Source organism: Hyphomonas johnsonii MHS-2 (genome assembly GCF_000685275.1).
Lineage (GTDB): Bacteria > Pseudomonadota > Alphaproteobacteria > Caulobacterales > Hyphomonadaceae > Hyphomonas > Hyphomonas johnsonii.
The window spans coordinates 168,078-278,919 of sequence record NZ_ARYK01000001.1; the positions used below are offsets into that span (position 1 = coordinate 168,078).

Here is a 110,842-nt window from a genome sequence, read left to right on the forward strand (position 1 = left end):
GCACTTCCACTATGTGCTGTCGCTGGGCGCCGTGTTCGGCCTGTTCGCAGGCTGGTACTACTGGTTCGAGAAGATGTTCGGCATCAAGTATAACGGCGTTATCGGTGGCCTGCACTTCTGGCTGATGTTCATCGGTTCGAACGTCCTGTTCTTCCCGCAGCACTTCCTGGGCCTGCAAGGCATGCCGCGCCGCTATATCGACTATGCCGACGGGTTCCACTTCTGGCACTACTGGTCGTCGATCGGTTACGCGATCACGCTTGTCGGTACGCTGGTCTTCTTTGTCGGCATGATCGAAGCGCTGATCCGTCGTCGCAAGGGCGAAGCCAACCCTTGGGGCGAAGGCGCCACGACGCTGGAATGGACGCTGCCGTCCCCGCCGCCGTTCCACCAGTACAACGAGCTGCCGCACGTCACGACCAAAGGCGGCCACTAGACGCTTCCGTGTGCGGGCCCCTTATCCGGACCGGAACACGGATACGAAAACCGGGCGGCCCTGCGCTGAAAAGGCGTATGGGCCGTTTCGCTTGAATGCCCCATAAGGTTCTGACAATGACCGACGCCCCTGCGACCCCGATCAAGCGCTACGCCACGGCGAGCGACTATGTGAGCCTGATGAAACCACGCATCATGATGCTCGTGGTGTTCACGGCCGCCGCCGGGCTTGTCGCTGCCGCCGGCGTTACCGGCACCCCGATCCACCCGCTGATGGCAGCGATCGCGCTGCTTGCTGTCGCGCTCGGATCCGGTGCAGCTGGTGCGATCAACATGTGGTTCGATTCCGATATCGACGCGATCATGACCCGTACGTCCACGCGGCCGATCCCGTCCGGCGCCGTGCCGCGGGAAGAGGCCCTGACCATGGGCCTGATCATGTCCGGCGTCGCCGTGATGCTGATGTGGCTGGCATCGAACTGGCTTGCGGCGGCACTGCTCGCCTTCTCGATCTTCTATTACGGCGTCATCTACACGATGTGGCTGAAGCGCTCGACGCCCCAGAACATCGTCATTGGCGGTGGGGCAGGGGCCTTCCCGCCAGTCATCGGCTGGGCCGCTGTCACCGGCAATACGCCGCTCGACGCATGGATCCTGTTTGCCGTCATCTTCTTCTGGACACCGCCGCATTTCTGGGCGCTCAGCCTGCTGGCGCATGGCGAATACGAGAAAGCCGGCGTGCCCATGCTGCCGGTCACTCACGGTGCCAAGGCGACGCGCCTGCAGATGCTGCTGTATACGATTGTCCTCGTTCCGCTGGCGCTTACGCCCTTGCTGACCGGCCTGGGGGGATGGATATATGGCGTCACGGCTGGCCTGCTTGGCGCCGTGTTCTTTGGTTACGCTGTGCGCGTGTTCATGTCCCGTGCCGGGGATGCGGACTGTACGGCGGCCGAGAAGAAGCTCGCCCGGTCGATGTTCCTGTTTTCGATTCTTTACCTGTTCCTCGTGTTTGCCGCGTTGATCGTCGAGCATGCGGCAGGCCTCTATTTCCCCGTGAAGGGTTTCTGATGACTGAAAAGCCTGATCCCTATCCTGGCGAATTCACCACCGCTCCCCAGATGGACCCGGAGGCGATCCGCGCACGCAAGAAGCGCAATGTCTGGCTCGGCCTCGCTTTGTTCGGTTTTGTGGTGCTCGTGGGCATCACGACCGTGATCCGCCTGGCCGGCGCAGATCTCAGCAATGGTGCCGGCTTCTATTACAACGCATCCGATTCGCAGGGTAAGAAAGCGGAACAGCCCGCGCTTCCCCCTGGCATGACCGAAGATCAGGCGACGCCGCCGGCCCCTAGCCCCGAGGAGTCACCGGAATGAAACTCTCGAATCGCGCCATCGCCGCGGGTGCTGCGACAGCTTTCCTTGGAATGCTGGGCCTCGCGTTCATGTCGGAGCCGCTCTACAAGAGCTTTTGCGCCGTGACGGGGTTTGGCGGCACCACGCGGATTGCCACGCGCGCACCCTCGGAAATCCTCGACCAGGAAATCACGGTCCGGTTCGATGCGAACGTCGCGGACACGGCCCTTGTCTTCCGGCCGCTCCAGCAGACCCAGGCAGTCAAGGTTGGCCAGCATGGCCTGGCATTCTTCGAGGTCGAGAACCCGACCAAGAAGCCGATTCGTGTCATCGCGAGCTACAATGTGACGCCGCACTTTGCCGGTCGGTATTTCTACAAGCTGGAATGCTTCTGTTTCGAGGAGCGCGTCATCGCACCCGGCGAATCGAAGAAACTGCCCGTCGTCTACTTCATTTCTCCGGAAATTATTGATGATCGTGTCGCTTCCCAGCTCGAGACAATCACCCTCAGCTACACGTTCTTCGACAGTACCGAGTACAAAGGGCCACTCAGCGCGTCTGCCACGGGTGCGGCGAATTCGGCCTCCCCGGGTTGAACCTGTTGCGTTCCGGGCGGGGAGCGGTCTAAACAGCACAAAAGCTATACGTGAAAATATCAAGGGGTTTCCCAGCCATGTCCGACGGCGAAGTCAAACACGATTACCACCTCGTCAATGCGTCTCCGTGGCCGCTTCTCGGCTCGATTTCGGTGGTCACCCTGGCCATCGGCGCGGTGACCTTCATGAAGGGCCTGTTCGGCATGGAAAAAGGAACCTGGTGGCTGATGGCCATCGGTTTCGCCATGGTCATATGGGTCATGATCGGTTGGTGGCGCGAAGTCGCCAAAGAGGGTGCAGAAGGCGACCATACGCCGGTTGTTGCCATCGGCCTGCGCTACGGGATGATCCTGTTCATCGTTTCCGAAGTCATGTTCTTCGTTGCATGGTTCTGGGGGTTCTTCGAGTTCGCGATTTTCGCAGACGCTCGCGTTGGCGAGACATGGGACGCAACCAACCCGCTCTATGCCGACGCGCTGGCCCGCTTCAAGAGCTGGCCGCCTGCCGGTGTTGAAACATTCGATCCCTTCCACCTGCCGCTGATCAACACGCTGGTCCTGCTGCTTTCGGGCACCACGGTCACCTGGGCGCACCATGCGCTGCAGCACAATGACCGCTCCGGCGCGAAACTGGGCCTGTTGCTGACCGTCGTGCTTGGCATGGCGTTCACGGCGCTCCAGGTGATCGAATACAGCCATGCCGGCTTCACCTATGACGGTACGCTTTATGGCTCGGCCTTCTTCATGGCGACCGGGTTCCACGGCGCGCACGTTGTGATCGGCACGATCTTCCTTGCCGTCTGCCTGATGCGCCTGATGATGGGTGGCATGACGCCGACCAAGCATATCGGCTTCGAGTTTGCCGCCTGGTACTGGCACTTCGTTGACGTCGTGTGGCTGTTCCTGTTCGCGTTCGTCTATGTCACGCCGCATCTGATCTTCGGTAACGGCGCCTAGGCGGCGTGGGTAGTACGCCCCTGTCCTGATCCCGAGGCCCGCCGGAGCGACACAAGCCCGGCGGGCCTTTTTCATAGAAGGCCTTCCCGGCGCCATGAAATTCCATCCGCTTCCCGTGCTCAGCCTGTTCACCCTGATCAGCCTGGTCGTGCTGGTTTGCCTCGGCAACTGGCAATATGGCCGTTTCCTCGAGAAGCTGGCCATGGACGAGGCCGAACCCGCCTGGGCGGTCATGGATGGCACGGTCGTTCCGGGCAGCGAATCCATGGTCTATTCCTATGTTGATGGCAGCGCTGCGTGGCGGCGGGTCGTCGCCGTCGACACGGGAACGGAAGTGCTGTTCACGCCGATCGAGGTGATTTACCAGGTCGAGCCGCCGACACCCTGCATGGGCCCCCAATGCGACTCAGGCGAACGATTGGCCGCACGCGGCCTGTACCAGACGCCGAAGGGCCGCAACGCCTTCAGCGGCACGGATTCGCCCGAGACCGGCATATTCTACACGCTGGATCCTGCCGTCCTGGCCAAGCAGCTGCCGGAGGATGTCGCGGCGCGCGTCGAAGGCCATGTGTTCGAGCCTGATACGATCCGTCTGTCGGAAAACGGCCGGTCGGCCGTCGCCACCAATCCCTTCGCGCGTGTCCGCATGGATGACAGCCTGCCACCCCAGCGCCATATCGGGTATGCGATCACGTGGTGGGGACTGGCCATCGCCCTGCTCGCCGTGTATTTCGCCTTCCATCACCAGAAGGGCCGGTTGCGGTTCCGCAAGGGGAGCGATGCGTGAAATATGTCTCGACACGCGGACAGGCGGCGCCGGTTGATTTTGTCGGTGCCTGCCTCGCCGGGCTGGCCCCTGATGGCGGCCTCTACGTCCCCGAATCCTACCCTCGCATAGATCCGGCGCGCGCCGACGAGCCTTACGCCCACGTCGCGGCGCGCATCCTTTCGGCCTTCGCTGGCGACGCCATCCCGGAAGCCGACATGCTGGCCATGTGCGAACGCGCCTATGCGAGCTTTTCCCACCACTCGGTGGCACCGTTGACGCAGGCCGGTCCCGGACTCTGGCTGATGGAACTCCACCACGGCCCGACGCTGGCATTCAAGGACGTGGCGATGCAGATCATCGCCCAATTGTATGACTACATGCTCGGCAAGACGGGCCGGCGCCTGTCGATTGTCTGCGCCACGTCCGGTGACACTGGTGGTGCGGCGGCGGCGGCGTTTGCCGGGGCGAAGCATGCCGATCTCTTCATCCTGCACCCGCACGCACGCATCTCGCCCGTCCAGCGCCTGTTCATGACCACGACGGGGGCCTCCAATGTCACCAACCTCGCCCTCGACGGCGACTTTGATGACTGCCAGGCGATCGTGAAGTCGCTGTTCGCTGACAAGGCCTTTGCCGACAAGGTGGGCCTTTCGGGCGTGAACTCGATCAACTGGGCCCGCATCGCGGCGCAGACCGTCTACTACGCCACGGCCCAGGCTGCGCTTGGCGGCAAGCTGCGCTTCGTCGTGCCGAGCGGGAACATGGGTGATGCGCTCGCAGGCTATGTCGCTGCCCGTTGCGGGCTGCTGGCCGGCGGCCTGGAGATTGCCTGCGCGGTCAACGAAAATGACGCGCTCGCCCGGCTGTTCAACACCGGCATCATGTCCCGCGCGGCCGCCGTCGCGACGCCGAGCCCGGCAATGGACATCTCCGTGCCAAGCAATTTCGAACGGCTGCTGTTCGAAGCCACCGGCCGTGATGGCGACGCCGTGCGCGGTGTGTACGACCAGTACCGGCAGGCCGGAGAGGCCGGGTTGCCGGATACCGCCAGGGGCCGCCTCGACTGTGTCGGCATATCGGCCAGCACCGTCAGCAATGGCGAGACGCTCGCCGAGATGGCCCGGTTCGAATCCGAGACAGGCTGGCTGATCTGCCCGCACACAGCCGTTGGAACCTATCAGGCGCGTCAGACACCGCGGAGCGATGTGAACACCGTGGTGCTGGCCACCGCGGCAGCTGCCAAGTTTCCTGAGACGGTGAAGCAGGCAACCGGCCTCGACGCGCCCCTGCCACACCGCTGCGGCGCCCTCCTGGCCCGTGGCGAAGTGTTCGAGCGGTTGCCCGCCGAACCTTCAGCGGTGCGTGCCGCAATCGAATCGAAGCGCCGCGCGGTCTCCTGATGGTGATCGCGATGCGGGATACGCTGATCACCAGTGAACGCCTGGTACTGATGGCGCCCCGGCGGGCGGACTTCGAGGACTGGTCCAGCATCCGCACAGCAAGCCGCAGCCACCTCGAACCCTGGGAACCGCGGTGGCCGACCGACGCAAACTCGAAAGCGGACTGGACCCGCCGTCTCAGGGCCTGGACCGTCGCGTGGAAAGAGGGCCGCGCCTACGTGTTCCTGATCCGGCGCGTGTCGGACAATGCGCTCGTCGGCGGGGCCTCACTGACCCATGTCCGGGCCTGGCCGGCGTCGAGTGCCAGTCTCGGTTACTGGCTGGGCGCCGATTTCGAAGGCCAGGGCTACATGCGCGAAGCCGTTTCAACGCTGTGCGGCTGGGCCTTTGGCCGTCTTGGCCTGTGGCGCATCGAGGCGGGCACCCTGGCGGAGAACGACCGGTCACGCCAGGTGCTCGAATCGGTTGGGTTCACGGAAGAAGGCTACGCCCGGGCCTATCTGGAGATTGCAGGCGAAAGGCGAGATCATGTTCTTTTCGGCCTCGTCAGACCGCAAAATCACGGGTAGATTCAATCCGATGGCCAAATCAATTCCTACCCAGCCTCAGGGCAGTTGGCATTGGCACGTGCCCTCGCAGCGCCTGCTGATTGACGCCCCCAAAAGCACGGCCCTGTCAGACCTGTCCGGCGACTGGTCGATCGAGTCGCTGGAGCAGATACTGGAAGGCCTGAGCCGCGGCCGGCTTGGCAAGGCGTTCGGCGACACTGACGGGCCGGTGCGCTGTGCCCTGCGCCTGTCGAGCGGACGCGACGTCCACCTGGTGGGGGCGTTTGTCGATGAAACCGACGCGCGCGGCATGTTGCTGGTGGGCGACGACTTTCCGGAGATCGATCCCTCTGACCTGAAGCCGGGGCCTGACCTGTCGCCAGTCTACCAGCCGATCATCTCACTGCGTGACGGCCGGATCGCCGGCTTCGAGGCGCTTGCCCGCTGGGATGGAGCCGAAGGCACATCTCCGCCGAGCCGGTATGAAGACGAATCGCTGGCGTCCAACATGCTAATCCGTTCTGCCGAAACTCTCGCCATGCTGCGGGAGGAATCGGGCCGCGAGGACGTGTTCATGCACGTCAATCTCACAGCCCGGGATCTTGCTCGCGGAACAATTCCGGCGCTGGTCGAGGCGCTGATGAACGGTTACAAGCTGCCGCCGCGCTCGCTCAAGGTCGAACTCACAGAACAGGCGGCCCTGCGCAATGCGGGGCTGGCGCTGGCAGCTGCGATGGCCCTCAAGGCAGTCGGCGCCGGTCTGGTGCTCGATGATTTCGGCACGGGCCATTCGTCGTTCCAGTGGCTGGCAGACCTGCCTGCCGACAGCCTGAAGATCGATCACGGGCTGACGCGCCGCCTCGGCCAGGCCCGCACTGACACCATTCTCGGCACGATCACTCTGCTGGCGAACCGGCTCGGCATGACGTCCACGGCCGAAGGCGTCGAGAACAAGGACGATGCGGCCCGGCTGCGGGCGCTCGGGTTCGACCATGCTCAGGGCTTTGCCTTTGCCAGACCGATGAATGCGAAAGCGGCGGCGCGTTTCCTGATCGGCTGATCAGGCGCTGCCCCCATCGATCTGCAGGCGCCCGGAATCGACGCCCAGCAGGCCGAGCGCATGCCGCCACTTCTGGCTGTGGGAATCCCCGAAGACAAGGTCATCGTCCGGATCGCTGACCAGCCAGGCATTCGCGGCAAGTTCAAGTTCCAGCTGTCCGGCGCCCCACCCGGAATAGCCGAGGGCGAGGACCGACCGCCGCGGCGCGGCGACAGAGCCGATCATCTGCAACATGTCGCGCGTGGCGGTCATGCAGAATTCGCCATCGATCTCGAGTGTCGTCCCGTCGGCGATAACGTCGTCTGTATGTAGCACGAAGCCGCGATCCGAACTGACCGGACCGCCATCAAGGACGTAGGTGTCGGGCACCTCGATTTCCATTGGCACATCAAGCTGTTCGAGCAACTGGGGCAGGCGAAGCCCCTCCATGGGCTTGTTCAGGACAATACCCATCGCGAATTCAGGGGAATGGGCGCAGAGCAGGATCACGGATCGGGAGAAGCGGGCGTCGCCAATCCCCGGAAGGGCGATCAGCAACTTGCCGGTCAGGTCCGTATCCATTGCCTTGCTTGCTCCAATCATGACGAAAGCTGCGGCAAGGTTGGCGATTTGGCAAGGGCTTGTTGCTTGCCCGGCGCCGGTGTGACGCCTATGTCCTGTGTCAAACCTGCAAGGAGACTAACAGATGAGCATCAAAGTCGGCGACAAGCTTCCTGAAGCCACATTCATGGAAATGACAAATGACGGGCCGCAGCCACGCACCACAGCGGACGTCTTCAACGGCAAGACGATCGCGCTGTTCGCCGTGCCTGGCGCCTATACGCCGACCTGTTCAGCCCGCCACCTGCCGGGCTTCATCGACAAGGCGGGTGACATGAAGGCCAAGGGCGTCGACGAGATTGTCTGCACCTCGGTCAATGACGTGTTCGTCATGGGCGCCTGGGGCAGTTCCGCTGGCGCGAACGAAACCGTGCGCATGCTGGCTGACGGCAACGGTGCGTTTGCTTCCGCGCTGGGCCTTGAGATGGATGCATCCGGTTTCGGCATGGGCAAGCGCTCGCAGCGCTATTCGATGCTGGTCAAGGACGGTGTCGTTGCAGAGCTGAATGTCGAGCAGGGCCCGGAATTCAAGGTTTCCAGCGCCGATTACCTGCTTGGGCAACTTTAAGGCTGCCTGCGTAGTATCTGTTAAACAAATCAAGCCATTGTCGGCGCGTTCGGGGGGACCGGGCGCGCCGATTTCGGTCGATTATTATTGATTATCGGTAAATCCTTCCCCACATCAATGTGAATTGAAGAGGAGAGGGATAAATGGATTTTCTTTTGACGGTGCCGGTACTGATTGCAGTCGTCGGCCTCATTCTGATCGTGTCGACGGTCAAGCAAGTGCCGCAGGGCTATAATTGGACGGTCGAAAATTTCGGGCGCTATACGAAAACCCTGACACCCGGTCTGCATATCATCATGCCAATCGTCCAGAAGGTCGGGCGCAAGATGAACATGATGGAGACCGTGCTGGACGTGCCGCAGCAGGAAGTCATCACCAAGGACAACGCTATGGTGTCGTGCGATGCCATCGTGTTCATCCAGGTCATAGACGCGGTCTCGGCGGCTTATGAAGTCAACAATCTTCACAACGCGATCCAGAATCTCTCGCTGACCAACATCCGTACCGTGGTGGGGTCGATGGACCTCGACGAAGTCTTGTCGAACCGGGACGATATCAATGCGCGGCTGTTGCACGTGATCGACGCCGCCACCAATCCCTGGGGCGTGAAAGTCACGCGGATAGAGATCGCGGATCTCAGCCCGCCGGCTGACATTACCGAAGCCATGAACCGCCAGATGAAGGCCGAACGCCTGAAGCGGGCGGAAATCCTGACAGCCGAGGGCGACAAGCAGTCGGCCATCCTCAAGGCAGAAGGTCAGAAGCAGGCGAAAATCCTGGAAGCCGAAGGCCGCCGCGAAGCTGCTTTCCGCGACGCTGAAGCGCGCGAGCGAGAAGCCGAAGCCGAAGCCAAAGCGACGGCCATGGTCAGCGAAGCCATCGCCAAAGGCGACGTCAACGCGATCAATTACTTCCTCGGGCAGGCCTATGTCGCCGCGTTCGAGAAGCTGGCGACCAGTCCGCAGCAGCGGACGGTCATCATCCCGGCTGAATTTTCGAGTATCCTGGGCGCCATTGAGGGCATCAAGGGCCTGACCGGTGCCGCCAAGGAAGCGCAGCTTAGCGCACGCGCGCAGGGTGGCGCAGTGCCGCCGACGCGGACCGAATACTGATCGTACGCCGATGCCCGGCGTCGCGCCGGGCATCGGCCTCCATCTCAACCCCAACCGGGAGACCTGGATCATGGAACAGATTTTTTCCGAGCTTACCGTCTGGCACTGGCTGGCCCTGGGCCTTGTCCTGTTCGGCATCGAATTGATGACGGGAACATTCGACCTGATGATGCTGGCGATTGCCGCCTGGGTGGCTGGCGCGTTCGCCTATTTCGGACCGGATGCCTATGCAACCTGGCAGGGCCAGCTCGTGGTCTTTGGCTTGGCAGCCTTCGCGCTGGTTCTTGCCGGCCGGACACTGTTCTCCGGCCTGCGCGGCAAGGTTGATGAACACCCGACGCTGAACAGGCGCATGGCCGGCCTGGTCGGCCAGCACGGGCAGGCAACCGCCGATTTTTCCGGCGGTAGCGGCCAGATCAAGGTCGGCGACTCGGTCTGGGGCGCCGAAGCCGCAGCCGGCGAGATCATCCACGAGGGTGACCAGATCGTGGTCGAAGGCGCCCGGATGACCAAGGCGATCGTGCGCAAGGCCTGATCGCTACTGGCCAGCCCTGATGAATGCGCGGACATCGTTGGAGAGTTTGCGCCCGTCCTGTTCGGCCAGGTACATCATGTGGCCGGCGTCGTAATAGTCGAACTGGACCCGGTCGAGAACGACGCCGTTCTTGTGCAGCGCCATTTCGGCCCCGAAAAAGGGTGTTGCCAGGTCGTACCAACCGGACGCGAGCATGACGCGCAGGTCCTTGTTCTCGCGCATGCCCTTGCCGAGCCATGGCGTGACATTGACGTATTCAGGCCAGCCACTGTCATTCATGCTCCAGTTCCACTGGGAGCCCGGCTCGCCCGTCAGCACCTTGTAGGCCCGCGTGAAGTCCACTTTCAGGTCACGCGTGAGATAGTCGTTGAGCGCGGCAACATAGGCGACGTCCATGCCATAGCCTGACGGGTCGTTCTCCGGCGAGTCGGCTGTTCCTTCGCTGTCGACGCCCTTGTAGCGCCCGTCGAACCGGCCAACCGTGTAACCTTCACGGCGCAGCAGTTCCTTGCGGAAACGGGTTGGGTCGACACGCAGTTTGGCTTGCTTGATCCATTCCGCCGAGACACCGAGATAGGCGCTCATTTCGCTTGCGATTTCAGCCTCTCTTACCGCGCCAAGTGTCGAGCCGCGGATCAGGGCCGGTGCCAGTGTGTCGATCGCGTAGGTGCGGGCATCCTGGACGAAGGCATTGAAATCACCGTTCCATTTCGTCTTGTCGACCTTGCCCTGGTACCAGGCGATGGCGGCTTCCGACGGGAAGTAGGCGATGTGGGCCGTGTCGTTGCCGGGGCCGAATTCGCCGGTCTGGAAATCGAGGATCGCGGAAATCAGGATCACGCCATTCAGGCCAATGCCGTTCCAGCCGCCCTGCAGTTTCTCGGTCAGGGCCGCGGCGCGCGTCGTGCCATAGCTTTCTCCGGCGAGGTATTTCGGGCTGTTCCAGCGGCCATTCTCCGTGATCCACAGGCGAATGAACTCGGCAATGCTTTCGGCATCTTCATTCACACCATAGAACGCCTTGCCGTCGTTCTCGCCGAGGGGACGGGAATAGCCTGTTCCGACCGGATCGATGAACACCAGGTCCGTCACGTCGAGCAGCGAGTTCTGGTTGTCGCGCACATTGTAGGGCGGCGAACCGACATCGGTGGCATCCGACGGCGTCACCACCTGCTTCGGGCCAAACGCACCCATGTGCAGCCACAGCGACGCCGAGCCCGGGCCGCCATTGAACACGAAGGTCACCGGCCGGTTGCGTGGATCGGAGACCCCGTCGCGGACATAGGACACAGAGAAGATGGACGCGGTGGGCTCGTCCTTTGCGTCTCGCAGGTAGGTTTCGCCTGCGACGGCGGTGTAGCGGATGGTCTCGCCGCCAAGTTTCAGCGTGTGGTCAGTGGAGAAGGATTGCGCTTCGGGGATTTCGGGTTTGTCCTGGGCGTCAGCTTTCGCCTCGTCGGCGAATGCCGGCACCACAAAAACAGCCAGGCACAGAGCCAGAAGCAGTCCACGCATCGTTTCAACCTCGTATTCATTGCAGAAGGCAGCGACCCTAACAGCGTGTCGTTCAACGACAAGGCCCAAAAAAAGGCCCCGCACCAGGGGATGCGAGGCCAGGGTGTCAGAATTCGTGGGCGCCGGTTTGGCGTCACTCGGCGCCGCGCCCCTCGTCCAGGAAGGCGATGATGGCGCGTGGGAATTCGGGGTCGAGGACGGCGGTGAGGTGGGTGCCGGTGAGGGGGTGGTAGCGGGCGTCGGGGATGAGCGCGGCGAGGCCGGGGCCGGAGCCGTTGTCGAGGTCCTCGTCCCCGGTCAGGATGAGGGTCGGCACGTCGAACGTGGCGAGGAGGTCGGCGGGGGTGTAGGTGCGGGCCGAGAGGGCGCCGAGATAGCCTTCCAGCGTTCCGCCGGTGGCCTTGGCGCGGGCACGCATGCCTTTGGCGCCAGGCGTGTCGTCTCCGGCCATCGCTTCGAGAATGGCAGTGCGGAACGCGGTGTTGCGGTCGGTATTGAATTCGTCGGCCGCAGAGTCGCCGATGCCCCCGAGGGCCATGCGGCCGGTCTCGCGCGAGAGCAGGTGCCAGCGCAGCGCCGAGATCGCCCCCATGGAATAGCCGACCGTTGCGTAGGGGCGGTCGCCGAGATGGGCGATCAGCGCGATCTGGTCGCGGGCGACGGCGTCACCCGGCCAGTTTTCGGGCGGGGCCATGTAGGGCGAGGCACCGTGGCCGCGCAGGTCTGGTGCAACGACATGATAGCCAGCTGCAGCGATCTTCTGCGCGATACCGGGCTGGAAGAAATTCTGGTCCGCATTGGACGTGAAGCCATGCAGCAGGACGACCAACGGGCCGGTGCCTAACTCCTGATAGGAGATCGTGGTGCCGTCAAAGGAGTCGTAGGTTTGCATGGCAGGGGCTTCCTCGGCGCGGGCGACTGTGAGGGGGAGGGCGGTCAAAGCGAAGGCCAGCGCGGCAAGGCGGATCATCGTGGTCTCTCCCGGTATGCGTGTCGTTCAGGCTACCTGACGCGGGCAGGGCTGGAGCGTCAAGCGTGCGCAGGCTGAGACAGCCTCGCGGGAGCGATTCAGTTGACTGGCTGGCCTTCAGCCGGGGATGAAAACAGGGAACAGGCCAGCCAGCGGCTCACCGTTTTTGTGAGCGCCTTGTCGCCGACAATGGTCAATTCTTCTGCCTTGATCGCGTCGCGGTAAGTCCGGTGGCCGAGCCAGACATCGGTCATCGTGCGCACGGTGGAATTGAAATAGACATCGACGTCCAGGCCGGGGTTTTTCTCGCAGACTTCCACATTGGTTTCACTGGCGACGAGCCACCAGTTGCGGAACTGTTTGAGATCGCTGAACTCGAACTGGAGGATGGTCTGGGGGCCGGGCAGCATTTCGCGGACGATGCTGCGCTCGAGATAGAGCATCAGGAGTTCGACATCATAGTCTTCCTCGACAAGATTATCCTTGGCCCAGCGCATGCCCCAGTCGCCCAGCGACACGATTATGGGCAGCAATTCCTTGCAGCCGGGCGTCGGGAAGTATTCATAGCCGCGCTTGCCGGTCAGGCTGCGGCGAACGAGTAGTCCGTTGTCGGCCATGGACCTGAGGCGTTCAGTGAGGACGGCCGTGGAGATGGACCCGAGCCCGCGCTGGAATTCGCTGAACCGGGTCGCGCCCATCAGCGCTTCACGCACGATCAACAGGGTCCATCGGTCGCCGAGGACTTCGGTGGCTTTCGCGATGGGACAGAACTGGCTGTATTTCATCTTCTTCCTCCTTGAGCCGGACCATAGCTTCGATTTGGGAAGCGGGATACTTTGGAATCCGAAGTGCGTGGCTCTGGATCGTGAAGTGTTTCGCGGCGCAGCCCCGGCCTAAGCCTGTTCCATCGAAACCAGGAAACAGGAGGCCGGGCCATGACCGGATTCAAAATCGAGACACTTGCGACAGCGCCCGCCGGGTCGCGGGACATTCTTGACGCCATTGACGCGGGGCTGGGTTTTGTCCCGAACGTATACGGCGTATTTGCGAGGGCACCGAATGCCCTGAGCGCGCTGGCGGCAATCAATGCCGGCTTTGATGCCTCATCGTTCACGCCGGGCGAGCGCGAGATCATTGCGCTGACGACCAGCGTCTACAACCAGTGCCCCTATTGTGTCGCCGGGCACTCGACCTTTGCGCTGGCCCATGGCGTCGATCCGGAGACGGTCGAAGCCGTACGCGCTGGCGGGCTGAGCAAGGATACGCGCCTGCAGGTGATCGGCCAGCTGACACTCAGCATTCTCGAGAAGAAGGGCGCGCTTGGCCCGTCCGAGATCCGGTCATTCCTGAACGCCGGATTCCAGCCAGTGCATATCCTCGAACTCCTGGTCGGGATTGCCGGGAAAACGATGACCAATTTTGCCAGCAAGATTGCCCGCATTCCTCTCGATGACGCCTTCGCCGCCCAGGCGTGGGCGTCCGCCACAACCAAGACCCCAACAGCCGCCTGAAGGAAAGATAGAGAAATGAACCCCGATATGAATCAAGTCGAAGCCTTCGCAGGTCAGGTCGTGACAGACGTCGCCGCAGCGATGTCTGGCGTCATGACCAGCCTTGGAGACAAGCTTGGCCTGTACAAGGCCATGGCAGACGCTGGCCCGTTGACCTCCGGTGCGCTCGCCTCAAAGACCGGCCTGCACGAACGCTATGTCCGTGAGTGGCTGAACAACCAGGTGGCAGGCGGATATATCATCTACCAGCCACAGGACGGCACCTATGAACTGCCTGATGCCCACGCGCTGGTTCTGGCCGTGGACGGCAGCCCGGTATTCCTCGTGCCTGCGCTGGAAGTGTGCGCATCACTCTGGTTCGATCGCGACAAGATCGAGGATGCGTTCCGGTCCGGTGACGGTATCGCCTGGAAAGACCATCATGAAGGCCTGTTCTGCGGTTGCGAGGCCCTGTTCAAGCCGGGCTACGAGGCGAGCCTGGTTGCGGACTGGATCGGTGCGCTCGACGGCGTACCCGCCAGGTTGGCAGCCGGTGGCAAGATCGCGGATGTCGGGTGCGGGCACGGCGCCTCGGCGATCATCCTTGCCGATGCCTTTCCCAATTCGACCGTATACGGTTTTGATAGCCACAGGGAGTCGATCAATATCGCCCGGCAGCGTGCCAGCGACGCCGGCCTGTCCGGGAACCTCCATTTCGAAACTGCCTTGGCGAAGGGGTATGAAGAGCGCGATTTCGACCTGATCTGCTTCATGGACTGCCTGCATGACATGGGCGATCCGATCGGTGCGGCCCGGCACGCATGCAACGCCCTGAAACCGGACGGAACGCTCCTGCTGGTGGAGCCGGCAGCGGATGATGGCGTGGAGAACAATATCAACCCGGTCAGCCGGCTTTACTATGCGGCCTCAACCGGGGTGTGCACGCCCTGTTCACTTTCCCAGGAGGTGCGCGAAGGCCTTGGTGCGCAGGCGGGTCCGGGGCGCCTGGCAGACGTGCTCGGCGAGGCCGGTTTCAGCACGGTGCGTGTCGCTGCGCGGACGCCGTTCAACATTATCCTCGAAGCCCGCAAGGGGTGAGACGAACCTGACTGAAAGCCTCTGTGCCCCCTCTTCCTTCCGGGAGAGGGGGCTTTCAGGGCTAGAGGACTTCGAGCATTTCCTGAACCAGAGGGTGGCGGACGACGTCGATGCCCTGCAGGCGGATCACGGCGGCGCCGGCCAGTTTCTCGAGCCGCTCGGCGGCGTTGGCGAGGCCGGAGAATTCCGGCAACAGGTCGGTCTGGGCCGGGTCGCCGGTAATCACCATGGTCGAGTGCCAGCCGAGCCGGGTGAGCAGCATCTTGATCTGCGTATAGGTGCAGTTCTGCGCCTCATCGACGACGATGAAGGCATTGTTGAGCGTGCGCCCGCGCATGAAGCCGATGGGCGCGATCTCGATCACCCCTTCAGACAGCATGTGTTTCAGCTGGGCCGGCGAGAGCCGGTCGGACAGGGCGTCGTAGAGGGGCCGCAGGTAAGGCGCGAGCTTGTCCTCCATGGCGCCGGGCAGGAAGCCGAGTTGCTCGCCGGCTTCGACTGCGGGACGCGACAGGATGATGCGGGCGACCTTGCCCTTCTGCAGGGCCTCGACCGCCTTGCAGATGGCAAGATAGGTCTTGCCGGTGCCCGCCGGGCCGAGGGCTGCGACAAGGGCATGGGTCTCCATCGCCTTCATCAGCTGGGCCTGGTTCTCGGACCGGGGCTTGACGGTTTTCTGGTAGCGCTGGGTGCGGTCGGGCTCGTTGGAGGTGGATTTTCGCTTTCGTGAATCAGCATCGTCAGGGTGCCAGCCGCGGCCTCCCTCGATGGCGTGGAGAAGGGGCGGCTGACCGCGATCGGCTTCCTGAATCCAGGCAGTGGCTTTCACCTCTGCTGCTGTTTTCATTCGCTTCGCGGCGTTGCGTTTACCCATGGGAGGACTCCTTGGTTCCAGGCAGAAAAAAAGCCGTCAGCAGGATTGCGGACGGCTTGGCGAAAAACGGGGAAGGAAGGCTGGCCCGCCCTGTGGGCGGTGAGGCCGGTCCGGAAACACACGATTCCGGCGGCGAAGTGTGACTGGGTCGTTCTATGACCGTCTCCACGTCCTGAACTCTGTTGTTGATTAAACCCTAACAGGGTTATCAAACCCTTTATCTGATATTCCGCAGGCGAAACGAGAGGACGAATCATCATGGCAATCTACCAGATAGGAGAGGCCCGCCCCACGCTGCCGGCAAGTGGAAACTTCTGGGTCGCCGAAAATGCCCAAGTAATGGGCAATGTGGTGCTCAAGGAAAATGCATCGGTCTGGTACGGCTCGGTCCTGCGCGGTGACAATGACCCGATCACGGTCGGCGAGAACTCCAACATCCAGGATGGCAGCGTGCTGCACACGGATGTGGGGGCGCCGCTGACCATCGGCCGGGACGTGACGGTGGGGCATATGGTGATGCTGCACGGCTGTACGATCGGCGACGAGACGCTGATCGGGATCGGCTCAACCATCCTGAACGGGGCGAAGATCGGGAAGAACTGCATCATCGGTGCGCATTCGCTGATCCCCGAAGGCAAGGAGATTCCGGACAATTCGCTGGTAATGGGCGCTCCCGGGAAAGTCGTGAAGGCGCTGTCAGACCACCAGGTCCAGGTTATCAGGATGTCGGCAGTGCATTATGTCGAGAACTGGAAGAAGCACCGCGACCATGTCAGGCGCATCGACTGAGTCCCGTCAGCGGATATAGCGGATCGCGAAACTGGTCAGGGCGACGCGGATGACTTCGCCGCGGACGTTGCCGGCGATCACGATGTCGCCGATCATCGGGGCAATGCCTTCGGCTTCGAAGCTTGCGCCGCTGAGGGAGATATCGAGAACGCGGCACTTCAGTTCCCGGCCGTCTTTGAGAATCAGGATGGCCGGGCCAGTTGCGGATGAACGGGGCGCGGCGCGCTCTTCATCGAGACCGAGCTGGTCCTTGTTGAGCAACCAGGTGAGGCGGTCGGCCAGCTTGTCACGCTTGTGTTCGGCGGTTCGGAACTGGACCGCGAAGCCGGTCGGCATCGGGCGAATGACGTTTGCGGCGACGCGGCCGAGATCGTCGAAATAGCAGACCACCGGTGCACCGGCCGGCGGGCGCATGTCCGATGCGATGAGCGCCCCGGAGCAGGAAATATTGATCGTTACAAAGTCGTGGTCGTCGCTGGTAGCGTCGAGGAAGCGCCCGGCCAGCTGAAGGGGCACGCGCTTGAACAGGCGGCGATCCTTGTTGAGTCTCAATAGCGGGCCATTATTGGCTGCGGTCCTTAGGGCAATTGTCATCCGCTGCTCCCGGCAACCTTGCAAACAAGGCCCGTCGATCCCCTGATCGCTTTACTTAACCAATTTTCGTTCACAAAGTGTTTCGAAACCCAGTCCAGCTTGCCAGGCATGCGCACGCTGTGATGTCCGATTTTGCTTGGAGAACCTGTTTTATGGAAACCTATGACTATGTGATCGTTGGGGCAGGCAGTGCCGGCTGCACACTGGCAAACCGTCTGTCTGCCGACCCCGCGATCAAGGTCTGCCTGATCGAAGCGGGCAAGAAGGACAATTCGCTGATGGTGCGGATGCCGGCTGGTGTTGGCAATCTGATCAAGCAGGCCAATGACTACAATTGGGGGTTCCATACCGCAGCCCAGAAGCACATGAATGGGCGCAAGCTCTACTGGCCGCGCGGGAAAGGCTGGGGAGGATCGTCTTCGATCAATGGCATGATCTACATTCGCGGCCATGCCGGCGACTATGACCAGTGGGGCCAGATGGGCCTGCGGGGCTGGAGCTATGCCGATGTATTGCCCTACTTCAAGCGCTCCGAGGCGTATGAAGGCGGCGAAACGGATTTTCATGGCGGCGGCGGACCGCTCAACGTATCGGAAAGCCCGCTGTCAGCGCCGATCTATCGCGCCTTCCTGCAGGCCGGCGAGCAGGCCGGCTACAAGCTGACCGACGATTTCAACGGCGCGTCGCAGGAGGGCTTTGGCCGGTACCAGCGGACGATCCACAAGGGCGAGCGCTGGAGTGCATCCTATGCCTACCTGCGGCCCATTGTCGGCGTGCGGCCCAATCTGACGGTGATTTCAACCGGCCTCGTCACGCGGGTGTTGATCGAGAATGGCCGCGCGACGGGTGTCGAAGTAGTCGAGGGCATCGGCAGCCTGACGCAGGTGATCAAGGCTGACGTCGAAGTGGTGGTGTGCGCCGGCGCCGTCCAGTCGCCGCAGATCCTGATGCTGTCGGGTATCGGCAATCCGGAACACCTTGACCGGTTCAGCATCCCGGCAAAGGTCAAGTCGATGGGGGTCGGGCAGAACCTGCAGGATCACCTGGACGTCACCGTGATCCATGAAATGACCCAGCCGGTGTCGGCCTATTCGGCCCAGAAGGGCCTCAAGAAGGTCGGCGTGGGCCTGCGTTATCTCTACAATCAGACCGGCGCGGGGGCGGACAACCACCTCCAGGTCGGCGCTTTCCTGAATTCGCGCGAAGGCCTCGCGATGCCGGACATCCAGGTCCACCTCGTCAATGCCATCATGATGGATCACGGCAATCACGATGCCCAGAAGGATGGCTTTACCGTGCATGCCTGTCAGTTACGCCCGGAAAGCCGGGGCACGATCTGCCTGGCGTCCAGCGACCCGTTCGACGCGCCGTCCATAGACCCGAACTACCTGGCGACGGAGGAAGACCGGCGGGCGATGCGCGAGGCGGTCAAGATGATGCGTGACGTGTGTTCGCAATCGGCCCTGGACGCCCTGCGCGGGACCGAGATATTGCCCGGCGTCAGCGTCGAGACCGATGAAGACATTGATGCCTTCGTGCGGCGCACGGGTGAAACGATCTATCACCCTGTCGGGACGGTCGCGATGGGGGCCGACGACGACAGCCCGGTCGACGACCAGCTGAAAGTGCGCGGTGTCGACGGGCTGCGTGTGGTCGATGCGTCAGTGATCCCGACCCTGATCGGCGGCAATACCAACGCGCCGACGATCATGATCGCCGAGAAGGCGGCCGACATGATGCTGGGAAAACCGGCGCTTGCCCGCCAGGAGGCGGTACCGGCCTAGGGGTCAGGCGTTGCTGGCAACCAGGCGCAGATTCGGTCCCTCGACACGCGTGTCGGGCGGAACGAGCATGGAAACGCGGTGGCGCCAGATCGGGCGTCCGGCCAGCAGCGCTTCGCCACCCAGCGTCTGGTAGAGGCCGAGCAGGCGCGGCGCCGTGGCCGGCATGCCGGCATGGACGAGCGGCATCAGCGTGATTTCGATCTCGACCCGCTGGCCCGTCAGTGTCTCGCCGCGACCGCGGATGACACCGGGAGCCCCGTCGAATCGGACAGCTTCCATGAAATGGGCCATCATGGCGCGGTCCGGCCCGCTCCAGAAATTCAGGAAGTTGTGATGCGTCAGGTCGCGGCCGAGCAGGCCTGAAAGGCCCTCGCCGGCGGTGCGGAAGGTCCACGCACTGTCGGGCATGCGCTGGACCACGAACAATTGCTTGATCAGGTCCGGATGGTCTGCGACGCGGGGGTCGTCGACCGTATTGCCGGACGGGCTTGCACTCATGCGGCGCCAGGCGTCGATCAGGACCTTAGTGTTTGGGTGTATGGACCGGTCGATCATGACTGGCTGTCTCCGTGGTGATGCGTTTGCCCCTGATGGGCATTCCGGAGGTATCTTTCGCAATATCCATTCCAGTCCGCGCGGATCATGCGTGAGGGGAAATCTCCGTGGCAAGCACCGCCAAATTCCCCTGTCAGGGAGCGCAGACCCTCCAAAAGCGCCGCTCCGGGACACGCACTCCAGTCTTGCGTGTCAGGGCGACACAGTGACGACGGAAGCTCCGCATTGCATTCCGCCGCCCTCTATCTAACCCGTGTCCGGCGAGTCACGCCCATTAATCTTTTTTTGGGTTTGTGAAGTGCAGGTCTTGCGAAGTGGGGCAACGCAGGTAGTCCTGCCCATACCGTTAGCCGTCGCTTCCGAGCGATTTCCTCCACCTAGACTACACATACATTTAGGGAGAATACCGAGTGTCCAAGACACATTCGCGTGCATCCGCACGCACGAATCTTAAAGCTGCCCTGACGTTCGGGGTCGGCCTTGCCGCTTTTGCGTCTTCCATGCCGGCCACGGCGCAGGACACGGGTGACGAACAGACCCGCACCCTCCAGACCGTCACCATCACAGCGACCAAGCGCGAGCAGACCCTGCAGGACGTGCCGGTCGCCGTGTCGGTGGTAGATGCCAGCGTGATCGCAAAGGCACAGATCGTTGACCTCAACGACCTGCAGACCCTTGTGCCGTCGCTCGGCGTCGACCAGCTGCAGTCATCGGCAAACACCAATTTCACCATTCGCGGCTTCGGTAACGGCGCCAACAATGCCGGGATCGAGCCTTCGGTCGGCATCTTCATTGACGGCGTCTACCGTTCGCGTTCCGCGTCGCAGATTTCGGACTTGCCGAACATCGAGCGTGTCGAAGTGCTGCGCGGGCCGCAGTCGACCCTTTTCGGCAAGAACGCCTCGGCCGGCGTCATCTCGGTGGTCACCAAGAAGCCGTCGTTCGAACTTGGCGGAAATGTCGAAGGCACGATCGCCAATTTCGATACGTATCGCGCAAAAGGCTACCTGACCGGACCGATCACCGACACGCTCGCGTTCAGCCTGGGCGGCAGCTACAATACGCGTGAAGGCTATGTCGAGGATATCGGCGCCGGCCCGGATGCCAATGAACGCAACCGCTACGGTCTGCGCGGCGAATTGCTGTTCGAACCGAGCGAGAACATGTCGTTCCGCCTGATTGGCGACTATGACACGATCGACGAGATCTGCTGCGCGGCAGCGAACATCGTGAACGGCCCGACCGGCGCGGTGGTCAACCTGCTCGGCGGCCAGCTCGTTCCGGAAGACCCGTTCTCCTACAAGGTCGCCTACAATTTCGGATCGACCAACGAAATCGACAATGGTGGCGTATCACTCCAGGGCGACTTCGACCTCGGTGCGATGACGCTGACTTCGATCACGGCCTATCGCGAATCGAACCTCGACCAGAATGCCGATTCCGACTTCACTAGCGCGGACCTGCTCGGCAAGAACGCCAATACAACGGATATCGAGACGTTCACGCAGGAAATTCGCCTGACGTCGAACGGCACCGGCATGATCGACTGGATGGTTGGCGGCTTCTATTTCGACGAAACCGTCGCGATCGAGAACGACTTCCAGTACGGCACGGATTTCCGCGGCTATGCAGACTTCCTGTCCGGCGGGGCCCTCGACCTTGTCGAAGGCGCGCTCGGCCTTCCGGTCGGCCTGACCTTCGGCCAAGCAGGGCAGGGCATGCAGGAAGAATTCGGCCAGGACAACACGGCCTGGTCGCTTTTCGGCACGGTTGACTGGCACCTGACAGACCGGTTCACGGCCACGCTGGGCCTGAACTACACCGAGGACGAAAAGGACGCTCACGGCAACATCCTCGTCACGGACGTGTTCTCGGGTGTTGATCTCGTCGCGGTCGGATTCGCCCAGGCCCTTGGCGGCTTTGGCGTTGACGCCACCGACCCGGCGCAGGTCGGAGCCTTTGCGGCCAACAATCCTGCTGCATTCGCTGCCATCCAGGCAGGGGCACAGGATCCGGCACAGAACGCGCTGCTCGGCCTCCAGCCACTGCAGTTCCTGCCGCCGTTCCTCAACTTCCCGAACGCGGTCGAGGATGGTCACTCCAACGATGACGACCTGACATACACGTTCAGGCTGGCCTATGACGCATCGGACTTCGTGAACCTCTACGCGTCTTACGGAACGGGCTTCAAGGCGACGTCCTGGAACCTGTCGCGCGACAGCCGGCCGTTCGCGTCGGACTTCATCCCGGGGTCACCGGTGACGAGCCCGGGATCCTCCCCGATCCGGGATGCCGGAATCGCGGTGCCGAATCTGACGACCGGTACACGTTATGCCGGTCCTGAAGAGGCCAAGGTCTTCGAAGTCGGCGCCAAGGTTGCGACCGATTCGTTTGCCTTCAACGTCGCTTTCTTCGACCAGATCATCGAAGGCTTCCAGTCGAACGTGTTCACTGGCACCGGCTTCGCGCTGGCCAATGCCGGCAAGCAGTCGACCCGCGGCCTTGAGGTGGATGCATCGTGGAATGTGTCGGACAACCTGCTGCTGACCTTCGCAGGGACGTTCCAGGATCCGGTCTATGACAGCTTCCCGGACTCGGCGAGCGGAGACCTGTCCGGCAAGACACCGGCTGATATCCCGGAAACGGCGACCGTCACGTCGGCGACCTATACGTTCGACTACAAGACCCTTGAAGCGTTCGTGCGGACCGACTGGCAGTACCAGAGCCCGACGGTCTACTTCGATGATCCGCTGAACCAGGCCCTCATCGGCAACGAGAAGGAAATCAGCACGTGGAACGCTTCGGCGGGCTTCACGACCGAGAACGGTCTCGGGGTTTCCATCTGGGGACGGAACATTTTTGACGACCAGTACATCACGGTCGCGTTCCCCGCGGTTGCCCAGGCCGGGTCGCTTACCGGCTATCCGAACCAGCCAGCCACCTACGGCGTGACAGTGCGCAAGTCGTTCTAGGCATTTCGCCATCCATTGAAGAAAGCCCCGTCGCTTGCGGCGGGGCTTTTTCTTTGCCTATCGGACCCGCCAGGGACGGTGGCGTGTCCACGGTTCACCGATGGTGCGGCGCGGGCCTGCCAATACCGGACAGTGTGTCTATATAGAAGGCAGAGTGAATTGCGTTACGGAGGCCCCATGGCCCGACACCCCGGCCGCCCGCCGATCATCAATGCGCCCCCCTGGGTAACCGGGCTGGCGCTGGCGTTGCTGGTTGCGCATGGCGCGCGGGTGCTGATGAGTACCGACATACAGGACATCATCCTGTGGAACACCGCACTGTTTCCTGAGCGGTTCTGGGGCTGGTGGGGTGCGTCGCTGCCGCCCGGCGCACCCTATCCCTATCCGAATGCCCTCCTGGCGCTCGCAACGCTGTTCACGACGGCATTCGTCCACAGTGGCTGGGCACATGTCGGCGTGAATGCGGCGATGCTGGTGGGCGTTGGAAAGCCCGTGCATGACATGCTCGACCAGCCGGCACCGGGCGAGCGACGGCGTGGTGGGGCATTGTTCCTGCTGGTCTTCATGTTCAGCGTGGCGGGCGGCTCGGTCGCCCATCTCATCGCGCACTTCCCGGACGGGATGCCGGCCATCGGTGCGTCCGGCGGCGTGTCGGGCCTGATCGCAGCAGTCCTGCTCGGACAGGGCGGCCCGCAGGCCCGGCTGCTGTCGCGCCCCTTCCTGACAGCCAGCGCGGTGTTTGCGGTCGCAAACATCGTTCTCGCCCTGATTGGTCCGGCCATGCTGGGGGGCGGAATCGCCTGGCAGGCCCACATGGGCGGGTATTTTGCCGGCGCATTGATCTTCCGATTGCTGATGTGGCGGCGCGTGCGCGCGCAAGCCTGAGCCCGAACTTCATCGATTCGGCGGCGCTGATGTGCTAGGATCGAAGGATATATGAGCCGGGACTGCCGGCCGAGGCTTGGAGGATGCTAATGACCATTGACCAGATCCTGAACGACAAGGGACAGGAAGTGATATCCGTCGGCGCGGAGAATACGCTGAACGAAGCCGCAAAGGTGCTGGATGTCCGGCGGATCGGCGCGGTGGTTGCCCTCGACGACGGCGGCGCGATCATCGGCGTGCTCTCGGAGCGCGACATCGTGCGCCAGGTGGCGCGCCTCGGTCACAACGCGCTGGAAATGAAAGTGGGCGATGCCATGACCCGCGATGTGGTCACCGTCACGTCAACCATGCGGATCGACCACGCCATGCAGCTGATGACCGACAGGCGGATTCGCCACTTGCCGGTCCTGCGCAATGACCGGATGATCGGATTCGTCTCGATCGGTGACCTCGTGAAGTGGAAGATTGCCGAGACCGAGGCCGAAGCCGAGGCCATGAAATCGTATCTTTCGGCCCAATACTGAGACTATTTCAGTGAATCTTGCGAATATCTGCTGAAACCCTGCTTTGGGGGGTTGCGGCCTGCGCGAAGGGGGGGTATCCCCCGGCCTCCGCACCAAAGACCTCACGGTTTCTGGAGCGGGCCCCGCAGACGGGCTGCTAATTAGGCGAAATAGTTCTTGATATTTCCCCCGAACAGCGGCTATATATGCGGTTCTTCGAAATGCCTGAATTTGCAGGCCGTCACAACGGTCGACAAATTTCTTTGCGCCAAAAACCTGCGGTTCCGATGGTTAAACATCTAGACTGCAGAAAGCGGAAAAAAGGGTGTTGACGGGGTAAGAAGCGGCCCATATAAGCCGCCTCTTCCGGACGAGGGCAGCGCCCTTCGATGGTCTACCGGAACTACGGTTCCAGCTGTTTGACATTGTAAGAGATTAGGAAGAGAAACGCAGGCGGCGTGAAGGCTTGCGGACACGGGCTTCGGCCACGGTCCAAACGATCACGACGGATGCGTTTCTTGAGAAAATTCTTTTTCCATCGATCAGGTTTCGGCCTGGTCTTTGTGACTAAGGGTTTCTCGTCAAAGAACGCAATTACTTGATGCTTATATAGCAACAGTTGCCGTCCTTATTCCAAAGGACGGATCGTCAGATCAACACTCAACTTGAGAGTTTGATTCTGGCTCAGAACGAACGCTGGCGGCAGGCTTAACACATGCAAGTCGAACGATATAGTGGCAGACGGGTGAGTAACGCGTGGAAACGTACCTTTCACTACGGAATAGCACTTGGAAACGAGTGGTAATACCGTATACGCCCTCCGGGGGAAAGATTTATCGGTGAAAGATCGGTCCGCGTTAGATTAGCTAGTTGGTAGGGTAATGGCCTACCAAGGCGACGATCTATAGCTGGTCTGAGAGGATGATCAGCCACACTGGGACTGAGACACGGCCCAGACTCCTACGGGAGGCAGCAGTGGGGAATCTTGCACAATGGGCGAAAGCCTGATGCAGCCATGCCGCGTGAATGATGAAGGCCTTAGGGTTGTAAAATTCTTTCGCTAGGGATGATAATGACAGTACCTAGTAAAGAAGCCCCGGCTAACTTCGTGCCAGCAGCCGCGGTAATACGAAGGGGGCTAGCGTTGTTCGGAATTACTGGGCGTAAAGCGCACGTAGGCGGACTATTAAGTCAGATGTGAAATCCCAGGGCTCAACCCTGGAACTGCATTTGAAACTGGTAGTCTAGAGACCAGGAGAGGTTAGCGGAATACCGAGTGTAGAGGTGAAATTCGTAGATATTCGGTGGAACACCAGTGGCGAAGGCGGCTAACTGGACTGGTACTGACGCTGAGGTGCGAAAGTGTGGGGAGCAAACAGGATTAGATACCCTGGTAGTCCACACCGTAAACGATGAGAGCTAGTTGTTGGCAGGCATGCCTGTCAGTGACGCAGCTAACGCATTAAGCTCTCCGCCTGGGGAGTACGGCCGCAAGGTTAAAACTCAAAGAAATTGACGGGGGCCCGCACAAGCGGTGGAGCATGTGGTTTAATTCGAAGCAACGCGCAGAACCTTACCTACCCTTGACATACCGATCGCGGTTTCCAGAGATGGATTCCTTCAGTTAGGCTGGATCGGATACAGGTGCTGCATGGCTGTCGTCAGCTCGTGTCGTGAGATGTTGGGTTAAGTCCCGCAACGAGCGCAACCCTCATCCTTAGTTGCCATCACGTTTGGGTGGGCACTCTAAGGAAACTGCCGGTGGCAAGCCGGAGGAAGGTGGGGATGACGTCAAGTCCTCATGGCCCTTACGGGTAGGGCTACACACGTGCTACAATGGCAGTGACAATGGGATAATCCCCAAAAACTGTCTCAGTTCGGATTGTCGTCTGCAACTCGACGGCATGAAGGTGGAATCGCTAGTAATCGTGGATCAGCATGCCACGGTGAATACGTTCCCGGGCCTTGTACACACCGCCCGTCACATCATGGGAATTGGTTCTACCCGAAGATCGTGTGCTAACTTCGGAGGCAGCGAGCCACGGTAGGATCAGTGACTGGGATGAAGTCGTAACAAGGTAGCCGTAGGGGAACCTGCGGCTGGATCACCTCCTTTCTAAGGATGCTTTGGATTGTCTGGTTCGCCAGGCTCTGGAGCTCTAAAGAACATATCGCCCCCTTGAGGGGCAAAACTATAGCGGTCATCGCGCCGTCTTCGTTTCTCTTCCTTCGTTCGTACTTCGGGCCAGCCTCGCGCCGGCCTGAACATTAAGCGAGCCCTGCGGGCGCTTGTTATCGCCTGTCTTCGACTTTGACTGTGTGGCTCTACCGAGTTGCTGGTCACGGGCCGGTAGCTCAGGTGGTTAGAGCGCACGCCTGATAAGCGTGAGGTCGGAAGTTCAACTCTTCCTCGGCCCACCATCGAAGCCTGTTCCGGCAGGGTAGGGAGCGCGCTTGCGGATGCCCGGTTTGGGGCCTTAGCTCAGCTGGGAGAGCGCCTGATTTGCATTCAGGAGGTCAGCGGTTCGATCCCGCTAGGCTCCACCATCCGCTATTCGACACGAACGAAAGAAGTTTACCGTTTTCCGGACCCGTTGGGTTCCGGGATATTTGTCATTGTAAGGGAAAGATTGATCCGGCCGGCCGCCACCCCTCGTGGGCGCGCGTCACCAGCCTCAGCCGAATAACCGGCCGCGCAGCAATGTGCGGTATTGGTAAAGGGTCAGTCTGCAAGAAACCAACATGTCTGATCGAGACCTATGTTGCATGTGGCAGCGCGTATGCGTTTTTCACTGCACATGGGTTTCAAAAACGATCAAGCGTCAAAAGGGCATCCGGGGGATGTCTTGGCGGTAAGAGGCGATGAAAGACGTGGCACTCTGCGATAAGCACCGGGGAGGCGAGAGCACCCTTTGATCCGGTGATTTCTGAATGGGGAAACCCATCTCCGAGATGTTGGATAATTCGAGCGCTTCGGCGCTCGACCTGTCTGACATTTCACTAGTGAGATATTTTAACCTGAATACATAGGGTTAAAAAGCAAACCCAGGGAATTGAAACATCTAAGTACCTGGAGGAAAGGACATCAATTGAGACTCCGTTAGTAGTGGCGAGCGAACGCGGACCAGGCCTGGTCTGATACAAGGCGAAGCATCTGGGAAGGTGCGCCATAGTGGGTGATAGCCCCGTAGCCGTAAAATGAAGACCTTTTAGAGTAGGGCGGGACACGTGAAATCCTGTCTGAACATGGGGGGACCACCCTCCAAGCCTAAGTACTCCTTACCGACCGATAGTGAACAAGTACCGTGAGGGAATGATGAAAAGCACCCCGATGAGGGGAGTGAAACAGATCCTGAAACCGGATGCCTACAAGCTGATGGAGCCCTTAGGGGTGACATCGTACCTTTTGTATAATGGGTCAGCGACTTAGTGTTGCGTGCAAGCTTAAGCCGTTAGGTGTAGGCACAGCGAAAGCGAGTCTTAATAGGGCGAATGAGTACGTAGCATTAGACCCGAAGGCAAGTGATCTAGGTATGGGCAGGCTGAAGGTGCAGTAACATGCACTGGAGGGCCGAACCGTTGAGCGTTGAAAAGCTCTCGGATGACCTGTGCCTAGGGGTGAAAGGCCAATCAAACTTGCTGATAGCTGGTTCTCCGCGAAAACTATTTAGGTAGTGCGTCACGATGAGACTCTGGGGGGTAGAGCACTGAATGGGCTAGGGGTCCTCACCGGATTACCAAACCTTCTCAAACTCCGAATACCCAGAAGTTATGCGTGGCAGACACACGGCGGGTGCTAACGTCCGTCGTGAAGAGGGAAACAACCCAGACCGCCGATTAAGGCCCCCAAGTTATAGCTAAGTGCGAAACGATGTGGAGGTGCTGAGACAATCAGGAGGTTGGCTTAGAAGCAGCCATCCTTTAAAGAAAGCGTAACAGCTCACTGATCAAGCGCCTCTGCGCGGAAAATGTATCGGGACTAAAGTTATACGCCGAAATCGCGGGCTCAGTAATGAGCGGTAGCGGAGCGTTCCGTAAGCCTGTGAAGGTGAACCGTGAGGTTTGCTGGAGGTATCGGAAGTGAGAATGCTGACATGAGTAGCGACAAAGAGGGTGAGAGACCCTCTCGCCGAAAGACCAAGGGTTCCTGCGTAAAGTTAATCTGCGCAGGGTTAGCCGGCCCCTAAGGCAAGGCCGAAAGGCGTAGTCGATGGGAACCACGTTAATATTCGTGGGCCAAGGGATGAGTGACGGATTTCGAAAGTTGTATTCTCTTATTGGATTGAGAATGCGGCCTGGAAGTCCCAGGAAATAGCCTCCCTATTAGACCGTACCCGAAACCGACACAGGTGGTCAGGTAGAGCATACCAAGGCGCTTGAGAGAACTATGTTGAAGGAACTCGGCAAATTACCTCCGTAACTTCGGGAGAAGGAGGCCTCACATTGGGCAACCAGTGCTGAGGGGCACAAAACTGGGGGTTGCGACTGTTTATCAAAAACACAGGGCTCTGCGAAGCCGCAAGGCGACGTATAGGGTCTGACGCCTGCCCGGTGCCGGAAGGTTAAAAGGAGAAGTGCAAGCTTTGAATTGAAGCCCCGGTGAACGGCGGCCGTAACTATAACGGTCCTAAGGTAGCGAAATTCCTTGTCGGGTAAGTTCCGACCTGCACGAATGGCGTAACGACTTCCCCACTGTCTCCAACATAGACTCAGCGAAATTGAATTCCCCGTGAAGATGCGGGGTACCCGCGGTCAGACGGAAAGACCCCGTGAACCTTTACTACAGCTTCACAGTGGCATTAAAGAATATATGTGTAGGATAGGTGGGAGGCTTTGAAGCATGGTCGCCAGATCGTGTGGAGCCAACCTTGAAATACCACCCTTGTCTTCTTTGATGTCTAACCGCGCCCCTGGATGGGGCCGGGACCCTGTGTGGCGGGTAGTTTGACTGGGGCGGTCGCCTCCCAAAGTGTAACGGAGGCGCGCAATGGTAGGCTCAGAGCGGTCGGACATCGCTCGTTGAGTGCAATGGCATAAGCCTGCCTGACTGTGAGATCGACGGATCGAGCAGAGTCGAAAGACGGTCATAGTGATCCGGTGGTCCCGAGTGGAAGGGCCATCGCTCAACGGATAAAAGGTACTCCGGGGATAACAGGCTGATGATGCCCAAGAGTCCATATCGACGGCATCGTTTGGCACCTCGATGTCGGCTCATCACATCCTGGGGCTGGAGCAGGTCCCAAGGGTTTGGCTGTTCGCCAATTAAAGTGGTACGTGAGCTGGGTTCAGAACGTCGCGAGACAGTTTGGTCCCTATCTGCCGTGGGTGTTGGAGACTTGAGAGGATTTGTCCCTAGTACGAGAGGACCGGGATGAACACACCTCTGGTGGACCTGTTGTGGCGCCAGCCGCATTGCAGGGTAGCTATGTGTGGACTAGATAACCGCTGAAAGCATCTAAGCGGGAAACTAACCTCAAAACCAGGTCTCCCTGAGAGCCGTGCAAGACCAGCACGTCGATAGGCTGGGTGTGGAAGCGCAGCAATGCGTGGAGCTAACCAGTACTAATTGCTCGATAGGCTTGATCGTGAAACTCGTGTGTAGTGTAAAGCGCATCGCTATTGCTCATACATCGTCTCGAAACGACATATTGGTTTCTTCTTGCATCCTTGCTGGTTTCCGCCGACCCGGTGGTTATGGCAGGGGGTCCCCACCCGATCCCATCCCGAACTCGGTCGTTAAGCCCCCTTGCGCCAATGGTACTACGTCTTAAGGCGTGGGAGAGTAGGTCGCTGCCGGGTCCGCAGAACCCAGCGAAGATGCATCTTGCAGACAAAAATCTTTCCATTACTTCGAACAGCCGTCTCGCGACGGCTTGCCGTGACGGACCTTGGTCCACACGGCTCATGTCCGGCCTCAGCCTGGAACGGCGGGCCGGATTTGCATTTCAGGGCCTGGTCCCTTAAATGCTTATACAGTTGACGCGGGATGGAGCAGTCCGGTAGCTCGTCAGGCTCATAACCTGAAGGTCACAGGTTCAAATCCTGTTCCCGCACCCAAACAGGCCCCTGATTTCTTTGCGGAAATCAGGGGTTTTTTTTGATTCCGGTTCCGGTGGCCTCGCTTCGGCGGTGCCTGCGAGCCGTCAGTCAGACTTGGCCGGCCGCCGCATTGGGTCTCAGACGACACCCAATGCGCGCATGGCTTCGGCCACCTGGACGAAGCCGGCAACATTGGCGCCAAGTATATAATTGCCGGGCTCGTCATACTCTTCCGATGTCGCGTAGCAGCGATCGTGGATATTGTTCATGATCTCGCTGAGGCGCTGCTCGGTCTTCTCGAAGCTCCAGCGATCACGGCTGGCGTTCTGTTGCATTTCCAGCGCCGATGTCGCCACCCCGCCGGCATTGGCCGCCTTTCCTGGCGCAAACAGTACACCGGCATCGTTGAATGTCCGGATCGCTTCCGGCGTGCAGGGCATGTTGGCGCCTTCAGCGACTGCGATGAGGCCGTTGTTCACGAGCCTGGTTGCATCCTCGCTGGAGAGCTCGTTTTGCGTGGCGCAGGGCAGGGCGACGTCGCACGGCACGTTCCAGATGGATCCCTTGCCTGCCGGGATGAACTGTGATCCTGCTCCCTTGATGCGGGCGTATTCGGACACCCGTTCGCGCCGCACTTCCTTGATTTCCCTAATGAGGTCGAGGTCGATGCCGCGTGCGTCTGTCACGTAACCATCGCTGTCCGAACACGCCGCGATCGTCGCGCCAAACTTCAGCGCCTTTTGCATGGCGTAAATCGCGACATTGCCTGAACCCGATACCGAGATGCGCTTGCCCTCCAGGGTCTGGCCGCGTGTTTCCAGCATGCGTTGCACGAAGTAGACGGTGCCAAAGCCCGTCGCTTCGCTGCGGGCGAGCGATCCGCCATAGCTGAGGCCCTTGCCGGTCAGCACGCCGGCCTCATACCTGTTGGTCAGTCTCTTGAACTGCCCGAACATGTAGCCGATCTCGCGCCTGCCAACGCCGATATCGCCGGCTGGTACGTCGGTATATTCCCCGATATGCCGCCAGAGTTCCGTCATGAATGACTGGCAAAAGCGCATCACCTCGCGGTCAGACCGCCCTTTGGGATCGAAATCCGAGCCACCTTTTCCGCCGCCGATCGGCATGCCACTCAGCGCATTCTTGAAGATCTGTTCAAAGCCCAGGAACTTCACGATCCCTACATTGACCGAGGGATGAAATCTCAGGCCGCCCTTGTAGGGGCCGAGCGCGGAATTGAACTGAACCCTGAAGCCGCGATTGATCCTCACCTGGCCAGCATCATCGATCCACGGGACGCGGAATATGATCTGGCGTTCCGGTTCGCAGATCCGCTCGATGAGCGCATCATCCAGGTAATCCGGGTGCTTCGAGACGACTTTCCCCAGGCTTTCCAGCACTTCCTTGACGGCCTGATGGAACTCGGCTTCCCCGGGATTCCGGGATCGTACCTGATTTAGGATTGTGGCGAGGTTTTCGTTGAGTAAGGCCAGGGGTGTCTCCTTCTTCAGTGCAGTGCCGATTACGCATCGTTTGAGCGGTCATGCTGTTCGTGTGGCAAAGTAATCTGCGTGAACAAAGAGCTATCGCTCGTATTGTCGCGCGTCCTGTCGCCGCAGTTTGACTGGAACGGCGTGGCAGCGGCCTCGTCCTTACGCGCGCGGTCGCACATAAACAGGCCCCTGATTTCCTTTCGGGAATCAAGGGCCTGTTTTTGATTCTGCAAATGTTGTTTTGACTTTACGCTTTTGTGTTGTGACAAATCAGGCCTATACTGGCACTTAACGTGTCTTTAGTTCCGGGTGGAGGGACGCACCGTGGGCGGCCAGAGTGGCGAGAACAAACCTGGAATGGGCGCGCCGCGCCGGCCGTCTCGCTGGCTTGAGCAAAAGCGCATGTCGGACGCATTGCGCACGGCCTACGGGGATGTGGTGAACGAACCTGTTCCCGACAACCTGAAACACCTCATCCAGACGATCCGGCAAAAGTCTGCCGGCAAATAGGCCGGACACAGAAACGCACGCCGGCATTCCTGCCCGCGTGCGTGCCCGTTGTATTCGATTTCCCCAGTGCAGGAATTACTTGGCGTTGTTTGCGGCGTCTTCGATTGAATCGCCGGTTGCTTCCACATCCTGGCCAACGCCCTCGATCGTGTTGCAGGCCGAAAGGGCAAGCACGAGCGCCACAACACCGAAAATCTTCATCATGTTCAACATAGGTAGGGTCTCCTTCCGTTTACCTCACCTACGAACGCGCTTGGCGGGCCCGTGTTCCCGGCTTTCGTTCCACGAACGAATTCAATGACCTGACTCGGGTACCTTCATGCGAACGATGCCGTGCAGGAAGCACTGGACGGCCAGGTCGATCGAGTCATCGATCTGTTGCTGGTCAGGCTTGATGCTGCTGTCCATCAGCGCCCGGTTGACCAGGCCAGCGCGGGCAATTTCGAGGAACATCATCGCCGTGCGTTCGGCGTCATCGATCTCGATTTCTCCCGCTTCGGCGCGGTCGGTCAGGTAGGCCGCAAGTTCGGCGCGCATGCGTTCCGGCCCGCGCCGGAAGAACTCTCGCGGGATATCCGGAAACTTGCGGGCCATGCCGATCAGCAGCCGGTATATTTCCAGCGACTCAGGCTCCAGCAGCTTGCTCGCAAATTGGCGCCCGATGCGCCGCAGGCCGACTTCGACCGGCGAATGGGATGAAAGTTCGACCGACATGGTGGCCGTCATGTCCTTCACGCGATCATCAATCATGGCCAGGAACAGGCCCTGCTTGTCGCCGAACTGGGCGTACAGCGTCGACAGGGATCCGCCTGCGCGCTGCACGATGTCCGACATGCTGGCAGCTTCGTACCCTTGTTCGACAAACACCTCCCGCGACGCCTTGAGGAAGGCCTTGCGTCGCAAATCACCCCGCGAGGCGCCCCGATCGGCGGGTTCGGCAGTCCTGGGGTCTGTGGTCATTGCGGGTCTGTAGTCCTCTTTCGTGGCAATTTCGTCGAAATGCACCTTGAATCCGTAATTGACATTACACATTTTTGGCGTGTAATCAATATTACGCTTTTTGGATGCACTGTCCTCCCACCTGCGATCGAGGTTGCCATCATGGCGCTGAAGCCATTTCCCGCCGCGCCGACCGCGGTCGAGCCGCTCGCCAAGACGGGGCCGACGGTCGAAGCCAGCAATGATGTCGAGACCGCGCAGGACGCGCCGGCCAGGCCGGATTTCCGCCGCTATGCCGTCATCGCCCTGGTCGCCGTGCTTGCCGTGACAGGCCTCTGGAAGGGGGTCGAATGGTGGACCACAGGGCGGTTCGAAGTAACCACCGACAATGCCTATATCCGCGCTGATATCACCACCGTGTCTTCGAAGATCCAGGGCTATGTCGACCGTGTCGCGGTGACGGACAACCAGGCCGTGAAGGCTGGCGACCTCCTCGTCGTGCTCGAGGACGCAGATTATGCCGCCCGCCTGTCGGAGGCCGAAGCCGCGCTGGCCCAGGCAGAGGCAATGGCGATCCAGGCACGCGCCGATGTCGCCGCACGCAAGTCCGCCGAGGCGTCTGCCCGGGCGGCCATATCCGCGCAAAGCGACCGGCTCGCGGAAACCCGCGCCGCCGCCGAGTCGGCGAAGGCAAACGCGAAACTGGCCGAGGATGAACTCGCCCGCTACACCGAGTTGACCGCGCGCGGCCACTATCCGGCTGCCGGCCTCGATACGGCACAGGCCAAGGCCGACGCTGCGACAGCCGAGGCAACCCGCGCCAATGCCGCGATCACGACCCAGGCCAGCCAGCTCAGCGTGTCGAATGCCGGCCTCTCCCAGGCCAGCCAGAATGTTCAGGCCGCCGAGGCCGCAGTCGCCGGCGCAGATGCGCAGGTGCTTGCCGCCAGGGCGCGCGTCCAGGGCGCGCGCGTCGATGCCGGGCGGGCTGAAATCCGGGCCCCCATCTCTGGCGTCATCGCCAACAAGGTCGTGTCGGAAGGGCAGCTGCTCAATGCCGGCCAGCAGGCCATGTCGATTGTTCCCGTCGAACAGGCCTATGTCATCGCGAACTTCAAGGAGACGCAGGTCGAACACATGCGGCCCGGCCAGAAGGTAGAGCTGCACGTCGATGCCTATTCCGACATGAAGGTCGAGGGCACGGTCCAGTCGCTCGCGCCGGCGTCGGGTGCCCAGTTCAGCCTGATCCCGCAGGATACGGCGACCGGGAATTTCACCAAGATCGTGCAGCGCGTGCCCGTCCGCATCGCCATTTCAAGGGAAGCGCTCGACACCGGGCTGATGCGCCCCGGCCTGTCGGTGGAGGCGGTCGTCAACGTCAAACCGCCAAAGGCGTGAGATGAGCACGACCGCGCCGACCGGCTTGGCGGGAGAGCCTCCAGCCGCCAGCGGCAAGGTTCCCATCACGCTTCACATCGGATTTTTCGCGATGGTGATCGGCATGTTCATGTCGATCCTCGACGTGCAGATCGTCGCCAGTTCGATCCGCCAGATCCAGGCGGGCGTGTCGGCCAGCAGCAGCGAGATCGCGTGGGTCCAGACGGCCTACCTGATTGCCGAAGTGGTGGGCATTCCATTGTCGGGATACCTCAACCGCGCCCTCGGCCTGCGGCGACTGTTCATCATCTCAGCAGCCAGCTTTACGGGCGCCAGCATATTGTGTGCGCTGTCATGGAACCTCGATTCCCTGATCTTCTTCCGTGTTATCCAGGGATTTGTCGGGGCGGCGATGGTGCCATCCACGATGGCTGCCGCCTTCACGCTGTTCCCGGGGGGGCGGTCGATGACCCAGCAGGTCATGATCGGCATGGTGGCCACCCTGGCGCCGTCGATCGGGCCGACGCTGGGCGGATGGATCACGGGCCACATGAGCTGGCACTGGCTGTTCCTGCTGAACGTCATTCCCGGCATAGCCGCCGTGACCCTGGTCTGGCTGTTCGTGCCGCGGCAAAAGGGCGAGGCACACCTGCTGCGCAAGATCGACCTTCTCGGCCTTGCCAGCATGGCGATGATGCTGGGCGTTTTCGAATGGGTGGTCGAGGAAGGGCCGGCTGAAGGGTGGACGCAGAGCAGCGTGATCGTCCGCTGGAGCTTCTACGGCCTGATCGCCGCAATGATCTTCTTCTACCGTGCCTTCAAGGCCAGGAACCCGATCGTTGACCTGACCGTGTTTCAGGACAGGAACTTTGCCTCGGGCGCAATTGTCGGCTCGGTGGTCGGCTTTGTCCTCTATGGATCGGTCTATGCCCTGCCGCTTTTCCTCGGCCAGGTGCAGGGCTATTCCGCGCTCCAGATCGGCGCCATCATGAGCGTGTCGGGCATGGCCATGTTCATCGGTGGACCCATCGCCGGCGCGTTGACGCGCCGCTTCGATCCGCGCCTCATCCTGGGCGCGGGCCTGATCCTGATCACAATCGGTGTCGCCGGCAATGCGCAGATGACCCATGAAACGGGGTTCAACCAATTGTTCTGGCCGCAGGCCATTCGCGGCGTCGGCCTCATCCTGACCATGGTGCCGACAACCAATCTGGCACTCGGCACACTGCCGCCGGAGCGTGTCGCAAACGCATCAGGCCTGTTCACCGTTTGCCGCAATCTCGGCGGCGCCGTCGGGATCGCGTTCCTGAACACGCTGCTGCTGCGCTACACGATGCTGCATGAACAGGATCTCGGGGCCGGGATGAGTCCCGCGCGGCCTGAAGTGCAGGCCTGGCTGGCGCAGGCCGCAGCCCGGCTGCAGGCACTCGGTGTCGCCGATCCCGAAGCGTCAGCCTACATGCAACTCGGCATGCAGGTGAAGATGCAGGCGCTGGTCATGACCTACAACAATCTCTTCATGGCGATGGCAATGTCGTCGGCAGCGGCGTTTTTCATCGTCTTCTTCCTGCGCAAGCCGACACCCGCAGCGGCCCCCGTCGCCGCCCACTGACTTGCGCGCAGGAAAAAGGGCGCCCGAAGTGGCGCCCTTTTTTTTGAGTATGAATGTCCGTCCAGCCCTGGCTAGACGACGTTCTTGCCTTTCACGGCGCGTGCAACAAACGTCAGGACGAGCAGCGCGAGGAACACGAAGAACAGGATCTGTGCGATGCCTGCCGATGCGCCTGCGAGGCCGCCGAAACCAAGTGCCGCTGCGACGATGGCGAAGATGAAAAATGCGAGAGCCCAACCGAGCATGATGTGTCTCCTTTCAGGTTAGCGGCAATGATTGCCGTCGCAGGAACAACCCGGATGCCCTGCCTCCGGTTCCTGAAATTTTGTCCGGAACCAGGGCGGCATGGTTGCGTTGATTATCAAACCTGGATGGCGATCCACTCCCTGCAATCCATGCAGGCGGCTGCTTTGCCCCGGCATGCGAAACATTTGAAACCAGGTGGGGCTCCCATTGAAGATCAGCGCACTGATAAATGCCGATTCTGGCTCCACGCCGGGCGATTCGGAAAGCCTGCTGCGCGCTGCGCTTGAAGAAATGGGCCTGGCCGCAGACGTGCAGCCGGTCGAACCGCACCAGCTTCGGCGTGCGGTCGACTCCGCGCTCCAGACGCGTCCGGATGCGCTCATCATGTGGGGCGGCGACGGCTCAATCGCCTGCGCGCTGTCGGCAAGCGGGCCATCAGGCCCGCCTGTGTTGGCACTTCCGGGCGGGACGATGAACCTTGTCCACAAGCGCCTTCATGGTGACGTCTCTGACTGGAAGGCGATCCTGCAGGCAACGCTCGCCAACCCTGTATCACGGCCATTTGCGGCCGGCTGTGTCGGCGAACGGCAATTCTACGTCGCGGCGATGGTGGGCAAGGTCACCAACCTTGCCGCACCGCGGGAAGCCGCCCGGCGCGGTGAACTACTGAAGGCGGCAGAAATGGCGGTCCAGGCAGATGCGATGAGTGTCGAGCGCCGCCTGACGCTGCTGGCCTCGCACGGGGAATGGCGACAGGCCTTCAACGCGGTGGCGGCAGCGATTGTCGTCGGCGCCGGACAGGAACCGAAACTGGAAGTCGCTGCCATCGACCCGAATTCCACCCTGGACTGGCTGGCGATCGCATTCGACGCGCTGATCCATGGCTGGCGAGAGGCAGAATCAATCGACCTGGACGAAACCCGGACCGTGCAGATCACGGATGTCGAGGGCCTGGTCGTTCCCGCAACCATCGACGGCGAGGTGCTGGAGCTGCCGAGCGGTGCGACGGTGACACTGAAGCGGCATGCGGCAAACGTATTGCGCGCAAGGCCGGCCTGATGCGCATTGTCCAACTTGCCGACCTGCATTTCGGGGCGGAGAATATTGCCGCCATTCACGCGGCCTCCACCCGGATCGACGAGATGAACCCTGACCTGGTTGTCGTCAGCGGAGACATGACGCAGCGCGGCAAGCACAGCGAATTCCGCGCCGCGCGCAAATGGGTCGACGCCCTGTGCAGGCCGACTCTGATCGTGCCCGGCAATCATGACACGCCGCTGCTCAACATGGTGTCCCGCGCCAGCGGGCCGTTCCAGCGGCATGACAGCTATTTCGACGCGCACGCGGCGCCCCTGCGGTTCGGGAATGTCCGCGTTGATGGCCTGAACACAGCGCGTGGCTGGCAGGCGCGCAGCAACTGGGCCGAAGGGTCGGTGCGCCTGTCGCAGCTTGAATCGATTGCATCACATCAGGTGGCTGAGGGCACGGTGAGGCTGCTGGCCTGTCACCATCCCTTCCGCTCGCCCTCTGGCGCGGCAATGCGCACGCGCACGCGCCGCGGCGAGCGGGCCAGCGAACGCCTGGCCGAAAGCAATATCTCGGTCCTCCTGACGGGACATGTCCACACCCCTCATGCCGAACTGATCCGTGAAAATACCGGCACCTACCTGGCAGTGACTGCCGGCACATTGTCGACCCGCACCCGCGCGGCACCGGCCGCATTCAACTGCATCCATGTGTCAGCCGGCGCAGTTGCAGTCGATGCCCTGGACTTCGACGGCCTTGCCTATGCGTCACGCCCGCTGGGCAGGTGGAAATTGTCCGAATTCCGGAACGCTGTGTCGCGGGCCTAGGCCTGGTCCGGCATTATCAGGATCAGCTTGCAGCCGTTCCCCGGGCTCGTCTCGATCGTCAGGTCGGCGGCCAGCTGGCGTGAAAAGGCGCTCATCAGCTTTGATCCGAGGCCGGAGCCGTTATTGCCGCCAGACAGGATTTCGGGATCATACCCGCGTCCATCGTCTGCGATTTCCAGCCGCATGCCGCCCTCGAAGACGTCCAGGGATGTCCTGATCCGTCCGCCTGTGCCGTCAAAGGCGTACTTCATTGCGTTGGTGATGGCTTCGACGACGAACAGCGCCATCGGAATGGCGTCATCGGCCGGGCGCATCACGTCGGCATAGGCCTGCTCGACGGCGATTCCCGAATCCTCCATGCCAAGCGCCTCGGAAAGGTGTGACACCAGCCCCGTGAGGAACGGCCTGAGATGGACCTGTTCGAGGCGTTCGTTCTGGTAGAGCGTCTGGTGGACGATCGCGAGCGCGTCGATCCTGTGGCGCGCAGCCGATATCGCTGCCTTGGCCTGCGGGTCGCGCAACTGGCGGCCCTGCAGGTTGAGAAAGCTGGTGACGATCTGCAGGTTGTTCTTCACGCGGTGGTGAATCTCGCGGACGGCGGCATCGCGGCTGGCAATGGCCAGCTTCAGGTCCTTGTCGCGCTCGCCGATATCCTTGGCCATCACGTCCATTGCCCGGGCGAGCTTTGCGATTTCGTCCGGGGCCTCGTCAAAGGCGCGCCCGGCATTGAACTGATAGCGCCCGGCGCCATAAACCCGCACCGTCCGTGTAAGGCGGGAGATCCAGGCAAGGACAAGGGAATCAATCGCCAGCCACACAGCCAGCAGTGCCACCGAGAAAGTGATCAGCGGCAATCCGATCGAGGATACCGGCCTCAGCGTGAAGTCGCTCCAGATTCCCGGCGACGCGCGCGAGATCGCCGCGAACAGGTTGCCTTCCCCGACCGGCTTGATCACCACGTCCAGCGAGCCGGCTTGCGGTTCGTGCAAAACGAACAGCTCGGCGGTCCGCGACTGCTGGACCTTTTCGACCCATTCCGGATCAATGGAGCTGAAGCGCGACGAGCCGAAAGTCTCACCGCGATCATCGAGAAGGGCGACATCGACTCCGGCCGGGAGGAGGTAGGCGTGGGGAAGTGCGGCCAGTTCGTCTGTCTGCAATTCCACGCCGATGGATCCGGCATAGGCGCCGTCAGCCCCGTCCTGGCGCAGCAGGACAGCGAAGATCCACTGCTTGGTCTTGTCATCGAAGAACGTGTCGCTCCGGATCACGCGTTCGCCGCGCTTGAGGCGCTCGTTCCAGTTCTGGTTGGACAGGGCTTCGCTGGCGTTGCCGACCGCAGAACAGGTCGGACGGCCCTCGGTGTCGAAGGCGATGATGTTCGAGATGGCTGGCAAGTGCGGTGACAGGCGCTTGAAGATGCCGGAACACTGGCCGTTGAAAACCTGGGTCTGGTAGAGGCTCAGCAGAAGGGACGCTTCCTGGATCGACTGCTCCACGCCGTCGATGGCAGCATCAGCGACCAGCAGCAGGTTGGCGCGCCGTTCGTCCATCCCCTTGTTCGCGTCGAGATAGGCCGAAATCACCGACAGGACCAGGATCGGGGTCAGCGCAGCCGCGAGCGTCATCACCAGGCGCTTGCGCAGCGACCCGGCTTTTTTGCGATTTGCAGGGACTTCTGGTGATTCAGACTGTTGGGGCACCGGCTATCTCGTCTGCTTGTTTCATGATGTCGTCGAACGCTTTGTCCGCTGACATGCCTGAATCAGAACTATAGCCTGCTTGGTTGGTTTCCAGTATTTCCACGACCGCTTTTCGTGCCCGCGAAACGCGGCTCTTGATGGTGCCGACAGCGCAGCTGCAGATTTCGGCGGCCTCTTCATAGGACAGCCCGCCTGCGCCGACCAGGATCAGTGCTTCCTTCTGATCGACCGGAAGCTTTGCGAGCGCATTGCGCAGTGCCAGCAGCTCGAGCGTGTCGGTCGGATTGTCGTTAGACACCAGTGTGGCTTCGGCCACTTCCGGGTCCAGTGGCTGGCGTCTCCAGCTGCGGCGTTTTTCCGAATAGAACGCGTTACGCAGGATGGTGAACGCCCATGCCTTCATGTTCGTACCGGCGACAAAGCTCTCACGCGCATTCCATGCCTTCAGCATCGCGTCCTGCGCCAGGTCGTCCGCGGCGGTTGCATCCCGGCACAGGCTGCGGGCGAACGCGCGCAGGTGCGGGATCAGCAGCGTCAGTTCCTGTTTGAACTCGCTATCGTCAAGTTGGGGGTGTGGTTGTGTCATTGGCCCTCGTTCACTCGTCACTCGACGAGGGTTTCCGCGGCAGCTTTTTCTCGGCTTCTTCCAGGAGTTTCAGGAAATCGTCTGGAACGTCTTCCCGCGCCACCTCTTCATAGAGCTGACGCAACTGGTCACCGATTTTTGCACCACGACGCTTCAGGTCGGCGTCATTTTTCTGCCGACCCGCGTGCTTTTTTTCGTTCATTGGCTGGACTCTGGATTCGATCAATTAATTGTACCTACTGTGCAACTCACATAGCTGAACAGGCGGGGCGCGTAATGGTTCCACCAAAACATTTTTTTTTGCACTTGCTTGCAACCTTTTCCCGCCCCACGCTTTGGTAACCCGCAATTGATCAAGAGGGTTTCAATGAATTTGGTTCAGAGCTTTGCGCCACACCTGCCGTTTCTGCGTCGCTATGCGCGCGCCCTGACAGGAAGTCAGGCCAGCGGCGATGCCTATATTCGTGCCTCGTTGCAGGCGCTTGCCGAAGACCCCGAACAGATTGATCGTGACGCGGATGCGCGCACGGCGCTGTACCGGTTCTTTCATGTCATCTGGGGTGGCACGGGTGCCCGCCTCGATCGCGCCGGCGACGGGTCTTCCACCGTGGCCGACGAGCGCCTCCAGGCGCTGGCACCGATCCAGCGCCAGGCATTCCTGCTGACCGCGCTTGAGGGCTTCAGCGCGGCGGAGGCGGCCTATATCCTGGGCGTCACCGAAGCCGAACACGCCGATCTCGTGCGCGCCGCGCACCGCGAGATCGAGGCAGACCTGTCCACGAAAGTGCTGATCATCGAAGACGAACCGATCATCGCTGCCGACTTGGAAAACCTTGTCCAGGATCTCGGCCATGAAGTCACCGGCAATGCCACCACGCGGTCCGAGGCCGTCAGCATGGCCAAGGCCAATCCGCCAGGGCTGATCCTCTGCGACATCCAGCTCGCCGATGGGTCGTCCGGGATTGATGCGGCGCATGACATTCTTGATGTCATGGACGTGCCGATCATTTTCATCACCGCGTTCCCGGAACGCCTGCTTACAGGCGAGCGGCCGGAGCCGACCTTCCTGATCCCGAAGCCGTTCCAGGAGAACACGGTCAAGGCCGCCATCGGCCAGGCCTTGTTCTTCAACCCGGCACGGACACCCGGCGTCGCTGTCTAGGCGCGGCGCCGCTTCAGATGAAGATCGCCAGCAGGATGACCATCCCGAGCAGCGCAATGACGATGCCGAAGCCGAGTGTGCTGGGCATTCCGGCAATGCGGGTGCCCTGACGGGCGTCTTCCTTGGTGATGTTCTGGTTCTCGTCGGTCATGGCGTGTCTCCTTTGCTAGGGGATTCACGCGCCATTCGCCGGCTTGTTCCAACACGTCGCAGCAAAAACCTGCGCGTCGGTTCAGACGACCTTGCTCGGAACGTCCGGCGTGTCTTCGCTGAACCGGGAATAGTCCAGCTTGCGCAAGTGCAGGTAATCCGGATCGAAGTGGGACAGCCGGGCGAGCCGCTGCCGGTCGCGGATCAGCACCAGGCCCCGATGCTCTTCAATCAGTCCGGCCGACCGCATTGCAGACATGGTGCGCGACACATGGACCGGCGTCAGGCCAAGCGCGTCGGCCAGGTCGACGCGCGTCAGCGGCAGTGACAATTGCTCTGCATTGCTGCCGAGCGCGCCATTCATGCGGCGTTGCAGTTCCAGCAGCAGATGACCGATCCGTTCGCGCGCTGACCGGCGCCCGAGGCGCACGGCCTGCTCGCGCAATATCGATTCCTCCTGCACGGCGGCCCACCAGAACGCTGAAGACACCTCGCCGGATTCCCGCATTTTCCGGATGAACTTCTGGGGGCTGATGGACAAGATGCTGACATCCGTGAGGGCGGAGACGCTGTGATCGGCTTCCATGCGCGCCAGCGCCTGGAGGTCGAAGATGTCGCCCGGCAGCATGAAGTTCACGATCTGCCGGCGGCCGTCCTCGAGGGTGCGGAAGCGCGTTGCCCAGCCGGTCGATATGATGAACAGGGAATCCGTGATCTCGCCGACCCGGATGATGTCGGCACCTGCCTTGAAGTGCCCGGGCTTGGTGCCGATGTCCTGTATCACATTCCAGACCTTGTCTGGAATGTCCGAATACTGAGCCAGGCGATTGCGGAAAGCGTGCATTCTGCACAAACGCCGGCCGTGTCGGCCGGTTCCGCGCGCGCACCGCTTTCTTTCGGCGTCTGGCGATGGAACCGGAGGGCCCCCGGATCGTTGGTGTACCGTCATTTCAAAAGGAGCATATGATGAGCACCACCACCGCCACGGGGGCGAAAAATGCCTCCACGGATACCGAAGTTGAAGCCCTGAAGGCGGACATTGCCGCTTTGCGAGGCGACCTGAAACAGGTCGTTTCCGACATTCGCGGTATCGCGAAGACCAAGGCGGAAGCCGGCGTCGACCGCGGCGCCGAACTGGCGTCCAAGGCGACCGAGCAATTGGGTGAAACCCGGACGGTTGTCGAAACGCGGATCCGCGAAAATCCGTTGACCGCGATCGGGATTGCATTCGGGGCGGGCCTCGTCCTCGCGATGCTGCGCCGGAACTAGACAAGCGATGGATTCCACGAAACTCAGACTCATGGCGGCGGCCGCCGGGCTGGTCTTCGGCCTGGGCGGCACGTTCGCGCTGTGCGTCGCGCTGACACTGGCGCTCGCCACCTATCTGGGCATGGTGGGCGCCTGTTTCACCGTGGCCGCCCTGATGCTGGCGGCGGCGTGCGCATGCCTTTACATCTTCCTGGACCCCGGCCGGTCATCGGCGGACGAAATCGAGGATATCGAGGAAGCCACCGCCGATGCACTGGCCGATCTTCCCTTCGACGCCCTCAAGTCCCTCGTTGAAAAGCGGCCGCTGACCGTGGCCGCGATTGCGATGGTTGCGGGCTATTCCCTGGTCCGCGATCCTGCAAGCGTCTCGCGTCACATCCAGAGATTCATGGTAGGCTTGATCTGACCCGGCGCCTTGCCGGGCAGGTTGATCTGTTGCCTATCGGAGTCCCATGCGTTCTGCCCTGCTCATATTTTCGGCCCTGACGGCGGGTATCGCCCTCGGGCGCAAGTTTCTCGCCGGCAAGGTCACGGACCGCAAGAACAAGGCGATCGAGGCTGCGGCCGTCGAGGCGCGCGAACGCATCCGGAAGGAGGCGCACACGCTGCTGACGGCCAGCTTCGCGCATTTCGCTGTCGCGACCGGCATCAAGGCGCTGATCCTTGGCGCGGTCTGGCTGGTCTGGCGTGTGCACGGCCTCACCGATGCGCAGGTGTCGCTGACCGTGGCAACCTGCCTCGTCCTCTTCCTGATCCGCGACATGTGGGTGATCTACCCGACCGCCCGCTTCGTGCTCAGCACCCTCGTCCGCAATGGCTGGCATCCGAAACGCGCCCTCGGCGAAACCGTCGCGGCGCTGGTATTCGAGCAGGTCCTCGTGGAAGCAAAATCCATTCCCCCGACACGGTCGCATACTTTGCTGCTGGCACTGGCCGGCCACAATCGCGACGTCCTGCACCAGGACATCGCGGGCGCCGTGGCCGATGTCGCGCGCCAGTCCTCCTGGCCGGACCTCAAGCCGTTCATCCTGTCCGCCATCCTGAAGACCGTCTCCCTGATGCTGATCTACAGTGTCCTGGTCACCGTCATCGTCGCGCAGGTTCGCTGAGGCGGCCGCGTCAGTTGCCGCGCGTCGGATCGGTCATCGACGCGGCCGGCTCGTGGAATGTCCGCGCATGCAGGGTCACGTCGCCGGTAGGGTGGCGCTCCAGCATCCGGTGGATCCTCGGGGGATGGCCGGGCAGCAGCAGGTCACGCAGGCGCGCCGTCACCAGGCCATCTTCCTTGGTCCGCCGCTGCGAGCTGCGGACATAGTCCAGCCAGGTCGGGAACTGGTAGCGCTCGGTCCAGACACGCGGGTCCGACAGGTCGCGCAGCAGCGTCCATCCCCGCGCGCCGTCGCGGCGGCACATCCGGCGCCGCTCGATCATCTCTGCCATGAAGGCGGGAATCCTGTCCTCGGCGATCATGTAGTCGATCGCGATCACGACCGGCCCGCTGCGCGATTCGACCGGCACGGCGGTTTCGGGCTCCTGCCAGCGGTCGAGCGGGTCGAGATCCAGGTTCTCAGCCCCCGGCAGCGGCAGGGCGAAGGCGGCCAGAAGGCCCACGCCCTGCACGGCGCTGGCGGTCAGCAGGGCAGGGCCGGCCCCGGCCCAGTCGGCAAGCCAGCCGAGCAGCGAACTGCCGGCCACCATGCCGCCGAACGCCACCATCTGGTAGACGGCGACGCTGCGCGCCACGACCCAGCGCGGGGCGGCGATCTGCACGGCGACATTGAAACTCGCGAGGGCCAGCACCCAGCCGGCCCCGGTCAGGAACAGGGCGGGCAGGGTGAACCACAGGCTGCGGCTGAGGCCCGTGGCGGCCGTGCCCAGGGCCAGCGCCAGAGTCGCAATCAGGATGATGCGATTGGTCGTTTGCGATTTCCTCAGCCGGCCCATCGCAAAGGCGCCGGTAATCGCACCGAAGCCGAACGCGCCGAGCAGGGTGCCGTAGATGATCGCGCCGCCGCCGATCAGGTCGACGGCAATGATCGGCATCAGCGCCGACACGCCGGTCGCTGCAGGAACGAGGATGATCGAACGCAGCAGCACGGCGCGGATATGCGGTGACATCGCGGCATAGCGCAACCCGGCCGAAATCGCGCTCAGCGTGCCTTCGCGTGGCAGGGTCCGGGTCTCGACCGGCCGCTTCCAGCGTATCAGCACGACGATCAGGCCGAGATAGCTGATCGCGTTCAGCAGGAAGGCCGCCGCCGCGCCCGCCGCGGCCACGATGGCCCCGCCGATCGCAGGCCCGACACTGCGGGCAACATTGAATCCCATGCTGTTATACGCGATGGCCCCCGGCAACAGCTTGCGGGGCACCATGTCGCCGACCGATGCCTGCCACGCCGGGCTGTAAAAGGCCGAGCCGCAGCCGATCAGGAAGGTGAAGGCCAGCAGCAGCAGGGGTGTCAGCAGCCCGGCCCAGGCGAAATAGGCCAGCCCCAGCGAGGCCACCATCATGAACACCTGCGCCCACAGCATCACCAGCCGGCGGTCCCGGCTGTCAGCCAGCGCGCCGGCCCACAGCGAGAACAGCATGATCGGCAGCGCCGTCGAGGCCTGCACCAGTGCCACGTCCTGTTTCGAGGTCGACAGGGTGGTCATCAGCCAGCCGGCGCCCACGGCCTGCACCAGCCGCCCGAAATTCGAGGCCAGGCTGGCGATCCACATCTGGCGAAATATCGAGACGGAGAAGGCAGATCGGGGAATGTCGGGGGCGGCGTCGGACTGGCTCATCTGCAACCATGATAGGCACACCGCGCCGTTCAGCAACAACCCATTGCGAATCCGGAAAAATCTGGAGCGGGTGAAGGGAATCGAACCCTCGTATTCAGCTTGGGAAGCTGCTGCTCTACCATTGAGCTACACCCGCATCACCGGCGTATTAGAGCCGGATCGCGCGGCCGTGCAAGTGCCATTGCCATTCGCGCTGGCAGTTTCGGGCCGTCCGGCGTAGAAGGCCCGCCATGAACGGATTTCTTGCAGTTGCAGCGGGCGGCGCCATCGGCGCAGCGCTACGCCATGGAGTCAGCCAGGTCAGCTTGCGCCACCTGCCGCAGGGCTGGCCGCATGGCACATTCACGGTCAACATCATCGGCAGCCTTGCAATGGGCGTCCTCATCGGCTGGCTGGCCCTCAAGGCCGAAGGCATCAGCCAGACAACCCGCCTGTTCCTGGCCACCGGCGTGCTCGGCGGCTTCACGACCTTCTCGGCCTTTTCGCTGGAAGTGGCCGAATTCATCCGCTCCGACAATGTCGGCAAGGCGTTCGCCTATGCCGGCCTGTCGCTCGCCCTCGGCGTGTCGGCGCTGTTCGTCGGTCTCTGGATTGCCCGGAGGATGTTCGCATGAGCGGCCAGATCATCACCGAGACCGTTACTGACAAGGAAGAAGGCACGCGCCTCGACCGCTGGATCAAGCGCCGCGTGCCGGCCACCCAGGGCCAGGTCGAGAAATGGCTGCGCACCGGCCAGATCCGCGTCGATGGCGGCCGCGCCAAGGCCAATATGCGCCTGTCGGCCGGTATGGCCGTGCGCCTGCCGATCCTGGATGGCGAAGCCCCGGTCCGGCGCGACCCGGCGGCGAATGCCACGCAAAAGGACCGCGAATTCCTCGAAGAGCTGATCCTGTACCAGGACGACGAGATGATCGCCCTCAACAAGCCGGCCGGCCTCGCCGTGCAGGGCGGATCGGGGCAGGGGCGCCACATCGACGGCATGCTGCCCGCCCTGTCGGAAGGCGAGCATCGCCCGGTCCTCGTCCACCGCCTCGACAAGGACACGTCCGGCGTCCTCCTGGTCGCCAAGCACCCCGCCGCAGCCGCGCGCCTCGGCGACCTCTTCCGCAGCCGCGACATGAACAAGGTCTACTGGGCCGTCACCGTCGGCGTGCCCAACCCGCCCTTCGGCCAGATCCGCTGCTGGATGGTCAAGGGCGTGCCCGACGACCGCGAGGAAAGCGGCTGGCGCCCGGTCAGCCCCCACGCCAAGCGCCGTGATGCCGACCGCGAGCGGATGATCCGCAGCGCGCAGGGCGTCGAGGGGGCCAAGCATTCGATCACCGATTACGCCGTCATCTCCACCGCCGGCCAGAAAGCCGCCTGGGTCGCGATGAAGCCCGAGACCGGCCGCATGCACCAGCTGCGCTTCCACATGCTGGAAATGGACACCTCGATCCTCGGCGACTTCAAGTACAAGAGCCGCCGCGAAGTGCCCAACGGCCTTGCCGCCGGCCTGCACCTGCACGCCCGCGCCCTGATCATCCCGCGCCAGACCGGCAAGCCGATCACCATCATCGCGCCCCTGTCGCCGCACATGAAGCAGACTTTCGAAACGCTGGGCTTCCTCGAGCAGGAAGCGGGCAAGAACCCGATGGCGCCCTTCGTCTGATGCTTCGCCTCGCGATCTGGGACATGGACGGCACGATCGTCGACAGCCGGGACGTTATCCAGACGGCGATGACCCGTGCCTTCGAGGTGCAGGGCCTGACGCCCCCTCCCTATGACGCCACCCGCAGGATTGTCGGCCTCGGCCTGAGGGAATCCTGCCAGATTCTTGCGCCGGATGATCTCGGCCCGGAGCGCGTCGACGCGCTCGTCGAGGCCTATCGGGACGCTTTCATCGCCCGCCGCACCGACCCCGATTTTCGCGAACCGCTCTATGACGGCGCCATCGAAACCCTGCAGATGCTGCGTGACACGGGCTGGCTGATCGCCATGGCGACGGGCAAGTCCCGGCGCGGCATCCGGGCGATCTTCGAGATGCATCCGCTGGAGTCCTATTTTGATACAATCTGGTGCGCCGATGACGGCCCCGGCAAGCCGCACCCGTTCATGGTCGAACAGGCGATGGGCGCGCTCGGCGCGGAGCCTCACCAGAGCCTGATGATCGGCGACGCGATCCACGACATCCACATGGGCCGGGCTGCCGGCGTGCGCACGCTGGGTGTCAGCTGGGGATTCGGCGCCGCCAGCGAACTCAGCGCTGCCGGTGCAGACGAAGTCCACCACACCTATGCGACGCTTGCGGGCAGCCTCGGGCAATTCGGTCAGGCCTGACGGAACATTCCCGCGCGCCGTGAGTTCTGATCGGCATGGGCGATGAGACACATCCGGGCAGGCACTATGAAATCCGCAGCTGGCACGTCGAAACCGGCGTCGTTGCAGCGGCCTGTCTAGCGCTCGGCACATTCCTCACCGTCGAGCCGATTCTCAACCGGGCCAGGGTCGCCCAGCCCGCCGACCGCTTCACGCAGGCCGATTTCGACGCTTTCGACCGCGAGTTCGAGCTTGACGGCGTCACCTGCGAAGTCGGCCTCGCCCGCGATAAGCTCTGCCTCGGCAAGTCTCCCCTGGAAGCCGAAATAAAGCGTGGCCATGTCCTGCCGCACCACATCCCCGTGATCGGCGCCGAGTTCCGGGTCATCGTCAACACACCCCTCAAGCGGCCCGGCCTGCAGACCGCCCGGTTCGGGCAAACCTTGGTCCTGATCGACCCGGAAAGCCGCAGGGTCGAAGACGTGCTGGACCTGATGGCACCCGACTATGTTGCCGCCCCGTCTGACAGGTCACCGCCCAAAGCCTGAATTGCCACTTGGAAGCCGGCGCCAGCGGGCCTAAAGCGTCCCGCATGACCAATTCCCCTCCGACACCCACACCGAAACGCTTCTACAAGCAGGCCGCCGCCGAACGCCTCGATGACGGCTGGACCGTCGCGCTCGACGGCCGCACGATCAAGACGCCGGCGCGCGCGGCGCTGCTGATTCCGTCGGAACGCCTCGCCCGCGCGATCGCTGCGGAATGGCAGGCCCAGGGCGACAAGATCGACCTTGCCGCGATGCACCTCACCCGGCTGGCCAATGTTGCCATCGACCGGACCGACGAGGTGCGTGACGAGATGGCTGACGAACTGGCGCGCTATTGCGAGACCGACCTCCTCTGCCACATTGCCGAGACGCCGCCGGAGCTGGCCGAAAGCGAGGAAGAACACTGGGCGCCGGTGCGCGACTGGGCGGGCGACACGCTCGGCGTCAATCTCGTTCCGGTGATCGGCATTGTTGCCTCGCCCCAGCCGGATGCCTCGCTTGATGCCGCCCGCGACCATGCGCTGGGCCTCGACGCCTTCCGTCTGACCGGGCTGGTCTACGCGGCTGGCCTGTTCGGCTCGGCGCTGCTGGCCCTTGCAGTCGAGCAGGGCGCCATCAGCGCCGAGGACGCCTACGAAGTCTCCCGCATCGACGAGGCCTGGCAGGCCGAGCACTGGGGCGAGGACGACGAGGCCAAGGCGGCGACCGAAGCGCGCCGCGCAGAGGCGAAGGCCCTCGGCGTCTGGTTCCGCGCGCTGCAGGACTGATCCGCCACCGGCGCCTTGGACGGCGGGCGATTCAGCCAGGTTCGCCAGCCCGGCAATAAAACGGCCGATGAACGGCGCCTTCAGGCCCGGTTCCCCAGGGCCGTGATTACCTGCACGCATGATAAAGCGCATCATGACCTACCGAGTGGCTGCCGCAGCGTTTGCTGCGTCGGCGCTCATTGTCGCCCCTGCAGTCGCCGCCCCGGTCCGGGCAGCGTCCGTCCAGGTCCACAAGGCCATCGGCCCGAACACCTCGCTGGTCGTCCAGGTCGGGTCCAGGGCGGACTATCGCCACAACGACCGGCGCGACCATCGCCGCGTGCACACCAACCAGTGGGGCCAGACCGACCGTGAAGTCGCCCGGCTCAGCCGCAATGCCCTGCAGGCCTGCCGGTCGGCGATTACACGGGAAGCCTACCGGATCGGCTATCGCGACGTCGATTTCGACGACGATCGCCGCGTCCGCCAGATTGGCCCGAACGGCTTCGAGGTGCGGTACGATGATGTCGAGTTCGAACATCGCCGCCGCGACGTCGAGCGCAACGTGACCTGTACCGTCCGGCGCGGCAATGTCGCCGAAGTGCGCGGCATCCCGGCGCTCGCCCGGGGCAACGGGCATGGCTACACCGTTGCCCACACGCAGCGCGGCCGGCGCGGCCACTAGGCCTCCCATCCAGGACAGGCCCCGGCTGCAAGGCCGGGGCTTTTTCACCTGCAGCGCGCCGACTCCGATGGCAGCGACGGCAAGAACACGTTAACCTTGTGGCGGTCAGGTCGGCCTGATTGCGTTCTGTGCCGGAACCCGTTTGGACCGGCCGGGCACAGTCAGGGGGGCTAGCCGGAACATCATGACAGACTCCACGCCTCACACGTCCCGCCTGGCCCTCGAACAGAGGCTGCGCGAATCGGAAGCCATCTTTGAGTCGACGTTCCAGAACGCCGCCATCGGGATCGCCCATGTCGGCCTCGACGGCAGCTGGCTGCGCGTCAACGAGACGCTCTGCCGCGTGGTCGGCCACCCTCGCGAAGACCTGCTGGCGATGACCTTCCAGGACATTACCCACCCGGATGACCTGGAGGCCGATCTTGGCCTCGTCGACAAGGTCCTGGCGGGCGAGATCGCCCATTACGCGATGGACAAGCGGTTCCAGCGCGCCGACGGCACCTATCGCTGGACGCGCCTGACCGTCGCCTCGAAACGGGATCTGTCCGGCAAGCCCGAATTCTTCATCTCGATGGTCGAGGATATCGACGACCGCAAGCGCGCCGAGGCCCGCAACGCCGTCCTGCAGCAGGAACTGGTGCACCGCTCGCGCAATCTCCTCACCATTATCGCCTCGCTCACCAGCCTGCTGGCGCCATCCTGTTCCACGGTCAGCGAGTTCGAAGGACGCCTACTCGGCCGCATCCAGGCCATGTCACGGGCGAATGACCTGCTGATCGCCGGCAACTGGAAGGGCGCGCCCCTGCGCGAAGTCGTCACCAGCCATCTCAACGGCCTGCTGGGCGACCGCGCCAGCGACGTCACGGTCGAGGGTGCCGATTTCGTCGTCAATGCCGGCGGCGTGCAATGTTTCAGCCTGGCGCTGTACGAACTGACATCCAATGCCTTGAAATATGGCGCGTTTCATGCGCCCGGCGGCAGCGTTTCCATCCGCTGGGACGCTGGCGGGCCGGACACCCCGTTCCGGTTCGAATGGTCCGAACACTGCGCCGGTCCGGTGACCCCGCCCGAGACGACAGGCTTTGGCACAACCGTGCTGTCGACAATGGCACCAATGGCGGTCCGGGGGGCGGCGGAGACCTTCTACCGGCCGCATGGCGTGGACTGGGTGCTCACCGCGCCCTCCGCCAACGTCCTCCCGGCCCCCGCGGCCTGACCCAACGCGACACTTGCCAATGCGGCTGCGGCCTTTATCAGTCTCTCCAACAGTTTTACGGCATGGAGAGGCTCCCTTATGCAGGATGTGATCGAGGCGCTTGAGGCGCGGCGCGAAACGGCGCGCATGGGGGGCGGCACAGCCCGCATCAGCAAGCAGCACGAAAAAGGCAAACTGTCGGCCCGCGAGCGCATCACGGTCCTCCTCGACGAGGACAGCTTCGAGGAATACGACATGTTCGTCGAGCACCAGTGTGCCGATTTCGGCATGTCCGAGCAGAAGATTCCCGGCGACGGCGTCGTCACCGGCCAGGGCACCATCAATGGCCGCCTTGTCTATGTCTTCTCCAAGGATTTCACCGTTTTCGGCGGGTCGCTGTCGAAGGCGCACGCGGCCAAGATCGTCAAGGTCCAGCAGGCCGCCGTGCGCAATGGCGCGCCCGTGATCGGCATCTTCGATGCTGGCGGCGCGCGCATCCAGGAGGGCGTCGACAGCCTTGCCGGCTATGCCGACATCTTCATGGAGAACGTGCTCTCCTCCGGCGTCATCCCGCAGATTTCCGTCATCATGGGCCCCTGCGCCGGCGGCGACGTCTATTCGCCCGCCCTGACGGACTTCATCTTCATGGTGAAGGACACGTCCTACATGTACGTCACCGGGCCTGACGTGGTGAAGACCGTCACCAACGAGGAAGTCACCCACGAGACCCTCGGCGGCGCATCGGTGCATGCTGCCAAGTCCGGCGTCGTCGACGGTGCCTTCGAGAACGACATCGAGGCGCTGACGCAGATGCGCCGCCTGATCGATTTCCTGCCCGGCTCCAACCGCGAAGACGCGCCCGTGCGCCCGGTCTATGACGAGATGGAGCGCGGCGAGGCCAGCCTCGACACGCTGATCCCGCCCAACCCGAACACGCCCTATGACATGAAGGAACTGATCACCAAGGTCGCCGACGAGGGTGACTTCTTCGAGATCAGCCCGAATTTCGGCGGCAACATCCTGTGCGGTTTCGGCCGCATCGAGGGCGCCACTGTCGGCTTCGTCGCCAACCAGCCGATGACACTGGCTGGCGTGCTCGACATCGACGCCTCGCGCAAGGGGGCCCGCTTTGTGCGCTTCTGCGACTGCTTCAATATCCCCGTCATCACCTTCGTTGACGTGCCGGGCTTCATGCCGGGCACCAAGCAGGAATATGGCGGCCTCATCAAGCATGGCGCCAAGCTCCTCTTCGCCTATGCCGAGGCCACCGTGCCCAAGGTCACCGTCATTACACGGAAGGCCTATGGCGGCGCCTATGACGTGATGAGTTCAAAGCACCTGCGCGGCGACGTCAACTATGCCTGGCCGACGGCCGAGATCGCCGTGATGGGCGCCAAGGGCGCGGTCGAGATCATCTACCGCAAGGAGATGGGCAACCCGGAAAAGATTGCCGAGCTGACGAAGGAATACGAAGACAACTTCGCCAATCCCTATGTGGCCGCGCGCAAGGGCTATATCGACGACATCATCATGCCGCACTCCACTCGCCGCCGCATCGCCAAATCCCTCCGCACCCTGCGCAACAAGCAGCTCGAAAACCCTTGGAAAAAGCACGATAATATTCCGCTCTAAGCAACAAGGACCTAACCAATGATCATGAGGATACTTCTGGCCATAATGTTCTTGTCCAGCGCCTCGACAGCGCAGGCGCAGAAGGTCTATTGGCGGCTGGGTTTCGGTTATGATGAGGGGACCAACGCGAAGACAGTGGGGGGCAGATTTCCTATGTCTCAGGATGAAGCCGAATGGCGACCAGAGGTCGCTTTTCCCGCTGCCTGTCGCTCCGCTCCCGGCATAACGTCCGTAACCGGTATCGACGACCTCGAAAGCTTCGCACAGATCCGGAAAATTGCGGAAAACGTTGCGCTAATGAACTATGCTGTGAAAATCTCATGTAGCGGGCAGGAGGTGAAGGTACCGCTTGTGTTCGAACTTAGCGAGGACGGCGACGCATGGTCGGTAATCGAATCTCCGTCCGATCTTCTGTACAATCGAATTCTGGAACGCTTCGCGCCCGAAGTGTTGAAAAGCTTCGAATTTGAAAACCTTGAAGCCGGCGGCGTGAGAGCGATGCGTTCATCGGATGAACGCGTCCTTGTCATGGCAGTTCGTGGTTCAAAATATTTCGTGGCGTTTGATTTCGACGAGGAAAAAAAGCGAAGCCACTTCGCCACGAAAATCGACAGTGGAAAGTACAAGACACACCTGATTGACGGCGACGAGCGTTCCGACTGGCGGATGGCCATAGAAATGCATGAGCTTGATCCATCTGACGTTGTCGGCAGCCTGAGACGAGGCATGTCAGACGCCGTTGATCTATATAAAGCGAAGCTCGATAGCGACATTGATCTCGCCGAAAAAGCCCTTGCGGCGAAGTACGGCGACAACTGGCTCGAGAAGATGGCGACTGACGTCCTCTACGACGAGAGCGAAGATTTCACAGCGTTCCTGCCTGGGACCTGGATTGCGGTGCTGGACGAGGATCAGCAAGAAACCGAAATCGTCTGGCAGATTGGCGGCGATGGTCGGACAACCGCCAATTTGCGCCGAGACGGTCGTCGCTGGGTCACGTCGTCATCCTGGTCGTTCAACAATGGGATGTTGGTTGAAACGGGTCCGGACTGGAAGGCAAAGTCGAAACTCACCAAGATTGACCAGGACCGCTTTTTACTTGAAATTGTCGAACACACGGATACGTCAAGCATCGGCCTGATCCGTAATTACCTCCGTCGAAAGTGAGCGTGAAGCGCAGCTCGTCGCCGCGAAAAAGGGCTATATCGACGACATCATCAAGCCCCACTTCACCCGTCGCCGCATCATCAAGCCCCACTTCACCCGTCGCCGCATCGCCAAATCCCTCCGCACCCTGCGCAACAAGCAGCTCGAAAACCCGTGGAAGAAACACGACAACATTCCGCTTTAGGAGGGGGTGGGTTAGTTGATTGGAGAGATGTATTTGGCGTGAAACCTATCTCGATAGGTGCTGCTGTTCTTTGTCTTCTAGGCAACAAGGGCGCGCGGGGAAAACTGTGTTAGCAGCACATTTGCCTGCCTTGAGTTTTCTACCAATGGGTGAGATAGTGGGGTTGTAAACTTGGGGGACGCTATGCAGTTTGTGAATCCGGTAAGGTTTTTTTTTATATTCCTTGGGTTTCTGGTCCAGGCGGCTTCAGTCGTCTTTTTGCTGGCAGTCTTGAATTTAGGCGTAGCGGTAGTTTGGGCGACCTCAACAGCGTCAGTTGGATATTCACACGCGATTGGATGTACGCTGAGGTCGATGGGGGGCGTGCTGCACAGCGACGTCATGCTGCCTGCATACGTCGAACTCGTTTCGGAGGCATCGAATTTATTAGTATTCGGAATTATCGTCGCTGCGGCCATTGAGGCATTGAAAGACTAAAGTTCAGCCTAAATGCAATGAAAGAGTGTTGAAATGGATCCGGAAGAACTTCGCCTGATAATTCGAGAAGAAATTTCCAATGCGCTTCGCGCCTTGAGAGACGATGCCGAGCAGGATCAAATCAGGGAAATACAGCGAACAGCAGGGTATTTTTCGCTTCCTGCCATACAAGTAGAAAATTATTTTCAGTTGGTCGAACTGCGTAGCATGTTTAAATCATGGTCTTCAACCGGCTGTAGATACGATCCTGATGCTGTAAATCAGTTCCGGACGGATCTGGCTGGCGCGATAGATCCAAATCGGCCTTGAGTAAGCGTAGGGTGGGTTGAGCGCAGCGATACCCGCCACTGAGCGCACCTTCGATTGCCCGTAGCGCCCGTTTCGCGCACCTTGCCGCATGACCCAAGCCAAGTACCTGCACATCCGCCCCGCCCGCGCCGACGACAGTGCCGCCCTCATCGCCATCCTCTACAGCACATTCCAATCGACATGGCGCCCTGCCATCACGCCCGCTGCGGCGGGGGCCTATGCGCGCGAAAATCGTCCCGCCGATTATGTCGGGCGCTGCGGGCTTGAATTCCGCGTCGCCGAGCGGGCGGGCGAGGTCATCGGACTTGTTCACTGGCGGAATGATTTCATTCACGCGCTCCACGTCCATTCCGCCCATGCGCGCACTGGCGCTGGCGCGGCGCTGATGGACTTGGCCGAAGCTGAAATCGCCCACGCCGGCTTCCCGTCCGCCCGGCTCGAAACCGATACGTTCAACACGGCCAGCCAAGCCTTCTATGCTGGGCGCGGCTATGTCGAGGCAGGCCGCTACCCGGACGCGGAATGGGATAGCGGGCTGACGACTCTTTTATTGGAAAAGCGGCTTGGCTGAGGATAGATCGCAGACCCCCACCTAACCTCCCCCTTACAGGGGGAGGAACAGTCTGCTCTGTTTCGAAAGATCGATGCACGCACAAGGGAACTCCTCCCCCTGGAAGGGGGAGGCTGGGTGGGGGCCCAACAGGCATCTCCAATGCCACAGGATTTCCGCCACCTCACCCCCAACACCCCCCTTGCTCACCCCTAGGGAACCCTGCCTACAGTCCCTGCATCACTCGTGAACACCGCCGCTCGCCGGCGCAAAGCAAGGAAACCCAGGAATGGCTGAAGCCTATATCTGCGCCGCCGTGCGCACTGCCGGGGGCCGCCGCAATGGCCGCCTCTCGGGCATCCACGCAAACGACCTTGGTGCCAAGGCGCTCGACGCGGTCGTCGCCCGCGCCGGCATCGACCCCTCGGTGATCGAGGACGTGATCTTCGGCTGCGTCACGCAGGCCGGCGAACAGGCCGGCCAGTTCGGCCGCATGGCCGTGCTCGCCTCCGGCCTTCCCGACAGCGTGCCTGCCGTCACCATCGACCGCCAGTGCGGTTCGTCGCAACAGGCGATCCAGTTTGCCGCGCAGGCCATCATGTCCGGCACGCAGGATGTCGTCATCGCGGCGGGCGCTGAATCCATGTCGCGCGCGCCGATGGGCTCCAACTACCTGCCGGGCTCCGGCATCTCGCCCATCTCCGACGCGATCAAGCAGAAATACGGCGTCAAGGGGTTCAGCCAGTTCATCGGCGCCGAAATGGTCGCCAAGAAGCATGGCTTCACCCGCGACGATACCGATGCCTTCGGCGTCGAGAGCCAGCGCCGCGCGGCAGCCGCCACCGAGGCCGGCGCCTTCAAGGACGAGATCGTGCCGGTCGAGATCGTCACGCCCGAGGGCGAGACCGAAATGCACGTCACCGATGAAGGCATCCGTCCCGGCACCACGCGCGAAGCCCTCGCGGGCCTCAAGACAATGGCCGAAGGCGGCATCCTGACGGCCGGCACGTCCAGCCAGATCTGCGACGGCGCGTCTGCCGTGCTCGTCGCCTCGGCCGAGGCCGTCAAGCGCTACGGCCTCACGCCGCTCGCCCGCATCCACAACCTCACTGTCACCGCCGGTGACCCGGTCATCATGCTGGAAGAGCCGCTGTTTGCCACGGACCGCGCCCTGCAACGCGCCGGCATGAAGATGGCCGACATTGATCTCTACGAGGTCAACGAAGCCTTCGCCTCCATCCCACTGGCCTGGCTGAAGCATACCGGCGCCGACCCGGACAAGCTGAACGTCAATGGCGGCGCCATCGCGCTCGGCCACCCGCTCGGCGCCACCGGCACCAAGCTGATGACGACGCTGATCCACGGCCTGAAGGCCCGGAACAAGCGCTGGGGCCTGCAAACCATGTGCGAAGGCGGCGGCGTCGCCAACGTCACGATCATCGAAATGGCCTGAGCCTGGAAACCTGTGGAGGGGGTGCTTATCCACCCCCTCCTGCACCCGGTGTATACTGGCACCGATGCCACCCTTCTCCCTCCTCGTGCCCATGCCGGGCCTGCCCTGGTACCTGCTGCCGATCTGGCCGCTGATCTTCTGGCGCATCCAGCGTCTCAGGAAGTGGTTCCGCGCAGCCGGTCACCCCGGCGCGCAGATGCTGTGGGGCGTGATGTGGAACGGGCGTGTCGTGCTCATTCGCCTGTCTGACGACATGTCCGTGCAGCGTTCGGGCTGTTTCCGTGCACCCGTATCGGATCGACTGCGGCTTGCCCTCACAGGCACCCAATGCCCGCGCCCCCGGCGCGCGTCGGGGCTGCGAAGGGATCAGCAATCGCGTTGCGATTGCCCCGCAGCAGGCCCAGGCGCAAGCGCAGGGCTGGTCCGGATCGGCCCCATTCCCGACACCTGACCGCGAACCGCCCCGCGAAAATCCAGCCTTTCCTCCCAAGCGCCCTCACAGGCGTCGCGCGCATTGGCTCTGATCTGGATTCCCGCAGGCATCTGTGCGACCACTCTCTTCGGCTGACGCGCAAGGGGCGCGTACCGATGGGAGATTTTCACGATGATGAAACCGATTGCATTGGCGGCGCTAGGCGGCGCGCTCTGGCTTGGCGCCTGTACCCATGATGCACCGGTAGAGCCGGAAACACTGGTCGAAACGCCAGTCGCCGCGGCGCCTTCACCCGTCGTCGAGACCTTCTCCGTCCTCCTCAACAACACCAGGATCGGCGAGCTGGAAGCCACCCGCATCGCTGATGATATCTCGGTCGCATTCGAATACCGCAACAATGGCCGCGGCCCCACACTCGCCGAATCCATCACCCTCGGCGACGATGGCCTGCCGGTCGGCTGGACCGTCGACGGCAACACCACGTTCGGCAACAAGATCACCGAAAGCTTCTCGCGCGCAGACGGCACGGCCAACTGGGTCGACACGACCGGCCCGGGCAGCGCCCCGGTCACCGAACCGGCCATCTATATCGCCCAGAACGCCTCGCCCTATGCGCTGGCAGTCTATTCCGCCGCCCTGCTGGCCGATGACGACCAGACACTGCCCGCCTATCCGGCCGGTGCCCTGCGCCTCGAAGCCCTCGAAACCACCACCGTCGACGGCACCTCCGGCGCCGTCTCGGCCACCGCCTATGCCCTGACCGGGGAAAGCCTCGACCCGACCTATTTCCTGCTCGACGAGTCCGAAGCCCTGTTCGCTATGATCTCGCCGAACTTCGTGATCGTCCGCGCCGGCTATGAAGAGGCCGAGCAACAGCTGAAGGATCTCGCAGTCTCCCTGTCGACCACCCGGTTTGAGACCATCCAGGCCAGGACCGCCCACACATTCGACAGCCCCGTGCGCATCGCCGATGTCCGCCTCTTCGATCCCGTGGCCAAGGCCCTGACCGGCCCGGTCTCCGTCCTCGTCGAGGGTGACACGATCAAGTCCATCGATGCGGCCAATGCCAGCCAGCCGAATGAAACCGTCATCGACGGCAATGGCGGAACCCTCGTTCCCGGCCTCACCGACATGCACGCCCACCTCGGCCAGGACGACGCCCTGCTGAACATCGCCGCCGGCATCACGCTGGTCCGCGACATGGGCAACAACAATGACACGCTCAACACGCTGATCGAAAAGATGGACAGCGGTGTCCTGGCTGGTCCGCGCGTCGTCAAGAACGGCTTCATCGAAGGCAAGAGCCCGTTCAGCTCGAACAACGGAACACTGGTGACCAGCGAGGCGGAAGCGGTCGCTGCCGTGGATCGCTATGCCGATGAAGGCAATTTCTTCCAGATCAAGATCTACAACTCGATGAACCCGGCCTGGGTGCCGGCGATGGTCGCCGAAGCCCGCAAGCGCGGTCTCGGTGTCACCGGGCACGTCCCGGCCTTCACCAATGCCAATGCCATGATCGAGGCCGGCTATGACGAGATGACCCATATCAACCAGGTCATGCTCGGCTGGGTTCTGGCCGCCGATGAAGACACCCGCACCCTGCTGCGCCTGACCGCCCTCCAGCGCCTGCCCAAGCTCGATCTCGACAACGAAATCGTGCAGCACACGCTGGACCTGATGGTCGACAATGATGTCGCCATCGACCCGACCTATGCGATCCACGAAGCACTGCTGCTCTCGCGCAATGGCGAAATCCAGCCCGGCATGGTCGATTATGTCGACCACATGCCGGTCGGCGTGCAGCGCGATGCCCGCTCGGCCTGGTCGAACATCGAGACCCCGGAAGATGACGCGGCCTATGCCGGTGCCTTCGACCAGATCACCGACACGCTGAAGCGCATGAAGGATCGCGGCATCTTCATCGTCTTCGGGACGGACATGGGCGGCTCGTTCGTCCTGCACCGCGAACTGGAACTCTACCAGAATATCGGGTTCACACCGGCAGAGATCCTGGCCCGGGCAACGCTTGAGGAAGCTGCCTATATGGGGCTGGACGACCAGCTGGGGTCGATCACGCCCGGCAAGAAGGCTGACTTCTTCCTTGTGCCCGGCAATCCGGTTGAAGACTTCAAGGCGATCAAGACGATCGCACTCGTATCCAAGAACGGGACGATCTATTTCCCGAGCGAGATCTACCCCTGGTTCGGCATCGAACCCTTCACCGGCATCCCGGCCGTCACGGCGCCGGCAGCGGCCGAATAGGGCCGCTTTCCGGCCTGCTGCAATGAGTGTTGCGATTTGGCCACTGCAAAAAACTGCATGACGCCTTAGTGGGTTGTTAGCAGTCTCGGCCCCCGGCAGGGGCCGTGCGGCACGAGTGCGGTTAACGCAATCGGTTGAATGAATTCAAAAAATTAACTCCCGCCCCCGTCATTACGGGGGTGGGATTAACCAACATTACCTATCTGCAAGAAGCGGCAGGCTTTCACGCTCTATTTACGGGTCCGGCGCATTGTCGGCGAAGGTTAATACCAAGCCGTCTGTTGTTAAGAGGTAATACAATGCTGAAGAAAACTGTGCGCTGGGGCGCAGATGTCGGCTGCCAGTCGAAAATCAAACCACTCGACCCCAAGGCTGAACTCACGGATTTCGGCCTGAAGGGCAAGCTCGCCGAGGGCGAACTCGGGTTCAGCCGCATGCTCACCAAGCGTGATGCAAAGAAGGACGCAGCCGATGGCCTGCCGGTCTCCGAGGCGATCACGCCGGACCAGTGGAGCGAGCGCGAACAGCAGATCGCCGAGCGCGCCGAAGCCGTGCGCCGCGGGCTCAATACATGGATGAGCACGACGGCCGCAAACGTTCGCAACTTCATCCACGACTGCACGCCGATCGACATCTATCCCGACCAGCTGCGCGAGGCGATCAAGTCGGAAGAGAACGAGTACCGCCATTACGAGCAGGATGACCGGTCCGACGCGAAGCACAGCCATGACGAGGCGATCATCGAACTGCAGACGTTCCGGGCCCGCCACGGCGACCGGATCGGTGACCGCACGCCCGACATCAAGAAGAACGTGGAGCAGACTGTCGCGATCCTCGTGTTCATCATGTTGCTCGAGGGCGGCTTCAACGCGCTCCTGTTCAAGGACGCCCAGGCATCCGGCCTGCTCGGCGGCCTGATGATCGCCTTCGCGGTCAGCGCCGTGAACGTCTGTATCGGCGTGATCACCGGCTTCTTCGGCCTGCGCTATGCCTTCAACCATCCGAATATCGCGTTGAAGGTACTGGGCGGAACAGTGATGGCGGTCGGGCTGGTCAGCGGCCTGTTCCTCAACCTGTTCGTCGCGCACTTCCGCGATGCCGTGGAAACCGGCCTGATTGCCGCCACCGCGGCCGGCACGATGGCCGAATTCTCGATGTTCGACATCTCGCCGGCAACGGTGATGTCCAGCATGTTCCCGAACATTATCGGCCTTGAAAGCTTCATTGCGATGGGCCTCCTGTTCATGGGCCTCACCGTCTTCGGCCTCGCCGTGTACGAAGGCTATGACCGCATTTCCGACCGCTATCCCGGCTATGGCCGCGTCTGGCGGAAAGAGCGCAAGGCCTATGAGCGTCGCCAGGCGGTTCGCAACGGTGTGCGCGATGACCTGTCGGAATACTTCACCCAGTGCCGCCTGTGGTTCGAAACCCAGCTCTCGCGCCATGCGGCAGCCAAGCGTGAAATCGAGAAGGCCATGAACGTGCTGGATTCGCGCCGCGACGTGGCCGCTTCGATTGCGGCCAATGCGGCCGACCAGGAGCGTTCGCTGAAAGTGGCCTACCGCCAGGCGCACCGCCGCCAACGCAACCAGCTGCGCGACAAGCTTGGCGAGCAGGCCGCATGCCCGGCCTATTTCGACGAGATCGTCACGCCGCAATTGCCGCCCTTCGATTTCAAGAAGGAACGTGACCAGGCGAACGCCGCCATCAAGACGATCGACCAGAACCTCACAGCCCTGAACCTCACACGCGAATGGCTGGAGACGCATATCCAACAGGTCCAGAAGGGCCTCTCGAGCATCGAGAAAAAGGTTGGCGAAGAAATCGAGAAGGTCCGTGAAGGCAAGTCTGCCGGCAAGGCCTTCGTTTCCGTGGATGAAGCGCGCCGCGCCTGAGGCCGGCGGCAGGAGGCTAGACGATGGCAAGAAGACGAGAAAGAGGACCCTGGTTCTGGCGCGGCATGATCGGCCTGATGCTGTCAGGCGTGTTCGGCCTTTTTGCGCTGGTCGCGTTCAATATCCCGCCGTCCCTGATGGCGGAAACCAGCTGCCGCATGGACCGCAAGGACCCGGCGCATACCGTCATCCTGCTTGACCAGTCCGACCCGTTCAATCCGAACGACCTGGACTGGGTGCATGAGTTTGTCGACAACGAGGCCCGGGCCCTGCCGAAATACGGCCGCCTGACGGTGATGACGCCGAATGCGGCGGACCCCTTCCAGCCCAAGGTCATCTTCGTGAAGTGCTCGCCCGGCAGCATCGCCGATGCAAACCCGATCACGCAGAACCCGAAGATGATCGAGTCGGCATGGCAGAAGACCTTCTACCAGCCGCTGATCGCGGAGATCGAACACGCGCTCCAGGACACGCGCCAGCCAAGCTCGCCGCTGTTCGAGGCGCTCTACACGATTTCCGACCGGGCCGACTTCCAGGCCTCCAGCGAGAACCGCCGCGTCGTTGTCGTCTCCGACCTGATGCAGCATTCCGATGCCTTCTCGTTCTACAAGGTCGGCGCTGATTATGATGCCTATCTCGACTCCAAGCTGGCAGGCACCAAGCCGAACATGGACCACGTCCAGGTTGTCGCCCGCATCGTTCCCCGCCAGATATACGATCTGCCGATTGCCGACGTGAAGGCCTTCTGGCGGGCCTATTTCACCGATGCCGGCGCCGAATTCGGTTCGGTGAACTAGGCAACAGGAGGCTCGTCCCGCGTCATGGCGAGGGACGAGCCCCCTCCGCCCCCATCCCCCGGCTTCGCCTGGGGCTGGTCCTTCTTCCCCGCGCGCCGAGTTTGGTGTAACCGCGCGGCATGACCGACATATCCCCGCTCCCGCATGTCCTGAACATCAAGCCCTATGTGCCCGGCGGCAAGCTGGCTGGCGCCAGGGGGCCCGTGATCATGCTGGCATCGAACGAGAACCCGTTCGGGCCGAACCCGCTGGCCATCGAAGCGATGCGCGAAGCTGCGGCGAGCGTCCACGTCTATCCCGATCCCGCCTATGGTGCCCTGCGCGAAGCGATCGGCGCCGCAGCGGGGATCACCGCGATCGACCGGATCGCTGTGTCTTCCGGCTCCGACGAGATCATCCACCTGCTGACCCAGTGCTATGCCGGGCCGGGCGATGAAGTGCTCCAGACAGAGCATGCCTTTTCGATGTACGCAGTCTCGGCTACGGCGCACGGCGCGACACCGGTCTTCGTGCCGGAGACCGACCTGACGGCCGGCGCCAATGCCATCCTCGGCGGTGTGTCGGCGCGCACCAAGATCCTCTTCCTTGCCAATCCGAACAATCCCACCGGCACGATGATGTCAGTCGATGCCCTCAAGGAGCTGCAGGACGCCCTGCCGCCGCATGTCCTGTTCGTGATTGATGGTGCCTACGCCGAATATGTCGGGCCGGCCTACGAGGCCGCGATCCGTGACATGGTCGACCGGCGGCCAAACACGATCATGATGCGGACCTTCTCGAAGATCCACGGCCTTGCAGCGGCGCGCCTTGGATGGGCCTATCTGCCAAGACGGATTGCCGATACGTTCCAGAGCATCCGGGGGCCGTTCAACGTCAACGCCCTGGCGGCAGCGGCGGGTGCGGCCAGCATCAGCGACCCGGCCTTCACCACCATGAGCCGCGAACACAATACGCTGTGGCGGGCGAAGATGATTGAAGCGCTGAATGCGATGGGCCTGCCGACGCCGGAATCGGCCGCGAACTTTGTCATCCCCGACTTCGGGTCTGCCGAGCGGGCGGCTGCGGCGCATGCCTTCCTGAAGGATCGCGACATCCTGGTGCGCGCCATTGGCGGCTACAAACTGCCGACGCGGTTGCGCATCAGCATCGGGTCAGCCAAGGATAACGAAGCCGTGCTTGGCGCGCTTAAGGCGTTCAGCGCGCAACGCTGATATTGTCGATGAGGCGCGTCTTGCCGATCCAGGCGGCGCCCAGCAGGCGGGCCGGCGTTCCGGGCGCCAGCGGTGCATCAGGCAGGTCCAGCAGCGTATCGGGATCCACCAGGCTGACATAGTCGATCTTGCCGAACCCGGCTGCCGCAACCAGCGCCCGCGCCTCTGCGAGCACTTCGGACGGCATCACGCCCAGCGACAACCGCACCGATGCCCGGTGGAGCGCTGCCTGCAGGGCGCCAGCCGCGATGCGATCATCCGGCGCCAGGTAGAGATTGCGCGAAGACTGGGCCAGCCCATCGGCGTCGCGAGCGGTTTCACCGCCGATGATCTGCACGGGAAATCCGAGGTCACGCACCATGCGGCGGATGATCTGGAGTTGTTGGTAGTCCTTCTCGCCGAACACCGTGACGTCTGGCTGAACGTGAAGGAACAGGCGCGCGACAACCGTGGCCACGCCGTAAAAGAAATGCGGCCGGTAGACGCCGTCGAGCAGGTCCGACAGGCCTTCGACCCGCACATTTGTCGTGTTTCCGGGCGGATACATCTCCTCGACCGACGGCAAATAGACAAGATCGCAGTTGACCGATGCGAGCTTGGCGAGGTCGGTTTCCGTGTTCCGCGGATAGGTGTCGAAGTCTTCTCCCGGGGCGAACTGCGTCGGGTTGACGAAGATGCTCGCCACCGTGCGCGTCGCGTTTTCCCTCGCCTTTTCAACGAGCGACAGGTGGCCGCTATGGAGCGCCCCCATCGTGGGCACGAATCCGACCGATTCACCTGCCTGCTTCCATGCCCTGATGTGCCGTCCCAACTCGGCGCGCGTGCGCACCACCGTGACCGGTTTACCTGTCTTCGAATTCACTTTGAAAAGGCCCCGACTGGCTATGAAGTAAACGACTTGTTAACCCAAACAGTGGAAATTTAAAGCCATGACACACCGTATCTTCGCTCCGATTAAGTTTTTCGCGCTGTCTGCAGCCCTTCGTCTGGTTGCCGGCAGGTCCAAAACGCTTGAAGCCGCCGCACCGAAGCCGCGGATACGGGAATATGAACCGGAAACTGTCTCCGACGAATGGATGTTCGAAGGACGCAGCACGCCGATTTCGGCAGAAGTCTTTGCCTTCTCCCGCGAAATGTCGCGCGTTTCGGGCGCCTTGGGTGGCCTGCGTGCGCTGCTCGGCCAGATTTCTGCCCAGGCACCGGTTCTCGACCTGATGCCAAACGGCGTGCCGTTCGGTCCGATGATCGGCGATCCGATGCTGTTCGATGGCGAGCCGATGGCTGCCAGCTACGGCCCGGTGCCGGCAGAAGACATGGACCTGTTCGGAGACGCGCCGGCTTTTATGCCGGGTGTCCGCCGTGCTGACGAAGCAATATCCCGCGTCGCCTGAGAATCCAGGCCCTTAATTTTTGATTTGATCGAACCATGTGGAGTCCCCCAACATGCCCGCTGATGGATTCGCCCCGTTAAGTAAGGTGGGTGGCCCGGACATGTCAGTGCAACAACGCGATGCGCGGGTGATCGTTGTCGGCAACGAAAAGGGTGGTGCCGGCAAGTCCACGGTTTCCATGCACCTGACTGTTGCGCTGATGCGAATGGGCAAGAAGGTTGGCGTGGTCGATCTCGATGTCCGTCAGCGCACGTTCACCCGCTATCTTGAAAACCGCCTCCGCTGGATGCAGTCCACCGGTGCCCGCCTGCCAATGCCGGAGATCATTCGCGTCGATGCCAGCACGGAGCGTGACCTCGACAGGGCAGAAGCCGAAGAGACCGAACGCTTCCTGTCCAGCCTGGCACGCCTGAAGAAGGCCTGTGATTTCGTCGTGGTCGATGCGCCCGGTGGTGACACCTTCCTGTCGCGCCTTGCCCATGTCAGTGCCGACAGCCTGATCACGCCGCTGAATGACAGCTTTGTCGACTTCGACCTCTTGGGCGACGTGAACCCGCAGACACTCGAAGTGATCCGGCCCAGCTTCTATTCGGAAATGGTCTGGTCGTGCCGCAAGAAGAAGGCACAGGCGAGCCGCCGTCCGATCGACTGGATCGTGATGCGCAATCGCATGTCGCCGCTGGCGGCCAAGAACAAGGAACGCGTTGGCGAAGCACTTGCCAACCTGTCCAAGCGGATTGGCTTCCGCCTTGCGCCCGGCCTGTCCGAGCGTGTGATCTACCGCGAACTCTTCCCGGCGGGGCTGACCCTGCTGGACCTTACCGAGAAGGGCTCCAACGTGTCCTTCACGATGAGCCATGTGGCCGCTCGCCAGGAAATGCGCGACCTCCTGATCGTGCTCCAGCTGCCCGAACTGGTTGGCGCTGAAATCGAGTTCTAGTGACGCGGTGTGCGGTCGCGAATGCGGTCAAACCCTGCCTTGATCGCGGCGAACCGTTCGTCGACGCCTGACTCGAACATGTTGTCAGTGAAGATGTAGGGCCAGTCTTCCTCGATGGCTTCGCGCACGAGTTCACCCACATAAAGCGGATCAATCCCCTTGTTGATGAGGTCGGCCGCCATCTTGGCGAATTCCGACTCGGCCGCCTGCGCCGCCGCGGCTTCGACATCAATCTTGCTGGCAAACCGTCCCGGCAGGTTGCGCCCTGATTCCATGATTTTCGTACGAATGAAGCCCGGGCAAAGCACCGACACGCCGATCCCGCGCGGGGCGAGTTCCTGGCGCAGGCCTTCTGACAGGGCCACGACGCCGTATTTCGTGACATTGTAGGCAGGCGCGACTGCGGCGACGAGGCCGGCCATCGAGGCTGTCGAAACGATCTGGCCGCCTTCACCATGCGATTCGATCAGCGGACCGAAAATCTCGAAGCCCCAGACAACCGACATCAGGTTGACGCCGATGGTCCAGTCCCACGCAGCATCGTTCCACTGGCCGTAACCGCCGGCGCCACCGACACCCGCATTGTTGACCAGGATATGCACCTTGCCGAAGCGTTCGATGGTGGCGTCAGCTGCGGCCTGCAACTGGTCCTTGAGCGAGACGTCGGCGATGACGCCCTCGACGTCGGCATTGGTCAGCCTGAGGTCGCTGATCGCCTTGTCCAGCGCGTCTTTCTCGATGTCAGCCATCATCACCTTGACGCCCGCCTGCGCCAGGGCAGTCGCGATACCCAGGCCGATGCCTGATGCCGCGCCTGTCACGAATGCCGTCTTGCCAGCCAGTTCTTTCATTTCCGTCCCTCATTTTCTTTCAGCATGCGCTGTGCGCGCAGTCGCTTCAAGCCGTGACGCATCGGAACCCTGCGCAGGAAAGGCTGTAATGCCTACAGCCCGCCGCCAAGGAGACGTAGCCTTTCAGATTCGGTGCGACCGAAAGGGTGACGCGCACTGGTGCGGTGTTCACGCCTCGCGGCGAGCCTGTCACGCCCGTTGACAGGTCTAGATATTGTGCGCTGGGACATGGAACTTCCTCCGCAAGGATCCTGTTGTGATCGCAACAGGATACGACGTGCACTGCGGATTGCGCAGGGGGTGAACAAGGGGCTGCTGGACGGCATGACCCTGTCAAAAGTCCAGCAAAAGCAGGGGTCTTTTGAAACGATGGTACTGAGAAAATTGGACTTCATGATGAAGGATGCTAAGATCAAAAAATGATCAAACATGTTCTTTCACTGTGTGTTTTCGCAACGGTTGCCTTGCTTCCTGCCGGTGCGGATGAGTCTGGAAACGAGTTTTGCGCCCAGGCGCCCGTGGAAATGGTCAAGGCGATCGAGGGACGCTGGACACTTACCCAGGGTGCAGGTGTGGCGCTTGGTGGGGTTATCCCCATCCCGCTTCCTGCCCAAGCGCCGCAGTCTGTCGCCATTGATGTGGATGAAAATTCCGGGATCGCGTTTCTGAAGCATGAGGGCCAGAAGCTGGCGATCGTTCCGGTGCTTCCAGAACAGGCTGTCGACCAGATGGCGTGGTTGAGAGACGACGAGATTGAAGGACTGACGAACCCTGGCGGGGCATGCGACTGGTACGCGCTTCCTGTTATGCTGGGGTCCAACGTCTATGCCTTGAATGCTGAAACTGCCGCTGCTGAGGCGGCCAATCCCGAGAATAAGACCTACGGCTTGGTCTATGCCGGAAACGGGGAAGCTGACGTTCACGTCTGTTCCAACGGAAAAGTGGGCTACTCGGTCTATTCGAGCATAAACGTGGCCGAACAAGGTGGCGATCTTACCGTTGGTGTCATCAGCGAGGACGACGAAGGGGCTCAAAATGCAGCCCGTCTGAAATGTGCCACTGATGAGGACGTGGTGCTTCCAGCAACATCGGGAGAAATGACGATGACCTTGTTCGTCAAATTCACGTCTCTCAATTCTGGCGCGGGCGTCCTGCAGTTTCAGGGCGAACAGGAAGGCTATCGTTTCGGCGCGCGCGCGCCCATCACATTCGCCCGGTGACACGTCAGACCACATGAGGGATTGGCTTTGCGGTCAGGCTCCCGTCGCCTATATGCGCGGGCATGGCGATTTTTCCTTTTGATATTCAGGCCCGTGAGGGCAAAACCCGGACGGGCGTGTTGCATACGCCGCGCGGCGAGATCCGCACGCCGGCCTTCATGCCGGTTGGCACGACGGGCACCGTCAAAGCGCTGTACATGGACCAGGTGAAGGCGGCGGGGGCCGACATCATCCTCGGCAATACCTATCACCTGATGTTGCGGCCGGGCGCGGAGCGCGTGAAGCGGCTGGGCGGGCTCCACAAATTCTCGGGCTGGAGCGGCCCCATGTTGACTGACAGTGGCGGCTTCCAGGTCTGGAGCCTGGCCCAGCTGCGCAAGATGGATGCCGATGGCGTGACCTTCCAGAGCCATATCGACGGGTCCACCCACCGCCTGACTCCGGCGCGGAGTATCGAGATACAGGCCGACCTGCTGGGCGCCGACATTTCCATGCAGCTGGATGAATGCACGAATTTCCCCTGCACCCATGAAGAGGCCGAGCGCAGCCTGACCCTGTCGCTCGACTGGGGCCAGCGTTCGCTGGATGCGTTTGGCGACCGCGAAAGCCAGACCCTGTTCGGCATCGTCCAGGGATCTAACTTTGCCGACCTGCGGGAGCGGTCCGCCAAGGGCGTGGTGGGGCAGGGGTTTGGCGGTATCGCGCTGGGCGGGCTGGCGGTTGGCGAGGGGCACGAACAGATGTGCGCCACCATCGACATGACCATTCCGCACCTGCCGGACGATCTGCCGCGTTATGTCATGGGTGTCGGCAAGCCGATCGACCTGGTCGAAAGCGTTGCGCGCGGTATCGACATGTTCGACTGCGTGCTGCCGACGCGGTCAGGGCGGCATGGCCAGGCCTGGACATGGGCCGGTCCGGTAAACGTCAAGAACGCACAATTCGCCGAAGACCTGTCGCCGATCGACGCGGCGGTGGATTGCCCCGCCAGCCGCGACTATTCGCGAGCCTACTACCACCACCTGTTCAAGGCGGGAGAGTATCTCGGGCCGATGCTGCTCAGCTGGCACAATACCGCTTTCTTCCAGGCCCTGATGGCGGAAATCCGCCTCAGCATTCGCGAGGGACGGTTTGAAGCCCTTCGTGCGCGGCTCACCGCTGACTGGGCGTCGACAAAGTCGTCTCCTAAGGCTGAGGCGTAACGGCTGGCGGGTTGGGGTCGTCGCCCTTGAACTGGATGCTGTCATCGTCCTGCGCGTTGACTGAAAAATCCGGACGGGCGGGCAACGGGCATCCGCGCGCGAGGCCGTAGCCCTTGAGATAGGTGCGCTGCTGGGCGCCGATCTTGAACGCCTTGTTGTATTTCTTTTCGTGCGTTTCCGCCCCGGTCGCCTTGCGGATGAGGCCCCGGAACGGAATGAATCCGCGCGCTTCCGATGCCAGGACATCGAGCGTGGCTTCCGCGGCGGAATCAGCAAGCACTTCAGTGCGCAGGCGGGCGTCGGGATTCGGCGTGTCCCAGTCAGGACCAAGCGCCCGGTCCAGCGTCGCCAGCTGCGCCGCCACCTGTTCGCAGGTCAATCCCTGCGGCAAATCGTAGGGACTTTTGAGGCCGGCGAGTTCGGGCGGGATTTCCTGGCGCCGGAGATTCAGGTCTTCGAGCGGCGACAAGGCGGCATCCGGCAGGCCTTCCCGCGTCGTGGTCATGGCGCTGTTGGCTGCCGTGCCGACATTGTCACCAAGCGTGGGCCCTGGTTCGGCGCCAGAAGGCGGGGGAGTCGCCGGGCTGCTGGCGCAGGCGGCGAGTGCGATTGCGTAGAAGCAGTGTGCGATATTCTTCTTCATGGCCTCACGGTGAGATAAAAATTATGGCGACATCAAGCCGCCCTGTGCAGGTAGCGGTTGACCCGGGAACCGCCGTTGCCTAAATGGCGCCTTCGGCGTGCCCATAGCTCAGCTGGTAGAGCAACTGACTTTTAATCAGTAGGTCGCAGGTTCGAACCCTGCTGGGCACACCATCTTCCAAATATGCGGGTTTTCCAAGGGGTGTGTTTCGCGCAGCGTCACAGGCCCCCGGCCAATGGGCCTCAAGGCGGCCCAGGCCATGACAGGCGCGCGCCCGAAGGCACCTGCACCCGCAATGATCCCGGTGTGAAGACCGGCTGCCCCTGTTGCCGCTGTTGGCCATCAGGCTATAAGCGTGGCTCGGCTGCCGAGGCGTACTTACGCGATGATCCTGTCCCCTGTCACGCGCACCCGTCTCAGGGACGGCGTCCTGCACGCCATGGCCCAGGGCCCTGTCCTGATGGGCATCCTGAACGTCACGCCTGATTCCTTTTCGGACGGCGGTGCCTTTGTGGACCCCGGCATTGCCATCGCCCATGCCCGCGCGATGCTGGCGGAGGGCGCCGGCATCATCGATGTGGGCGGCGAATCAACGCGCCCCGGTGCCGAGGCGGTAAGCGAGGGCGACGAGACCCGCCGTGTCATGTCCGTGATCCCGCAGTTGCTGAAGGACGAAGCCACGGTTGTGTCGATTGACACGTACAAGGCGTCTGTCGCGCGGGCTGCGGCTGCGGCAGGGGCCGTCATCATCAATGACGTCTGGGGCATGACCCGCGATACCGGGATGGCCGATGCGGTTGCGCAAACCGGCAGCCTCATCGTCGTGACATATAATCGCGGCCAGGCCGACTCCTCGCTCAATCTGGTCGACGACATGCGGGACTTCTTCGACGCAGCCTTCGTCATGGCCGCAAGGGCGGGCATACCCCGGGAGCACGTGCTGCTCGATCCGGGCGTGGGGTTTGGCAAGACCTGGGGGCAGAACCTAACGGCCCTGTCGCGGCTCGACGTGCTGGTCGATTACGGTGTGCCCGTCCTGGTCGGTGTTTCCCGCAAGTCGTTCATTGGCCGTGTCCTTGATCGCGAGGTGGGCGACCGCCTGAGTGGCACCCTTGCCGCCGGCATCGCGAGCGTCCAGAGAGGAGCTTCCGTGCTCAGGGTCCACGACGTGGCAGCCCACGCGGACGCGCTGAAAATGCTGAAGGCGATCGACGAGGCCAGATGACCGACCGGATTTTTGTTTCGAACCTGAGCCTGCATGGCCATCACGGCGTCATGGATGCCGAAAAATCCCTCGGCCAGAAATTCATGGTCGACATGGAATGTTCGGTGATCCGGCCGGGGAATGCCGCTGACCGGATCTCTGATACGGTCCATTACGGCGAATTGTGCGACCTTGCCGCCGAAGTCTCGGCCAGCAGCGTGTTCAACCTGATCGAAACCTTCGCGGACACCGTCGCGCAGGCAATCCTGGATCGCTTTGCGCTTGTGCAGGAGGTGACGGTGACCGTGCGCAAGCCATCCGCCCCGATCAGCCATGTCGTCGACCATGTCGGCGTATCCGTCACGCGGGGCAGGAATGGCTGATGCCATCCTTGGCCTTGGCTCGAATATTGGCGACCGCGCGGGTTTCCTGACAGGTGCGCTGCGGGCGATCGACTCCCGGGCGGACTGTTCGCTGGTGACGGTTTCGTCCGCTTATCGTACCCGGCCCTGGGGCAAGACTGACCAGGGCGAGTTCATCAATCTGTGCGCGCGGGTCGAGACGAGCCTTTCACCGATCGACCTGCTCGATGCAGTGAAGGGGATCGAAGTGGACCTCGGCCGGTCCACTACCGAGCGCTGGGGCCCGCGCGAGATCGACATTGACGTCCTGGTGATGGGCACCTTGCGGGTGGACGCCCCGAAGCTCACCTTGCCCCATCCGCGGATCGGGGAGCGCCTGTTCGTTCTCATGCCCTTGGCAGAGATTGCGCCCGACCTGATGATAGACGGCGCCGGGGTGTCAGCGCTCGCAGAGGCGCTTGCCACGGCAAGCCACCCGAAAGCCTGCGTCATGGACACTGGGATCACCGCCCGGATCAAGGCGGCGATTTCCGGCGCCTAAAGCGACTTCACAATATCCTCGACCATCTTCTTGGCGTCCGCGAGCAGCATCATCGTGTTGTCGCGGAAGAAGAGTTCGTTCTGGATGCCGGCATAGCCGGAGCCCATGGACCGCTTGATGAAGAGCACCGTACCGGCATTTTCCACGTCGAGGACGGGCATGCCGTAGATCGGCGAGGTCTTGTCGGTCTTGGCGGCCGGGTTGGTGACGTCATTCGCGCCGATGACGAAGGCGACGTCGGCGGTGCTGAACTCGGAGTTGATGTCTTCCAGTTCGAAGACCTCATCATAGGGCACCTGCGCCTCGGCGAGGAGGACGTTCATGTGGCCCGGCATGCGGCCTGCGACGGGGTGGATGGCGTATTTCACTTCGACGCCTTCTTCCTTCAGCTTGTCGGCCATTTCCTTCAGGGCGTGCTGGGCCTGCGCCACTGCCATGCCGTAACCGGGCACGATGATGACCTTGGAGGCGTTCTTCATGATGAAGGCCGCGTCCTCGGCCGAGCCGCGCTTGAACGGACGATCGACCTGCGCGCCGCCTGCTGCTGCCGCGGCATCATCGCCACCGAAGCCGCCCAGGATGACCGAGATGAAGCTGCGGTTCATGCCCTTGCACATGATGTAGGAGAGGATCGCACCCGACGAACCGACCAGTGCACCTGTGATGATCAGGGCGAAGTTGCCGAGGGTGAAGCCGAGCGCTGCAGCGGCCCAGCCGGAATAGGAGTTCAGCATTGACACGACCACGGGCATGTCGGCGCCGCCGATCGGGATGATCAGCGTGATGCCGAGGATCAGGGCAAGCACCGTCAGGGCGATAAAGGCCCAATGCGCATGGCCATGGCTGGCCATCAGGACGCCAACGAGCACGATGATGCCGAGCAGGAGGGCCGAGTTGAGGACGTGGCGCCCGGGCAGCATGATCGGCGCGCCGCCCATGTTGCCGTTGAGCTTGGCGAACGCGATGAGCGAGCCCGTGAACGTCAGGGCGCCAATCGCCGAGCCGAGCGAGAGTTCAATCAGGGAGGCGACATGGATGCCCTCGGCGTCGGCAATGCCGAAGCCCGAGGGGGCATACAGTGCGGCGGCGGCCACCAGCACGGCGGCGAGGCCGACCAGGCTGTGGAACGCGGCGACAAGCTGCGGCATCGACGTCATGGCAATGCGTTTGGCGATCACTGCACCAATGGTGCCGCCAATGGCGACAGCGCCGAGGATGATGCCCCATGTGACCGGGTCGATCTGGTTCCAGAGCAGGGCAATGGTCGTGCCGACAGCAATGGCCATGCCGATCATGCCATTGCGGTTGCCCTTGCGGCTGCTGGCCGGGCTCGACAGGCCGCGCAGGGCCAGGATGAAGAGAACGCCAGCGACGAGGTAGAGCGCAGGCGCCCAGGTGGAGTGGAAACTGTCCATCAGACTACTCCCCCTTCTTTTTATACATGGCCAGCATGCGCTGGGTGACGAGGAAGCCGCCGAATATGTTGACACTGGCGAGCATGACAGCGACGCCGCCGAGGATCTTGGCAGTCCAGTTGTCAGCAGTGAGGCCGGCGGCGGCCGCGGCGACGAGGGCGCCAACGATAATCACCGAGGAGATCGCGTTGGTCACGGCCATCAGCGGCGTGTGCAGCGCAGGTGTCACGCTCCAGACCACGTAATAGCCGATGAAGCAGGCCAGCACGAAGATGGCGGCGAGGAAGACGGTCGGGTTTACACCGCCGGATTCTGCAAAGGCAGGTGCGGCGAGAAGGAACGCCGACGCGGCGAGGCTGCTGAGGCGTTTCATGATTTCACCCTGTCATTCACGGTTTCACCATTGCGCGTGAGCAGCATGGCGGTGACGATTTCGTCGTCTGTGTCGAGGTTGAGTGCGCCGTCTTCGGCGGTCACCAGCGGCAGGAAGGCGAACAGGTTCTTGGCGTAGAGCGAACTCGAATCAGCCGGCAGGCGGGCCGGGAGGTTCGAGAAGCCTGCGATCTTCACGCCGCCGACATCGACGATTTCGTCAGCCTTCGAGAGCGGGCAGTTGCCGCCCTGGCTGACGGCCATATCGACGATGACTGAACCGGGCTTCATGGTTTTCACCATCGCCTCGGTGACGAGGACGGGGGCCGCCCGGCCGGGAATTAGGGCCGTGGTGATGACGATATCCTGCTTGGTGATGTGCGAGGCCGTCAGTTCGGCCTGCTTGGCCTGGTATTCCGGCGACATCTGCTTGGCGTAGCCACCGGCCGTCTCAGCGGCCTTGAACTCTTCATCCTCGACCGCGATGAACTTGGCGCCCAGCGAAGCGACCTGTTCCTTGGCGGCGGGGCGCACATCGGTGGCCGTCACGACGCCGCCCAGGCGGCGGGCGGTCGCGATGGCCTGCAGGCCGGCAACGCCGACGCCCATGACGAACACCTTGGCCGGGGCCACGGTGCCGGCGGCGGTCATCATCATCGGCATGGCGCGGCCATAGATGTGGGCACCTTCGATCATCGAGCGGTAGCCGGCGAGGTTTGATTGAGAGGAAAGGGCGTCCATGGACTGCGCGCGGGAGATGCGCGGGGTGAATTCCATCGACATGGCTGCGATTTTCTTGGCGTTGAGCGCGTCGAGCAGGCCGGGCTCCAGCGCGAACGGGTCCATCAGGGCGAGCAGGGTCGCGCCGTCCGGCAGGGCCGCGACTTCGGCGACCTCCGGTCCACGCACCTTGAACACCACATCCGCACCCTTGGCAGCGTCGGCGGCATCGCTGCCAATCGTCGCCCCTTCGGCCTTGTACGCATCATCCATAAAGCCCGCGACCGTTCCGGCACCCGTCTCGACGGTTACGGAATGTCCCAGACCCACCAATTTCTTGACGGTCTCCGGTGTTGCGGCCACACGGGTCTCACCGGAGCGTCGCTCCCTCAGCACTGATATCTTCATGCAGGGGAGATAGGGACAAATTATTGCGTGGTGCAACACCAAAATTGGAGATCAGGGGCATGAGTATGTTTAGTCTGGCTAATCGGACAGCGTTGGTTACCGGAGCGTCAAGCGGACTGGGGCGTCATTTCGCGCTCGTTCTGTCGGATGCCGGCGCCCACGTGGTACTGGCTGCCCGGCGGATGGACCGGCTCGAAGCGGTCGCTCAGGAGATCGAAGGCCGAGGGGGCAAGGCGCTGCCGGTCGAAATGGACGTCACCAGCGAAGACAGCGTAACCGGGGCGTTCGCAGAGATTGCTGATTCGCTCGGGCGGCCTTGCGATGTGATCGTCAACAATTCCGGCATGTCGCGCGAAGGCTGGTTCACCAAAATGAGTGAGGACGACTGGAACGCGGTGATGAACACGAATCTCACCGGCGTCTGGCGCGTCGCAAAGCACGGGGCAAACGCGATGACCAATGCCAAGGTGCCGGGTTCGATCATCAATATCGCGTCGATTACCGCATTCCGGACGCAGTACATGTCGACAGCCTATTGCGTGTCGAAGGCGGGGGTCGACCATATGACCCGCCAGATGGCACTCGAAATGGCCCGTTCGGGTGTGCGTGTGAACGCGATCGCGCCGGGATATTTCAAGACCGAGATCAATGACGACTTCCTCGAGTCGGAAGAGGGCCTGAAGATGATCAGGCGGATCGGCCAACGCAGGATCGGCGAGGTTTCGGAGCTTTCCGGCGCTTTGCTGCTGCTCGCGTCAGATGCGGGAAGCTACATGACCGGCTCGACAATCGTTGTCGACGGTGGCCACACGCTGTCGCCGCTCTGACACGCTGGTAAAAAAACTCCGGAATATTTTGTTGAAAACCGTTAGCCAAACCTTAGGGGCTGAATGGCATACGAAATGGACCAATATCCGGAGTTCACATGGCCGCGCAGCCCGTCAAACACCAGCCTTCCCACGATCAGGACGCCAGTGACGTCCCGTCGAAAGACGGTGCGTCAAGTGTCCAACCTGTAGACGCTGGTGCACAAACCATGCATGTCGCGTCGCCGGCACGTGCGCTGCAGGAACGCGTGCTCGCCGAACTGTCGCAGCCGGCCTCAAGCGCGTTCCGCCGGATATTCGGCATGGTCCTCGTCGTCTGCCTGTCGACCTGGTTTGCTGCGTTCATCTTTTACGCGGTCAACTGAGCGCCTGACGGCACTGGCCATCGCCCGCAAATTGCGGGATAGGGCGCACCAATACTCCAGGCTTGAACAGGAATGAGGAGCCCTCGATGCGCGTCAGGAAAGCTGTACTCCCGGTTGCCGGAATGGGGACCCGGGTCCTTCCCGCAACGAAATCGATCCCGAAGGAAATGCTGCCGGTGGTCGACCGGCCTGCCATCCAGTACGTGGTGGACGAGGCGCTCGAGGCGGGCATCGAGCACATCGTGTTCGTGACTGGCCGGAACAAAGGCGCCATCGAGGACTATTTCGACCGGGCCTATGAACTCGAATCGTCGCTGACCGCCAAGCGCAAGGACGCCATCCTTGAGCAATTGCAGAAGATGTTGCTGCCAGCCGGCAGCGCGAGTTTCGTGCGCCAGCAGGCGCCGCTCGGCCTTGGCCACGCCATCTGGTGTGCCCGCGACATCATCGGCAACGAGCCGTTCGCCGTGCTGTTGCCGGATGTGATCGTGAAAGCCTCGCCATCCTGCCTTGCCCAGATGGTGCAGGCATATGAAACGGTGGGCGGAAATATCGTTGCCGTCGACCCCGTGCCGATGGACCGGGTCTCGTCCTATGGCGTGATCGCCCCGAAATCGCGCGACGGCCGCCTGATCGAAATGTCAGGCATGGTCGAAAAGCCACCAGTCGAATCGGCCCCCTCCAATCTCAAGATCACCGGGCGCTATATCCTGCAGCCAGAAATCTTTGGCCTGCTTGCAGACCAGGCGGCCGGCGCAGGTGGCGAAATCCAGCTGACCGACGCGATGGTCCGGCAGATGGAGACGCAGAGCTACCACGCCTACGAATTCGAGGGACGCGAGTATGATTGCGGGTCCAAGCTCGGCTATTTCGAAGCAGTGCTGGCGCATGCGATCGACAATGAAGAGACTGCTGAAGGTGCGCGTGACCTGATCCGGAAACTGGCTGCCACCCTTTAAGGCCGCACTTTTCGGTTTGAAGGCGCCTCGCGGCCGGGTTAGGGCTGGTCCGATGAGCGCTGCGGTCCGATTGCCCGATTTTGACGATGTCGTTGCTGCAGGAGCGCGCGTGGCGCAGGTTGCGCGCGAAACACCGATACTTGTCCATCCGGCACTCGATGCTGCCGCAGGCGCCGAGGTGCTGGTCAAGGCCGAGTGCCTTCAGGTGACCGGCAGTTTCAAGATCCGGGGCGCGATGAACCGGCTGGCTCAGATGGGTGCCGCCAGCCGCAAGGCTGGGGTTGTCGCGTATTCGTCCGGAAACCACGCGCAAGGGGTTGCCCGCGCGGCCCGGTTGCTCGGCATGCCGGCGCTGATCGTCATGCCGTCCGACGCGCCGCAGGTGAAGGTGGACGGCGTCCTCACCGACGGCGGTGAAGTGCATCTCTATGACCGGAACACCGAAAGCCGCGAGGATATCGCAGGACGCATCGCCGAGGCGCGTGGCGCTGTGGTCGTCCCGAGTTTCGACGATGCGGACATCATTGCCGGCCAGGGCACGCTGGGGCTGGAATTCGCGCGCCAGGTGGCCGCACGTGGCGCACCGTTGGACCATCTTGTGTGCTGTGCTGGCGGCGGCGGCCTGATTACCGGCGTGGCGCTGGCATGCGAAGGCGTGTCACCCGGCACCCGGGTCTGGACGGCAGAGCCGGAAGGCCATGACGACTGGGCCCGGTCTCTGGCGGCCGGTGAAGTTGTCGCCAATGCCCCCGGTACGCGCTCGTTTTGCGACGCGATCCTGACCCCGGCCCCGGGAGTCCTGACGTTTCCCCTTGGCAAGCGATTGCTGGCAGGCGGCCTGGTGGTCAGCGATGCAGAGGTTCGCGACGCCATGCGGTTTGCGTTCAGGCACCTGAAGATTGTTGCAGAGCCCGGCGGCGCTGCCGCACTGGCAACCGCTACACGCGGCCTGCCCGAGACGATGCGCGGCAGCCGGGTCGGTGTTATCGTTACGGGCGGCAATGTCGATGCCGCGCTGTTTTCGGAGGTGATCCGGTCGAATAGCTGACAGACGACACGGTGCTGAGCAGAAACGGAGGTCTCCATGCGCGCACTGACTTCTCAATGCTGTATTGCGGGAGGCGGCCCTGCGGGCCTGATGATGGGCTATCTGCTCGCGCGATCCGGTGTCGATGTGATTGTGCTGGAAAAGCATGCCGACTTCCTGCGCGATTTCCGCGGCGACACGGTGCATCCCTCGACGCTGGAACTGTTTCGCGAACTCGGTTTGCTGGATGGCCTCCTGTCGCGGCCTTACCAGAAGACCGAACGGATATCGGTCACCGTGAACGGCAGGCGCTACGATCTCGCCGATTTCACGCGCCTGCCGGTTCACAGCAAGTTCGTTGCGATGATGCCGCAATGGGACCTGCTCGATTTCATTGCCGATCAAGCCCGCAAGCTGCCGAACTTCCGCCTGATGATGTCCACCGAGGCCAAGGCGCTGGTTGAAGCGGATGGGCGTATCCAGGGCGTGACGGCGCAATCGCCGGATGGCCTGATTGACGTGCGGTCTGTCCTGACGGTCGCTGCGGATGGGCGTGACTCGCGCCTGCGTGCCCAGTCCGGCCTTGAGGTGAAAGACCTCGGTGCGCCGATCGATGTGTTCTGGATGCGGCTGCCGCGTGTACCCGACGGTGTGGGCGAGTCCTTCGGCACGCTCGGCGCAGGTGGATTTCTCGTCCAGATCAATCGCGGCGACTATTGGCAATGTGCGTTGCCGGTTCCCAAGGGCGGCGCGGACACGATCCGTGCAGAAGGCCTGGAAGCCTTCCGCGCCCGGCTGACACGCCTGGCCCCCGGCCTCGCAGGGGTCGCGGAGACGTTGACGAGCTGGGACGACATCAAGCTTTTGACCGTGCAGGTGAACCGCCTCAAGACGTGGCGGCGTGAGGGGCTGTTGTGCATCGGGGATGCGTCGCATGCGATGTCGCCTATCGGGGGTGTCGGCATCAACCTGGCCGTACAGGACGCCGTTGCGGCTGCGCGCATCCTTGCGCCCCACCTGAGACGCGATGAAGCCCCGGAACAGGCGCTTGCAGCGGTTCAGAAGCGCCGCGAATTGCCGACCCGGCTGACGCAACGCGCGCAGATCGCCGCGCAGGACCGCGTCCTGCTTCCTGTTCTGACACAAGCGGAACCGCCGAAGGCGCCATTATTCCTGAAAGTGCTGGACCATGTGCCATTCCTGCGCGGCTTCACTGCCCGGGCGGTGGGCATCGGTGCGAGACCGGAGCATTGGTATAATGAACCCTGAGGCGGAATGGCCCGAATGGCATCGCGCGGCCTTCCGAAACCGGCGCTGCGCCCCCAAGTGCATGGCATGACCGAGACAACCTATTGCGCGATTGGCGACATACATGGCGAACTGGACCGGCTGAAGGCGCTGCACGACAGCGTTCGCCGGCATGCTGATGGGGTTACCGGCGGCGCGCCGGTGACCTTCGTGCATCTCGGCGACCTGATTGACCGGGGCCAGGATTCCTGTGGCGTGGTCGACTACCTGATGGAACTGGAATGTGATCCGGTTCAGCGGTCGATAACCATCCGCGGTAACCATGAACAGCTGATGATCCAGACCGTGCGCGACAAGGATGAATCGTCGCGCGACCGGTGGCTAGAGTGGGGTGGGCGGGCGACACTGGACAGCTATCACCGGCGCGGCCTCGACGGGCCGCCGGATCACCACCTGGACTGGCTTGCTGCCCTGCCGACGATTTATCGCGACGAAGCGCGTGACCTTGTCTTTGTCCATGCGGGCGTTGATCCGGACCGGTTTCCGGACTGCGGTGAGCGGACACAGATGTGGACCCGGCGCCGGGAGTTCTTCGATCCGCGCTGCTGGACGGCCCCCGGGCTTGTCGGGCAGACGATCGTGCACGGCCACTCGCCGACAGAAGACGACAAACCGGAAGTCGCTGGCGCAGGCCAGCGCATAAATATAGACACCGGTGCGGTTTACGGCGGCCGTCTGACGGCGGCTTTTCTGGTCCCCGGCGAGCAGCCGGTCTTCCTGCATACCTGATCCCAACCGGACGCGATGGCCTGTGAGGGCTGATCATTTCCCCTCGCAAGAGGCTGATTCATAAGCGCTTAATGTAGGTTCCCGCTTGGTTAACGGGCCGTTCTGTTCCGTTTCGAGATTTGCCCCGCACTCTTCAACTGGCCTTATAGCCTGCTGGTTATCTTGTCCGCTGACCTGGTGGCGGTCATGGACAAGAGGGCAATCCGCAATGAAAGCAACACCCCTGATAAGCCTCGGCCTATCACTTGTGCTTGGCGCAGGCGCCATTTTCGTCGGCCGCCAGTACATGACGTCGAACGCTTCGGACGCGGCCGCTGCAAGCTTTGTGCCAGCGGTGGAGATGTCGGGCATCCTGATCGCCACGGCCACGATCGAGACCGGCGACCTGGTTGACGGGTCGATGATGAAGGCGGCTTCGTGGCCGACCGAAGCCATCCCCGAAGGCGCAATGCGCAGCGTCGACGAACTCAAGGACGTTGTCTATGCCCGCGGCCTGATCCTTCCCGGTGAACCGATCATGCGCGAGAAGCTGGACGATACCGGCGCCGTGCTGACGTTGGCTGCGTCGATCACGCCGGGCATGCGGGCCGTTTCGGTCGTGGTCGGCAATGACACGGGCGTGGCCGGCTTTGTCCTGCCGGGCGACCGCGTCGATGTGAATGAATTCCTTCCGCTGGAAACGCTCGGCAGGAGCCGTGTCAGCGAATCCGATGGCATGCGGACTTCGGGCGACCTGGTCGCGCGGTCGGTTCTCAAGAACGTCAAGGTCCTGGCAGTCGACCAGACGTTCGACCCGGGCCTGGAAGGCGCGCTGCCGTCGAACACTGTGACCCTTGAAGTGACGCCGGCGGGTGCGCTGACACTCGGTGCGGCGAGCCAGCGCAACGCGCTCGGCCTGTCGCTCATCGGTCGCAAGGAAGAAGCGGTCGTTGTCGCCGAGGAGCGCAAGGAACCCGTCCGCAGAGTAGTGCGGGCAGCGCCTGTGCGACGCGCCCCGTCGACGACCACTGTGCGCGTCATCAATGGCGACGCTGAAACCAAGGTGACAGCGCCGGTCGCCAAGCAAAAAGAAACGAAAGAGGAGGCAAGCTGATGCCGTTGCTTCGGAATCTCCTGGCCGCCTGCCTGGCTGTGATCGTGTTTGCTGCACCGGCAGCGGGCGCCTGGACACAGCGCAATGCAGTCGAGGGTGCCGGCGTTCTCGTCCTCGAAAAGGGGCGCTCGACCGTGGTCGAATCCGACCTCGGCTTCTCCACCATTGTCGTCGCTGATCCTGAAATCGCGGACGCGATGGCGACATCCAACCGGTCGTTCTTCCTGCGCGGCAAGCTGCCGGGATCCACGACCGTATTGATCTACAACGCTGCCGGCGAGATCGCCGAACTGATCGACGTCGAAGTCGAACTCGGCCTCGACGAGCTGCGGACGGACCTGAAGAACCTGCTGCCGGGCGAGGAAATCAATGTCTATCCGGTGCACGACGGCGTTTTCCTTGATGGCAAGATGACGACCGCCGGTGCCGTCGACATGGCGTTGCAGCTGGCTGAGCGTCACGTGCCGGGCGGCGTGGCCAACGGCCTGTCGGTCGGCCAGAGCCAGCAGGTCCTGCTCGAAGTGCGCTTCCTCGAAGCCAGCCGAAGCGCCGTCAAGGAGATCGGCTTCGGCAGCTCGATTGATGCCCGTGATGCTGTTGCCGTGACGGACCCGACGACCGTGTCGGGCCTCGCTGAAAAGACGATCGCGCTGTTCACCAATGTCGGCAACGAGAACATCGACATCCAGCTGCGCGCGCTGGAGCAGAAGGGCATGATCCGGACTCTGGCCGAGCCAAACCTCGTCGCATTGTCAGGCGACACGGCAAGCTTCCTCGCTGGCGGCGAATACCCGATCCCTGTCGCCAGCAAGGACAACCAGATATCCATCGAATTCAAGAAATTCGGTGTCAGCCTCGATTTCACGCCGACGGTTCTCGGCGACGGGCTGGTGAACCTGCGTGTGCGCCCTGAAGTGTCTTCGATCGACCGATCGAACGGCATCCGGACGGCGAATATCGAAATTCCGGGCATTTCCGTCCGCCGGGCCGACACGACCGTCGAACTGCATGACGGACAGGCGTTCGCCATCGCCGGCCTGCTGCAGAACGATTATTCGAACGATGTGCGGCAGACGCCCTGGATCGGCAACATTCCCATCCTTGGTACGCTGTTCGCCTCCAAGCGCTTCCAGAAGAAGGAAAGCGAACTGGTGATCATCGTGACGCCGCGTCTGGTCCAGCCAGCTGCACATCCCGAACTTCTCGGAAACCCATTGCAAGCCTTTGCCGAACCGTCCGAGGCGGAGTTCTTCCTGCTCAACAAGACGGCTTCGGTTCCGGCTGCAAACTAGCGGAGACTCAGACATGTCACGATCCTTCAAGGCCTCCCTCGCATTCCTGTCCCTGGCGCTCGTCCCGGCCTGCGCCGCGTATGATCATCAGGATGCCAACCTGCTGGGTGAAGCGAACCGTTCGAACATTGCGCTTCAATCTGTCCGCGACGTGAACCTGCCGAACTCCAAGGCGGTCGAAACGACGTCAGGCGTCCGCGCGGCGAAGGCCGTGAAGGCACTGAACGAAGGCAAGTCAACACAGCTGCGCCAGGCCGATGCCGGCGGCGGAGGCAGCTGAAATGGCTGAACCAGCTCTCAAGGCCGAAGAGTCCCGCGCCCCGCCATCGGGTCGCGTGATCCCGTCGCTGGCAGCGTTGGTCACACCCGAGCGGCTGGCGGCGCTGAAGGAATTTTGCGTCGAACTGACCGATCTTTCCGGCCTGTCGCCATCGCAGATCGTCATTGGTCATGGTGGCGGACTCGTGGTGGTGGAGCAGGGTGTCGACGGGTATGACCAGATCATCCTGACGCTCGCGGTCGAGCGCCCGGGTACGGCCGTCATCGTCATCTCCGATCAGCTTCCCGGCCATATGGTTCGGGCCCTGATGAAGATCGAGGCGTCGGACATCGTTCCCGCCGCGGCCAGCATCAGTGAGATCATCGAGGCCGCGCACCAATTGCGGGAAACGCAAACCGTCCAGGGTGGCGGTGCGACGTCGAAGTGCTGGGCATTCCGCGGCGCTGTCGGAGGTGCAGGCGTCTCGACGCTCGCCATCGAGAGCGCGTTCAGCCTCGCCCGGAAGGTCGGGCCCGGCAAAGTCTGCCTCGTCGACCTGAACGTGGCGGACGGCATGACGACGTCGTTCCTGGAGGCGATACCGAAACTTGATCTCGACGCCCTTGCCGCTGCGCCGGAACGGCTCGACCCGCGCCTGCTGGCGGCCTGGTGCTGGGAACACGCTGACGGTGTGTCCCTCATCGCGGCACCCCGCAACCCGGATGCGGATGCCCTGGCCAGTGAAGCCGCTGTGCTGCGCCTGCTGGATGTCGCCTGCGGTGTCTTCGAATACGTGATCGTCGACATGCCACGCCACATGATGCCGTGGACCAAGTCGGTGCTTGCCGCCGTGGACGAAGCAATCATCATCAGCGAGCTGACCGTGCCGAGCCTGCATGCTGCGGCCGACATGTGCCGCGAGACCGACGTTCTGCGCGGCGACCAGAGCAAGGCAAAGCTCGTGCTGAACCGGATGTTCCCGAAGAAGCGCTTCCGCGCGGAATTTGCCGTCGACAAGGCCGAGCAGGCGATCGATCGCAAGATCCACACGACGGTGGCGTCCGACTGGGACGCGGCCCGCACGGCCGTAAACCTCGGCAAGCCGATCGCGGACGTCAAGCCGAAGAGCCAGCTGGTCGCGGACGTTGCCCGCATGATCGACGAACTGGTGCCAGCCGAAATGGCTGAGGCAGCAGAGAAACCCAAACAGCGAAAGCGTAGCAAATGAGTCGTTTCGGACTGACCAGCGTCGCACCCAAGCCTGCAACCTCCACCGCTGCGAGCCCGGCAGCAGCGGCCCCGGCGTCGCCGGTGCCCGCAACCCGTGGCAAGCCGGAGCCGCAGGGGTTCGACCTGCTGGACGCCAAGTTGCGGGTGCATGCGAAACTGATCGACGAACTTGACCTGTCGGCGCTCGACAAGCTCGATGATGATACGATGCGCCAGCGTGTGCGCGGGATCATTTCCGACATTATCCGCAAGGAAGAGATGGCGCTGTCTGCTGCCGAAGAGACGTCCTTCGCCGATGCGGTGATGGACGAAATGACCGGACTCGGACCCATCGAGCCGCTGCTCAAGGATGATTCGATTGCGGATATCCTGATCAACGGCTGTGACCAGGTTTACATCGAACGGAACGGCGAGCTGCAACTGGCGCCCGTCCGCTTTGCCGACAATGACCACCTCCTGCGCATCGTGCAGCGTATTGTGTCCGCCGTCGGCCGCCGCGTTGACGAGAGCCAGCCGCTGGTCGATGCGCGCCTGCTGGACGGCAGCCGCGTCAACGCCGCGATCGCGCCCATCGCGATCGACGGGCCGCTGGTCTCGATCCGGAAATTCTCCAAGTCGCCCCTGACAATAGAAAAACTTGTCGGGTTCGGCGCCATTCCGGGCCCGGTTGCAGAATTCATCCTGGGTGCCGTGAAGTGCAAGGCATCGACGGTGATTTCCGGCGGTACGGGCTCGGGCAAGACAACGCTGCTGAACGCCTTGTCGTCCGCGATCAGCCCCAAGGAACGCATGATCACGATCGAGGATGCGGCTGAACTCCAGCTGCAGCAGCCGCATGTTGCGCGCATGGAAACGCGCCCACCCAATATTGAGGGCAAGGGCGAAATCCGCCAGCGCGAACTCGTCAAGAACGCCCTGCGGATGCGCCCTGACCGGGTCATCCTCGGCGAGGTTCGGGGCGAGGAAGCCTTCGACATGCTTCAGGCCATGAACACCGGCCACGAAGGCTCGATGGCTACAATCCACGCCAACAATCCGCGTGATGCGATCACCCGCCTCGAGCAGATGGTGATGATGGGCGGCATGAAAATATCCGAGGAAGCCATCCGGGGGCAGATTGCCTCGGCCGTGAACTTCATCGTTCAGGCGTCGCGCCTGTCCGACGGTTCGCGCAAGGTGATGTCGATTGCCGAGATTACCGGGATGGAAGGGGCGGTCATCCAGATCCAGGAAATCTTCAAGTTCGAGCGCACGGGCACATCGGATGAAGGCAAGGTGATCGGCAAGTTCATTGCCACCGGTCTGCGGCCAAAATTCCTTGACGAGATGGAGCGGCGCGGCGTGCACATGCCGGCATCCATGTTCGATCCCTCAACCGAGTTCTGAGGCGAAATATCATGCCTGGATTGCCGGACCTTTCCAATGTCAGCATGGTGCTTGTTATCCCCTTCGTCATGGCGGCAGGGGCCTTCTTCCTGTTGATCCAGGCGACGCTGTCATTGGTGACGCAGGCACAGACACAGCGCATCGTGAACCAGCGCCTGCAATTCAAGGACAGGTTCGCCTCGACGAACGAGGCGATGGTTGAATTGCGCAAGAGTCGCGGCCTCGATGCCGATGGCAATTTCATGATGCCGGTGGCGTGGTTCAACCGGCTCGTCGTGCGGACCGGATTGCCTTACCAACCCTGGAAATGGGCGGGCATGGCGCTGGTCGGCAGCGTCGTCGTGGCGGGGGCCTACATTCACTTCGTCGGTGGCTGGGTGGGCGCCATCGGTGTCAGCCTCGCCGCCTTCGTGGCGGGGCCGCTGTTCGTGCTCAACCACGTCGCCAACAAGCGCATGAAACAGCTGGCGACACAATTGCCCGACGCCCTGCAGATCGTCTGTCGCAGCCTTGAGGCCGGGCACCCCGTGGCGACCGCGGTGGCGCTGGTGGCGCGTGAAATGCCGGACCCGATCGGTACTGAATTCGGCATGGCAGCCGACGAGGTGTCTTACGGCTTCTCGCTGACCAATGCCGTCCAGCGCATGGCCGAGCGTGCCGGCGATCCGGACGTCGAACTGTTCGGGGCAACCGTCCGCCTGCAGGAGAAGACCGGCGGCAACCTGTGCGAATTGCTGAAGGCCAACACGACGACGATCCGCGAACGCCAGACCATGCGGCTGAAAGTGAGGGCCGCGTCGTCCGAAGGCCGCGTCTCGGCGATGATCCTGACGGCGGCGCCCTTCATGGTGATGGCCGCCATCTACTCGATCCAGCCAAGCTTCTATCTCGACGTTATCGATGATCCGATGATCCAGTACGGCTTTGCCGGATTGTTCACGTGGATGTTCATCGGGAACATGGTGATGCGCAAGATGATCAACTTCAAGATGTAGGTGGACAGGCTGATGGACATCTCCTTCCTGTCGGGCGCATGGGCCCCGCTCCTGATGCTCGCTGCCGCGACCGTGCTGGCGGTGCCGAGTCTCTTGTCATTCCTGCGCGGACGGCGCGAGTCCGAGCAGGTCGAGCGACGCCTGGAGCGCCGCCGCACCCCGCGCGAGGAGGCTGAAGGAAACAGCCGGAACGAGAGCCGGATCGGAAAGGCCGTGACTGGCCTGACCGACCAGGCGACACCGGACGATGCGGAAAGCGTCAGCGTGGCGCGGGCCAAGCTTATCGCAGCCGGGTTCTCGAACCCGACGGCTGTTGGGCGCTATTATTTTGCCCGCCTCGTTTGCGTCGTCATCCCGCAGATCGGCCTGTTCTTTGCGCTGCCCTACATGGCAGAGCTTCCCTGGTATGCGCCGCTGGCCTCGTCGATCGGGCTTGTGCTCGTCGGCCTCGGCGCGCCGGCATTCTTTCTCGACAGGCGCATCAACGGGCGCCGGCAGGAATGTTCCGGTGGCTTTCCTGACATGATGGACCTGCTGGTGGCCTGCGTCGAAGCGGGCCTCAGCCTGGATGCATCGGTCCAGCGCGTCGGCGAGGAGCTGGAACTGCGCCACCCGATCATCGCGGGGCACATGCGCACGCTGTCACTCGAATTGCGGGCGGGACGGGCCCGCAAGACGGCATGGCGCGGATTTGCCGACCGACTGGGAATCGAGGAGGCAGGATCGCTGGCAACCATGCTGCGACAGGCCGAGGAAATGGGGACCAGTCTTGGCCAGACTCTGCGGGTATTCTCTGCCGATATGCGCCAGCGCCGCATCCTCTATGCTGAGGAAAAAGCCATGGCCCTGCCGGCGAAACTGACGTTGCCCCTGATTTTCTTCGTGTTTCCCGTTCTCCTGGGCGTCCTGGTCATGCCGACCGTCGTGATGTTCCGGGAAATATTCTGATGAAAACGGCGCTAGGCGAGTCGGGCACACATTGCTAAACCTTGTCGCATGAGCACAACCTATCTCGACTTTGAAAAACCCATTGCCGAACTCGACGCGAAGATTGCCGAGCTCGAAACCCTGTCCGGGCAGAAGGGTGGGCCGTCCATCAAGGACGAACTCAACAAGCTGAAGGCCAAATCGACCAAGCAGCTGAAGGACATCTATTCAGACCTCTCGGCCTGGCGGAAAACACAGGTTGCCCGGCATCCTGACCGCCCGCACCTGTCTGATTATATCGAGACCATTTTCGAAGACTTCGAGGAACTGGCGGGCGACCGGCTGTTTGGCAATGACGAGGCCATCATTGGCGGCCTGGCCCGGTTCAAGGGCCGTTCCGTGGTCATCATGGGCCATGAAAAGGGCCGCACGACCGAAAAGCGCCTGAAGCACAATTTCGGCATGGCGCACCCGGAAGGCTATCGCAAGGCGGTGCGCCTGATGGACCTGGCCGAGAAGTTCAACCTGCCGGTCCTGAGTTTTCCAGACACGGCGGGCGCCTATCCCGGCAAGGGCGGCGAAGAGCGCGGACAGGCCGAGGCGATTGCGCGCGGCACCCAGCGTGGCCTGTCACTTGGCGTGCCTTTCGTCACGCTGATCATCGGCGAAGGCATGTCGGGCGGCGCGATCGGTATCGCGGCGGCCAATACGGTACTGATGATGGAACATGCGATCTATTCGGTGATCTCGCCGGAAGGCTGCGCGTCGATCCTCTACCGCGACCCGGCCAAGGCCCGCGACGCGGCGGACGCGATGAAGATCACGGCGCCGGACCTGCTGAAGACAAAGGTGATCGACGGAGTCATCAAGGAGCCTGTTGGCGGTGCGCACCGCGACCCGCAACGGGCCATGGCATCGGCAGCCAAGGCGCTGGATACCGCGCTCAAGAACCTGGAAGGCCTGTCACCGCAGGAATTGCGTCGCCAGCGCCGTGACCGTTTCTACGCGATCGGCCGCGAGATCGTCTAAGCCCTGCTTGTATTCATTCGCCCGAACGGTCAGGCTGCAAGCCAGATTGTCGGAGGGCATTTGCATGCGTCGTTTCATCCTGACTGCAGCCTTGTTGCTGGTCGCCGCCTGTTCCAGGGGCGGGAATGGCGCTGCCGCGGAGACCGGCGACGGGGCGGTGATCTATCCAGCCGCCAGTGTCGTGACGATGACGGCGCCGGATGCCGAGGTGACCGCCGTGGCGGTCCAGGACGGTCGTATCCTGGCGACCGGAAGTGTGGAGGAACTGACAAGGCGCCTGCCGAAAGCCAGCGTGGACCGCACATTCGAAGCCCAGGTCATCGTGCCGGGCCTGATTGATCCGCATGTCCATGTCATGCTGGGGGCGTTGCAGTACAACCTGCCCCTGACGCCGCCCTGGCCGATGGCCACGCCAGCCGGCATGCGGGCAGGAATCGGCACCCGTGACGGCTTCCTCGCCGAGGTGGCGGCGATCGAGGCCTCAATGCCGCCAGGCCAGCCTGCGGTCATCTACGGCTACCACAACCTCGTGCACGGCGACCTGACGCGGGCGGACCTCGATGCCATCAGCACCGAGCGCCCGCTGGTGATCTGGCATTATTCCAGCCATGACTTCTATCTCAACAGTGCCGCGATTGCCCGGGCCGGGTTCACGCCCGACCTGGCGAACAAATTCCACGGCGTCGACCTCGACGCGAATGGCGAACTGACCGGTCGGATCTATGAAGACGCTGCAGTCAGCGTGCTGGGCGCCTTCGGAGACGTGTTGCTGGCGCCGGAGAATGTCAGCGCCGGCTTCCAGGGGTTTTCCCGCATGCTGCGGGAGGCCGGCGTCACGACGACCGTTGAGATGGGCTATGGATTGTTCGGCTGGGAGATGGAGGATGCCAACATTCGCACCAATTGGCGCGATGCCCAGTCGGCCGGTTACAACCTCTACCTCGTGCCCGAATACCGGGCGCTGCAGCGCACATTCGGTGACGACCGCGTGCAGGCCGCGCTTGATCTGGCGAGCGGCAAGCGGGGCGCTGCGGCACCGGTCCTGCCGCGCGTCAAATTCTTCACGGATGGGGCATTTTACAGCCAGACAATGCGTCTTTCGCCGCCCGGATACCTGTCCGGACAGTCGAAAGGCAGCAATGGCCTGTGGGTGATGCAGCCCGGCGAGATCGCATCGACGATCCAGCCGTATTGGGATGCCGGGCTCGGCGTGAACATCCATTCCAACGGGGACGCGGCGCAGGGTGCGACGCTGGCGGCGCTGAAAACGCTGCGGGAAGGCGGTGGCGGCAATTCCTTCACCATCGAGCATGGCGGCCTGTTTTCGCCCGAACAGGTGGCGGAGGCCGGACGCCTGGAGGCCGGTGTCTCGGCCGCCAGCCACTATGTCTACTACATGGCCGACACCTATGCTGATCCGTTGGGCAGCCCGCGGGCCCAGTGGATTTCGCCGCTGGGTGCGCTGACCGATGCGGGTGTCGCCGTGACAGTGCATTCGGATGCGCCGCTCGCGCCGCCAGAGCCATTGCGGGCTGCCAGCGTGCACATCACGCGGGCGACACGCGAGGGCGGGACGTACCAGGCCACAATGGCCCTGACGCCCTACCAGGCGCTGGAAGCTGTCACGCTGGATGCAGCGCGGGCGATCGGGCTGGACGCTGAGATCGGTTCGATCGAGGCTGGGAAACGGGCGGATTTCACAATTCTGGGCGCAAATCCGCTCAACGTGGCGGGCGAGAACTGGACGGGGATTCCGATCTGGGGTGTCGTGCTGGCGGGTCAAAAGCACCCATTGGGCGACTGAATATGGCGGAAAAGGACTGGATCGCGCGCTATTTCGCGCCGCTGGCATCCGGGCAGGGGGCGGCCGGATTGCGGGATGATGTCGCGCAGTTGTCTATTGCCGGTCCTGTCGCAATCACAACAGATGCGATGGTGGAGGGGGTGCATTTCCTCAGCCGGGACCCGATTGACACGGTCGCGCGGAAACTTGTGCGGGCGAACGTGTCGGACCTGCTGGCGAGCGGCGCCGAGCCGGCTGAAGCGCTGCTGACACTCGGCTGGCCGGCCGCGCGGGGCGAGGCTGAAATCGCAGCATTTGCTGCAGCCTTGGGTGACGAGCTGGCGCGTTGGGGTGCCGGCCTCATCGGCGGTGACACGGTGGCAAACCCGGATCGCCTGTTCCTGTCCTTGACGCTGACCGGGCGCTGCCTGGCGGGCGCACCGGTGCGGCGTGCCGGGGCGAAGCCGGGAGATTGCGTGTGGTTGAGCGGATCCGTTGGGGGGGCCGCAAGGGGGTGGGACGGTCTTCACAGCGCCGCCGGCAGGGCGTGGCAGGAGGGGGGTAAGGACGCTGCCGCGCCGGCATGGGTCAGCGCCTACCGACTGCCGGAACTGCCGCCCCTTGGCATCGCGGGCCTGGTTGCCCGGTGCGCAAGTGCGGCGATGGACGTGTCCGACGGCCTCCTGATCGATGCCCGCAGCCTGGCCGCGGCGTCTGGTGCCGGCATTCACATCGCGCTCGAAAGCGTGCCGTTTGCGGGCGGTGCCGCGGACGAGGCCGAGATGCTGAAACTGGCGAGCTGGGGGGATGATTACCAGGTCCTGTTCACGGCGCCGGAGGGGCAGGCGTCGGAAATCGCCCAATTGGCGAAAAAGGAGGGCGTGAAACTCGCCCGAATCGGGAAAATAGTGGACGGGTCAGGCCTCGCACTCAGCTTGCATGACCGTAAAGTTAACCTGCCGGAAACCCTAGGGTTCGAGCATGGACGAGTCGGGTCGCCTGTGACTCGCCCCTGAAGCGAGGCGGGTTGCCTCAACCGGGGCGGGCTGGCAGGCAAAGGCCCATAAAACAAAGTAATGGCGACCCGGGGACAACCCGGGCCCGCAGACGGCTCAGGGAAGGAAGGAAATCCCCATGTGGTATTATTTAGCGCTCGGTGCGGGCGTTGTGTCAGTCTCGTTCGGCTGGCTCCAGATCAACTCGATTATGAAGTCCCCCTCAGGTGACCAACGGATGCGCGAAATCGCGCTGGCAATCCAGGAGGGCGCCAACGCCTACCTGAAGCGCCAGTATCGCACCATCGGCATCGTTGGGGTTGTCGTGGCCGTGATACTCCTCGTCCTGCTCGGCTGGAAAGCCGCGCTCGGCTTCATTCTCGGGGCCGTCCTGTCCGGCGCAGCCGGCTTTATCGGCATGCTGGTCTCGGTCCGCGCCAACGTACGCACGACGGAAGCCTCCAGGAGCGGCCTCAGCGCCGGCCTGGCACTGGCGTTCAAGTCTGGCGCCATCACGGGCATGCTGGTCGTTGGCCTCGCCCTGCTCGGCATCGTGCTTTATTACGGCCTGCTGACCGGTCCGCTCGAACTTGACCTGTCGGTCCGCGACGACAAGCGGGAAGTCATCGATGCACTTGTGTCGCTTGGCTTTGGTGCATCGCTGATCTCGATCTTCGCCCGTCTCGGCGGCGGTATCTTCACCAAGGGTGCAGATGTCGGCGGCGACATGGTGGGCAAGGTGGAAGCCGGAATCCCCGAGGATGACCCGCGCAACGCCGCAACCATTGCAGACAATGTCGGCGACAATGTCGGCGACTGTGCCGGCATGGCGGCTGACCTGTTCGAGACCTATGCCGTGACGCTGGTGGCGACCATGGTTCTGGGCGGCATCTATTTTGCCGATTCGAGCTATATTTCCGCCGTGATGATGCTGCCGCTGGCGATTGCCGCTGTGTGTATCGTGACGTCGATTGTCGGCACCTTCTTCGTGCGCCTCAGCAAGGGGTCCACGGACGTGATGTGGGCGCTCTACAAGGGCCTGATCGTTACCGGCGTGTTGTCGGTGGGCGGGCTCGCGATTGCCATTCACAGCGTCCTGCCGAACGGCTTCGGCGTGATGACGGATGCAGCACGCCTGCTTCACATGACCGGGGATGTCACAGGTCTCGACCTGTTCTTCTGCGGCGTCACCGGCCTTGTTGTGACCGGCCTGATCGTTGTGATCACGGCCTATTACACCGAGACCAAGTACCGTCCCGTCCGCTCGATCGCTCAGGCGTCAGAGTCGGGCCACGGCACGAACGTGATCCAGGGCCTTGCCGTTTCGCTTGAATCGACAGCGCTTCCGGCGCTGACGATCATGGGCGGCATCCTGCTGACGTTCAACCTGGCGGGCCTGTTCGGTATCGCAATTGCCACGACGACCATGCTGGCGCTCGCCGGTATCATCGTTGCCCTCGATGCCTTCGGCCCGGTGACGGACAATGCCGGCGGTATCGCGGAAATGGCTGAACTGCCGTCCGACGTTCGCAAGACGACTGACGCGCTGGACGCCGTTGGCAACACGACCAAGGCCGTGACCAAGGGCTATGCCATCGGTTCGGCGGGCCTCGGCGCGCTGGTTCTGTTCGCTGCCTATTCGGAGGACCTGAAATACTTCATCTCCGTGGCTGATCCGGATACGTTCTTCTACCAGATCCAGACCAATTTCGAGATCTCCAGCCCGTACGTGGTTGTCGGCCTGCTGTTCGGCGGCCTGTTGCCGTTCCTGTTCGGTGGCATGTCGATGATGGCCGTGGGCCGTGCAGCCCAGTCTGTGGTCGAAGAAGTGCGTCGCCAGTTCCGCGAAATGCCGGGCATCATGAAGGGCGAAGTGAAGCCTGATTATGGCCGCGCCGTGGATATCCTGACGCAGGCTGCGATCAAGGAAATGATCGTGCCGTCATTGCTGCCGGTGCTGTCACCGATCGTGCTGTTTGGCGTGATCTTCCTGATTGCAGGAACCGGTGCAGCCCTGTCGGCGGTCGGTGCCATGCTGCTCGGCGTGATCGTGACCGGCCTGTTTGTCGCCATCTCGATGACTTCGGGTGGTGGTGCATGGGACAATGCCAAGAAGTATATCGAAGACGGCCACCATGGCGGCAAGGGCTCTGAAGCCCACAAGGCTGCCGTGACCGGCGACACGGTCGGCGATCCCTACAAGGATACGGCCGGCCCGGCTGTGAACCCGATGATCAAGATCACGAACATCGTGGCCTTGCTGCTTCTTGCGGTGCTTGCCTCGCACTAGGCGGCAACACCCGGACAACAAAAAAGCCCCGGTGCGAATGCGCCGGGGCTTTTTCATTGGGGGCAGGGTGCGATCAGGCGAGGTCGAACCGGTCTGCGTCCATCACCTTGGTCCAGGCTGCGATGAAGTCGCTCACGAACTTCTCCTTGCCGTCATCTTGGGCATAGACCTCGGAATAGGCGCGAAGGATCGAGTTGGACCCGAAGACGAGGTCCGTGCGAGTCGCCGTCCACTTGACCTTGTCCGTCGAGCGGTCGCGGATTTCGTAGACGCCCTTGCCCGAGGGACGCCAGTAATTGTCCATGTCCGTCAGGTTGACGAAGAAATCATTCGTCAGCGCGCCGACACGGTCGGTAAACACGCCATGGGCTGTACCGCCATGATTGGTGCCCAATACGCGCATGCCACCGACAAGCACGGTCATCTCCGGGGCGGTCAGGCCCATCAGCTGGGTACGGTCGAGCATCAGCTCTTCCGGGCTGACGTCATAGTCCGCCTTGAGCCAGTTGCGGTAGCCATCGGCCAATGGTTCCAGCACGTCGAAGGAGTCGGCATCCGTCATCGCGTCGGTTGCATCGCCGCGTCCCGGCGAGAACGGCACCGTGGCCTTGACGCCTGCGGCCTTGGCGGCCTGCTCGATGCCGACATTGCCGGCAAGGACGATCACGTCAGCAATGCTTGCGCCGGTCTCGCTGGCAATGCCTTCGAGCACGCCCAGCACCCTGGCGAGGCGTTTGGGTTCGTTGCCTTCCCAATCCTTCTGCGGCGCGAGCCGGATGCGTGCACCATTGGCGCCACCGCGCATGTCGGAGCCACGATACGTCCGCGCGCTGTCCCAGGCCGTCGCCACCATGTCACTTACCGACAGGCCGCTGGACGCGATCTTCGCCTTTACGGCATCGACGTCGTAGCCGGTATTGCCGGCGGGAACCGGATCCTGCCAGATCAGGTCTTCCTGGGGGACTTCAGGACCGAAATAACGGGTCTTCGGACCCAGGTCGCGGTGGGTCAGCTTGAACCAGGCGCGGGCAAAGGTTTCCGAAAAATACTCGAAGTCGTTGTAGAAGCGCTCCGATATCTTGCGGTAATCCGGGTCCATCTTCATGGCCATGTCGGCGTCGGTCATGATCGGCATCTTGCGGATCGAGGGATCCTCGACATCGACCGGCATGTGCTCTTCCTTCATGTCGACCGGCTGCCACTGCCACGCGCCGGCAGGGCTCTTCTTCAGTTCCCACTCATAATTGAGCAGGAGGTCGAAATAGCCGTTGTCCCACTTGGTCGGGTGGGTGGTCCAGGCGCCTTCAAGGCCACTGGTCACGGCGTCGCGGCCGATGCCGCGGGTCTTGTGGTTGATCCAGCCGAAGCCCTGCTCCTCGATCGGAGCGGCTTCAGGCGCCGGGCCGAGATTGGATTCCAGACCGTTGCCGTGGGCCTTGCCGACCGTGTGCCCGCCAGCCGTCAGTGCGCAGGTTTCCTCGTCATCCATCGCCATGCGGGCAAAGGTGACGCGCACATCGTGCGCGGATTTCAACGGGTCCGGCCTGCCGTCGCGGCCCTGTGGATTGACGTAGATGAGGCCCATGTGGACCGCGCCGAGAGGCGCTTCCAGCGAGGCGGGGTCTTCCGAATTGGCGTAGCGAAGGACGCTGTCGGCGAGCCATTCCTTTTCCGAGCCCCAGTAGACGTCGCGTTCCGGCGCCCAGGTGTCTTCACGCCCGAAAGCGAAACCATAGGTCTTCAGGCCCATGGACTCGTAGGCGACATTGCCTGCAAGCAGGATCAGGTCGGCCCATGAGACCTTGTTGCCGTACTTGCGCTTGATCGGCCAGAGCAGGCGGCGCGCCTTGTCGAGGTTGCCATTGTCCGGCCAGGAATTGAGCGGTGCAAAGCGCTGGTTGCCGGTGCCGCCGCCGCCGCGACCGTCAAACAGCCGGTACGAGCCTGCCGAATGCCATGCCATGCGGATGAACAGGCCGCCATAATGGCCCCAGTCGGCCGGCCACCAGGGCTGGCTGTCGGTCATCAGGGCGGTCAGGTCCTGCTTGAGCGCCGGGACATCGAGCTTCTTGAGCTCTTCACGATAGTTGAAGTCCTTGCCGAGCGGGTTGGTCTTCGTGTCGTGCTGGCTGAGGATGTCGAGGTTCAGTGCGTTCGGCCACCATTCCATGACCGTCCTGCCGATAGCGGTCATCCCGCCATGCATGACCGGGCACTTGCCGCCGCTTCCCATATCATTACCGTCCATAATGCTCTCCGATTGCTAATTGCTGTCGGCAGGTTCGCCTGTGAGGATACATTACCGCGCCTGCAGTCATTGATCCAATCGATTCTGAGCGGGCGACCTATAGGGCGGGTCAATAGCAGGCAAACGGGGCCATCGCGGCATGGCCGCTGGCGGAATGAAAAAGGCCCCGGACCGTGAGGTCAGGGGCCTTTTTTGCATGGGTGGAGAGAGCGGTGTTAGCGACCGGTGGGGTTGCCGGGTGTGCGCTCGTCGGAGTTCGGCAGGCGGACGCCGCCGACCGTGCCGAAGATCTGCTCCCAGAGACCGAGTTCGCGACCGCGCGTCGGCGTTTCGCGGGCAGCATAATTGACGACTTCGCCATCGTCGGCCGAGTATTCGAGCACTTCATCGACCTTGTCGTCGTCGCCGAAACGGATCGCGGTGACGCTGCGATTGGTGATTTTCGGCTTGAAGAAGGCGATGCGCGACTGGACGTCGGACATGTAGACCCAGGTCTTGTCGTCGAACACGCTCTTGGTTGACGGCGAGCCCAGCTTGGCCAGCACGGTGGAGCGGGTGTCGACGTCCGGCGTCATGTCGCGCGGTTGGGCTTCGTCGGCGACATAGCCATGATAGTCCCGCGTCGGGGTGAGGCACGCCGTCAGGGGCAGTGTGAGAAGGCCAATGGCCAAAATCGCGCGTCGCGACATGGAGAAACTCCTGATAAGGCTTCGCCAGAGACCTAGCGGCAGCAGGGCCCCCTTGGCAACACAGGAGTACATGCGATGGGCTTTTCGATTGGCTGGTTGCAACAGGGAAAGACGCAGAAGGCCGCCGCTGCCGTGGCCTACAGGCACATGATGCAGGCGGCGCTGGCCCCGGATTTCTATGCGGCAGGCGCTGTGCCGGACACGTTCGACGGGCGCGGGCAGATGGTGACATTGTATTCGGCGCTGGCCGCGCGGCGACTGCGGGCCATTGGCAGCACAGACGCAAGGAAGATCGCCGCCCGACTCAATACGCTGGTGCTGGACGGGTTTGATGCGGCGTTTCGCGAACAGGGCGTGGGCGATTCGTCGATCGCGAGGAAGGTGCGGGCACTGGCTGAGGCCTATTATGGCCTTGGAACAGCGTTGAACGCGGCCTTGGATACAGGCGACGCAGACCAGGTGGCAGCGGTGCTGGTGCGCAACGGCATGGCCGGGCATGACGGCGCAAACACCCTGACAGCCCATATTCGCCAGCAATCAGAACAGATCGCGGCGCAGCCTGACAGCGAAATCCTGGCCGGCGAATTTGCCTGGAGCGTGCTGTCGGGTGCGCTGCCGAACGTACAGGCGTAGCGTTGCCAACCGGGGTGACGCGCCGTAAACAGCGCAAAACCGGAAGCGACGCGTTTCCGCCTGATCTGGAAGGCCCGAATGGCTAAAGGCACAATTCTTTCGATTGATGCCATGGGAGGTGATGCGGCGCCCGACGTCCCTGTCGAGGGCGCGGCTGTCCTGCTGGCCCGGCGGGCCGATATCACCCTGCTGATGCATGGCGACGAAGCGCTGCTGGCGCCGCTGGTCGACGCGCAAGCCGCGCTCAGGGGGCGCTGCACGATCGTGCACACCGATGCCGTCATCACCAGTGACATGAAGCCCAGCCAGGCGCTGCGCCGCGGCAAGGGATCGTCAATGTGGAACGCGATCGAGGCGGTCAAGAACGGCGAAGCCGGGGCAGCCGTCTCGGCAGGCAATACCGGCGCGCTGATGGCGATCTCGATGTTGATCCTGCGCAAGATGGAAGGCGTGCACCGGCCGGCGATGACGGCCCTCTGGCCCACCGTGCGCGGCCGGACAGTCGTGCTGGACGTTGGCGCCAACCTGGAAGCGGACGCTGCGCAGCTGGTGACGTTCGCGATCATGGGCGAGGCCTATGCGCGCGCGGCGCTGGATATCGAGAAACCATCGATCGGCCTGCTCAATATCGGGTCGGAAGAGATGAAGGGCCATGATGAAGTGCGCGAAGCGCATGAATGGCTCCGCACAGCAACGCTCGACATGGATTATCGCGGCTTTGTCGAAGGCGACGACATTTCAAAGGGCGCGGTCGACGTGGTCGTCACCGACGGCTTTACCGGCAATGTCGCACTGAAGGCCGGCGAGGGCGTGGCCCGCATGCTGGCGAGCCGCATGCGTGAAGCGTTCACGGCGAACCTCCGGTCCAAGCTGGGCGCGGCGCTCGCAATGGACGGCCTGAAGCGCCTGCGTGAGCAGATGGACCCGAGCAACGTGAATGGCGGCGTGCTGCTGGGCCTTGGCGGCGTGTCGGTCAAGAGCCACGGCGGCACGGATGCGCGCGGATTTGCCAAGGCCTGCGAACTGGCAGCGGCGCTGGCCGAAAGTGATTATCGGGACAAGATTATTGCCAACCTGCTTCGAGTAAGGGAAAGCGGTCTGGCGGCCGGATAGGCCGCCGCCGACGAAAGGATATTCATGGCGAGACGCAGTTTCATTCGCGGCACTGGTGGCTACCTTCCCGAAAAGGTGCTGACCAATGACGACTTGTCCGAGATGCTCGACACATCGGACGAGTGGATCCGTGAGCGGACCGGAATCCGCAAGCGCCATGTCGCGGCCGATGGCGAACTGACGTCTGATATTGCGACTGCAGCGGCGCGGCAGGCAATTGAAGCTGCCGGAATGGATGCGTCCGATATCGACTTGATCGTGCTGGCCACGACCACACCGGACCAGACCTTCCCGGCAACCGCCACGGCGGTTCAGGCAAAGCTGGGCCTTGGATCGAGTGCGGCGTTCGATGTGCAGGCCGTGTGTTCCGGCTTCCTGTTCGGGCTGGCAACCGCCGACAGCATGCTGAAGCAGGGCCTGTTCAACCGGGCGCTGGTGATCGGCGCGGAGACATTTACGCGTATCCTCGACTGGTCCGACCGGGGCACGGCCGTGCTGTTCGGCGATGGTGGCGGGGCCGTGGTGATTGAGGCGACGGAATGGGACGGCGCGGCCGATGCCGGCATCATCACGCACCACATCCGCACCGATGGCACCAAGTCCAACCTGCTGTATGTCGATGGCGGTGTCAGTTCGACCGGCACGATCGGGCATGTGCGCATGGAGGGCAACCGCGTCTTCAAGCACGCAGTGACGAACATTTCCTCGGCCATCCAGACGGTCCTCGACGAGACCGGCCTGACGGCGGCCGACATCGATTGGTTCGTGCCTCACCAGGCCAACAAGCGCATTCTTGACGGCGTGGCCAAGAAGATGGGCATCGCCGAGGAAAAGGTTGTGGTGACGGTTGACGAGCATGCCAACACATCGGCGGCTTCGATCCCGCTGGCGTTGAACCATGCGGTGCGTACCGGCCGGGCCAAGCCGGGTGATCTGATCCTGTCTGAAGCCATGGGCGGAGGATTTTCCTGGGGCGCCAGCCTGTTCCGCCTCTAGGGCGCGCCGGTGTTCGGGCTCGCCTTTTTTAGGCCGAATCGCACAAATCGAAACTTCTCAACGAATTAACCTGACGGTTTCGCTAGGAATCCGTTAAGTTTCATTGGCTATCCATTAACGAAAGGCGAGAGAACCTCATGAGCAACCAGACCCTGACCCGTGCCGAAGTGACTGACGCCATCGTCCGCGAAGTGGGCGTGACCCGGCAGGAATCCTCGGATTTGCTGGACCGCACGCTGGACCTGATTGGTAGCGCGCTGGAACACGAAGACGAAGTGAAGCTCTCCCGTTTTGGCAATTTCGTGGTGCGATCGAAATCCGCCCGCGAAGGCCGCAACCCGAAAACCGGCGAAGAAGCCGTGATTGCGCCAAGGCGCGTCGTCACCTTCCGCCCATCCCCCATGCTCAAGTCCCACGTCGACAAGGGCTGAGCCACACTCACAAGGATAGCGACATGACTGCAACCCGGGCCCGAGTCGAAAAATCAGCAAAAGCCTTCCGTTCGATCGGTGAGGCGGCTGCCGAGCTGGGCCTTGAAACGCATGTCCTGCGCTATTGGGAAAGCAAGTTCCCGCGCGAAGTGCGCCCGGTGAAGCGGGCCGACGGGCGTCGCCTGTTCCGGCCGCAGGACCTCGATGCGTTGCGGGCGATCCAGATACTGGTGCATGAACGCGGCCTGACGCTGAAAGGCGCCAAGGCGCTGATGGCCGAGCAGGGCCTGAAGGCCGTGCTGTCAGGTGCGGCGACGCTGGGCAGCGCTGGCGGCACGAGCCCGGCGCGTGACCTGCAGGAGACCGTGGCCAAGGCGTTCAGCGCCGAAATGGCCACCGGAACGGATACCGAGCGTCAGGAACGCCTGGCAGATGCGCTGAACGGCCTGACAGACCTGAAAGCACGGCTCGACGCCCTGCGCGACCGGCGCGCGGCCTAAACCCACATAAGTGATTGCGAACGGCGGGTGGCTTGGTTACAAGCCGCCAGAGTCGGAGCGTGGCGCAGCCCGGTAGCGCACTCGCCTGGGGGGCGAGGGGTCGTAGGTTCGAATCCTATCGCTCCGACCATTTCCAAACGGTGGCGCAACGCGCCTGAAATCGAGCGAGACCCGATTTCAGTGAGGAAATGCCCGACGCGCCAGTGAGGCCTTCCATGGCGGCTCCCGTATCGGCCTTCCGGGCCTCACATGAACCGGGCTCAGGACTTTACAATATTTGCCTGTTGGTCAGGAGCAGCCATTGCGAACGGGATTCACTCGTGGCCGCTATGGGCCCTGTGTTGCCGGTCGCCGTCCGACGCCATCGTTTTTGCACTACGATCTCGCCATCGGTGTGATTTCAGCCGTTTCCAAGCTCCAGCCGACGGCATAGCATGGGCCTCACGTCGAAAGGGCTTCGGGGAAGCAAATGAGCTTGCAGTTCATACGAGCGGACTTGGTGCGCGATCGTGACGTGCTCAAACGCTTCAATGTCGAATATCTCACGTGGATCGGCGACGCAGTGCAGGAGCGGTTTGGACTCGTGCTGTCGGATCTCTTGGGCGCCTCGATTCCAGATTACGTGGATCGCGAATTAGAGAAGCTTTGCGAAGGCACGCCTCCGGATGGCGTGTTCTATCTCGTTTTGAATGAGAAGACTGCAGTTGGTATGGGAGGGATGCGCCGCGTCGGAGGTGACATCGGCGAGATCAAACGCATTTACGTCCCAAAGGCGGTCCGAGGCGGTGGCGTCGGGGTAAAGATATTGGATCGGCTCATCGCAGATGCGCGATCATTTGGTTATCGGGAGCTAGTTCTGGACACCGGCCCCTTCATGAACTCTGCCCATCGCCTCTACGAAGCGGCGGGGTTCATCGACATTCCAGCTTATGCCGAGGCTGAGGTGCCACAGGCCTTGCACCATGATTGGCGCTTCATGCGGTGTAAGCTCGGTTAGGCAATGACGCCTTCACGAGTGACGCTTTGTGCCAGCCAAAGAGCCCGGCGGCAGCGGCAGGATGTGGTGAAAAGCTGACGTTCTGCAAAGTCTGCCGCTATGTCCGCTCTTAAGCCGAAAGCAGCCCAAGTCTTCCAACCATGTGAGACTATCCAACCCCGCTTTCTCGCGTTTGGTCGAAAGTCGGCGACCCGGCAACGCTTGCGCGCCGGGCCGCCGGAAAAAGTTCAGTCGTCCCCGGAAAGATTCAGCGCGTCCGTCTTGCCGACGGCGGCGAGGGCGAAGGCGTATTCAATGGCGGTTTCTTTCAGGCCCTCAAAGCGCCCGGATGCGCCGCCATGGCCGGCTTCCATGTTGATGCGCAGGAAGTAGGGACCGCCATTCGGTGCTTCGTGGCGCAGCTTCGCGGCCCATTTGCTGGGCTCCCAATAGGTGACGCGCGGGTCGGACAGGCCGCCGGTAATCAGCATGGCCGGGTAGGGCTGGTCAGTGACATGGTCGTACGGGCTGTAGGCGAGGATGGTGTCATAGTCGGTTTCACTGGTCAGCGGGTTGCCCCATTCGGGCCATTCCGGCGGCGTCAGCGGCAGGCTCTCGTCGGACATGGTGTTGAGCACGTCGACGAAGGGCACGGCGGCGATGATGCCGGCGAAGAGTTCCGGGTCCATGTTCGCCGCAGCGCCCATCAGCAGGCCGCCTGCCGACCCGCCGTGGCCGATGATCCTGCCTTTGGACGTATAGTGCTGGTCGACCAGGTAATGGCCGGCCGCGATATAGTCCTTGAAGGTGTTGGCCTTCTTCTCGAGCTTGCCGTCGAGATACCATTGATAGCCCTTGGCCATCGAGCCGCGCGGGTGGACGATGGCGTAGACAAAGCCGCGATCAACCAGGCTGAGGCGCCCGGTGCGGAAGTCTGCCGGGATGGTAATGCCGTAGGAGCCGTAGCCGTAGAGCAGAAGCGGGGCTGTGCCATCGACCGGCGTGTCCTTGCGGCGCAACAGCGTCACCGGCACCCGTTCGCCATCCCATGACGGGGCCATGACGCGCTCCGAGACATAGTCGTCCGGATTGTGGCCGGAGGGGACTTCGCGGGTCTTGCGCAGGGTGCGTTCGTGGGTGGTGAGGTCGTAGTCGATGACCTGGTCGGGCGTGGTCGGCGAGGCGTAGTCGAAACGCAGGATCGGCGTGTTGAAATCATAGCCGCTGTCGAGGCCGAGATCGTAGGCCGCCTCGTCGAAGCTGATTTCATGTTCGGCGCCATCGGCGCGGGCGCGCACGACAATGCGGGGCAGGCCGTTCTCGCGCTCCATGCGGGCCAGATAGTCCTTCTGGGGCTGCATGCCGAGCAGCAGCGTGCCGGGGCGATGCGGGATGACCTCTTCCCACTGGTCGCGGGAGGTGGCCTCCATCGGCGCCTTCATCATCTTGAAATCGATCGCACCGTCGAGATTGGTGATGATGTAGAACTGGCCGGCCCAGTGGACGACCGAATATTCATTGTCGGTCTGGCGCGGTGCGACCGTGTGCAGGACCGGGTTCAGCTCGCTGGCCTTGAACCAGTGGATTTCCGACGTTGTGTGGCCGGAGGCGTTGATGAAGATCACCTCTTCACTGACGCTCTTGTCGATGCCGACGAAGAAGCCGGGGTCTTTCTCCTCATACAGCAGCGTGTCTTCGCCGGTGGCGAGGTTGCGCTGGTAGACCGCGTCAGGGCGGGCGTTCTCGTCGCGGTGAACCCAGACGATGGCCTGGCCATTGGCCGACCATTCGAAGCTGCCATAGGCATTGTCGATGATCGCGGCGGTTTCTTCGCCGCTGGCGATGTCCTGGACGTGGATCTGGTAGAACTCGCTGCCCTGCGTATCGATCGAATAGGCGACGCGTTCGTGGTCGGGGCTGGTGTCGATGCCGCCGAAGGCGAAATAGTCCTTGCCCTTGCCCATCGCGTCGCCGTCCAGGAGGATCGTCTCGGGCGCATCGGGATTGAAGGCGTCTGTCGCCGGGCGGCGGGCGATGATCGGATATTCGCCGCCCTGACGGTAGCGCGTGTAATAGGCCCACGGGCCGTCAATCTCCGGGACCGTGCTGTCGTCTTCCTTGATGCGGCCGCGCATTTCCTTGAACAATTCGTCGCGCAGCGCCTCGGTCGGGGTTTCGAGGACGGCCTTGGTGTAGGCGTTCTCGGCTTCGAGATAGGTGCGGATATCTTCGCGCAGCACGGTGGGGTCGCGCATGACCTCCTGCCAGTTGTCGTCCTTCATCCAGTAATAGGGGTCGTTACGTGTGCGACCGACCTGCGTGGTCTCGTGGTCGATGCGGGGGGCGACAGGGGCGGTGGGGGCGGTGGCTGCGGCAGGCGCGGCCGGGGCAGCAGCCGTGTCAGCGGCGAGCTTTCGGTCAGTCATGGTACATCCTGTCAGGAGCGCGATGGTGGCGAGGAGAAATGATAGGCGCATGGGCGCGTTCCCTGTTCCGGTTTCGAGACGCCCGAATGGACCAGCGGGCGGAGCGGTCTGTCCAGCCCTATTCCGACGGGCGAAAATCGAGCACGATGCCGTTGATGCACCAGCGCTCGCCTGTCGGTGGCGGACCGTCCTTGAACACGTGGCCCTGGTGCAGGCCGCACGTGGCGCAATGGCATTCGGTACGCGGGATGATCATCTTGAAATCGGTCTTGGTGGCGACAGCGTCGGGCGAGGCGGGCTGCCAGAAGCTGGGCCAGCCGGTACCGCTTTCGAACTTGTGCTCCGACGACCAGAGAACGGTGTCACAGCCCTTGCAGTGGAACAGGCCCTTGCGCTTCTCGTCATTGAAGCTGCCGGGCGTGAAAGGACGCTCTGTGCCCTCCTTGACGCCCACGCGGAATTCTTCCTCGGTGAGGAGTTCGCGCCATTCGCGGTCCGAACGCTGAATCTTGGTTTTGGTCTTGGTCATCGGGAGGGCTCCATATCGTGGTTCCCTCCCAATATAGGCATGGATCAGCCGTAAAGCACGGTGATCGATTCAGCGACGAGCGCGGGGCGCTCCTGGCCTTCGATTTCGACCGTGCTTTCCATGATCATCTGCTTGCCACCGGACTTCTCGGTGACGGACTTGCATTTCTGGCGCAGGCGGACCTTGGAGCCGACGGGCACCATGTTGGTGAAGCGGACCTTGTCGGAACCGTAATTGATGCCGCGCGTGACGCCGGACACGTTCAGGACTTCCGATCCGAGCATCGGCAGAAGCGAGAGCGTGAGGAAGCCGTGTGCGATCGGGCCGCCCATGGCCTTGGTGGCGCGCTCGACATCAACGTGGATCCATTGGTGGTCGCCAGTCGCGTCTGCAAACTTGTTGACACGGTCCTGGTCGATCAGGTGCCAGTCGGATACGCCGACTTCCTGTCCAGCGAGGGATTCCAGGTCGGCAAAGGCGACTTTTTTCGGGTTGGCCATAAAGGAGTTCCTCCAGAGTTTGTCCTTATGCCTGTTCTGGCGCGGGCGGCGCGATCGGGCAAGGTTTACCGAGCGTCAATTTGCTGGACGGCGGGATGATTCTGCCGAATACTTCCCCAAGCGGTGGGCTGCTTGAGAACCATCACAACAACCAGATCAGCGTTTCTGGAAGGGCCTGCTGTATTCTGGCGTCAGCGTGATCCTCATCCCGATCCTCGAGCTGGGCATTCTCAGCGGATTGGCCGCACTATTGGGTGAAATTCCAGACAGCCGCTCTTCAGGGCCGCTGTTTGCGTTCCAGGCTGGCGCACCCGTCAGGCCGAACCGCGGGGCATAGCCCTTGGCCCATTCGAAATTGTCGAGCATCGACCAGTCGCCAGCCTGAACCATGTCAGATGATCCGGCTGCCGGTCTTGCCCCAATACTTGTCGCGGATCAGGCGCTTGTAGAGCTTGCCCGTTGCATGGCGCGGCAGGTCCGGTTCGAAGTCGATGCTTTTCGGGCATTTGAGTTTCGACAGGTTGGCCAGGCAGAACGCCATCAGTTCAGCGGCGAGTTCGGGCGATGGGGCGATGCCGGGCATGGGCTGGACCACCGCCTTCACGGCTTCGCCGAATTCCTCGTCAGGCACGCCGATGACCGCGCAGTCGGCGACTTTCGGGTGGGTGATCAGGATGTTCTCCGTCTCCTGCGGATAGATGTTCACGCCGCCGGAAATGATCATGAAGGCCTTGCGGTCTGTCAGGTAGAGGAAGCCGTCTTCGTCGACCTTGCCGACATCGCCGAGCGACGACCAGTCACGATGCTTGGGGTTGAGCGCGGCATCATTCTTCTCGGGCGAATTGTGATAGTTCGGCGGAGGCGTTCCGCCGAAATAGACTTGGCCTTCCTCGCCGACCGGCACTTCGTCGCCGTTCTCGTCACAGATGTGCAGTTCGCCCCAGATCGCCCGGCCGACGGTGCCCTTGTGGGTCAACCAGTCGGGACTCTTGACCCAGGTCATGCCGTTGCCTTCCGAGCCGGCATAATACTCGTCGATGATCGGGCCCCACCAGGCGATCATCTTCTCCTTGACCGGCACAGGGCAGGGCGCGGCCGCGTGGACAACCCATTTGAGGCTGGAGACGTCGTACGTGTTGCGTACGTCTTCCGGCAGCTTCAGCAGCTTCACGAACATGGTCGGCACCATCTGGATGTGGGTGACCTTGTAGTGCTGGATATGGGACAGGAATGTTTCCGGATCGAATTTTTCCATGATCACGAGCGTTGCGCCGAGCCGCGTGAAGGACATGCAGTAGCGTAGCGGCGCGGCATGGTAGAGCGGGGCGGGCGACAGGTAGACGGAATCCTCGTTGGCACCGGAAAGGGCCTTCAGGATGTCGCCGAGGACGTTCGGCTGGTCGATCGGCTGGTTCGGCTCCAGCGGCGGCCGGATGCCCTTGGGCTGTCCGGTCGTCCCGGAGGAATAGAGCATGTCGGTGCCGGCCATCTCGTCGGCGATGGGTGAGGCGGGGAACCCGGCCCTGTGCGTTTCCAGGGCAACAAAGCCCGGAATGTCACCATCGATTGACCAATAGTGATCGAGACTGGTTGCGGCCTTGGCCTGGACGGCGACGTCGCGCTTGGAATGCCCGGCGATGAACAGCTGTGCGCCGGAATCGGTGAGGATGTATTCCACTTCGGATGCGGTCAGGCGGGACGAGACCGCGACATAGTAGAGGCCCGCACGCTGGGCGGCCCAGCAGATTTCGAAATAGCGGGGCGAGTTCTCGGCATAGAGTGCAATCGTGTCGCCGGGCTTGCAGCCGGCCGCACGCAGCGCGTGGGCAATCTGGTTCGAGCGTTCGTCGAGTTGGCGGAAGGTGACGACCTCGCCGCTGCCCGCCATGATGTAGGCGGGATGGTCGGGGCGGGCCTTGGCGTGGTGGAAGGGGTGCATGAATTGGTTTCTCCGTGGGTGGCGGCGCCTCTGGCGGGGCCTGCCATGCTGCTGGGCAGAGCTTACCTGTCCTGCTGCCTGCGTCCACTGGGGACCTTGGGGAAAGTGTCAGAACGTCCGCAGCCAGTAATTCATGGGGTGGGGGAGGTCCGGACCATGCTCCGTCTCCGGCCAGTCGAACTGGCAGGTGGCATCCGGCAGCTTGCGGTAACCGCGCTTGGTCCAGAATGCGTCGAGGGGGCGGTAATTCGCCGGGCGGGCCGGGTGGTCGGCCGGGCGTTCGACGGCGCAGAAGCACGCGCGCTTGTAGCCATTGACGACCGCATGTGCCTCCCGGGCATCGAAGAAGGCATTGCCCAGCCCCCGGCCACGATAAGCTGGCAGGAGCACGGATTCGCCGAAATAGAAGGTCGAGGCGAGGCTGTACCCGGCGTTTTCGAGCGGGCTGGCAAATGCGGCATCCCGGCGCGTCAGGGCCGACCCCGTCGCGCAGCCGACAATGTTGCCATGGTCGGTTTCAGCGACCACGATGAGGGCGTCCAGCGCCGCGCCGAAGCTGCGCATGTAGGCCTGCTCGCGGGTCGTGGTGCCGGCGTAGAGATAAGGGAAGGCGCGCAATACCTGGATGCGGAGATGCGCGAGGGCGGGCAGGGCCCGCTCAAGGTCAATGCCGGTCAGGGTGCGGACAATCATGAGGCCTGGCGGATCCGTTCCCCGGGGTCGCGCCGGGTGAGTGCGGCAGGGTGCCGGGCGATGATCGCCGTGATGTTCATGGCGCGCGGGTGTCGGCGCGGGGCAGGCCCGGCGAGCCGGCGAGTTCCGGATGCTGCGAAACATGGGCGGCCTTCAACTCGACCGACCGGTTGTGCTGGCCGTCAGGGCTCCAGCCCGGCGCATTGATCGCGCGGCGGATCCAGCGGTCGGGCCGGAAGCCGTCACGGGCGCAATCCCGCAACAGTCCGCCCAGTTCGTGAAAGGCGATGACGAACGGATTGTAGCTGGTGAGCGGCTTGACGATGCCATAGATCGGCTGTTCGGCGTCCAGCTCGGGGACAAATGTCCCGAACATCTTGTCCCAGATGATGAACACGCCGGCATAGTTGGAGTCGAGATAGCGCGGGTTGGTGGCGTGGTGGACGCGGTGATGCGACGGCGTGTTGAACACGGCCTCGAACCAGCCGGGCATGCGGCCCACCGCCTCGGTATGGATCCAGAACTGGTAGATCAGGTTCAGCCCGGCGACAAAGAAGATGAGGTAGGGGTGGAAGCCGATCAGCACCATCGGTAATCCAAGCAGGATCAGGCCGGTGAACGGCCCGAACCAGGGCTGACGAAGCGCCGTGGTGAGGTTGTAGTGCGTGCTGGAATGGTGGGTCACGTGTTCCATCCAGAACCAGCGGATGCGATGGGCCAGCCTGTGCTTCCAGTAATAGGTGAAGTCGTAGATGAGGAAAGCCAGTGCCACGCTCCACCAGGTAAACGGGATGCCGTCAAAGCCCCAGCCGGAAATCGTCGATACCGAAAGATGATAGGGCCACGCCAGGAGCATCAGCCAGAGCGTTGCAAAGCCGGTCAGCGTGTTCACCACGACATTGCCCATGCCCATGGCCATCGAGGCGATCGCGTCCTTGGTTTCGTACCGGCCCTTGGCGCGCCCGGTCTTGACCGCCCACCATTCCCAGGCGACCGACAGCACGAAGAGTGGCGCGGCAAGTGTCGTCGGGTCTATCGAGGAAAGCCATTCAGGCATCAGCGGATTCCCACAGCCTCGATGCCGTCCTGCTTGTAGACGTGGCCGGCCTTCATGATGAAGTCGACGTTCTCCAGGATCGAGATGTCCTTGAGCGGATCACCACTGACGGCGACAAGGTCGGCGGCGCAGCCAACGTCAAGGCAACCGAGCATGCCCGTCTTGTCCAGCGCTTCGGCGGCGGTGGCGGTCGCGGCAGTGATCGCCTGCATCGGCGTCATGCCGAACTGGACCATGCGGGAGAACTGCTTCGGATTGTCGCCGTGCGGATAGACACCGGAATCCGACCCGAACACCATTTTCGCCCCGGCCTTGTTGGCGGCGGTGAAGCTGGCGCGCTGAATGCGGGAGATCGATTTCTCCTTCTCCATGGATTCCGGCAGCACACCGTTCTTCTCGCCCTCGGCCAGCGTGTATTCGGTGTTGTAGATGTCCATCGAGAGGTAGGCGCCCTTCTCCTTGGCGAGTGCGATTGTCTCGTCATCAAGGATGCTGGCATGTTCGATCGTGTCGACACCGGCGAGCAGGGCGTTGCGGATGCCGGTCGTGCCGTGGGCATGGCTCGCGACCTTCAGGCCGCGGGCATGGGCTTCCTCGACAATCGCGGTGAGTTCCTCGAGCGTACCCTGGGCCGCGCCGAGGCTGGTGCCCTTGGAGAAGACGCCACCGGTCGAGCAGGTCTTGATCAGGTCGACGCCATACTTGATGTTCTCGCGGACCTTGGCGCGCATCTCCCACGGGCCATTGGCGACGCCTTCACCTGTCAGGTGGTATTCTGCCGGCAGCAGGTTGATGTCCGAACAGTGGCCGCCGGTGATGCCCACGGGCGGACCGGAGACGTACATGCGCGGGCCGGGCACGTCGCCCTCGTTGATGGCATCGCGCAGGGCGATGTCGCCATAGCTGTCGGCACCGACATTGCGGACAGTGGTGAAGCCGGCGAGCAGGGTCAGCCGGGCATTCTTGACGCCGGTGATTGCTGCGCGCTCGTCCGAAAAGCCAAGCGACTCATAGGCGCCGACATCGGCATCGCCTGTCAGGTGGGTGTGCATGTCGATGAAACCCGGCATGACCGTTTCGGTGCCGAGGTCGATCACGGTCGCGCCCTTCGGGACTTTCAAGGCGCTCTGGGTGCCGGATGCGATGACCTTGCCATCGTCGATCACGATTGCGGCGGCGCGCGTGACATTGCCGGAAACCGGGTCGATCAGCGTGCCGGCCCTGACATAGACCGGGTCTGCATGCGCGGCACTGCCTGCAGCAATCAAAGCGGCGCCGAGGACGGCCAGGTCGGTAATTCTCATGATGGGATCAGCCTTGTCATTTGCGGGTTGGCGCGACTATCAGGGCGAAATCGCCGGACGGTCAAGCCGCACCCGGTTTCCGCTGGGGCGCGCTTGACCTGCCGCGCCGCGCAGGCAGTGTGGGGCCAACGATGACCCCGAGGGAGAAAGACCATGGCCCAGCCAAAGCAGTTCGAACAGATTATCCTGGATATCGAGGACGGCATTGCCATCCTGACGCTCAACCGCCCCGAGAAGATGAACGCCTTTACCGGCAAGATGATGTACGAACTGATCGAGGCGTTCGATATTACGGACGCCGACGACAGCGTGCGCGCGGTGATCGTCACCGGTTCGGGCGAACGCGCCTTCTGTGCCGGGGCAGACCTGTCCGAAGGCGCCAAGACGTTCGACTATGACGCGCGCGCGTCCACAGGCGAAGTAGGGCGCAGCAAGGACGAGGACATCCAGCGCGACGGTGGCGGCCGCGTGACCTTGCGCATCTTCAACAGCCTGAAGCCCGTTATCGGCGCCATCAACGGCGCGGCCGTCGGCATCGGCGTGACCATGCAATTGCCGATGGATATCCGTATCGCGGCTGACACGGCCCGCTTCGGCTTCGTGTTCAACCGCCGGGGCATCAACCCGGAAGCGGCCTCCAGCTGGTTCCTGCCGCGCCTTGTCGGCATCCAGCAGGCACTTGCCTGGTGCTATTCCGGCCGCGTTTTCCCGGCCTCCGAAGCCCTGTCCGGTGGCCTTGTCCTCTCCGTGCACCCGCAGGCCGAACTGCTCGACGTGGCCAAGGCCATGGCGCGCGAGATTGCCGACAATACGGCAGCCGTCTCGACAACGCTGACCCGCCAGATGATGTGGCGCATGCTGGGCGCCAGCCATCCGATGGAAGCGCACATCGTCGATTCCGCTGCCATCTATTCGCGCGGCAAGACGCCGGACGCCAAAGAGGGCGTGATGAGCTTCCTCGAGAAGCGCCAGCCGGTCTATCCGGTGAAAGTGTCCGACGGCATGCCGAACTTCTTCCCCTGGTGGGAAGAGCCGGAATTCGACTGGATTGGCGGAAACGACTAGCCCGCCATGACGCCAGACCTGCAACGCGTCGAAACCAACGGCATCCATTTGCGCGTGGCGACAGCGGGCGAGGGCCCGCTCGTCATTCTCGTGCACGGGTTCCCGGAGAGTTGGTATTCCTGGCGTCACCAGATCAAGGCGCTGTCGGCGGCGGGTTACCGCGTCGCGGCGCCCGATGTGCGCGGCTATGGCGGGTCCGACCGGCCCCACGCCGTCGAGGCCTATGACATGGAAAGCCTGACCGGCGATATTGCCGGTCTGGCCGATGCCCTGTCACCTGGCGAGAAAGCCGTCGTGATCGGCCATGACTGGGGCGCGCCGATCGCATGGAACACGGCCCGGCTGCACGCCGACACATTCCGCGCGGTGGCGGGCCTGTCTGTGCCTTACATCCCGCCGAACGAGATCGTGTTCATCGATGCCGTGCGGGCCTTCTTCACCGATCGCGG

General features: G+C 62.5%; 111 protein-coding genes, 6 tRNA genes and 3 rRNA genes (2 of these 120 only partly in view). 86 read left to right on the forward strand and 34 right to left on the reverse strand.

What is annotated here, in order from left to right:
* From ctaD to HJO_RS00890, 9 genes are all read left to right on the forward strand, one after another.
* Positions 1–436 carry the 3' end of a cytochrome c oxidase subunit I gene (gene ctaD / locus HJO_RS00850; protein ID WP_156945369.1) on the forward strand. Its footprint begins 1,247 nt before the window's first position, so the window shows 436 of its 1,683 coding nt (coding positions 1,248–1,683); the start codon falls outside the window, past its left edge; it ends in the stop codon at positions 434–436.
* A gap of 116 nt (positions 437–552) precedes the next feature.
* Positions 553–1,506, forward strand: coding sequence for a heme o synthase (gene cyoE, locus HJO_RS00855; RefSeq protein WP_035612560.1), 954 nt, complete (start codon positions 553–555; stop codon positions 1,504–1,506).
* A complete protein-coding gene (locus HJO_RS00860; protein ID WP_035612562.1) occupies positions 1,506–1,811 on the forward strand; it encodes a hypothetical protein in 306 nt (101 codons plus the stop codon). Before cyoE ends, HJO_RS00860 begins: the two co-directional genes overlap by 1 nt.
* Complete coding sequence (locus HJO_RS00865) at positions 1,808–2,386, forward strand: cytochrome c oxidase assembly protein (RefSeq protein ID WP_035612565.1); 579 nt, start codon at positions 1,808–1,810, stop codon at positions 2,384–2,386. The genes HJO_RS00860 and HJO_RS00865 overlap by 4 nt, the downstream gene beginning before the upstream one ends.
* A gap of 77 nt (positions 2,387–2,463) precedes the next feature.
* Positions 2,464–3,342 carry a cytochrome c oxidase subunit 3 gene (locus HJO_RS00870; protein WP_035612567.1) on the forward strand — a complete coding sequence of 293 codons (879 nt, stop codon included), beginning with the start codon at positions 2,464–2,466 and terminating at the stop codon, positions 3,340–3,342.
* Between the two features lie 94 nt (positions 3,343–3,436).
* The gene (locus HJO_RS00875) at positions 3,437–4,129 is read left to right on the forward strand and encodes an SURF1 family cytochrome oxidase biogenesis protein (RefSeq protein WP_035612569.1); all 693 of its coding nucleotides are present in this window, start codon (positions 3,437–3,439) and stop codon (positions 4,127–4,129) included.
* Positions 4,126–5,511 carry a threonine synthase gene (gene thrC, locus HJO_RS00880; protein WP_035612575.1) on the forward strand — a complete coding sequence of 462 codons (1,386 nt, stop codon included), beginning with the start codon at positions 4,126–4,128 and terminating at the stop codon, positions 5,509–5,511. Before HJO_RS00875 ends, thrC begins: the two co-directional genes overlap by 4 nt.
* 11 nt (positions 5,512–5,522) lie before the next feature.
* Positions 5,523–6,080, forward strand: a complete 558-nt coding sequence (locus HJO_RS00885) for a GNAT family N-acetyltransferase (protein ID WP_162173738.1) — start codon at positions 5,523–5,525, stop codon at positions 6,078–6,080.
* Positions 6,081–6,090: 10 nt separating this feature from the next.
* Complete coding sequence (locus tag HJO_RS00890; protein ID WP_162173739.1) at positions 6,091–7,119, forward strand: EAL domain-containing protein; 1,029 nt, start codon at positions 6,091–6,093, stop codon at positions 7,117–7,119.
* On the opposite strand, the gene HJO_RS00895 is transcribed toward HJO_RS00890, so the two are convergent.
* A complete protein-coding gene (locus tag HJO_RS00895) occupies positions 7,120–7,701 on the reverse strand; it encodes a YqgE/AlgH family protein (protein ID WP_035612579.1) in 582 nt (193 codons plus the stop codon).
* Between the two features lie 103 nt (positions 7,702–7,804).
* On the opposite strand from HJO_RS00895, the gene HJO_RS00900 reads away from it, so the two are divergent.
* From HJO_RS00900 to HJO_RS00910, 3 genes are all read left to right on the forward strand, one after another.
* Positions 7,805–8,287, forward strand: coding sequence for a peroxiredoxin (locus HJO_RS00900; RefSeq protein WP_035612580.1), 483 nt, complete (start codon positions 7,805–7,807; stop codon positions 8,285–8,287).
* A gap of 143 nt (positions 8,288–8,430) precedes the next feature.
* Positions 8,431–9,399 (forward strand): SPFH domain-containing protein, encoded by a 969-nt coding sequence (locus HJO_RS00905; protein ID WP_035612581.1) that lies wholly within the window; start codon positions 8,431–8,433, stop codon positions 9,397–9,399.
* 70 nt (positions 9,400–9,469) lie between these two features.
* On the forward strand, positions 9,470–9,934 hold the full coding sequence (locus tag HJO_RS00910) for an NfeD family protein (protein WP_162173740.1): 465 nt from the start codon (positions 9,470–9,472) through the stop codon (positions 9,932–9,934).
* A 3-nt stretch (positions 9,935–9,937) separates the two neighbouring features.
* On the opposite strand, the gene HJO_RS00915 is transcribed toward HJO_RS00910, so the two are convergent.
* The 3 genes from HJO_RS00915 to HJO_RS00925 form a co-directional block, all read right to left on the reverse strand.
* Positions 9,938–11,449 (reverse strand): S10 family peptidase, encoded by a 1,512-nt coding sequence (locus HJO_RS00915; RefSeq protein WP_035612584.1) that lies wholly within the window; start codon positions 11,447–11,449, stop codon positions 9,938–9,940.
* Positions 11,450–11,582: 133 nt separating this feature from the next.
* Positions 11,583–12,419, reverse strand: a complete 837-nt coding sequence (locus HJO_RS00920) for an alpha/beta fold hydrolase (protein ID WP_051617928.1) — start codon at positions 12,417–12,419, stop codon at positions 11,583–11,585.
* Between the two features lie 98 nt (positions 12,420–12,517).
* Positions 12,518–13,204, reverse strand: coding sequence for a winged helix-turn-helix transcriptional regulator (locus HJO_RS00925; protein ID WP_035612586.1), 687 nt, complete (start codon positions 13,202–13,204; stop codon positions 12,518–12,520).
* Between the two features lie 150 nt (positions 13,205–13,354).
* On the opposite strand from HJO_RS00925, the gene HJO_RS00930 reads away from it, so the two are divergent.
* Together HJO_RS00930 and HJO_RS00935 are read left to right on the forward strand one after the other, a co-directional pair.
* Positions 13,355–13,930 (forward strand): carboxymuconolactone decarboxylase family protein, encoded by a 576-nt coding sequence (locus HJO_RS00930; RefSeq protein ID WP_035612588.1) that lies wholly within the window; start codon positions 13,355–13,357, stop codon positions 13,928–13,930.
* 15 nt (positions 13,931–13,945) lie between these two features.
* Positions 13,946–15,007 carry a class I SAM-dependent methyltransferase gene (locus HJO_RS00935; protein WP_206741787.1) on the forward strand — a complete coding sequence of 354 codons (1,062 nt, stop codon included), beginning with the start codon at positions 13,946–13,948 and terminating at the stop codon, positions 15,005–15,007.
* Positions 15,008–15,068: 61 nt separating this feature from the next.
* Here HJO_RS00935 and HJO_RS00940 read toward each other — a convergent pair whose 3' ends face one another.
* Positions 15,069–15,881, reverse strand: coding sequence for a PhoH family protein (locus HJO_RS00940; protein WP_035612592.1), 813 nt, complete (start codon positions 15,879–15,881; stop codon positions 15,069–15,071).
* Between the two features lie 258 nt (positions 15,882–16,139).
* Here HJO_RS00940 and HJO_RS00945 point away from each other — a divergent pair, with 258 nt between their 5' ends.
* Entirely contained in the window at positions 16,140–16,670 is a 531-nt protein-coding gene (locus tag HJO_RS00945; protein WP_035612593.1) for a gamma carbonic anhydrase family protein, read from the forward strand.
* A 6-nt stretch (positions 16,671–16,676) separates the two neighbouring features.
* Here HJO_RS00945 and HJO_RS00950 read toward each other — a convergent pair whose 3' ends face one another.
* Entirely contained in the window at positions 16,677–17,264 is a 588-nt protein-coding gene (locus tag HJO_RS00950) for a PilZ domain-containing protein (RefSeq protein WP_035612596.1), read from the reverse strand.
* Between the two features lie 152 nt (positions 17,265–17,416).
* Here HJO_RS00950 and HJO_RS00955 point away from each other — a divergent pair, with 152 nt between their 5' ends.
* Positions 17,417–19,048 (forward strand): choline dehydrogenase, encoded by a 1,632-nt coding sequence (locus HJO_RS00955; RefSeq protein ID WP_035612599.1) that lies wholly within the window; start codon positions 17,417–17,419, stop codon positions 19,046–19,048.
* Between the two features lie 3 nt (positions 19,049–19,051).
* On the opposite strand, the gene HJO_RS00960 is transcribed toward HJO_RS00955, so the two are convergent.
* Entirely contained in the window at positions 19,052–19,603 is a 552-nt protein-coding gene (locus tag HJO_RS00960; RefSeq protein ID WP_035612602.1) for a PAS domain-containing protein, read from the reverse strand.
* A 410-nt stretch (positions 19,604–20,013) separates the two neighbouring features.
* Between HJO_RS00960 and HJO_RS00965 the strand changes: the two genes are divergently transcribed.
* The 9 genes from HJO_RS00965 (at position 20,014) to HJO_RS01005 (ending at position 30,020) form a co-directional block, all read left to right on the forward strand.
* Positions 20,014–22,575 (forward strand): TonB-dependent receptor, encoded by a 2,562-nt coding sequence (locus HJO_RS00965; protein ID WP_035612605.1) that lies wholly within the window; start codon positions 20,014–20,016, stop codon positions 22,573–22,575.
* Between the two features lie 177 nt (positions 22,576–22,752).
* Entirely contained in the window at positions 22,753–23,460 is a 708-nt protein-coding gene (locus HJO_RS00970) for a rhomboid family intramembrane serine protease (protein WP_035612608.1), read from the forward strand.
* An 89-nt stretch (positions 23,461–23,549) separates the two neighbouring features.
* A complete protein-coding gene (locus tag HJO_RS00975) occupies positions 23,550–23,984 on the forward strand; it encodes a CBS domain-containing protein (protein ID WP_035612611.1) in 435 nt (144 codons plus the stop codon).
* 640 nt (positions 23,985–24,624) lie between these two features.
* A 16S ribosomal RNA gene (locus HJO_RS00980) occupies positions 24,625–26,079 on the forward strand.
* A gap of 228 nt (positions 26,080–26,307) precedes the next feature.
* Positions 26,308–26,384: transfer RNA gene (locus HJO_RS00985), tRNA-Ile, on the forward strand.
* 50 nt (positions 26,385–26,434) lie between these two features.
* Positions 26,435–26,510: transfer RNA gene (locus tag HJO_RS00990), tRNA-Ala, on the forward strand.
* 266 nt (positions 26,511–26,776) lie between these two features.
* Positions 26,777–29,550 (forward strand): 23S ribosomal RNA (locus HJO_RS00995).
* Positions 29,551–29,647: 97 nt separating this feature from the next.
* Positions 29,648–29,762 (forward strand): 5S ribosomal RNA (gene rrf / locus HJO_RS01000).
* The 16S, 23S and 5S rRNA genes sit together here with 3 tRNA genes alongside, the layout of an rRNA operon.
* Before the next feature lie 181 nt (positions 29,763–29,943).
* A tRNA-Met gene (locus HJO_RS01005) sits at positions 29,944–30,020 on the forward strand.
* Positions 30,021–30,139: 119 nt separating this feature from the next.
* Here HJO_RS01005 and gdhA read toward each other — a convergent pair.
* Positions 30,140–31,495 (reverse strand): NADP-specific glutamate dehydrogenase, encoded by a 1,356-nt coding sequence (gene gdhA / locus HJO_RS01010; protein ID WP_035612614.1) that lies wholly within the window; start codon positions 31,493–31,495, stop codon positions 30,140–30,142.
* 402 nt (positions 31,496–31,897) lie between these two features.
* On the opposite strand from gdhA, the gene HJO_RS18515 reads away from it, so the two are divergent.
* Positions 31,898–32,005 carry a NepR family anti-sigma factor gene (locus HJO_RS18515; protein WP_162173741.1) on the forward strand — a complete coding sequence of 36 codons (108 nt, stop codon included), beginning with the start codon at positions 31,898–31,900 and terminating at the stop codon, positions 32,003–32,005.
* A gap of 75 nt (positions 32,006–32,080) precedes the next feature.
* Here the strand turns inward: HJO_RS18515 and HJO_RS18045 are convergent, their stop codons facing one another.
* On the reverse strand, positions 32,081–32,218 hold the full coding sequence (locus HJO_RS18045) for an entericidin A/B family lipoprotein (RefSeq protein WP_241764643.1): 138 nt from the start codon (positions 32,216–32,218) through the stop codon (positions 32,081–32,083).
* Between the two features lie 81 nt (positions 32,219–32,299).
* On the reverse strand, positions 32,300–32,965 hold the full coding sequence (locus HJO_RS01020) for a TetR/AcrR family transcriptional regulator (protein ID WP_162173742.1): 666 nt from the start codon (positions 32,963–32,965) through the stop codon (positions 32,300–32,302).
* Between the two features lie 141 nt (positions 32,966–33,106).
* Between HJO_RS01020 and HJO_RS01025 the strand changes: the two genes are divergently transcribed.
* Together HJO_RS01025 and HJO_RS01030 are read left to right on the forward strand one after the other, a co-directional pair.
* Positions 33,107–34,342, forward strand: coding sequence for an HlyD family secretion protein (locus HJO_RS01025; RefSeq protein ID WP_162173743.1), 1,236 nt, complete (start codon positions 33,107–33,109; stop codon positions 34,340–34,342).
* A 1-nt stretch (position 34,343) separates the two neighbouring features.
* Positions 34,344–35,933 carry a DHA2 family efflux MFS transporter permease subunit gene (locus tag HJO_RS01030; protein WP_051617932.1) on the forward strand — a complete coding sequence of 530 codons (1,590 nt, stop codon included), beginning with the start codon at positions 34,344–34,346 and terminating at the stop codon, positions 35,931–35,933.
* Positions 35,934–36,004: 71 nt separating this feature from the next.
* Here the strand turns inward: HJO_RS01030 and HJO_RS18050 are convergent, their stop codons facing one another.
* A complete protein-coding gene (locus HJO_RS18050) occupies positions 36,005–36,178 on the reverse strand; it encodes a DUF1328 domain-containing protein (protein ID WP_035612622.1) in 174 nt (57 codons plus the stop codon).
* A 208-nt stretch (positions 36,179–36,386) separates the two neighbouring features.
* On the opposite strand from HJO_RS18050, the gene HJO_RS01040 reads away from it, so the two are divergent.
* Positions 36,387–37,238 carry a diacylglycerol/lipid kinase family protein gene (locus tag HJO_RS01040; protein ID WP_035612626.1) on the forward strand — a complete coding sequence of 284 codons (852 nt, stop codon included), beginning with the start codon at positions 36,387–36,389 and terminating at the stop codon, positions 37,236–37,238.
* Positions 37,238–38,032, forward strand: a complete 795-nt coding sequence (locus tag HJO_RS01045) for a metallophosphoesterase family protein (RefSeq protein WP_035612628.1) — start codon at positions 37,238–37,240, stop codon at positions 38,030–38,032. The genes HJO_RS01040 and HJO_RS01045 overlap by 1 nt, the downstream gene beginning before the upstream one ends.
* On the opposite strand, the gene HJO_RS17430 is transcribed toward HJO_RS01045, so the two are convergent.
* The 3 genes from HJO_RS17430 to HJO_RS01060 are packed head-to-tail and all read right to left on the reverse strand — an operon-like array spanning position 38,029 to position 40,523.
* A complete protein-coding gene (locus HJO_RS17430) occupies positions 38,029–39,660 on the reverse strand; it encodes a sensor histidine kinase (protein WP_156945370.1) in 1,632 nt (543 codons plus the stop codon). The genes HJO_RS01045 and HJO_RS17430 overlap by 4 nt on opposite strands.
* A 58-nt stretch (positions 39,661–39,718) precedes the next feature.
* On the reverse strand, positions 39,719–40,321 hold the full coding sequence (locus HJO_RS01055) for a sigma-70 family RNA polymerase sigma factor (RefSeq protein ID WP_035612630.1): 603 nt from the start codon (positions 40,319–40,321) through the stop codon (positions 39,719–39,721).
* A gap of 10 nt (positions 40,322–40,331) precedes the next feature.
* A complete protein-coding gene (locus tag HJO_RS01060; protein ID WP_035612633.1) occupies positions 40,332–40,523 on the reverse strand; it encodes a NepR family anti-sigma factor in 192 nt (63 codons plus the stop codon).
* Positions 40,524–40,688: 165 nt separating this feature from the next.
* On the opposite strand from HJO_RS01060, the gene HJO_RS01065 reads away from it, so the two are divergent.
* The gene (locus HJO_RS01065; protein ID WP_035612636.1) at positions 40,689–41,483 is read left to right on the forward strand and encodes a response regulator; all 795 of its coding nucleotides are present in this window, start codon (positions 40,689–40,691) and stop codon (positions 41,481–41,483) included.
* Between the two features lie 13 nt (positions 41,484–41,496).
* On the opposite strand, the gene HJO_RS18320 is transcribed toward HJO_RS01065, so the two are convergent.
* Together HJO_RS18320 and HJO_RS01070 are read right to left on the reverse strand one after the other, a co-directional pair.
* Positions 41,497–41,634 carry a hypothetical protein gene (locus HJO_RS18320; protein WP_156945371.1) on the reverse strand — a complete coding sequence of 46 codons (138 nt, stop codon included), beginning with the start codon at positions 41,632–41,634 and terminating at the stop codon, positions 41,497–41,499.
* 81 nt (positions 41,635–41,715) lie between these two features.
* On the reverse strand, positions 41,716–42,477 hold the full coding sequence (locus HJO_RS01070; RefSeq protein WP_051617936.1) for a Crp/Fnr family transcriptional regulator: 762 nt from the start codon (positions 42,475–42,477) through the stop codon (positions 41,716–41,718).
* A 122-nt stretch (positions 42,478–42,599) separates the two neighbouring features.
* Here HJO_RS01070 and HJO_RS01075 point away from each other — a divergent pair, with 122 nt between their 5' ends.
* From HJO_RS01075 to HJO_RS01085, 3 genes are read left to right on the forward strand one after another with little or no spacing between them, the layout of a single operon-like run.
* Entirely contained in the window at positions 42,600–42,902 is a 303-nt protein-coding gene (locus HJO_RS01075; RefSeq protein ID WP_156945372.1) for an ElaB/YgaM/YqjD family protein, read from the forward strand.
* A 7-nt stretch (positions 42,903–42,909) separates the two neighbouring features.
* The gene (locus HJO_RS01080) at positions 42,910–43,308 is read left to right on the forward strand and encodes a hypothetical protein (RefSeq protein WP_035612642.1); all 399 of its coding nucleotides are present in this window, start codon (positions 42,910–42,912) and stop codon (positions 43,306–43,308) included.
* A gap of 46 nt (positions 43,309–43,354) precedes the next feature.
* Complete coding sequence (locus tag HJO_RS01085; RefSeq protein ID WP_035612644.1) at positions 43,355–44,011, forward strand: hypothetical protein; 657 nt, start codon at positions 43,355–43,357, stop codon at positions 44,009–44,011.
* A 10-nt stretch (positions 44,012–44,021) separates the two neighbouring features.
* Here the strand turns inward: HJO_RS01085 and HJO_RS01090 are convergent, their stop codons facing one another.
* Together HJO_RS01090 and HJO_RS01095 are read right to left on the reverse strand one after the other, a co-directional pair.
* Entirely contained in the window at positions 44,022–45,689 is a 1,668-nt protein-coding gene (locus tag HJO_RS01090) for an MFS transporter (protein WP_035612646.1), read from the reverse strand.
* Positions 45,690–45,751: 62 nt separating this feature from the next.
* Positions 45,752–45,825, reverse strand: a tRNA-Gly gene (locus tag HJO_RS01095).
* A gap of 94 nt (positions 45,826–45,919) precedes the next feature.
* Here HJO_RS01095 and crcB point away from each other — a divergent pair.
* The 17 genes from crcB (at position 45,920) to HJO_RS01180 (ending at position 63,531) form a co-directional block, all read left to right on the forward strand.
* Positions 45,920–46,303 (forward strand): fluoride efflux transporter CrcB, encoded by a 384-nt coding sequence (gene crcB / locus HJO_RS01100; RefSeq protein ID WP_035612649.1) that lies wholly within the window; start codon positions 45,920–45,922, stop codon positions 46,301–46,303.
* Complete coding sequence (locus HJO_RS01105) at positions 46,300–47,340, forward strand: RluA family pseudouridine synthase (RefSeq protein WP_035612652.1); 1,041 nt, start codon at positions 46,300–46,302, stop codon at positions 47,338–47,340. The genes crcB and HJO_RS01105 overlap by 4 nt, the downstream gene beginning before the upstream one ends.
* On the forward strand, positions 47,340–48,008 hold the full coding sequence (locus tag HJO_RS01110) for an HAD-IA family hydrolase (protein ID WP_035612654.1): 669 nt from the start codon (positions 47,340–47,342) through the stop codon (positions 48,006–48,008). The genes HJO_RS01105 and HJO_RS01110 overlap by 1 nt, the downstream gene beginning before the upstream one ends.
* Before the next feature lie 35 nt (positions 48,009–48,043).
* Complete coding sequence (locus tag HJO_RS01115; RefSeq protein WP_035612656.1) at positions 48,044–48,535, forward strand: hypothetical protein; 492 nt, start codon at positions 48,044–48,046, stop codon at positions 48,533–48,535.
* Between the two features lie 44 nt (positions 48,536–48,579).
* On the forward strand, positions 48,580–49,302 hold the full coding sequence (locus HJO_RS01120; RefSeq protein ID WP_035612659.1) for an ATP12 family chaperone protein: 723 nt from the start codon (positions 48,580–48,582) through the stop codon (positions 49,300–49,302).
* A 133-nt stretch (positions 49,303–49,435) separates the two neighbouring features.
* Positions 49,436–49,966, forward strand: a complete 531-nt coding sequence (locus HJO_RS01125; protein ID WP_156945373.1) for a hypothetical protein — start codon at positions 49,436–49,438, stop codon at positions 49,964–49,966.
* A 184-nt stretch (positions 49,967–50,150) separates the two neighbouring features.
* The gene (locus HJO_RS01130; RefSeq protein ID WP_035612664.1) at positions 50,151–51,182 is read left to right on the forward strand and encodes a sensor histidine kinase; all 1,032 of its coding nucleotides are present in this window, start codon (positions 50,151–50,153) and stop codon (positions 51,180–51,182) included.
* A 78-nt stretch (positions 51,183–51,260) separates the two neighbouring features.
* Complete coding sequence (locus HJO_RS01135) at positions 51,261–52,793, forward strand: acyl-CoA carboxylase subunit beta (RefSeq protein ID WP_035612667.1); 1,533 nt, start codon at positions 51,261–51,263, stop codon at positions 52,791–52,793.
* Positions 52,794–52,838: 45 nt separating this feature from the next.
* A complete protein-coding gene (locus tag HJO_RS01140) occupies positions 52,839–53,960 on the forward strand; it encodes a hypothetical protein (protein ID WP_162173744.1) in 1,122 nt (373 codons plus the stop codon).
* Positions 53,961–54,654: 694 nt separating this feature from the next.
* On the forward strand, positions 54,655–54,930 hold the full coding sequence (locus tag HJO_RS18325) for a hypothetical protein (RefSeq protein WP_156945375.1): 276 nt from the start codon (positions 54,655–54,657) through the stop codon (positions 54,928–54,930).
* 88 nt (positions 54,931–55,018) lie between these two features.
* Positions 55,019–55,501: a GNAT family N-acetyltransferase gene (locus HJO_RS01150; RefSeq protein WP_035612677.1), complete on the forward strand. Its 483-nt coding sequence runs from the start codon at positions 55,019–55,021 to the stop codon at positions 55,499–55,501.
* A 268-nt stretch (positions 55,502–55,769) separates the two neighbouring features.
* The gene (locus tag HJO_RS01155) at positions 55,770–56,933 is read left to right on the forward strand and encodes an acetyl-CoA C-acetyltransferase (protein WP_035612680.1); all 1,164 of its coding nucleotides are present in this window, start codon (positions 55,770–55,772) and stop codon (positions 56,931–56,933) included.
* 64 nt (positions 56,934–56,997) lie between these two features.
* The gene (locus HJO_RS01160) at positions 56,998–57,384 is read left to right on the forward strand and encodes a hypothetical protein (RefSeq protein WP_035612684.1); all 387 of its coding nucleotides are present in this window, start codon (positions 56,998–57,000) and stop codon (positions 57,382–57,384) included.
* 153 nt (positions 57,385–57,537) lie between these two features.
* A complete protein-coding gene (locus tag HJO_RS01165; protein WP_035612687.1) occupies positions 57,538–59,628 on the forward strand; it encodes an amidohydrolase family protein in 2,091 nt (696 codons plus the stop codon).
* Between the two features lie 299 nt (positions 59,629–59,927).
* Positions 59,928–61,523, forward strand: coding sequence for a cation:proton antiporter (locus HJO_RS01170; RefSeq protein WP_035612690.1), 1,596 nt, complete (start codon positions 59,928–59,930; stop codon positions 61,521–61,523).
* Positions 61,524–61,546: 23 nt separating this feature from the next.
* Positions 61,547–62,320 carry a hypothetical protein gene (locus HJO_RS01175; protein WP_156945376.1) on the forward strand — a complete coding sequence of 258 codons (774 nt, stop codon included), beginning with the start codon at positions 61,547–61,549 and terminating at the stop codon, positions 62,318–62,320.
* A gap of 119 nt (positions 62,321–62,439) precedes the next feature.
* The gene (locus tag HJO_RS01180; RefSeq protein ID WP_035612696.1) at positions 62,440–63,531 is read left to right on the forward strand and encodes a pyridoxal phosphate-dependent aminotransferase; all 1,092 of its coding nucleotides are present in this window, start codon (positions 62,440–62,442) and stop codon (positions 63,529–63,531) included.
* Here the strand turns inward: HJO_RS01180 and panC are convergent.
* Positions 63,515–64,393: a pantoate--beta-alanine ligase gene (panC, locus tag HJO_RS01185; RefSeq protein WP_035612699.1), complete on the reverse strand. Its 879-nt coding sequence runs from the start codon at positions 64,391–64,393 to the stop codon at positions 63,515–63,517. The two genes, HJO_RS01180 and panC, sit on opposite strands and share 17 nt — an antisense overlap.
* 67 nt (positions 64,394–64,460) lie before the next feature.
* Here panC and HJO_RS01190 point away from each other — a divergent pair, with 67 nt between their 5' ends.
* A complete protein-coding gene (locus HJO_RS01190; RefSeq protein ID WP_035612701.1) occupies positions 64,461–64,922 on the forward strand; it encodes a hypothetical protein in 462 nt (153 codons plus the stop codon).
* Between the two features lie 100 nt (positions 64,923–65,022).
* Complete coding sequence (locus tag HJO_RS01195) at positions 65,023–65,862, forward strand: division plane positioning ATPase MipZ (RefSeq protein WP_035612704.1); 840 nt, start codon at positions 65,023–65,025, stop codon at positions 65,860–65,862.
* On the opposite strand, the gene HJO_RS01200 is transcribed toward HJO_RS01195, so the two are convergent.
* Positions 65,859–66,713 carry an SDR family NAD(P)-dependent oxidoreductase gene (locus tag HJO_RS01200; protein WP_035612705.1) on the reverse strand — a complete coding sequence of 285 codons (855 nt, stop codon included), beginning with the start codon at positions 66,711–66,713 and terminating at the stop codon, positions 65,859–65,861. The genes HJO_RS01195 and HJO_RS01200 overlap by 4 nt on opposite strands.
* A gap of 228 nt (positions 66,714–66,941) precedes the next feature.
* Here HJO_RS01200 and HJO_RS18330 point away from each other — a divergent pair, with 228 nt between their 5' ends.
* The 3 genes from HJO_RS18330 (at position 66,942) to tgt (ending at position 69,135) form a co-directional block, all read left to right on the forward strand.
* Positions 66,942–67,136, forward strand: a complete 195-nt coding sequence (locus tag HJO_RS18330) for a hypothetical protein (protein WP_156945377.1) — start codon at positions 66,942–66,944, stop codon at positions 67,134–67,136.
* The gene (locus HJO_RS01205) at positions 67,133–67,933 is read left to right on the forward strand and encodes a hypothetical protein (RefSeq protein ID WP_035612709.1); all 801 of its coding nucleotides are present in this window, start codon (positions 67,133–67,135) and stop codon (positions 67,931–67,933) included. The genes HJO_RS18330 and HJO_RS01205 overlap by 4 nt, the downstream gene beginning before the upstream one ends.
* Before the next feature lie 62 nt (positions 67,934–67,995).
* On the forward strand, positions 67,996–69,135 hold the full coding sequence (gene tgt, locus HJO_RS01210) for a tRNA guanosine(34) transglycosylase Tgt (RefSeq protein WP_035612712.1): 1,140 nt from the start codon (positions 67,996–67,998) through the stop codon (positions 69,133–69,135).
* On the opposite strand, the gene HJO_RS17435 is transcribed toward tgt, so the two are convergent.
* Positions 69,119–69,778 (reverse strand): hypothetical protein, encoded by a 660-nt coding sequence (locus HJO_RS17435; RefSeq protein WP_051617940.1) that lies wholly within the window; start codon positions 69,776–69,778, stop codon positions 69,119–69,121. The two genes, tgt and HJO_RS17435, sit on opposite strands and share 17 nt — an antisense overlap.
* A 97-nt stretch (positions 69,779–69,875) precedes the next feature.
* On the opposite strand from HJO_RS17435, the gene HJO_RS01220 reads away from it, so the two are divergent.
* The 4 genes from HJO_RS01220 to folK all read left to right on the forward strand — a co-directional run bounded on the left by HJO_RS01220 (position 69,876) and on the right by folK (position 71,885).
* Positions 69,876–69,951 (forward strand) — tRNA-Lys (locus HJO_RS01220).
* 212 nt (positions 69,952–70,163) lie between these two features.
* On the forward strand, positions 70,164–71,003 hold the full coding sequence (folP, locus tag HJO_RS01225) for a dihydropteroate synthase (RefSeq protein WP_241764644.1): 840 nt from the start codon (positions 70,164–70,166) through the stop codon (positions 71,001–71,003).
* On the forward strand, positions 71,000–71,365 hold the full coding sequence (folB, locus tag HJO_RS01230) for a dihydroneopterin aldolase (RefSeq protein ID WP_035612715.1): 366 nt from the start codon (positions 71,000–71,002) through the stop codon (positions 71,363–71,365). Before folP ends, folB begins: the two co-directional genes overlap by 4 nt.
* Positions 71,358–71,885 (forward strand): 2-amino-4-hydroxy-6-hydroxymethyldihydropteridine diphosphokinase, encoded by a 528-nt coding sequence (gene folK, locus HJO_RS01235; protein ID WP_084141302.1) that lies wholly within the window; start codon positions 71,358–71,360, stop codon positions 71,883–71,885. Before folB ends, folK begins: the two co-directional genes overlap by 8 nt.
* On the opposite strand, the gene HJO_RS01240 is transcribed toward folK, so the two are convergent.
* Genes HJO_RS01240 through HJO_RS01250 form a run of 3 tightly spaced genes read right to left on the reverse strand, consistent with a single transcriptional unit; the run spans position 71,882 to position 74,800 of the window.
* Positions 71,882–73,300, reverse strand: a complete 1,419-nt coding sequence (locus HJO_RS01240) for an NAD(P)(+) transhydrogenase (Re/Si-specific) subunit beta (protein ID WP_035612718.1) — start codon at positions 73,298–73,300, stop codon at positions 71,882–71,884. The genes folK and HJO_RS01240 overlap by 4 nt on opposite strands.
* Before the next feature lie 4 nt (positions 73,301–73,304).
* Positions 73,305–73,673: a proton-translocating transhydrogenase family protein gene (locus HJO_RS01245; protein WP_035612721.1), complete on the reverse strand. Its 369-nt coding sequence runs from the start codon at positions 73,671–73,673 to the stop codon at positions 73,305–73,307.
* Positions 73,670–74,800 (reverse strand): Re/Si-specific NAD(P)(+) transhydrogenase subunit alpha, encoded by a 1,131-nt coding sequence (locus tag HJO_RS01250; protein WP_035612724.1) that lies wholly within the window; start codon positions 74,798–74,800, stop codon positions 73,670–73,672. Before HJO_RS01250 ends, HJO_RS01245 begins: the two co-directional genes overlap by 4 nt.
* Positions 74,801–74,859: 59 nt before the next feature.
* On the opposite strand from HJO_RS01250, the gene HJO_RS01255 reads away from it, so the two are divergent.
* From HJO_RS01255 to HJO_RS01335, 17 genes are all read left to right on the forward strand, one after another.
* On the forward strand, positions 74,860–75,627 hold the full coding sequence (locus HJO_RS01255) for an SDR family NAD(P)-dependent oxidoreductase (RefSeq protein WP_035612727.1): 768 nt from the start codon (positions 74,860–74,862) through the stop codon (positions 75,625–75,627).
* 98 nt (positions 75,628–75,725) lie between these two features.
* Positions 75,726–75,992: a hypothetical protein gene (locus HJO_RS01260; RefSeq protein WP_035612730.1), complete on the forward strand. Its 267-nt coding sequence runs from the start codon at positions 75,726–75,728 to the stop codon at positions 75,990–75,992.
* An 86-nt stretch (positions 75,993–76,078) separates the two neighbouring features.
* Positions 76,079–76,951, forward strand: a complete 873-nt coding sequence (galU, locus tag HJO_RS01265) for a UTP--glucose-1-phosphate uridylyltransferase GalU (RefSeq protein WP_035612733.1) — start codon at positions 76,079–76,081, stop codon at positions 76,949–76,951.
* 52 nt (positions 76,952–77,003) lie between these two features.
* Positions 77,004–77,999, forward strand: a complete 996-nt coding sequence (locus tag HJO_RS01270) for a threonine ammonia-lyase (RefSeq protein WP_035612735.1) — start codon at positions 77,004–77,006, stop codon at positions 77,997–77,999.
* Positions 78,000–78,035: 36 nt separating this feature from the next.
* Positions 78,036–79,247, forward strand: coding sequence for an FAD-dependent oxidoreductase (locus HJO_RS01275; protein ID WP_035612738.1), 1,212 nt, complete (start codon positions 78,036–78,038; stop codon positions 79,245–79,247).
* Between the two features lie 66 nt (positions 79,248–79,313).
* Positions 79,314–80,015 carry a metallophosphoesterase family protein gene (locus HJO_RS01280; protein ID WP_162173745.1) on the forward strand — a complete coding sequence of 234 codons (702 nt, stop codon included), beginning with the start codon at positions 79,314–79,316 and terminating at the stop codon, positions 80,013–80,015.
* 208 nt (positions 80,016–80,223) lie between these two features.
* Complete coding sequence (gene cpaB / locus HJO_RS01285; RefSeq protein WP_035612744.1) at positions 80,224–81,108, forward strand: Flp pilus assembly protein CpaB; 885 nt, start codon at positions 80,224–80,226, stop codon at positions 81,106–81,108.
* Entirely contained in the window at positions 81,108–82,400 is a 1,293-nt protein-coding gene (locus tag HJO_RS01290) for a type II and III secretion system protein family protein (protein WP_051617942.1), read from the forward strand. The genes cpaB and HJO_RS01290 overlap by 1 nt, the downstream gene beginning before the upstream one ends.
* A 13-nt stretch (positions 82,401–82,413) precedes the next feature.
* Positions 82,414–82,680 carry a hypothetical protein gene (locus HJO_RS01295; protein ID WP_035612747.1) on the forward strand — a complete coding sequence of 89 codons (267 nt, stop codon included), beginning with the start codon at positions 82,414–82,416 and terminating at the stop codon, positions 82,678–82,680.
* 1 nt (position 82,681) lies between these two features.
* Positions 82,682–83,887: a CpaE/TadZ family protein gene (locus HJO_RS01300; RefSeq protein WP_156945379.1), complete on the forward strand. Its 1,206-nt coding sequence runs from the start codon at positions 82,682–82,684 to the stop codon at positions 83,885–83,887.
* Positions 83,884–85,275, forward strand: a complete 1,392-nt coding sequence (locus HJO_RS01305) for a TadA family conjugal transfer-associated ATPase (protein ID WP_035612754.1) — start codon at positions 83,884–83,886, stop codon at positions 85,273–85,275. Before HJO_RS01300 ends, HJO_RS01305 begins: the two co-directional genes overlap by 4 nt.
* An 11-nt stretch (positions 85,276–85,286) precedes the next feature.
* A complete protein-coding gene (locus HJO_RS01310; RefSeq protein ID WP_241764646.1) occupies positions 85,287–86,270 on the forward strand; it encodes a type II secretion system F family protein in 984 nt (327 codons plus the stop codon).
* A 12-nt stretch (positions 86,271–86,282) separates the two neighbouring features.
* Positions 86,283–87,218, forward strand: a complete 936-nt coding sequence (locus tag HJO_RS01315) for a type II secretion system F family protein (protein ID WP_035612757.1) — start codon at positions 86,283–86,285, stop codon at positions 87,216–87,218.
* A 48-nt stretch (positions 87,219–87,266) separates the two neighbouring features.
* Positions 87,267–88,226, forward strand: a complete 960-nt coding sequence (locus HJO_RS01320; RefSeq protein ID WP_035612760.1) for an acetyl-CoA carboxylase carboxyltransferase subunit alpha — start codon at positions 87,267–87,269, stop codon at positions 88,224–88,226.
* 64 nt (positions 88,227–88,290) lie between these two features.
* Entirely contained in the window at positions 88,291–90,030 is a 1,740-nt protein-coding gene (locus HJO_RS01325; RefSeq protein WP_035612763.1) for an amidohydrolase, read from the forward strand.
* 2 nt (positions 90,031–90,032) lie between these two features.
* Positions 90,033–91,025, forward strand: a complete 993-nt coding sequence (gene thiL, locus HJO_RS01330; RefSeq protein ID WP_035612766.1) for a thiamine-phosphate kinase — start codon at positions 90,033–90,035, stop codon at positions 91,023–91,025.
* Between the two features lie 118 nt (positions 91,026–91,143).
* Positions 91,144–93,294 (forward strand): sodium-translocating pyrophosphatase, encoded by a 2,151-nt coding sequence (locus HJO_RS01335; RefSeq protein WP_035612769.1) that lies wholly within the window; start codon positions 91,144–91,146, stop codon positions 93,292–93,294.
* Positions 93,295–93,367: 73 nt separating this feature from the next.
* Here HJO_RS01335 and katG read toward each other — a convergent pair whose 3' ends face one another.
* The gene (gene katG, locus HJO_RS01340) at positions 93,368–95,542 is read right to left on the reverse strand and encodes a catalase/peroxidase HPI (RefSeq protein WP_035612772.1); all 2,175 of its coding nucleotides are present in this window, start codon (positions 95,540–95,542) and stop codon (positions 93,368–93,370) included.
* Positions 95,543–95,757: 215 nt separating this feature from the next.
* Positions 95,758–96,231: an outer membrane protein assembly factor BamE gene (locus HJO_RS01345; protein ID WP_035612775.1), complete on the reverse strand. Its 474-nt coding sequence runs from the start codon at positions 96,229–96,231 to the stop codon at positions 95,758–95,760.
* 75 nt (positions 96,232–96,306) lie between these two features.
* Here HJO_RS01345 and HJO_RS01350 point away from each other — a divergent pair, with 75 nt between their 5' ends.
* The 7 genes from HJO_RS01350 (at position 96,307) to HJO_RS17440 (ending at position 100,901) form a co-directional block, all read left to right on the forward strand.
* The gene (locus HJO_RS01350; RefSeq protein ID WP_051617944.1) at positions 96,307–96,864 is read left to right on the forward strand and encodes a ubiquinol-cytochrome C chaperone family protein; all 558 of its coding nucleotides are present in this window, start codon (positions 96,307–96,309) and stop codon (positions 96,862–96,864) included.
* A gap of 78 nt (positions 96,865–96,942) precedes the next feature.
* The gene (gene plsX / locus HJO_RS01355; RefSeq protein WP_084141306.1) at positions 96,943–97,977 is read left to right on the forward strand and encodes a phosphate acyltransferase PlsX; all 1,035 of its coding nucleotides are present in this window, start codon (positions 96,943–96,945) and stop codon (positions 97,975–97,977) included.
* A 24-nt stretch (positions 97,978–98,001) separates the two neighbouring features.
* Positions 98,002–98,973 carry a beta-ketoacyl-ACP synthase III gene (locus HJO_RS01360; protein ID WP_035612781.1) on the forward strand — a complete coding sequence of 324 codons (972 nt, stop codon included), beginning with the start codon at positions 98,002–98,004 and terminating at the stop codon, positions 98,971–98,973.
* 137 nt (positions 98,974–99,110) lie between these two features.
* A complete protein-coding gene (locus tag HJO_RS01365; protein ID WP_035612785.1) occupies positions 99,111–99,404 on the forward strand; it encodes an integration host factor subunit alpha in 294 nt (97 codons plus the stop codon).
* Between the two features lie 23 nt (positions 99,405–99,427).
* A complete protein-coding gene (locus tag HJO_RS01370) occupies positions 99,428–99,904 on the forward strand; it encodes a MerR family transcriptional regulator (protein WP_051617946.1) in 477 nt (158 codons plus the stop codon).
* A gap of 53 nt (positions 99,905–99,957) precedes the next feature.
* Positions 99,958–100,034 (forward strand) — tRNA-Pro (locus tag HJO_RS01375).
* 339 nt (positions 100,035–100,373) lie between these two features.
* Positions 100,374–100,901 carry a GNAT family N-acetyltransferase gene (locus tag HJO_RS17440; RefSeq protein ID WP_051617948.1) on the forward strand — a complete coding sequence of 176 codons (528 nt, stop codon included), beginning with the start codon at positions 100,374–100,376 and terminating at the stop codon, positions 100,899–100,901.
* Between the two features lie 227 nt (positions 100,902–101,128).
* On the opposite strand, the gene HJO_RS01385 is transcribed toward HJO_RS17440, so the two are convergent.
* The 8 genes from HJO_RS01385 to HJO_RS01420 form a co-directional block, all read right to left on the reverse strand.
* Entirely contained in the window at positions 101,129–103,306 is a 2,178-nt protein-coding gene (locus HJO_RS01385) for a S9 family peptidase (protein ID WP_156945380.1), read from the reverse strand.
* Between the two features lie 118 nt (positions 103,307–103,424).
* Positions 103,425–103,835: a peptide-methionine (R)-S-oxide reductase MsrB gene (msrB, locus tag HJO_RS01390; protein ID WP_035612790.1), complete on the reverse strand. Its 411-nt coding sequence runs from the start codon at positions 103,833–103,835 to the stop codon at positions 103,425–103,427.
* A 44-nt stretch (positions 103,836–103,879) separates the two neighbouring features.
* On the reverse strand, positions 103,880–104,335 hold the full coding sequence (locus HJO_RS01395) for a MaoC family dehydratase (protein ID WP_035612792.1): 456 nt from the start codon (positions 104,333–104,335) through the stop codon (positions 103,880–103,882).
* A 156-nt stretch (positions 104,336–104,491) separates the two neighbouring features.
* Positions 104,492–104,725 carry a family 1 glycosylhydrolase gene (locus HJO_RS01400; RefSeq protein ID WP_035612794.1) on the reverse strand — a complete coding sequence of 78 codons (234 nt, stop codon included), beginning with the start codon at positions 104,723–104,725 and terminating at the stop codon, positions 104,492–104,494.
* A gap of 1 nt (position 104,726) precedes the next feature.
* Complete coding sequence (locus tag HJO_RS01405; RefSeq protein ID WP_035612796.1) at positions 104,727–106,274, reverse strand: acyl-CoA synthetase; 1,548 nt, start codon at positions 106,272–106,274, stop codon at positions 104,727–104,729.
* A 108-nt stretch (positions 106,275–106,382) separates the two neighbouring features.
* Positions 106,383–106,967 (reverse strand): GNAT family N-acetyltransferase, encoded by a 585-nt coding sequence (locus HJO_RS01410; protein WP_035612799.1) that lies wholly within the window; start codon positions 106,965–106,967, stop codon positions 106,383–106,385.
* A 76-nt stretch (positions 106,968–107,043) separates the two neighbouring features.
* Positions 107,044–108,024 carry a sterol desaturase family protein gene (locus HJO_RS01415; RefSeq protein ID WP_035612802.1) on the reverse strand — a complete coding sequence of 327 codons (981 nt, stop codon included), beginning with the start codon at positions 108,022–108,024 and terminating at the stop codon, positions 107,044–107,046.
* On the reverse strand, positions 108,024–109,328 hold the full coding sequence (locus HJO_RS01420; protein ID WP_051617950.1) for a Xaa-Pro dipeptidase: 1,305 nt from the start codon (positions 109,326–109,328) through the stop codon (positions 108,024–108,026). The genes HJO_RS01415 and HJO_RS01420 overlap by 1 nt, the downstream gene beginning before the upstream one ends.
* 153 nt (positions 109,329–109,481) lie before the next feature.
* Between HJO_RS01420 and HJO_RS01425 the strand changes: the two genes are divergently transcribed.
* Positions 109,482–110,393: a crotonase/enoyl-CoA hydratase family protein gene (locus tag HJO_RS01425; RefSeq protein ID WP_035612806.1), complete on the forward strand. Its 912-nt coding sequence runs from the start codon at positions 109,482–109,484 to the stop codon at positions 110,391–110,393.
* Positions 110,394–110,399: 6 nt separating this feature from the next.
* A protein-coding gene (locus HJO_RS01430) for an alpha/beta fold hydrolase (RefSeq protein ID WP_035612809.1) crosses the window boundary here: on the forward strand, positions 110,400–110,842 show its beginning. The gene runs 526 nt beyond the window's last position; only the first 443 of its 969 coding nucleotides appear in the window; the start codon lies at positions 110,400–110,402; the stop codon falls past the right edge of the window.

What these genes read in the sequence shown, in the direction of transcription:
- HJO_RS00930 (WP_035612588.1), top strand. Translation starts at nt 13,355, where the DNA reads ATGACCGGATTCAAAATCGAGACACTTGCGACAGCGCCCGCCGGGTCG.
- HJO_RS01135 (WP_035612667.1), top strand. Translation starts at nt 51,261, where the DNA reads ATGCAGGATGTGATCGAGGCGCTTGAGGCGCGGCGCGAAACGGCGCGC.
- HJO_RS01020 (WP_162173742.1), bottom strand. Translation starts at nt 32,965, where the DNA reads ATGACCACAGACCCCAGGACTGCCGAACCCGCCGATCGGGGCGCCTCG.
- HJO_RS01405 (WP_035612796.1), bottom strand. Translation starts at nt 106,274, where the DNA reads ATGCACCCCTTCCACCACGCCAAGGCCCGCCCCGACCATCCCGCCTAC.
- HJO_RS01370 (WP_051617946.1), top strand. Translation starts at nt 99,428, where the DNA reads ATGACTGCAACCCGGGCCCGAGTCGAAAAATCAGCAAAAGCCTTCCGT.
- HJO_RS01030 (WP_051617932.1), top strand. Translation starts at nt 34,344, where the DNA reads ATGAGCACGACCGCGCCGACCGGCTTGGCGGGAGAGCCTCCAGCCGCC.
- HJO_RS01305 (WP_035612754.1), top strand. Translation starts at nt 83,884, where the DNA reads ATGAGTCGTTTCGGACTGACCAGCGTCGCACCCAAGCCTGCAACCTCC.
- HJO_RS01200 (WP_035612705.1), bottom strand. Translation starts at nt 66,713, where the DNA reads ATGAAAGAACTGGCTGGCAAGACGGCATTCGTGACAGGCGCGGCATCA.
- HJO_RS01115 (WP_035612656.1), top strand. Translation starts at nt 48,044, where the DNA reads ATGGGCGATGAGACACATCCGGGCAGGCACTATGAAATCCGCAGCTGG.
- HJO_RS01345 (WP_035612775.1), bottom strand. Translation starts at nt 96,231, where the DNA reads ATGTCGCGACGCGCGATTTTGGCCATTGGCCTTCTCACACTGCCCCTG.
- HJO_RS18320 (WP_156945371.1), bottom strand. Translation starts at nt 41,634, where the DNA reads ATGACCGACGAGAACCAGAACATCACCAAGGAAGACGCCCGTCAGGGC.
- HJO_RS01075 (WP_156945372.1), top strand. Translation starts at nt 42,600, where the DNA reads ATGAGCACCACCACCGCCACGGGGGCGAAAAATGCCTCCACGGATACC.
- HJO_RS00895 (WP_035612579.1), bottom strand. Translation starts at nt 7,701, where the DNA reads ATGATTGGAGCAAGCAAGGCAATGGATACGGACCTGACCGGCAAGTTG.
- HJO_RS00950 (WP_035612596.1), bottom strand. Translation starts at nt 17,264, where the DNA reads ATGACAATTGCCCTAAGGACCGCAGCCAATAATGGCCCGCTATTGAGA.
- HJO_RS01110 (WP_035612654.1), top strand. Translation starts at nt 47,340, where the DNA reads ATGCTTCGCCTCGCGATCTGGGACATGGACGGCACGATCGTCGACAGC.
- folK (WP_084141302.1), top strand. Translation starts at nt 71,358, where the DNA reads ATGGCTGATGCCATCCTTGGCCTTGGCTCGAATATTGGCGACCGCGCG.
- HJO_RS17430 (WP_156945370.1), bottom strand. Translation starts at nt 39,660, where the DNA reads ATGACGCTCGCGGCTGCGCTGACCCCGATCCTGGTCCTGTCGGTGATT.
- HJO_RS01090 (WP_035612646.1), bottom strand. Translation starts at nt 45,689, where the DNA reads ATGAGCCAGTCCGACGCCGCCCCCGACATTCCCCGATCTGCCTTCTCC.
- HJO_RS01025 (WP_162173743.1), top strand. Translation starts at nt 33,107, where the DNA reads ATGGCGCTGAAGCCATTTCCCGCCGCGCCGACCGCGGTCGAGCCGCTC.
- HJO_RS01240 (WP_035612718.1), bottom strand. Translation starts at nt 73,300, where the DNA reads ATGGACAGTTTCCACTCCACCTGGGCGCCTGCGCTCTACCTCGTCGCT.
- HJO_RS01365 (WP_035612785.1), top strand. Translation starts at nt 99,111, where the DNA reads ATGAGCAACCAGACCCTGACCCGTGCCGAAGTGACTGACGCCATCGTC.
- HJO_RS01105 (WP_035612652.1), top strand. Translation starts at nt 46,300, where the DNA reads ATGAGCGGCCAGATCATCACCGAGACCGTTACTGACAAGGAAGAAGGC.
- msrB (WP_035612790.1), bottom strand. Translation starts at nt 103,835, where the DNA reads ATGACCAAGACCAAAACCAAGATTCAGCGTTCGGACCGCGAATGGCGC.
- HJO_RS01295 (WP_035612747.1), top strand. Translation starts at nt 82,414, where the DNA reads ATGTCACGATCCTTCAAGGCCTCCCTCGCATTCCTGTCCCTGGCGCTC.
- cyoE (WP_035612560.1), top strand. Translation starts at nt 553, where the DNA reads ATGACCGACGCCCCTGCGACCCCGATCAAGCGCTACGCCACGGCGAGC.
- folP (WP_241764644.1), top strand. Translation starts at nt 70,164, where the DNA reads ATGATCCTGTCCCCTGTCACGCGCACCCGTCTCAGGGACGGCGTCCTG.
- HJO_RS01310 (WP_241764646.1), top strand. Translation starts at nt 85,287, where the DNA reads ATGCCTGGATTGCCGGACCTTTCCAATGTCAGCATGGTGCTTGTTATC.
- HJO_RS01300 (WP_156945379.1), top strand. Translation starts at nt 82,682, where the DNA reads ATGGCTGAACCAGCTCTCAAGGCCGAAGAGTCCCGCGCCCCGCCATCG.
- HJO_RS00900 (WP_035612580.1), top strand. Translation starts at nt 7,805, where the DNA reads ATGAGCATCAAAGTCGGCGACAAGCTTCCTGAAGCCACATTCATGGAA.
- HJO_RS00920 (WP_051617928.1), bottom strand. Translation starts at nt 12,419, where the DNA reads ATGATCCGCCTTGCCGCGCTGGCCTTCGCTTTGACCGCCCTCCCCCTC.
- HJO_RS18325 (WP_156945375.1), top strand. Translation starts at nt 54,655, where the DNA reads ATGGATCCGGAAGAACTTCGCCTGATAATTCGAGAAGAAATTTCCAAT.
- HJO_RS01315 (WP_035612757.1), top strand. Translation starts at nt 86,283, where the DNA reads ATGGACATCTCCTTCCTGTCGGGCGCATGGGCCCCGCTCCTGATGCTC.
- HJO_RS01055 (WP_035612630.1), bottom strand. Translation starts at nt 40,321, where the DNA reads ATGACACAACCACACCCCCAACTTGACGATAGCGAGTTCAAACAGGAA.
- HJO_RS01150 (WP_035612677.1), top strand. Translation starts at nt 55,019, where the DNA reads ATGACCCAAGCCAAGTACCTGCACATCCGCCCCGCCCGCGCCGACGAC.
- HJO_RS01180 (WP_035612696.1), top strand. Translation starts at nt 62,440, where the DNA reads ATGACCGACATATCCCCGCTCCCGCATGTCCTGAACATCAAGCCCTAT.
- thiL (WP_035612766.1), top strand. Translation starts at nt 90,033, where the DNA reads ATGGCGGAAAAGGACTGGATCGCGCGCTATTTCGCGCCGCTGGCATCC.
- HJO_RS00905 (WP_035612581.1), top strand. Translation starts at nt 8,431, where the DNA reads ATGGATTTTCTTTTGACGGTGCCGGTACTGATTGCAGTCGTCGGCCTC.
- plsX (WP_084141306.1), top strand. Translation starts at nt 96,943, where the DNA reads ATGGCTAAAGGCACAATTCTTTCGATTGATGCCATGGGAGGTGATGCG.
- HJO_RS01140 (WP_162173744.1), top strand. Translation starts at nt 52,839, where the DNA reads ATGTTCTTGTCCAGCGCCTCGACAGCGCAGGCGCAGAAGGTCTATTGG.
- HJO_RS18330 (WP_156945377.1), top strand. Translation starts at nt 66,942, where the DNA reads ATGGAACTTCCTCCGCAAGGATCCTGTTGTGATCGCAACAGGATACGA.
- HJO_RS01350 (WP_051617944.1), top strand. Translation starts at nt 96,307, where the DNA reads ATGGGCTTTTCGATTGGCTGGTTGCAACAGGGAAAGACGCAGAAGGCC.
- HJO_RS01160 (WP_035612684.1), top strand. Translation starts at nt 56,998, where the DNA reads ATGCCACCCTTCTCCCTCCTCGTGCCCATGCCGGGCCTGCCCTGGTAC.
- HJO_RS01400 (WP_035612794.1), bottom strand. Translation starts at nt 104,725, where the DNA reads ATGGTTCAGGCTGGCGACTGGTCGATGCTCGACAATTTCGAATGGGCC.
- HJO_RS01085 (WP_035612644.1), top strand. Translation starts at nt 43,355, where the DNA reads ATGCGTTCTGCCCTGCTCATATTTTCGGCCCTGACGGCGGGTATCGCC.
- HJO_RS01170 (WP_035612690.1), top strand. Translation starts at nt 59,928, where the DNA reads ATGCTGAAGAAAACTGTGCGCTGGGGCGCAGATGTCGGCTGCCAGTCG.
- HJO_RS01165 (WP_035612687.1), top strand. Translation starts at nt 57,538, where the DNA reads ATGATGAAACCGATTGCATTGGCGGCGCTAGGCGGCGCGCTCTGGCTT.
- HJO_RS01415 (WP_035612802.1), bottom strand. Translation starts at nt 108,024, where the DNA reads ATGCCTGAATGGCTTTCCTCGATAGACCCGACGACACTTGCCGCGCCA.
- HJO_RS00940 (WP_035612592.1), bottom strand. Translation starts at nt 15,881, where the DNA reads ATGGGTAAACGCAACGCCGCGAAGCGAATGAAAACAGCAGCAGAGGTG.
- HJO_RS01385 (WP_156945380.1), bottom strand. Translation starts at nt 103,306, where the DNA reads ATGACTGACCGAAAGCTCGCCGCTGACACGGCTGCTGCCCCGGCCGCG.
- HJO_RS01060 (WP_035612633.1), bottom strand. Translation starts at nt 40,523, where the DNA reads ATGAACGAAAAAAAGCACGCGGGTCGGCAGAAAAATGACGCCGACCTG.
- cpaB (WP_035612744.1), top strand. Translation starts at nt 80,224, where the DNA reads ATGAAAGCAACACCCCTGATAAGCCTCGGCCTATCACTTGTGCTTGGC.
- HJO_RS01410 (WP_035612799.1), bottom strand. Translation starts at nt 106,967, where the DNA reads ATGATTGTCCGCACCCTGACCGGCATTGACCTTGAGCGGGCCCTGCCC.
- HJO_RS01130 (WP_035612664.1), top strand. Translation starts at nt 50,151, where the DNA reads ATGACAGACTCCACGCCTCACACGTCCCGCCTGGCCCTCGAACAGAGG.
- HJO_RS00890 (WP_162173739.1), top strand. Translation starts at nt 6,091, where the DNA reads ATGGCCAAATCAATTCCTACCCAGCCTCAGGGCAGTTGGCATTGGCAC.
- HJO_RS01250 (WP_035612724.1), bottom strand. Translation starts at nt 74,800, where the DNA reads ATGAAGATATCAGTGCTGAGGGAGCGACGCTCCGGTGAGACCCGTGTG.
- HJO_RS01245 (WP_035612721.1), bottom strand. Translation starts at nt 73,673, where the DNA reads ATGAAACGCCTCAGCAGCCTCGCCGCGTCGGCGTTCCTTCTCGCCGCA.
- HJO_RS01125 (WP_156945373.1), top strand. Translation starts at nt 49,436, where the DNA reads ATGACCTACCGAGTGGCTGCCGCAGCGTTTGCTGCGTCGGCGCTCATT.
- HJO_RS00935 (WP_206741787.1), top strand. Translation starts at nt 13,946, where the DNA reads ATGAACCCCGATATGAATCAAGTCGAAGCCTTCGCAGGTCAGGTCGTG.
- HJO_RS00970 (WP_035612608.1), top strand. Translation starts at nt 22,753, where the DNA reads ATGGCCCGACACCCCGGCCGCCCGCCGATCATCAATGCGCCCCCCTGG.
- HJO_RS00860 (WP_035612562.1), top strand. Translation starts at nt 1,506, where the DNA reads ATGACTGAAAAGCCTGATCCCTATCCTGGCGAATTCACCACCGCTCCC.
- HJO_RS00975 (WP_035612611.1), top strand. Translation starts at nt 23,550, where the DNA reads ATGACCATTGACCAGATCCTGAACGACAAGGGACAGGAAGTGATATCC.
- HJO_RS01325 (WP_035612763.1), top strand. Translation starts at nt 88,291, where the DNA reads ATGCGTCGTTTCATCCTGACTGCAGCCTTGTTGCTGGTCGCCGCCTGT.
- HJO_RS01080 (WP_035612642.1), top strand. Translation starts at nt 42,910, where the DNA reads ATGGATTCCACGAAACTCAGACTCATGGCGGCGGCCGCCGGGCTGGTC.
- HJO_RS00925 (WP_035612586.1), bottom strand. Translation starts at nt 13,204, where the DNA reads ATGAAATACAGCCAGTTCTGTCCCATCGCGAAAGCCACCGAAGTCCTC.
- HJO_RS01270 (WP_035612735.1), top strand. Translation starts at nt 77,004, where the DNA reads ATGAGCGCTGCGGTCCGATTGCCCGATTTTGACGATGTCGTTGCTGCA.
- HJO_RS00955 (WP_035612599.1), top strand. Translation starts at nt 17,417, where the DNA reads ATGGAAACCTATGACTATGTGATCGTTGGGGCAGGCAGTGCCGGCTGC.
- HJO_RS00875 (WP_035612569.1), top strand. Translation starts at nt 3,437, where the DNA reads ATGAAATTCCATCCGCTTCCCGTGCTCAGCCTGTTCACCCTGATCAGC.
- galU (WP_035612733.1), top strand. Translation starts at nt 76,079, where the DNA reads ATGCGCGTCAGGAAAGCTGTACTCCCGGTTGCCGGAATGGGGACCCGG.
- HJO_RS01175 (WP_156945376.1), top strand. Translation starts at nt 61,547, where the DNA reads ATGGCAAGAAGACGAGAAAGAGGACCCTGGTTCTGGCGCGGCATGATC.
- HJO_RS01395 (WP_035612792.1), bottom strand. Translation starts at nt 104,335, where the DNA reads ATGGCCAACCCGAAAAAAGTCGCCTTTGCCGACCTGGAATCCCTCGCT.
- HJO_RS01425 (WP_035612806.1), top strand. Translation starts at nt 109,482, where the DNA reads ATGGCCCAGCCAAAGCAGTTCGAACAGATTATCCTGGATATCGAGGAC.
- tgt (WP_035612712.1), top strand. Translation starts at nt 67,996, where the DNA reads ATGGCGATTTTTCCTTTTGATATTCAGGCCCGTGAGGGCAAAACCCGG.
- HJO_RS18515 (WP_162173741.1), top strand. Translation starts at nt 31,898, where the DNA reads ATGTCGGACGCATTGCGCACGGCCTACGGGGATGTGGTGAACGAACCT.
- HJO_RS01320 (WP_035612760.1), top strand. Translation starts at nt 87,267, where the DNA reads ATGAGCACAACCTATCTCGACTTTGAAAAACCCATTGCCGAACTCGAC.
- crcB (WP_035612649.1), top strand. Translation starts at nt 45,920, where the DNA reads ATGAACGGATTTCTTGCAGTTGCAGCGGGCGGCGCCATCGGCGCAGCG.
- HJO_RS01120 (WP_035612659.1), top strand. Translation starts at nt 48,580, where the DNA reads ATGACCAATTCCCCTCCGACACCCACACCGAAACGCTTCTACAAGCAG.
- HJO_RS01065 (WP_035612636.1), top strand. Translation starts at nt 40,689, where the DNA reads ATGAATTTGGTTCAGAGCTTTGCGCCACACCTGCCGTTTCTGCGTCGC.
- HJO_RS00915 (WP_035612584.1), bottom strand. Translation starts at nt 11,449, where the DNA reads ATGCGTGGACTGCTTCTGGCTCTGTGCCTGGCTGTTTTTGTGGTGCCG.
- HJO_RS00910 (WP_162173740.1), top strand. Translation starts at nt 9,470, where the DNA reads ATGGAACAGATTTTTTCCGAGCTTACCGTCTGGCACTGGCTGGCCCTG.
- HJO_RS01205 (WP_035612709.1), top strand. Translation starts at nt 67,133, where the DNA reads ATGATCAAACATGTTCTTTCACTGTGTGTTTTCGCAACGGTTGCCTTG.
- HJO_RS18045 (WP_241764643.1), bottom strand. Translation starts at nt 32,218, where the DNA reads ATGTTGAACATGATGAAGATTTTCGGTGTTGTGGCGCTCGTGCTTGCC.
- HJO_RS00960 (WP_035612602.1), bottom strand. Translation starts at nt 19,603, where the DNA reads ATGATCGACCGGTCCATACACCCAAACACTAAGGTCCTGATCGACGCC.
- HJO_RS18050 (WP_035612622.1), bottom strand. Translation starts at nt 36,178, where the DNA reads ATGCTCGGTTGGGCTCTCGCATTTTTCATCTTCGCCATCGTCGCAGCG.
- HJO_RS01070 (WP_051617936.1), bottom strand. Translation starts at nt 42,477, where the DNA reads ATGCACGCTTTCCGCAATCGCCTGGCTCAGTATTCGGACATTCCAGAC.
- HJO_RS17440 (WP_051617948.1), top strand. Translation starts at nt 100,374, where the DNA reads ATGAGCTTGCAGTTCATACGAGCGGACTTGGTGCGCGATCGTGACGTG.
- HJO_RS01190 (WP_035612701.1), top strand. Translation starts at nt 64,461, where the DNA reads ATGACACACCGTATCTTCGCTCCGATTAAGTTTTTCGCGCTGTCTGCA.
- HJO_RS01155 (WP_035612680.1), top strand. Translation starts at nt 55,770, where the DNA reads ATGGCTGAAGCCTATATCTGCGCCGCCGTGCGCACTGCCGGGGGCCGC.
- HJO_RS01335 (WP_035612769.1), top strand. Translation starts at nt 91,144, where the DNA reads ATGTGGTATTATTTAGCGCTCGGTGCGGGCGTTGTGTCAGTCTCGTTC.
- HJO_RS01275 (WP_035612738.1), top strand. Translation starts at nt 78,036, where the DNA reads ATGCGCGCACTGACTTCTCAATGCTGTATTGCGGGAGGCGGCCCTGCG.
- HJO_RS01195 (WP_035612704.1), top strand. Translation starts at nt 65,023, where the DNA reads ATGTCAGTGCAACAACGCGATGCGCGGGTGATCGTTGTCGGCAACGAA.
- HJO_RS00865 (WP_035612565.1), top strand. Translation starts at nt 1,808, where the DNA reads ATGAAACTCTCGAATCGCGCCATCGCCGCGGGTGCTGCGACAGCTTTC.
- HJO_RS01420 (WP_051617950.1), bottom strand. Translation starts at nt 109,328, where the DNA reads ATGAGAATTACCGACCTGGCCGTCCTCGGCGCCGCTTTGATTGCTGCA.
- HJO_RS01280 (WP_162173745.1), top strand. Translation starts at nt 79,314, where the DNA reads ATGACCGAGACAACCTATTGCGCGATTGGCGACATACATGGCGAACTG.
- HJO_RS01255 (WP_035612727.1), top strand. Translation starts at nt 74,860, where the DNA reads ATGAGTATGTTTAGTCTGGCTAATCGGACAGCGTTGGTTACCGGAGCG.
- HJO_RS01260 (WP_035612730.1), top strand. Translation starts at nt 75,726, where the DNA reads ATGGCCGCGCAGCCCGTCAAACACCAGCCTTCCCACGATCAGGACGCC.
- HJO_RS01290 (WP_051617942.1), top strand. Translation starts at nt 81,108, where the DNA reads ATGCCGTTGCTTCGGAATCTCCTGGCCGCCTGCCTGGCTGTGATCGTG.
- HJO_RS17435 (WP_051617940.1), bottom strand. Translation starts at nt 69,778, where the DNA reads ATGAAGAAGAATATCGCACACTGCTTCTACGCAATCGCACTCGCCGCC.
- katG (WP_035612772.1), bottom strand. Translation starts at nt 95,542, where the DNA reads ATGGACGGTAATGATATGGGAAGCGGCGGCAAGTGCCCGGTCATGCAT.
- folB (WP_035612715.1), top strand. Translation starts at nt 71,000, where the DNA reads ATGACCGACCGGATTTTTGTTTCGAACCTGAGCCTGCATGGCCATCAC.
- HJO_RS00945 (WP_035612593.1), top strand. Translation starts at nt 16,140, where the DNA reads ATGGCAATCTACCAGATAGGAGAGGCCCGCCCCACGCTGCCGGCAAGT.
- HJO_RS01045 (WP_035612628.1), top strand. Translation starts at nt 37,238, where the DNA reads ATGCGCATTGTCCAACTTGCCGACCTGCATTTCGGGGCGGAGAATATT.
- HJO_RS01360 (WP_035612781.1), top strand. Translation starts at nt 98,002, where the DNA reads ATGGCGAGACGCAGTTTCATTCGCGGCACTGGTGGCTACCTTCCCGAA.
- HJO_RS00885 (WP_162173738.1), top strand. Translation starts at nt 5,523, where the DNA reads ATGCGGGATACGCTGATCACCAGTGAACGCCTGGTACTGATGGCGCCC.
- HJO_RS00870 (WP_035612567.1), top strand. Translation starts at nt 2,464, where the DNA reads ATGTCCGACGGCGAAGTCAAACACGATTACCACCTCGTCAATGCGTCT.